This is a genomic window from Sphingopyxis yananensis, from assembly GCF_020687785.1.
GTDB classification, from domain to species: Bacteria; Pseudomonadota; Alphaproteobacteria; order Sphingomonadales; family Sphingomonadaceae; genus Sphingopyxis; species Sphingopyxis yananensis.
The window spans coordinates 1-84,004 of record NZ_JAJEWI010000004.1; the positions used below are offsets into that span (position 1 = coordinate 1).

Consider the following 84,004-nt stretch of genomic DNA (forward strand, 5'->3'; position numbering starts at 1 on the left):
AGACGGCTTTGCGGGTCTGACGATCAATGGCGACACGGTGACCGGTGCGCCGCAGACCATCAACGGCCTGTATGGCACGCTGACCATCACCAGCTTTAATGCCACCACCGGCGCGCTGAGCTACAGCTATACGCTGGACGGCAGCATCAATCATAATGATGGCATCGCCGACCAAGATGTCTTCAATCTGGTCGTCACCGACCGCGACGGCAGCACTGGCAATGGCACGCTGACCATCGCCATTGTTGATGACACCCCCATTGCGCGCGATGATACGGGCAGCTTGGCGGCTGGCCAGGCCAGCACCGGCGGCAATGTGTTCACCAATGACACCATTGGCGCGGACGGCCCTGTGGCTGCAAACAGCCCCGTCACCGGCATTGTGACCGGCACCGGCGCGGTCGGCAGCGCCATGAGCGCGACCGGTCTATATGGCTCGATCGCCATCAATGCCGATGGCAGCTATACCTATACCCGCGACTATACCAAGGCTTTGCCAACCACCGGCCCGATTGAAGAGGTCTTCACCTATCAGATCACCGATGGCGACAGCGACAAGGCGACCGCCAAGCTGACCATCAGCTTGACCAACAGCCCCGTCACCATTGTTGATTTGACACCCCAAGCATCCGGCGGCGAGCTTAGCTTTGCGGAAGAGAATTTGAGCAATGGTTCAGCACCCAACGCTGGCCTGCTCACAAAAACTGGTGATTTTTCAATTACGGCGCCCGATGGCGTCGCGGAACTGAAAATTGGCGGCGTGACGGTTATTAACAATGGCGTATTTACCGCGCAGACCATCACCACGCCGGAAGGGCACACGCTTCAGATTACCGGATATAACGCTGTCACAGGAAAGGTCAGCTATAGCTATACCCTGACCAGCAACGAGGCGCATGCCAACCTTCAGGGCAAGAATGAACTGTTCGATAATATCTCTGTCACGCTGAAAGACAGGGATGGCGATACGGCATCCGGCACATTGTCCGTCAAGATCATCGACGATGTTCCGGTTGTGGACATTACGGGCGCAACCACCATCAACGAAGGCGCTGCGCCGATCACTGGCAATTGGTCCATGATCCCTGGCGCAGATGGCGTTCCAGCGACCCAATTCACCCTTTCTATAGACGGTGGCCCTGCCCAGACCTTCACCCTGACGGGCGGACAATATCAAGTCGATGTCAGCGGCAAGGGCATTTTGACATTTAACCAAAATGGCACATGGTCGTTTAATGCAAATGAACGGATCACTGCCGACAAGAGCCTTAATTTCACGTTGAAGGCCACGGATGCCGATGGTGACGTGTCCACCGACACGCATACGATCTCGATCAAAAATGCGCCGGATATCTTCATTGTCGGTTCGCCTGATGATGACAAAACAGGAAGCACACCAGATCATACAGTGCCAAGCGGCCCTGTTGATGGAGCGGTGAACGGCGGCGTAGGCGATGACGTGCTTTTCGGCGATCCCGGTTCCGTGACAATCACGCCCGGACAGAAGGCGAATATCATGCTGGTGCTGGACAGTTCTGGCAGCATGGAAAACCAAATTTCTTTTGGCGGTCAGCAAATTTCGCGGATGCAGGCGCTGAAAAATGCCGTCAACAGCCTGTTGGATTCCTTGGGCAACTCCGGCGCGTCACAGGTTCGTATTCACTTGATCGACTTTGACAGCACCGCCCGCTCGCTTGGTACATTTGATATTGTGTTGAACGGCGTCAACAACGCAGCGCGCATTCAAGCGGCTAAAGATGCTGTGAATGCGATGACAGACGAAGGCGGCACCAATTATGAGGACGCGCTTATCAAAGCGCTGAGCTGGCTCAACTCCACCGATGCCAATACCAAGCCGATTGTGGGCGCGGATATTAACAAAATATTGTTCGTATCCGATGGTGCGCCGACGATGTGGGACAATGGCACCAGCGGAGGCCAAGAGCAGTTGTCGCATATCACGAGAGCGATCAACGAAATGTTAGGTGCCAGTGACGGCACAAATGATGTTCAGAATATATTGGACAAGGCCGGCTGGAGCATCGACACCATCGGTATTGCGCTGAACAACACGCCCGAGCGGATCGATTACAACAGCCGTAGCAGCTACGATGCCCTAACCGGCAACGGAACACGCACAGCCTATACAATTTCCGCATCCGGTGGCACGAATATTGCGCAAGTTTCTGCTTGGTCATCAACCGCAGCACCTACGAGCGGCAACCTGACGAATGTTTATGCTGCGTCAAATGGCCGCTTTGGTGTCGGTGATGACGGCATTTCCGGAAACGAAGTCCTACGTTTCGACTTCGGATTTGGAAATGACTATGATGGGAATGGAAATTACTCAACAAACGGCTTTAACGGCATTCCTGTTACCTCCGTTCGCTTTGACCTTTCCAGCTTCGGGAGTGGGAATACCACGATAAGCTATACCGTCCACTACACCGACGGAACCTCAGAAACGCTCACCAGAAGCTTTAACGGGGCCACTTTGAACGATTGGGACATTTCGGCTCCAAGTGGTAAATTCATCGATTATATCGCGCTTCAAGCAACCGCAGGTGGCGGCGGATATATTGCGCTGGACAGCATCGTTCGTGCAACACCGCTGGAAATTTTGGGCTTGCTGGAAGGCGTTGGGGGGCAAGCCACCAACGCACAGACAGCCGAGGCTTTGATCGGTGCCGTAGGAAGCCTGGGTGGATCTACAACTCTGGCCCCTGCTGGTAATGACAATATTTCTGGCGGCGCTGGGAATGATTTAATCTTTGGTGATGCGCCATTCACCGATGTCCTCGCAGCGGCCAAAGGATTGGACCTGCCCGCCGGTTCAGGCTGGCGCGTGTTCCAAGTGTTGGAATCAACGCCATCGCAAAACTGGACGCGCGCGGACACGCTGGAATATATTCGCACACACCAAAATGAACTTGGCAGAGAAAGCGGACGCACGGGCGGTAACGACATCATCAACGGTGGTGACGGCGATGACGTCATCTATGGCCAAGAAGGCAATGATGTCATTGACGGCGGGGCGGGCAATGATCGCCTTGTCGGTGGTACGGGCGCAGACATACTGACGGGTGGGACCGGTGCGGACCGTTTCGTGTTCGGGTCTGGCGACAGCCGCGTCGTGACGTCTGGCACGGGCAATGCGGGCACCCTTTCTGGCTATGACAAGGTCACCGACTTTAAACTGTCAGAAAGCGACCGGATCGAGCTGACGGTACCGAAAGTCATTGTTGCGAGTGCGACTAGCGGCTCGGCAAATACGAGCAATGACAGTATATTGACCATCGGAGGTAGCACGATCAAATCGCACTCCATTACCAATGGCGTGATCAGCTTCTCGACCAATAGCACGTTCACCACAGGAACGGTGATAACCATTGGTTCTGAGAATAGTTTGGCTGCTGTGGCTGAATATTTGCAGAAAAACAACCTCGGTAATGCCGGAACCACGGTTGGTTTCGTCGCCAATGGCCGAAGCTTTATTTACCAACAGGTCGGCGCAACCCCTGATGCGGCAAAGGATATCCTTGTTGAACTGACAGGCGTTACGGCCGCCGATTTGCCGACGGTGTTGACCACCGGCATTGTCAACCAAGCCCCGCCGATCGTGTTGGACTTGGATGGTAATGGGCTGGACTTCCTGTCCCGCGCCGACGGCGTAACCTTTGATTATATGGGCAATGGTGAACGCCTTGGTACGGGCTGGGTTGGTCGCGGTGACGGCATTTTGGCCATCGACATCAACCGCAACGGCACAGTGGATAATGGTTCGGAAATCGTCTTTGGCGGTAACGGACTGACCGACCTTCAAGGTCTTGCCGCTGATTTCGACAGCAATGGCGACGGCGTGTTGGATGCTAATGACGCGCATTTCAGCCTGTTCGGCGTGTGGCAAGACGCGAATGGCAATGGCATTTCGGACGAGGGTGAATTCCGTACCTTGGAAGATTTGGGCATTATCAACATCAATCTGCGCTCGGATAACCAAAGCTATACGGCTGCGGATGGCGATGTGCTGGTTCATGGCCAAAGCAGCTTCACACGGGCTGACGGCAGCACCGGCATCATCGGTGACGTCAGCTTCACCGTGGGCAACAGCAACCGCGAAGCAGAGCAAGCGCGCTTTGCCGTGACCTCGGCTGGATCGGCTTTGGCTGCGGCCTTGGTCGCTGTCGCGTGGGAAGCGGACTTGCTGCCCGCCGTACAGGCCCATGCGGTGAACGTCCCCGCAGACACGACGTCCCTGGCCGCCCCATCGGTAACACCCGAGGCACCGACTGTAACGGATATTCCGACTGCGAATGACAATGCTGGCCTTCCGGCAAGTCATAACGAGGCCGCACCAGCGACAGCGCCGTCCCATCTGGGAGGTGACGATAGCAATGACCTAGCGGCTGCGGACCTGTCCGCACCCGTGACGCAGCCAGATCAGGCTGATGATCAGAACAACCAAGGATCGGAATCCTTGTTCGATCTGGTCGCAGCATCTTCTGATCAATTCATGGATCAGTTGATCGCGATGCCGGTTGAGGCGCAAAATGCGGCCCCATCATCAGCCGACACCGCTGCTGCTGCTGATATTCTGAAGGAAGTGGCCGATGAAGGTGCCGTGGACAGCTTGCTGGATGCGGTGGTTGGCCAAAATGATCCTGTTGCCGCTGGACACGCAGCTTCGTCTGCTGACCTTGCCGCGCTGCTGGATCAACAACTGGTCGCACCAGAGGCTCATCACATAACCCAAAGCAGCAGCTTGGAGCATGACTTGAGCCAAATTCCGCAAGGATAAACTATAAACGCCATTGGAATCTAAAAACAAATTAGGGGCAAGAATATTATGTCATCTAGAGGAGCAAAATGGACGGTGGGCTTTGCCGCTGTCCTAGCAGCGGTGGTTCCGCATGTTGCGTCAGCACAAGCGCTGAATGTCAATCAGTCGGTTTCGGCCCTGCGCGGAGAGGTCAAGCAACGCTATGATGCCGCCTTGGCTATGTCGACCAATCCCAGCGTGATTGCGGCCAATAACGCCGTTCATAATTGGGCGTCGGATGCCAAGATCCAGTGCGGTATCGCGTTGGGATTTTTGAAATCCGGCACCAAGGACGCGGACAGCTTGCGCCGCTGTGACTTTGCTTATGGCATGATGAACAATGTGCCGCCTCCGGCATCTCCGCCCGCAGCCATCCCCGCCCCTCCTCCTCCGCCGCCAACGGACAATTGCCCGCCAGAGGTTGCGGCGACCTTCTTCTTTGACTTTGACTCGGTTGTGCCATCTTCCGACGCCCAAGCATCGGCCGCCTTTATGGCAGAAAACCGCGCCCGTTGCGGTTGGCGGAATTTCACCGTCGTCGGCCATACCGACCGTGCGGGGTCGGATGCTTATAACAACAAGCTGTCCGTCCGCCGTGGTGAAGCGGTTGCCGCCATTATGACATCTGCCGGCATTCCAGCCAATATTATTGCGGTGTCCGGCAAGGGTGAATCGGACCTGCGTGTCCAAACGATTGACGGCGAACGCACGCCAGCCAATCGCCGCGTCGAAGTGCGCGTGAATGTGACGGGAGAATAAGCGATGAAAATCTCTGCATTTGGAACGCAAATCGCGTCCGCTCTGGCGCTGGTCTTCGCCGCCTCCCCCGCATCGGCGCAATCCTTGTCGCTGAAGGATGTGATTGCTGTTGCTATCGACACCAATCCCCAAATCCATCAAGCGGAAATGAACAAGCAAGCCATTGAGTTTGAATTGGAACAGGCCAAGGGCCTGTATATGCCCCGCGTGACGCTGGAGGCATCGGCGGGTGTGCGCCGTTTGGAAAACCAAACCCGCCGTAGCCTGAACATCGCCAATCAAGAACTCTACCCGATCGAGGCCCAGCTTCGCGCCGAACAGACGCTGATCGATTTTGGTCGCCGCCGTGGTGAGAAAACACGCCAAGCGGCCCGCGTCGATGGCGCAGGTTTGCGCGTGTTGGAACGGTCGGAATTTGTCGCACTGCAAACCGCGCGCCAATATTTGGACGTTTTGTTGCAACAGCGAATTGTTGCTGCCGCCGAAGACAATCTAACCTTCCACAACGGACTGGTTCAAGATTTGGCGGGCGGCGTGCAAGCAGGCTCGATCAGCGTAGCTGATTTGCAGCAAGCTCAAGAACGTGCAAAAGCGGCCGCCGTTCGCGTTAGCGAAGCCGCCGAAGCGCTGGAAACTGGCAAGATTAACTTGCTGGCACTCAGCGGATTGCAAGTGAATGACGTGCAATTGCCACCAGCCTTTACGGAAAAACTACCGTTGAGCCTGAATGACGCCATTGGCCTGGCCCGCACACGTCACCCCAAGGTGTTGGAAGCCATTGCGGATGTTGATGCCGCCAACGCTGATGCAGCGAAGAACAAAGGCGACCTCGCCCCGACGATTGGTCTAGAACTGTCGGGCCGTATCGGCGACGACATTGACGCATTTCGCGGCGAAACCAATGACCTGCAAGCCAAAGCGGTGATGCGTTGGGCCATTTTTGATGGCGGTATCAACCGCGCAAAATATCAAGAATATGTCCGCCGTGCGAGCGAAAGCCGCTTCCGTATGCATCAGATGATGCGCGAAGCGGAAACCGATGTGCGCAGCGCATGGAACAGCAAAAACACGCAAACCAACGTGTTGCGCGACTTGACCGATCAAGCCGCATCGACCGATGAACTGCTATTGTCTTACCGCGATCAATTCTCGGTTGGTCGTCGTTCGCTGTTGGACGTTTTGGACGCGCAAAACACCCGTTTCAACGTCCAAGTGCGCGCTGAAATCGCTCGCTTCTCGGAAATTTTTGCGCAATATCAAATCTTGGCTGCGACCAACAGCCTGTTGGATGCGTTTGAACTGAGCGCCCCTGCATCGCACCGCGTGAGTGCCCGTCAGGATGTGAATTTCGGTCCGCCCGTACCAGCAGAATTACAACGCCGTCGTAACCCATAATAAAGGATTACGACTCTAGAACTGGTCATATGATGATGCGGGACGAACCTTCGCTGACCGTCATGAACGATAATGAAGCAGGCGATCCATTGATCGCCTGCATTCATTTTATCGCCAGACATTTCGGTCAAAGCTTTCAACGCGCGGCGCTGTCGTCGCTGGCGCGCGACGAGCAAGGGCATTTGCCCTTTCACCAAGCCGAAGCAGCGCTAGAGCTTTGCTTCATCAATAATGAACGCATCTACACGCGCAAGGTCCGGCAATTTACGCGCCAACTGCCCGCCATCATGCTGCGCAAGGACGGATATTGTTCCGTCCTTCTCGAAGAAAAATCGGGCCAATATCTGGTATGGGACCCATCGCGCCCTGAAGCGGTGTGGGTATCCGAAGAATTGGTCGAGCGGGATTATGGTGGCCAAGCCATTGCGGTTTCCGCTGATACCAGCTCCATTCAAGCCGAGCAGCGCCCGTGGGACGCTATGGCCAAACGCCATTGGTTCTGGAACGAACTTTATCGCGTTCGCCGCTCCTTCTATCCGGTGCTTGGCGCGGCCTTGATGATCAACTTGTTGGGCTTTGCCCTGCCGTTGTTCACCATGAACGTTTATGATCGCGTCCTGCCGAACAAGGCCGTGTCCACTCTGTGGGTGCTGGCCATTGGCGCCATGCTGGCCTTTGCCATTGAATTCACGTTGCGCCTTGCACGGTCGACCTTGTTGGATGATCTGAGCAAAGAGTTGGACGTGAAGCTGTCCGAAAAAATCTTTGCCAAAGTCCTGAGTATCCCCATGTCCGACAGGCGCGGCAGCACAGGCATGTTGGCGCGGCGGGTGTCAGAATTTGAAACCGTTCGCGACTTTTTCGCATCAACCACGATCGTCTTGATTGTCGATGTGGTTTTCCTGTTTTTATTCCTGATCATGATCGCCGCACTGGCCGGATGGTTGGTGATCATCCCCATGACCATCATCACCATCATGGCGGTTTCAGGATATTTTCTGCAACGCAAAATCACCGCGGCATCGCTGGACGCGCAAGCTGACAGCAGCATCCAACACAGCATGTTGGTGGAAGCCATTGGCGGCACCGAAACGGTCAAAAGCTGCGCAGCAGAAGGTCAGATTCTGGGCCAATGGCGCCGGATGGTTGACGCCAGCGCCCGCACCCAAATTGAATTGAAACGTATCAACACGGTCGCGGTGAATCTGGCGTCTATTGGCCAGCAATTCACCAGCCTATCGCTGGTCATCGGCGGATTTTATCTGTTCGATCAGGGTGACATTTCGATGGGCGCGATCATTGCCATTGTGATGTTGGCTGGCCGTTCCATGGCACCCGTTGGACAATTGGCCTTTCTGATCACCCGTGGGCGTCAGGCCGTAACCACCATGTCGAGTATCCAACAGATGATCGACGCCGAAGACGAACGCCGCATGGGCAGCAGCACGCTGGATTTGGAAATTCACGAAGGCGCTGTGTCGGTCGAGAATATGTCCTTTGCTTATGCGGGGGCCGCCGCAAAATCGCTGACGGATATCAACCTAAAAATCCGCCCAGGTGAAAAAATAGCGATTGTCGGGCGCGTGGCATCGGGCAAGTCGACTTTGGGCCGCTTATTGTGCGGAATTTATCCCCCCGAAGACGGCAATATCTATATCGACGGATTGGACAGCCGCCAATATTCGCCTATCTATTTGCGCTCGCAAATGCGCTTTGTTGGGCAAGACAGCGTTTTGTTCAGCGGGTCGATCAAGCATAATTTGCAATTTTGCGCTCCCGGTATCAGCGATGAAAAATTGCTGAAGCTGTTGCAGGGGATTGGCGCGGACCAATTTATGGGCCGCGACGAAACCGGCATGGACCGCGTGACGGGTGAACGGGGCAGCCAATTGTCCGGCGGTCAGCGCAGCTTTTTGACCATTGCTCGGGCCATGGCATCGCCGTCGAAATTGCTGTTCTTGGATGAACCGACAGGCGCGATGGACACTCAAAGCGAACGCCACTTTGTTCGGGCGCTGGAAAAAATGCTGGATCCCAAGCAGACGGTGGTCATCGCCACCCACCGCGAAGCGATTTTGCATATTTGTGATCGCATCATTGTGATCGATCAGGGCAAGATTGTTGCCGACGGTCCGCGCGAAGAAATATTGGCACGCTCTATGCCCAAGGATGGCCCGCGTTGAGCAACCTCGCCGCCTCACCTCCCCCAGAAAAGGGGCTGACCGATGGGACAATTGATCGGCAAATCTATGTCGATCAGGCGGTGGAATCACGCCGCCTTGCGCGCCCATGGATTGCGGGGTTCGGCGGACTGGCTTTGGCGGTGATGGTCATTGCCGCCAATCCCAATGCCTTGCCCCATTTGGCCAAGTTATTTGAACGCCGCGACCCCAACGCCCCTACCAGCCTAAGCGCCGCCGAAATGCAGCGCGAGGAAATCGCTCAGCTTATTTCGGAAACCGACAGCGACGTCACCGAAGCTGCGGCAGAGGGGGACGACGCCATTGCACAAAATGCGTTATTGCCCAAATCCGACCTGCCAGTGGAATCGGCACGCCCCTTTCAATTGCCGCATTTATCAGCGCTGCAAACCACCAATGCCGAACGCTGTTTAACGCAGGCCATCTATTATGAAGCGGCCACCGAAAGCGATGCTGGCAAAGCCGCCGTCGCGCAGGTCATTTTGAACCGCATGCGCCACCCCGCCTATCCCGACAGCGTATGCGCTGTGGTGTATCAGGGCAGCACGCGCCCAGGATGCCAATTCAGCTTTACGTGCGACGGATCGATGGCGCGCGCACCCGTTCCAGCCTTATGGCGTCGGGCGGGTGAAATTGCGCGATCTGCGCTGGCGGGCCATGTCCACAAGCCCGTGGGTATGGCAACCCATTATCACGCCAATTATGTCCTGCCTTATTGGGCACCCAAATTGACCAAAATTGAACAAATTGGCGCGCATATTTTTTACCGTTGGCCCGGCAGTTGGGGCCGACCCAAGGCCTTTGGCGACGCTTACGTCGGCCAAGAAAGCATCCCATCCTTTGACAGCTTGTTCAAAGGGTCGAACATCACCCCCGCGATGGCAGAGGAAGGCGGCATCACCGCCCTGCCCGCCCCGCGCGATCCAACCGACCACCGCACCGAAACGGATGTGGGGGGCCGTGTGGATGTTACCAAGGGCTGGACACCCAGTATCCCTGACCCCACAAAAACAACATCCCGCTTTTCGCGCCTGACCGGCGAACAGGCGAGCGGCGACGACAATATCAGCAAGAGCGAGTGATATGCTGCGATCTTTTTTGAATTACTGGCAGCGCCTGCGCGGCGCAGAGCAAATCACCATCGCCGCTGCTGCGGGTTTCACTTTGTTTTTACTGTGGGCTAGTTTTGCCAAAGTCGATGAAGTGACGCGCGGCCAAGGCCGGGTCATTCCATCCTCCAAAGTCCAAATCATTCAATCGGCCGAACCCTCGACGATCAAGGAAATTTTGGTTCGCACCGGCCAGACGGTGAAAAAAGGCCAATTGCTGGTGCGGCTGGACAACACCATGTCGCAATCCGAATTGGGGCAATTGGAAACCGAAAATCAATTGCTTGCCCAGCGCGCCGCCCGTTTGGAAAGCGAAGGCGGCAGCGGTGCAGGCTGTGTTGGCGACAATTGCGGCGACGAAGGCCGTTTGATGCAAGTTCGCCGTTCAGCCTTGCAAAGCCAATTGGCCGCCTTGTCTGCTTCGGTGGACCAGCGTCAACGCGACGCTGGCGAAGCCCGCGCCACCGCGACATCGCTCGAAAGCAGCCTGCGTTTGGCCCAGCAACAAGTGGCGATGCTCACGCCCTTGGCGCAGAAAAATGTCATTCCGCAGACCGAATTGCTGACCGCCCAGCGCGAAGTGGTGGATATACAGGGCCGTCTAGCCGCCGCCCGCCAAGCCATTTCGCGGTCCGAAGCCGCCGTGCGCGAAGCCCGCGCCGAAGTGTCGCGCGCTCGTTTTGACTTCCAACAAGAAGCCTTGAATGAACGCAGCCAGCTCACCACCAAAATGGCCGTCAACCAAGAAACCATTCGCGGTGCCGAGGGGCGGCTGGCCCGTTCGGAAATTCGCGCCCCTGCGCGCGGCGTGGTCAATGACTTGTTGGTTAACACCGTCGGCGGCTTTGTGAACGCTGGCGAACAAATTTTGCAAATTGTTCCGCTGGGCGACAAATTGCTGATCGAAACCCGCGTGACGCCGCGGGACATCGCCTTTTTGAAAGTGGGCGACCCTGCGAATGTGAAGGTTACGGCTTATGACTTTTCCATCTATGGCGGGCTGAAAGGCCGTGTGGTTCGCGTGTCGGCGGACAGCATCTATGACGAAGTAGAACGTCAGGCCTATTTCACTGTCGTGGTGGAAACCGAAAAAAGCTATTTGGAAAGCGGCGGTCGCCGTCTGCCGATTACGCCCGGCATGATGTGCGATGTCGAGGTGCTGACCGGCAAAAAATCGGTTCTGACCTATTTGCTGAAACCCGTTTTAAAAGCCAGCGGATCGGCGCTTACCGAACGCTGAGCAGCGACCAACGGATTATGCCAACAAAGGGCTGGGCCATTTTTGCGGAATGGCCCAGCCCTTAATTTATGCGCGGCGCAAGCATGGCAGCGGATCGCAGGCGCGGCGATGCTCTCGGCCATCTGATACCAGCGCCCTTATTATCGTTAATCACGCAATGGATTAGTTAATCGACTGACGCGCTGGAACAATGTTGCTGGCTAGGTCTTGATCGCGAATGGCATGAACCCAGCGGCGATCTTCGCTGAATGATAATACCGGCCGTACATCCACCGCTTCATGGGCGGCGTAAACGCGGTCGATATTATTATCCAGCACCCGATCCCCAGCGGTGCCGGACACCACTAGAAAAGCATGATCGGCATTGCCCGCCAAATCCCGCAGCAACATCAGGCGCATTTTCGATGCGCTGACGCCAGCGGCGCGCAGCATATGCATTTTCAAAATGGCATAATCTTCGCAGTCACCCGCTTTGTTGGCGATTGTCTCTGCCGCGCTCGCCCAATAGTCGCGCTGCCCATAGGTCGTCATATCCGCACGATAGGCAATAGTCTGGTTCACATGGCGATTAATGCGGCGCAGCACTTCGTCGTCGGCCATATCTTGGCTCACGCCAGCCTGTTGCAATTGATGCTGCATTAAGGATGCCGGCGGCGCCGCACGGACACGCTGCCAGCGATCATCGAACGCTGTGCGGCGCACGGGGATGGGCCGTGTGCCCATGGCGTCCCGCAAATTGGGGCGGTCGATACGAAAGGCATGGGAAAAGCCCTGCGCCCGTTCCTGCTCGCATTGTAAATCCGCGCTTTGAGCGCGCACCTCACCCAAATTGAGAGACGTACGGCTGGCCGGTGCCATCGCATTAACAGGTCGGTTCGCCAACGACCGCATCAAAATCGACTGTGTGGTGGATGCTGGCTGGGTGGATTCCGGTGCAGCGTCGGTTCGCTGGCTCAGGCGGATACGCTCCAAGGCACTTGGCGCGCCGTTCAGTACCAAACGCTCACGGCTCAGGCTGGCACGGTCGGGAACCCCTACCCCGCACTCCGGCCCTTCGGCAACTTCGTTAACATCTTGCGCCGGCTCTTCGGCCAAGGACGACATGGCAGAGGCATCCGCAGCCCAAGCTTGCATCGCAAAAAATGCCACACAAAGCCCTGATTTCATCCACTTTTGCGATAATGTCGCGAAAGATTGACGCCGTGCCATGCCCTCAATTTGCCCAGCAGACGTGGACGTTGGGCTTACGGAAATGGTTAAGGCAATATTAGTTGAATTTATTCGGCCCTGCGCGGTCATATAATGCAGATGCGTTCACAAAATATCGCAATCCGTCATTATGAAATTTTTAGCAGATCCATTTACCGACTATTCTACACCCTTCCCGTGCCGATGCGGGCCTAGGTTGGGTCAGTAGCAGCCTGCGCAATATCGCGACCCCATGCGAAATCCGAACAGCTTTCCCAATAAATAATAATTTTAAATTATTTTCACGAACGATACCCCCTCATCATCATTTTTTTCGTCTTATACTGTAGGGTTGCTATATAAGTTTCGACTGAACGAGGGCATTGATGTACCAATCACTGATATCATCCTTCGCGATCAATAACATAGTTAGGGGTGACTGATTATGTTAGCAGATGAGGTCTTTTGGGATACGGCGGGCATGGCAGAAAAATATGGCAGCAGCTTGCGGACATATTTTGCACGCCGTGCATCAAAAGATGATGCGGACGATCTGGTCCAAGAAGTCTTCCTCAAACTGCAAATCAGCAAATCGACGAAACCGGTTACCAATGTCGAGGGATATTTATTCGCAACCGCCAGAAATGTTCTGATCGATTATATTCGCGCCAATAAAGTTTCCAACCCCTCATCATATGAAATTTGGTCAGATAGTCATGGCAATGCGGACCCGCTGTCGCCTGAACGGATCGCCATTGGCCAACAAGAATATCAATGCGTGATGCAAGCCATTGTGAACCTGCCGCCCAGAGCAAGACAGGCATTTGAACTGCATCGCTTTGAACACCTGACCTATCAAGCTATCGGCGATCGCATGGGAATAAACAGAGATTCGGTTAAGGATCTGATGCACCGCGCGCTCGTACGAATTGCTGAAGAATTGAAAGCACGACAATGACGCGCAACGCCTCTCCCCCCAGCTCGGACCTGTTGTCCGAAGCCGCCTTTTGGTACAATGAACATTTGGCTGGCGACATGTCCGACAGCGACGCGAAACAATTTTCTAGCTGGCTCGCACGTTCCCCAGCGCATCGCAATGCATATGGCATGGTTGATCGCGGTTGGATGATTGCGGAACGGATGCAGGCCGACTTGGAACAAACACCCTATGTCAAGCCATCGCGCAGTCCATCAAATTGGCGCCGACATGCGGCGATGGCCGCTATGCTGTTCATCGCCCTCTTCATCAGCGTTGCGACGCTGCCGAGCTTTATCAAAAGTGGAAATGATGTCACGGTACAGAATTTCCAAACCATAACAGGTCAACGGTCGATCATCACCCTGCCTGACGGCACACGTGTCACCATGGATTCTGAAACCGAATTGAAATTTTCAGACCTGGCAGACGAACGCAGGGTTGAAATGCTGCAAGGACGCGCCTTCTTCAACGTCGCAAAAAATGCCGAGCGCCCATTCATCGTGCATGTTGATGGCAAGACGGTCAAAGCATTGGGCACCGCGTTCGAGGTCCGCCTTGATGGCGACCAAATCGCCGTGGTTCTTGCCGAAGGAAAAGTGAAAGTAGAGGATAGTAACGTCCGAGGTAGCACGGAAATGACACCGGGTCGTCAATTGGTCATGCAGTCCGACCGGCGATGGACACTCAGCAATGTCGACGTCAAAAAGGAAACAAGCTGGACGGACGGGCGACTGGTTTTCATGAACGACCCCTTGTCGCAAGCGGTAACGGACGTGAACCGTTATGCGAAACGCAAATTGGTCTTTGTCGACAATCAAATCCCCACGACGGATATCGTTGGCGTTTTTTCCTCGGGCGACATTGACGGATTTGTGAAGGCCTTGGAACTGAACGGAATTGCGAAACAGATATCCTCCAATGACAAGGAAATCCTTTTGGTGTCGCAGCGCGGCGATTAAAATGACCGCTGGCCGCCAAGGTCGCCCACCACAAAAAATGCTGGCGATGATTTAACAATGCGTTGGGGCTGCGCTGTCGCTTGAATTGGCGGCGGCACAAAGACCATATTCAGCCATATATAAACGGCGTTAAAGCTGTGAGCAAAGGCCCCACCCCTTCTTTCTCTAAAACTGTTTTTGCCATCGTCATTTTATATGGCGGTTGGTGAATCATAATTTTTATGACGTTAGCGGTCCCAATCTCGGCCCCAACCATTCCGCCCAACCATTCCAGCAGACGCTCACCGCCACGGCCATACAAGCCATGACACTCGCCCATAACGATATGACGCCATCAGAATATTTTGATGGAATAATCATCACTTACATGGAAAATGTCGAAAATATCTTACAATAAATATCGATAAGTCCATATAATATTTCTCATTTATCCGTAAATACCGTTGTTTTGTTATGTGGCATAGGTTACGGCCATTGGGTCAATTCGAAAAATCCTTTCGAAATAACGGGGGCAGAAATGCAGTTGGCAGAAATTTCCAGCGGGAGAGATCTGTACCGATTGTGATCGGGGGCGCTTACGCGCGTGGCGGGCACCACGTGTCGATCACACATAGATCTGCAAATCATAATCTTAACACAAACGGTTCTTGCTGCGGGCAGGCATGACACGCGTCTGAACGCTGTCAGGGCATTTGGCTCGAACAAGAGCGCCCTGTCGAAATGCAGAGCCGTAAAGTTACAACTAGGGGGGGTACATGAAAAATCTGTTCACGTCGGGTGGTTCAACTTTCGCGATCGCAACGGCGGCGGTCCTATTTGCGCAGGCGTCGCCTGCCTTGGCGCAAAGCGGTGATATCGCCGCACAGACCAGCAATCAGGAATCCTCTCTGGATAGCGATACATATAATGACACGGTGAACGAGATCGTCGTCGTCGGCTCCCAGATTAAGGGCACCAAAACGACTGGCGCCGTTCCCGTCTCGGTTGTTGGGGCAACCGAAATCGCATCGCTTGGTGCGGTTTCCAGTAACGATCTTTTTCGCGCCATCCCACAGGCTGGCGCTGTAACCTTTACCGGCCTTCCGTCCGGCGGTGGTCAGAATGCGGCACGCGGCGACATTTCGACGGTCAGCCTGCGCGGCATGGGTCTTGGCACCACACTCAGCCTGATCAACGGACGCCGTCTGGTTCAGCATCCAACCACAGTGAACGTCGATGGTGCGCCGCAAATCGGCTTTAACGTCAACGCGATACCCATTGGCGGCATTGAGCGCGTTGAGGTTCTGCGTGATGGTGCAGCAGCCCTTTATGGTTCAGACGCCATTGCCGGCGTTGTGAACACCGTGCTGCAGTCGGACTTGCAAGGCGGGTCGGTGGACCTGCAGCATGGCTTTGCGCAAGGCACCAAGCTGAAGGAAACGACCTTCAACGGCAGCTATGGCTCCAGCTTTGGTGGCGGGCGCGGCCATGTGTCGATGATGGGCACATTTTACGCACGAAGCGCACAACTCTATACCGACCTGCCCTACACCGCGACGCAAGATCTGCGCGACATGATCGACGACCCCAGCTTTGCTGGCCATACTGGGTTTGATGGCCGACAACAGGCATCGGCTTGGGGGCAATTTATTATTCCGAGCATGGCGGGCTTTAATGGCCCTGTTACCGTGAACGGCCAAGCCGTGACCAGCGGTGGCGGTGTTTTCAGCGTGGTGCCATGTACCAATGGCGGATCGCTGGTTGAGTCCGGCTATAGCGGTGTTTGCTATCGCAATGGCGCCCATGGTGCGGCGGATCGCAACGTGCGTCAGGATATACCCGGCACCTTCCCCAACGCGACGTCCATCGCCAGCACGCGCCGCGCCAATTTCTTCCTTTTCTCGAAATATGAACTGAGCGACAAGGTCGAACTTTTCTCGGAAGCTAGCTATTATTACGCGAAAACGCGCCAGCTTGATCAAAATGCGCAAATTGTCCAAACCTTCCCGATCACCGTTGCGGCGGACGCCTATTGGAACCCCTTTGGTCCGGTAGGTTCGCCTAACCGCTTGCCGGGTCTGAACATCCCCGGCGAAGGCCTGCCAGTTACCATCACCTCTTACGCGCCGGTTGAAACGGGTCCGCGCCGCGTGGACGTGCGCAATGATCAGTTCCGCTTGCTCCTTGGTTTGCGCGGCGATTTGGGCGCATGGAATTGGGAAAGTGCTGCCGTCTATTCAGAAGCGAAGGTTCGCGACACGTCAGACGCGATCAGCAACACTTTTTTCCAAGCCGCGGTTAACCGCACAACAGCAGACGCCTATAACCCATTTAACGGCGGCGACCCACTGAATCCATCGACGCAGGATAGCACGCTCAGCGACGCAGCGACCGTAAATTCCTTCATGATGAAGGGCGTGCGCATGAACAAAACCTCGCTCGCTATGGCCGACCTGAAACTGTCGAACGCGCGGCTGCTGTCGATATGGGGCGGCGATATCGGTATCGCTTTGGGCACCGAAATCCGCCGAGAAACCTATTCGGATGATCGTGACGACCATCAAGACGGCACCATCACCTTCGTCGATAGCGTGACGGGCAATGCCTATGGCACTGATTTTGCCATGAGCAGCCCGCGTCCCGACGTATCGGGCAGCCGCACCATTTTTTCGGCTTATGGTGAACTCGCAATCCCACTGGTCAGCCAGGATATGAACATCCCGCTGGTTCGCACCTTGGACGTTCAGCTGGCGGGCCGTTTCGAACATTATAATGACCTGGGCAGCGTCGCGAAGCCAAAGATCGCCGCGGCATGGGACCTTGTGAACGGCGTGCGCGTCCGTGGTTCTTATTCGGGCGGTTTCCGCGCGCCAACGCTTGAGGCCATGCATATTCCGGCATCCGGCCTGACCAGCAACGGCAATATGGACTATATCCGCTGCGAAGCGGATTTGCGCGCTGGCCGTATTACCAGTTGGTCAAAGTGCGACCAGCGCTTCAGCGCGGGTTCGACCACGGCGGGCAACAAGAATCTGAAGCCAGAAAATTCAAATTCATACTCGGTTGGCATCGTCCTAGAGCCAAAGTTCATTCCATCGCATCTTGGCCGCCTCACCCTCACTTTTGACCGCTTCTGGATTTCCATGAGCAATGTCGTCAGCTCGCTCGATCGTCCAACATTGTTGGCGCTCGACTATCTGGCTCGGGTTAATGGCGGTTCAACGGATAGCGTTGTGCGCGCGCCCGTAACGCAGGATGATATCAACTTTTTCGCAGGCACTGGCATTGACCCCGCCGGTATCTTTCTGCGCGCCGACACCAATTATCAAAATCTGTTGCCGCTTGAAATTGAAGGCATGGATTTCAGCATCAGCTATGCCTCGCCATCGACCAGCATTGGCCGCTTCAATTTCAACGCGAGCGCCAATAAAATGATCCGCTATGAACAGCAACCGCTGGCGGCGCAGCAGATTTTGATCGATGCGCAAAAGGCAGGCACCATCAACGATGGTTTTGTCGCGGCGACGGGCACAGGCAATCTCGTTGGCCTTGGCACTCGTCCGAAATGGCGCGGTACGGCATCGCTGAATTGGTCGCTCGACAATTGGTCGGCGGGTGCATTTGTTCAATATACGGACGCGGTGTTCGTTACCTCGATCATCAATGCCGCGGGTGATATGTACCGCGTCAAGAGCCACATCAGCGCCAATTTAAATGCCAGCTATACGTTCAAATCTGGTCCCTTGGAAAATGCACGCTTCACCATTGGTGCGCGTAATATTTTCGACAAGGATCCGCCGCTTGCCAATGGTGGCTATCTCGGCGGCCTGTATCAGGCCCAAGGCCGCTATTTGTACAGCAGCATCGGCTATAAATTTTAAATCACAAAAATAGCGAGGGTCAGCGGCAGGGACGCCGCCGACCCTAGAAATTGAAATGGGGAGCAATGCCGTGAAAAAAATACTCACAATCCTGATGGCAGCCAGTGCCATCACACCAATGTTCGCGCTGCATGCGCAACCAATGGACCCAGACTTTGCCAAATCGGTCAAGGAATGGACAACCCGCCCTGAATTCAGCAGCCCGCTGGTCGACCACCTGCCGCTGTCGGATACCATCCCGTCACCCAAGCAGGTTCTGGGCAACCATATCGGTGTGCCCAACAAGCTGCACAGCCAAGAGCAGATCATCGACTATTTTCGCCGTCTGGCCGCCGCAGCGCCGGACCGTGTTCGCATCGTCGAAATCGGCAAGACCTATGAAGGCCGCGACAATATTGTCGTTCTATTCTCCAACGCAGAGAATATGGCCAAGCTCGACACCCACAAGCGGAACCACAATCTGCTGGCCGACCCGCGCAAGATTAACGATGAACAAGCCAAGCAGATCATCGCTGAAACCAAGCCATTTTATTTCCTGAGCGCCGGTCTCCACAGCTCTGAAACTGGTCCGCCCGAAATGACGATGGAGCTGGCCTACCGCTTGTTGACCGAAGATTCGGACATGATCCGCAAGATCCGCGACAATTTGATCGTCGCGATCAACCCCGTTCTCGAAGGCGATGGCCGCTCGCGTTATGTTGATTGGTATCACCAAAGCTTGAAAGACGAGACCAACGATCTCGATAAGCCAGGTGGCCCACCATATTGGGGCAAATATATCTATCACGACAATAATCGTGACATGAACTTCTCGGACGTGAACGCGCGTCAATTGCTGGCATTCTATCTGGATTGGAAGCTGCCGATCATGCACGAACTGCATGAATCGGTGCCATTCCTTTATACCTATAGCGGCCAAGCCCCGCAGAATCCGGAATTGGATCCGATCCTTTACGGCGAACTGCCATTTTATGCGAATTATGAAATGTCGCAGCTGACCAAATATGGCATGCCAGGCGTGTGGACGCACGGTTTTGTCGATGCTTGGTCGCCCGGCTATGTCGCCTTTATGGCATCGAACCATAATGGCATGCTGCGCATGTATGAAACCTATGGCAATGGCGGTGCCACCACCATGTTACGCCGTGTCGATGGCGGCGTGGCAGCGAATAATGCGCGCGGCGGCAACCATCTAAAGCGTGACTGGTTCCGTCCAAACCCACCATATCGCGAAGTGATGTGGTCGATCCGCAACAACACCAACTATATGCAGACGGGTGTTCTGACGGCGCTGGATTTGGCGGCAACCCATAATCACACGATCCTTGAGAATTTCTATAAGAAGAGCAAAAATGCGATTGAGCGCGTCAAGCGTGACGGCCCCGTTGCTTATGTGATCCCAGCGGGTCAAAAGGACCAAAGCCGCGTCAAATTTGTGGTCGATCAACTCTTGCTGCAAGGCGTCGAAGTCGGTCAGGCCAATGCAGCCATTCGGCTTGGCGACAAAAGCTTCCCCGCAGGCTCGCTGATCGTCAAGCTCGACCAACCCTATGGCCCGCTTGCCAAGACGTTGATGCGCATCCAAGACAATTATCCGGATGAAAAGCTGTTCACTTATGATGACGCAGCGTGGACCATCGGCCTGATGACCCACACCGACGTGGTCGAAGTGACCGACAAGGCCGCACTTGGCGTCACGACAACGCCAGTGACCAACTTTACCCTGCGCGGCTCGATCAGCAACGCTGGTCCGGGTGGCTATATCGTCCTCGACAATGGGTCGGTCAATCTGGCGGTGCTGCGCTATCGCTTGAAGGACACCAACGTCCGCATCGTGGAACAAGGCTTCAAGCTCGGCAAAACGGACGTTCCCGCAGGCTCGTTCATTGTTCCGGCCAATGCCCGCTCGGCGCTGGCACCGGCTGTCGTCGAGCTGGGCCTGACGGCCATTGCCGCACCCGCCAATCTGGGTGCCAGCACGCATGAAGTGGCCATTCCACGCACCGCGGTGTTCAGCACTTGGGGTTCGACTGAAAAGGTTGGCTGGCTGCGCTATGCCTTTGATCAATATGAAACGCCTTATGACCTGATTTACAAAGAACAGGTGCGCGGCGGCAATCTTCGCGACAAATATGACGTGATCATTCTGCCGAACCAAGGCCGCACGGCGCGGGATATTGTGTTCGATATTCCGATGAAGGGTAAACCGCTTCCCTATAAAAAGAATGACCAGTTCAAATCCCTGGGCATGTATGGGGAATCCGACGACATCCGTGGCGGCATGGGCACCGAGGGGCTCAGCGAATTGCGCAAGTTCGTCGAACAAGGCGGCACGCTGATCACCACGGGCAATGCCAGCGAAGTTCCCGCTGCCTTTGGTCTGGTGGACGATGTTACCGCTGCGCCAGCACCGGGCGACAGCTATGCTCCGGGTCCGATCGTCAAGGCGAAGTTCCTGCAACCGCTCAGCCCCATTTTCTATGGCTATAACACCGCCGATACGGTCTCGGTCCGCTGGGCAACCAACACCCTGCTGAACGTCCGTCCGGCTGTGAAGGGCAAGGTATTGATGGAGTTCCCCGGCGGAAAGTCATCGATCCTCAGCGGTTTTATGCGCAATGCGGACCAGATCCAGAACCAGCCCGCGATCATCAACAGCGAATTGGGCGAAGGCCGCGTCTTGATGTTCGCAACCAACCCGATCTGGCGTTGGCAGACGCTGGGTGAATATCGCATGCTCTATAATGCGATGCTCAACTGGAAATCGCTGGGCGGCTTGACCGGCCAGTCGCCAGTCAAGCCAGCCGTTGCACCAGCCCCTGATGCACTGCCGGAATTTGACGATGGCACCAAGGGCAAGAGCGCCCGCACCAACTAAGCGAAATTCGGGGCTAACAGTGATGTTGGCCCCGACTTTTTCACCCCGCTGCACGCTTAAATGACGGGTGGAACATCAGGGCCCAGCTTGGGCACTATGGCTTATCCCAGCACGCACGAGACGTCGCCTTTGGCCTAAGCTGGTTGCCACAGAAACCTGCCAGCGATCAGAAAATATCGCCAAAAGTGGCCCGTCTCTGGCCCAGCCTCCTCTGCTCCGCTCTCTCGTTTAGCGATGCGCTCTAGGGCCTATAGCTCTGGCAATTGCACCGTACCGCCCAAGGCTTGATACAATGCGACATAAGCGTTCAAACGATCCGCCTGTAACTGCAACAAGGCGAGATCAACCGACAATAAAGCCCGCTGCGCATCCACCTGCTCCAGATAGGGGGAATATCCGGCGCGATAGCGGTTGGTCGCATGCCGCAGCACATCCGCCACCGCTGCCTGCTGTGCTTCCAATGCCTGAGATTGGGCGTGTAGTCGGTCGATATTCGATAGCTGATCCTCAACTTCGCGAAAAGCCGTCAACACTGTACGGCGATAGGCAAAAGCGGCTTGATCGCGCTGGGCCGTCGCAGCGTCGAACTGGCCCGTCAATCGTCCGCGTTGGAACAAAGGCGCCAAGATGCTGCCCCCCACCGACCAGATGGTTACCGGATCTTGTAACGCGGAACTGATCACCGCCCCCGCAGACGCAGCCAAGCGCAATTGCGGCAGGAAATTGGCCCGCGCCACGCGTAAATTTGCATCTGTGGCGGCCAGATTATATTCGGCCTGTGATATATCGGGACGACGTCTTACCAATTCCGACGGCAGGACATGGGGCACCAATGGCCTCTTCAGCGCAGAAAAGCCTGCTCCGCGAACAATTGCCGTTGGGTTTTGCCCCGTAAGCAATGATAGCGCATGCTCTTGGCGGGCGATCAACGCCTCAACAGCGGGAATTTGCTGCTCCGTCGCGCGATACTCGGCTTCGGCTTGCCGCAATTCTAATTGAGACGTGTAACCAGCTTCGGCTCGGTCACGGGCGATGCGTAGGGCCTCCCTGCGCGACACGACAGTTTGCGCGAGCAATTCGCGCCGTGCGTCTAACGCCAGCAGGGTGATATAGCCGCTAGCCGTCGCGCTCGTTACCGCCAAGGTCGCAGCGCGCCCAGCGGCTTGCGTCGCGGCGACATTCGCCGATGCCGCGCCAATTTGCGAGGAAATCCTGCCGAATAAATCGACTTCATAGGCAGCCTGAAATAGGGGCTGCACGCTGGCGCTTTCATTGGCCACGCCAAATGCATTGAGCATGCGCGCATCGCTCGCGCCTACATTGCCATTAAGCGATGGAAATAATTGCGAACGCGCGACCTTTTCCTGCGCGCGCGCTTCCGCAACCCTTGCTGCCGCAATCGCCAAATCCAAATTCTGCGCCTGCGCGGCTGCAACCAAGATGGACAATTGCGGGTCACCAAAGCCATTCCACCACGCACTCTCGGTCGCTCCACTGGCAGGATAGGCTTCCTTCCATTGGGCTGGTGCCTCGCTTATGCTCATCGGTGGACGCGGGCCAATTGTCGGCGCACAAGCTGCCAGCGCCCCAGCCGACAGTGCCACCACAAAGCTGCCGCTTTTCATCGGCCTTCGCCCGTATAGACGGTGGCCACAACCGACATCCCAGGCCCCAATCTATCGGCTAATTTCTGCCCATCATTTATCCGGATGCGCACGGCAATACGTTGGGGAACCTTGACAAAATTCCCAGATCCAGTGTCTGGCTTGATGACGCTAAATTCACTTCCCGCAGCCGGAGAAATATTCTCTACGGTTCCAGACAATTCCGCCCCGCCCAACGCATCAATGCGCAGGCGCGCGCGTTGGCCCGTACGGATTTCGCCGGTTTGCGCCTCTTTGTAATTGGCAACCACCCAGTGGCGATCCGGCACCAGATACATTAACTGCGTGCCCGCATTCACCAATTGTCCCACGCGCACCGACACTTCACTCAGCCGTCCATCACGTGGTGCCCTGATAATCGTGCGGTCCAAATCAATGGCGGCCAATCCCCGCGACGCCTTGGCATTGGCGACGCCCGCTTCCAATCCGGAACGTCCAACACTTACCGACCGAACTTGTTCTAGAGCAATCAGTCGCTGCGCTTCGGCTTGCCGAACCGATGCTTCGGCTTGGCGCAGCGCGGCGAGCGTTTGATCACGTTCGCGTAGGGACACAGAACCCTCGTCGACCAATTCCGTCACGCGGCGCATATCGGCTTGCGCCCGCTGCAACTGCGCGCGCGCATTGGCAATGGCCGCATCTTGCAATTGAACTTGGGCCTCGGCCGATCGCTGACTTTGCGCACTATTGCTCAGGCTCGCGTCCTGCGCGGAAATATTGGCATCGGCTTGCGCCACACGCTGCTTGTAAATGCTGTCGTCAATGCGCGCCAAAATCTGCCCTGCTTTCACATCCGCAAAATCTTGTACCAACACCTCGGTCACATAACCGCCCACTTGGGGTGAAATAACCGTGGTCTGGCCGCGCACATAAGCATTGTCTGTGGTCTGGCTGTTCATATGGAACGGCGGGAGGCCCCATGCATAAAGAATAGCCAATGCGCCCAGCAATATCACAAGGCCGTAAAAGGCTATGCGGGGGCGCGACCGTTCCGGCCGCCAGCCGCTACCATCACCCTCGGCGCTTTCCGTGCTCTCGGTGCCGTCACGGCCTTCCTCGGCCTCATGGGCAGCGATGCTTTGTGCATCATCCGATTTTGCGATGTTCGTTTCCGGCTGGTCTTGATCCAGCTTTTTTTGCTCTGTCATTGCTGTGCAGCCCGCATTTTTTGTAGCGCCTCCAATTCCTTTGCCAAAGGAATATGCCCTTTCCGACGATCAGAAGCCCAGCGCGTGAATAAAATCAGAAACGCTATGGATGCTATGGACCCAATAACGAAAAATACGTCATTAAACGCCAAAATTGCCGCTTCCCGTCCGACTTCTTGTATCAATTGACCAGCCGCCGTTGCGTTCCGCAAAACAGGGTCGGTCATCCTTTGGGTCAAACTATTGGCGATGCCACTGATCGCAGCGCTCACTTCCGGATCGCCATTGGAGATCGAGGTACCCAGCGTCATCAAATGCACTTTTGTCCGCCACGTATGAAAAGCGGAAAGGGCCGCGACGCCAGCCAAACCGCCCAACGTCTGGGACAAGCTGAACAAGGCCACAAAGCTGACCAAATAAGATGGTCCCTTGGACAAGGCTCTGAACATCCCTTCCATCATCATCGGGGCCATCGAATATACCGCAGCAAAGGCCAATAAGGATTGTGACAAATAAAGGTTCGCGGGCCGTGTGAGCAATCCAGAGTCGGTATCCAGAAATGCTCCAATCGCGATCAACACCAGGCATATGAGAATGGGTTTGCGCAGGTCGGTCGGGTTAATTGTAACAACCGCCAAAATCGCGCCAGCCAAGGTCGCGACTGTCAGCACGCTATAATAAGTAACCAGTTGATCATTCACCATGCCAACCGCGCTGAGCAGCCCTGTTGCGCCAAAATTTTGCTCGGCTGTCAACACGCGCACCATCGCCCCCGTCAGCGCAAATCGAACCAAGTCGCCGCTGGTCATCCAACGGGTGTGCAGCATCGGGTTTTGCCGATTATGCTCAATCAAAAACGCCGCGCCAATCAAGACCACCGATGCCGCCAATGCGCCGCCAAGCCATGGCGTCGACCACCATTGAATGCGGCCCTGCACCAGAAATGCACATAGCAGCCCCATCCCTGTCGCAAGCAAAGGAAAGCTTAACAAATCCAGCTTTTCAAAGGATTTAATAATCTCCCCTTTGGGCAGCGTTAAAATATTTACCAAGCCCACGGCGACCAGCGATAGGGCAAATTGAAAAAGGAATAAGTTGCTGATGTTCCCATCAAATAAGAACATTGGCGATATAGCGCGCGCCAGCAAGGTGGCGACTTGGGTTAAACCAATGCCAATTAAGAACCCGCCAATGCGGGCCTCGGGAGGCATGCCCTGCATCAGGTAAAATATCGCCAAAGTACTCAGCCCGCTCGCCGCGATACCGGATATGCCACGGGCGATCAGTTCCAGCCTGTAGCCCATATCAAATAGCTGCACGAAATTCGCCAGCAGCAACGCAATCATCACCGCGCGCACAAAACGCTGAATGCCAAATTGCTGCCGAGATTTATACAGCAAGATGCTCATGCATATGTTGGTCATATTATAGGCGACCGTCACCCAGCCTGCATCAACGCTCGTGAGGCCCAAATGCCCTTGCAATGTCGTCAAATTGGCCAGCAACAAGCCGTTTTGAAACCCGCCAACGATGCAGATATAAAGCCCGATCAATAAATAGGCGATCTTACGAAGCTTCGGATGGTCTGGCGATGCCGGAGAACCAGGCATGAAGGGGCGCTCATGCGGCTTAAACACATATTCCTGGCGGCGCCCCGATGAGGATTTATTTTTGGCCATTCCAGCTATTTGGATACCACTCGCACTTCACGCAGATATGACAGAAAGACGCCGTCCGACTCACCGCAGATTGAAGCGGAATGTAATTCGATACGAGCCTCGCTACTAGGGTAATTGTGGTCGCCCCCAGATGTCCTCGTCCGGATCACAATAAGCAAAGCTATTGCCGTTGCCCGCTCCCTTTTCGCCGCCGAGGGTCGACAGCCCCTCCGTCAGGGCAAATGACAGCCGCTAAACCAAGCGTAAAACTGCCAGTTTAGAGGGCATCCTATCAAAACAAGCTATACCTCATCCTTCATCCTTGATCCTTATACCGGTCCGCCTTTTGCCATCGCTGGGAAACTTGCACGGTGTCCCACAATTTCGGACCGACAATCACAAGCGCACTTCCGACGCTCCCACACCAAAACGTCACCGCCGCGAGAAACATCATCACGGCGCTTGCTTCATGGGCCGATGTGCTATGCGCAATCGCATGAAGATGGCTGACGGCCAGCATGGCCAATCCGACGAGTATCGCGCCAGCTAGGCGTAAACACATATTCGCCGCTTGTGTTTCATGCCATTTCATCATCCAAGCCTCCAACTTCGTCGAAGGCTATTCAACTATGCAGAGGGACGTAGGAAAGCCAGATGACCGAAAGGCGTACGGCATTGTCTTAGCATAGGATCGGCATTATTTCCGGCGGTCATCACCGCGACCACAAGCGCCGGCTATATCTCTTCGCCATGGGAATCGACGGGGCCAAGACGCAGGCGATACCCAATCCCAAGTTCATTGCTGATCAGCTGGGGATGCTGCGGGTCAGTCTCCAGCTTTTGGCGTAGCGTGCGAATGAGAACACGCAGATATTCGACATGATGCTCATGCTCGTGCGGCCATACCTCGTTCATCATCTGCTTGTGCGTGATCACCCGTCCCGGAAAACGGGCCAGCTCGACCAGCACCTTATATTCCTTGGGCGTCAGATGAATTTCTTTGCCGCTTTTCGTCACCCTTCGCGCGGCCATATCCAGTATGACGTCCCCCAATGTCACAACCAAATTTCCGCCATCGCGCGTCAATCTATTGCGCACGGCGACCCGCATTCGTGCCAGAAGCTCATCCGTATCGAACGGTTTGGTCAGATAATCATCGGCGCCCAAATCCAGCGCAGCGACTTTTTCATCCGTCGCATCACGCGCCGACACCACAATCAACGTGGTTTGCGACTGTTGTTTGAATATCGGCACCAATTCCAGCCCATCCCGATCTGGCAAACCCAAATCCAGCAAGATGATATCGGGCCGTTCGCCGCGCAGCAGCGCGGCCGCCTCCCTCGCATTGCCCGCTTCGACTATCGCATAATCAGCGCGTTCCAAGGCGGCCCGCAACAAGCGGCGGATTTGCGGTTCGTCATCGACGATCAACACTTTATGGCGCGATTTCATAACAATTTCTCGTTCATCAGCTCTCCGACGATCAGCGCGGATGGGATGTGAATGGAAAATTGCGCGCCATGCGGGTCATCATGATTTCCAGCTTCAACGCTCAAGCCCATCGCTTCGGCAAAACCCTTCACAATAGCAAGGCCAAGACCGGTCCCATGCTTGGCCCGATCATTTCCATCAATCCGTGTAAATGCTTCAAACACGCGTTTTTCATCGCCAATCGCGATCCCCGGCCCTTGATCGATCACCGACAAAATTATGCCGTCAGCCGTCCGATTGGCCCGTATGATAATAGGCGTTCCAGCATCAGCATAGCGCCCAGCATTATCCAGCAAATTGATAAGACAATGATGGAGCAGGATCGGATCAAGCCGCACAAAAGGCAATGCGGACGGAATATCGATTAAGATTTCATGGCCAGTTAGCGACGCGCGGCAATCATGGGCCGCACTGGCGGCGGCGTCGAACAATTCCGTCGCCTCTGCCCGCATGGGAAGCGCCCCCGCCTCTACCCGCACCATATCCAGCAGATTGGAAACGAAACGATTCAGGCGCAATGCCTCTGCCTCAATCGTTCCGGCAAAGGCTTGGGCACCAGCCACGCCATCAAAGGGACCGCGCCGAATGGCCTGCGCCGCCGACAATATCATGGTCAGCGGGGTCCGCAGATCGTGGCTGACGGATGACAGCAAAGCAGCCCGCAGCCGATCGCGTTCTTCGACATGGCGTGCATGCAGCGCGGCTTCCTCCAACCGCATGCGGTCCAGCGCAATGGCCGCCTGATCTAGCAAACTCATCAGCAGCGGAAGCTGATCGGACCGTATCGGGTCCAACGCATCGTTGCGGCTGATGCCCAACACGCCGATCACACACCCCGTCGTGGCCAACGGGTGAAACAACCATTCAGATGACGTCAACGTAGACGATCCGCGCCCAGCGGGCAGCCCATTATCAATCGCCCATTGGGCTGCGGCCCGCTCAATCGGTTCCAGCACATCATCGGGAGGAACAGCGGCACGCAATGTCGGCCCGTCCGCCGACGGCAGCAAGAACACCGCACGCACGTCCAACAATCGGCCCACTTCGAAGCAAATCGCCTGCATCAAGCCGTCCTGATCGGGCGCGGCAGTCAACTGGCGTGAGAAACTCGCCAGCGCAGCATTTTGGCGTGCGCTTTTTTGGGCGAGATTGGCTTGTTCGCGCGCACGGGCGGCGAACTGGCTGGTGACAATCGCAACCCCCAGCAAAACAAAGATGCTAATGATATTTTCGGGGTTGTTGACGGTCAGCGAGCCTGTGGGCGGCAGGAAAACAAAATTATAGGCCAGACTGGACATAAACCCAGCAAAAAGCCCAGCACGCAGGCCAAAGCTGGCCGCCGCCGCCATCACCGGAATCAGAAACAACAGCGATATATTATGAAGATCAATAAGCTCGATCAGCAAGCGACCTAGGATCGCCATGGCCGCGACCATCACGAACGACCAGATATAATGGGATCGCTTGCCCCAACTTCCAACCAAAAGCGAAGAACGGTTGTGGTCCGCCTGTTTGGGGCTGTCGCTGGGCACAACATGAACCGCAACATCGCCGTTGGCCCGTACCACTTGATCGACAATCGAGCCGTGCAGCATCGTAAACCACCACGGTCGGCGTGATTTGCCCATCACAATCTGGGTGGCGCGCGCATCTTGCGCAAAGAGGCGCAAACCGTCGATGACTGTGGCAGCAGGCACGGTCGCGGTCGAAGCCCCCAGCCGCGACGCTAGCGCCAAGGTGTCAGATAGCTGTTGCCGGTCCATGTCGGACAGGTTCAGGCTGCGCCGCGTTTCAATATGCACCGCGGTCCATGGTGCCTTCAGCGCATCGGCCAGCCTTTTCGCCGCGCGGACAAACTCGACCGCTGCGGGCAATTCGCTGACCGCCACAATGATCCGCTCACCCACCGCGAAATTGCCCGCCAAAGCATGGCTGCGGACATGTTCTAGCATTTGCGCGTCCACGGCTTGCGCCGCGCGCCGCAAAGCAAGTTCCCGTAGGGCGGTCAGATTAGATTTCGAGAAAAAATGCGCAAGGGCACGCGACGCTTCTTGCGGGATATAGACCTTGCCATCGCGCAATCGCTCGATCAGTTCGTCAGGCGGCAGATCGACGACCTCGAGTTCGGCATTTTCCAAGACGGAATCCGGTACTGTTTCACGCACCCGAATGTGGGTGATCGATGCCACCACATCATTCAGGCTTTCGACATGCTGAATATTCAGTGTGGAATAAACATCAATGCCAGCATCCAACAGTTCTTCGACATCCTGATAGCGTTTCGGATGGCGGCTGCCCGGTGCATTGCTATGCGCAAGTTCGTCGACCAGCACCAGCGCGGGGTGACGCTGTAAGATGGCATCGACGTCCATCTCGCTATATCGCACGCCCTGATGATCACTCACGCGCCGTTTGATGATGTCATGGCCGTTAACAATGGCCTCAGTATCCCGCCGCCCATGCGTTTCCACGATGCCAACCACCACATCCACGCCAGCTTCGCGCCGATGGTGCCCGTCCATCAACATTTCCCAAGTCTTGCCAACACCGGGGGCCGCGCCAAGAAATATCTTGAGACGCCCACGGCCCTCCTGCGCCGCTAGACGCAGAAAGGCTTCAGGAGATGGTCTGTCGCTATAGGTCACGCCGCAGGTTTATCGCCAAAATGATCAAGACGTCTATTGAGGATGAAGATATTCACCCGTGCTTCGCCCAGAAACCCCAATAAGGGGCGCTCAATGGCCTGTTCCACCAAGGTTCGGACAGATGCCGGATCAAGCGCACGCGCCCGTGCCACCCGATCCACTTGATAAAAAGCCGCCTCGGGGCTGATATGCGGGTCGAGCCCCGAGGCAGAGGTCATCACCAGATCAGGCGGGACGTTAAGCCCTGGTGAGGTTTCGGAAAATTTGGCGACATCGCCCTGCACACGGTCCGCCAGCGCCTGTGATGTCGGGCCTAGGTTGGAACCCGACGACGCCATGCCATCATATCCATCCCCAGCCGCCGACGGTCGGCTGTTGAAATATCGATCAGACGTAAAAGCTTGGCCGACCACCGTGGACCCAACAACAATGCCTTTGTCGCGCACAAGGCTGCCGTTCGCCTGATGGGGAAAGAATATTTGCGCAGCCCCCGTGATGGCGAGTGGATAAGCAAGCCCAAGCAGCACAGCAAAAAAAAGCGTCATAACCAGCGCGGGGCGCAGCGATGTAATGAGATCTTTGTTCATAATATCATCCTCAGACCAAAGCGATGCTCGTGATGGCCAAATCGATCAGCTTGATCCCAATGAAAGGTGCAATCAGGCCGCCAAGGCCATAAATCAGGATATTGCGACCCAGCAGTTGCCCCGCCCCCATGGCGCGATAGGTCACCCCCCGCAGAGCAAGCGGCACCAACAGCAAGATGATCAGCGCATTGAAAATAATCGCCGACAAAATGGCGCTTTCGGGACTGGCCAGCCCCATGATGTTGAGCACACCCAATTGGGGGTAAAGCGTCACAAACATCGCGGGAATGATGGCAAAATATTTGGCCACATCATTGGCCACCGAAAAGGTAGTTAACGCCCCCCTCGTCATCAACAATTGTTTCCCAATGCCGACAATTTCGATCAATTTGGTGGGATCGCTATCAAGGTCCACCATATTGCCCGCTTCCCGGGCCGCCTGTGTCCCCGTGTTCATCGCGACCCCAACATCGGCCTGCGCCAGCGCGGGCGCATCATTGGTGCCGTCACCGCACATCGCCACCAAGCGTCCGCCCGCTTGTTCTTTGCGGATCAAGTCCAGCTTGTCCTCTGGCGTTGCTTGGGCCAAGAAATCATCGACCCCAGCCTCTGCCGCAATCGCCGCTGCGGTCAGCGGGTTATCACCCGTAATCATCACGGTGCGGATGCCCATGGCGCGCAATTCCCCGAACCGCTCGCGAATGCCCGCCTTGACGATATCTTTCAAAAAGATCGCGCCCAGCAATTGACCATCTTTGGCCACGGCCAATGGCGTTCCACCAGCGCGCGCGATTTCATCGGTGATACGGCGCAATTCCGTCGCGGTTGCGGTTTCCGCCACAGCCGGATTGGCCCGCAGGATGGAATCGACCGCTCCCTTTTGAATGGTATGACGGCCATAGCTTATGCCGGAAATACGGGTCTGAGCCGTAAAGCCGATAATCTGTGCATCGGCGGGAACCTCGGCGGTCTGGCCAAAAATTTCCCGCGCCAGCAGCACAATCGAGCGTCCTTCCGGCGTTTCATCGGCTAGGCTGGCCAGCAGCGCAGCATGGGCCAATTGCTCCGCCGAATGGCCGCCCACGGCGCGAAATTCGGTCGCCTGCCTGTCGCCGATGGTGATGGTGCCAGTTTTATCCAGCAACAAAACATCAATGTCACCGGCAGCCTCCACCGCGCGGCCTGATTTGGCGAGCACGTTAAAGCGCACCAAACGGTCCATGCCTGCAATGCCGATGGCCGACAACAGCGCCGCAATGGTCGTTGGAATCAAGGTGATCAACAGCGCCGCAAGGATCGTCACCGGTATGGAACCACCCGCATAGGATGCAAAGGCCGGTATCGAACCAACCGCAATCAAAAAGATGATCGTCAGGCCCACCAACAGCAAAGTCAGCGCGATTTCATTGGGTGTCTTTTGCCGTTCGGCCCCTTCCACCAAGGCGATCATTCGGTCGATAAAGCCTTGGCCTGGCCCCGCTGTCACGCGGATCCTAATTTCATCGGATATCACCCGCGTCCCTGCCGTCACCGCCGAGCGATCGCCGCCTGCCTCGCGGATCACAGGCGCGCTTTCGCCGGTGATGGCGGCTTCATTCACTGTTGCCACACCCGCCACCACTTCGCCATCCGCTGGGATCAGGTCCCCCGTCTGGACCAGCAGCATGTCGCCCAATTTCAGGGCACTAGCGGGCATATTTTCCCAAATCAGGCTATCACCCTGCAAGCGTTTCGCCGTGAGTTCAGCCTTGGCAGCGCGCAAAGACGCCGCCTGTGCTTTGCCGCGCCCTTCGGCCAGCGCCTCTGCCATGGTGCCGAAAAACACCGTCAACCACAGCCAGAGAATGAGTTGCAGCTTAAATCCAGTGGAAAGCCCATCCTGCCCAATCACCAACAGGATCGTCAGAAGCGCCGCGATGACCGCCGTGGTGAACATCACCGGATTTCGGATCAATGCACGCGGGTGTAATTTCCGAAATGCGCCGCCAAGGGCAGGAATCATCAGATCAGCGGAAAATAAAGACGTGTTGGCAGAAGCTTGTGCGGTCTTAGCCATATACAATATCCTTAGAAAAGCTGGCCATGGACCATCGCGAAATGGTCCGCGATCGGGCCAAGGGCGAGACTGGGCAGGAATGTCAGGCCGCCGACAATCAAAATGATGCCGATCAAAAGCGCGGTCCAAATGGGGCCTGTTGTGGGAAAGCTGCCCGCCGTTTCTGGCGTATATTTTTTCGCAGCCAGTCCGCCCGCAATCGCCAACATCGGGATGATCACGAAAAAGCGACCAATCCACATCCCGATGCCCAACAACCCATTATAAAATGGCGTGTTGGCAGACAGGCCTGCAAAGGCGGAACCATTATTCGCAACCGCACTGGTAAAGGCGTATAATATCTCGGAAAATCCATGGGGTCCGTGGTTCAGCGGCCCCGCAAGGCCTGCTTCGGTCACGGATGCAATGGCCGTAAAACTCAGGATAGTTAAAGGCAGGACCGCAATTGCAAGAACCGCCAGTTTCACTTCTCGTGCTTCAATTTTCTTTCCGACATATTCCGGCGTGCGGCCCACCATCAATCCGGCCACAAAGATGGCGAGAATGGCGAACAGCAAGAATCCATAAATACCCGCGCCAACGCCGCCGATCACCACTTCGCCAAGCTGCATATTGAACAAAGGGATCAGGCCGCCAAGCGCCGTGAAACTGTCGTGCATGGCATTCACCGCGCCGCAGGAGGCCGCCGTGGTCACCACTGCATAAAGTGCGGATTGCGCTATGCCAAAGCGGGTTTCTTTGCCCTCCATATTGCCGCCCATCGCCCCCAAATGATGGAGCACAGGATTGCCAGCGGCTTCTTGCCAATAGGTGATGGTCACACCCACCAGAAAAATGGTGATCATCGCCGCCAAAATGGCCCAGCCTTGCCGCGTGTTGCCAACGGCTTTGCCGAACGTCCATGTCAAACCGGCACCCACCACCAAGATCGACAGCATCTGCACCAAATTGGTCAGCGCCGTTGGATTTTCAAAAGGATGCGCGCTGTTGACGTTGAAAAATCCCCCGCCATTGGTGCCCAGCAATTTGATCGCTTCTTGCGATGCCACGGGGCCAAGCGCCAATATTTGCTTCGCGCCTTCCAAGGTGGTCACATCAACCGACGCGGCAAGGGTTTGCGGAACCCCGCTCGCGACATAGAAAATCGCAATGACAACGCACATCGGCAACAGCAGATAGAGCGTCACCCGCGTCATATCCGCCCAATAATTGCCAAGCGTCTTGGCCTCCCGCCGCGCAAAACCACGAAACAGCGCGAAAGCGAGCGAAATGCCGGTCGCCGCCGAGAGGAAATTTTGGATGGTCAGCCCCAACATTTGGCTAAGGTTCGACAGTGTCGACTCCCCGCCATAGCTTTGCCAATTGGTATTGGCGGCAAAGCTGATCGCCGTGTTAAAGGCAAGATCCGCGCTCGGCCCATCATAGCCCAAGGGATTGAGCGGCAATCCGCCTTGCAACCGCAGCACCGCATAGGTGAACAGCAACAGCATGCTATTAAATATCAACATATGAACGGCGTAACGCCGCCATCCTTGCTCCTCTGCCGGATCAATGCCGGACAGGCGGTAAAAGCCCGCCTCCACCGGACCGAGTATGCGGTGGAGCGGCGTGCGCCTCCCTTCATAAAGCGCAAAGAGCCACAGCCCCATGGGCTTTGCAAGCAGCAGCAAAAGGCTGGTGAATATGGCTATCAACAGCCATCCCTGAATGGTCATCACAGCCTTCCCCTAAAATCGTTCAGGCCGTGCAAGCACCGCCACAAGATACAGCAAAAGGCCAAGCGCGGTCACGCCCGCGAGCATAAGGTCTAAAGACATAGGCATATATCCTTACGCATCGTCACACAGCCGCGCGTAACCGAGGCTGATGGCCAACAGGGCAAGGATGATGCCGATCCACATCAGATCATGCATGATATTGCTCCAGCTAATCGCTCGCAGCAGGGCGCAGGGAGTCGACAGCAGGACGCTTCAATAAAGGGACGCCGCGTTTAAATTCGAGAGAGCGAAACCATCCTGCGCATAGTATTTGCGTATGAATATCGAAATAGGCGCTGCGATGTGACGGATATTCCCCGCCAACGCCCGTGGCCGTTGGCGAAAATCATGCCGCTCAATATGCTGCGATCATAAACTGGCTTGTGGTCGTGGCTCGTCGCGAACAAGGGTTGAAGGTGCGACGCCACTTAAACGAAAATCAATTTATCCTTTTAAATCAACAAGATTTATATGATTTCAAAGACAACAATGGATGAACAGGCAACTCCAACTGATTTGATCAGTCAAGCGGCACCTTGGTCCCTTTTTATCAAATTCTCTTCTTTGCCTGTCACTATACTGTCACCACCCATCGCGTAGGGGCCCCGCAAGCCAGTCACATCGTCCGCTGACTCGCTTGCAGTTCATAACGGGGGACCATCTAATGCTTTCGAATTTGTTGCGCGTTGCTGTATCTTTACCAGCGATTGCGATCGCAACGGTACCAGCCATTGCGCAGACACAAAATGTCAGCAGCACAGCGCCGATCAGTGCTGGCGCGGAACCAAGCGACCTGATTGTCGTCACGGGATCGCGTATTGCGCGCGCAGATTTGGTCAACCCTATGCCGGTCAGCGTGGTGGAAATGGATGAAGCTTTGCGCTTCAATAACAATGACCTCTACAGCGTTTTGCAACAAAATCCCGCTTTGGGTTTTGGTGGGACCAGCCTAAGCAGCAACCCATCGGGTTGGGATTCTGGCGCACGTTTCGTCAATCTGCGCAACCTCGGCACCAACCGTTCGCTGACTTTGATTGATGGCAAGCGCCGTGTTTCCGGTTCCACCCGATCATCTGCGGTGGATATTGGCACCATTCCGCTGGGTATGATCGAGCGCGTCGAAATTATCACGGGCGGCGCCGCCGCCGTTTATGGCGCCGATGCGGTAACCGGCGCGGTCAATATCATCACCAAGAAAAATATTGACGAAACCACCCTTTCCATCACCGGAGGACTTTCCGAGCGCGGTGACGCTGGTCAGGGGCAAGCATCCATTTCAACCGGATTTAAATTCGCCGAAGAACGCGGCCGTGTGACCTTGGGCGCGACCTATTCGCGGACAAATTCCCTTTATATGTATGATCGCTATAATTGGCAAAATCAGCCGATCTTGCTTCCCAATTTGGCGAATACGGGCACGTCCGACGGTATCCCCGATCGCATTCATGTGTGGAATTATCGTCAACATTATTATGCTTATGAACCCAATTTCTGGCTGGGAACGGTCAACGGCCAAGTCATCAACAAGCGGTTCATGCTGGAAGACGGCGGCACCGTGCGCCCCATGGTCCACGATGTTTATATGGACAAGGCCCCCGCTCAATTTGCATTGGGCAGCGGCGGTGACGGACGCAATCTGACGGACATGAACCAATTGCGCGGCGCAGAAGAAGCCATTTCAGCGATGGGTCGGGCTGAATTTGATCTGACCGACCATGTCACTTGGGCCGGATATTTCAGCTACTCACGTAACAATTATAATGGTGCGGGGACCTATTATCGTGACGACACCCGTACCAGCTTCATGGGCGTCGGAAGTGCCAAAGCCTATCTAGACAACCCATTTTTGCCAGATTCCATTCGCGATGTGATGAATGAATATGGCCTCACATCGCTGAATATCGACCGCACCTATGGCAATTTCCCCGTGCGGGATCAGCGCCACAAGCGTGAAACCATCACGCTGGGCACCGAAATAAACGGCAAGCTGACGGATGCCATCAATTGGAGCGCCTTTTATCAATATGGTCGTTTCAAAGACCATGCGATTGAAGGCAATGTGCCGATTAAATCGCGCTGGTTGGCGGCGCGCGATGTCATAACGGGGCCCAATGGCTTGCCTGTTTGCCGCGACGAAGCAGCGCGGGCCGCTGGTTGTATTCCACTCAATATTTTCAGCACCATCGCACCCAGCAAAGAATTGCGGGACTATGTGCTGGGTGATCGCGACGAATATCGCACTGTCACCCAGCAATCCGCCGGCGCGGTCATCAATGGCTCGCTGGTGAATATGCCCGCAGGAGCCGTGAAATTCGCCCTGGGTGTGGAATATCGCAAAGATACGCTGAAGAATGAAGACGACCCATTGGCCCTGTCCGGCGAGCTGGTTTATGGTGGCGGACCAAGCGCCCGCTCGCAGCTTGATGTCAAAGCCGATGTGAAGGAAGTGTTTGCCGAATTGGTCGTGCCCTTGTTTGCGGACCGGTCATTTGCGCGGCGCATGGATTTGGAATTGGCCTATCGCCATTCCGATTACAGCACCGTTGGCGGCACGGATGCTTGGAAAGCAGGTTTGATTTACGAACCATTTGATGGGTTTATGATCCGCGGTGTTCGTTCCAGAAGCGTACGCACGCCAAATTTCGGCGAATTATATGAACCCATGGTGACCAGCACCACCACGGGGTCCATCTCTGATCCTTGTGAAGCAGGTGACATCAGCAAATCCCCCACCCGTGCCGCCAATTGCCTTGCATTGGGTGTAACGACGCCGCTACCCGACATTAAGACGGGACCGCATATCACCACAGGCGGCAATCCCAATTTGCGGCCGGAAACATCGAACAGCCTGACACTGGGTGTGGTTTGGCAACCGCGTTTCTTGCCCAATTTCGATCTAACCGTCGATTTTTGGGATATTAAGATCAAGGATTATATCCACCAGCTGAGCTATACCCAAATCCTCAATCTATGTGTCGACTTGCCAACCATCGACAATCAATATTGCCGCGCGGTCGGCCGCAATCAAACACCGGATGTTCCGACGGAACAGCATGGCATTGTTTTGCCAGCCGGTGCCCCGCTCTATGTCAATGCGCAGCAGGGCAATATTTCGGCCATGAAAGCGCGCGGAATTGATGTTGGGATAAATTACCGCGTGGATGTTGGCCCAGGCCGCCTTGGCCTGAAATTTGCGGGCACCTATTTGCTTGATCATATCTTTGAAACCACGCCTGGGGCTCCGGCTGGCGACATTTTTTATGACGGCCAATATAATTATCCGAAATGGCGCGGGAATTTGACGACCAGCTATGACCTCGGCCATGTCGGAATTGCGTTAAACACGCGATATCAAAGCGGCGGCAAAGGCGACAATATGGCGTCGCCGGAACAATATGATAATAATGATGTTCCATCGCGCACCTATTTCGATTTGTCGGCACGCTATGGCTTTGGCAACCACACACTCAACGCCAGCGTGACCAATCTGACCAATCAAATGCCGCCTTATATGGCCTTTGGTGAGCCAGGCATTTACGCCGCCAGTTCGGTCTATGATGTGATTGGCCGGTCATACAGCCTGTCCTATTCGCTGAAATTTTAACCGCATGCAAAGGCTGTCGTTTCCATGTGCCGCAGCACTGGGAATGACAGCCTTTGCCTCACCCTATGCTGTCCGCACAGCGGCCTGCCCAGCGCAGACAGCACAGATTCAGCCGCCAAACGGCGCAAAACCACTTTCACCATCCCCGTCCCTCTCTCCCCCCCTGCTGGACCAGCAGCCCTTTGCCGGAGGAAATCATGTCCGCCCTCAATCGCCGTGAACTGATCAAAGCTGGCGCCAGCCTCGCCCTCTTTACAGGTTTCTCCCCCTCCCCCCTCTGGGCGGCTCCCTTGGGTGCGAACCCCTTCATGCTGGGCGTTGCCTCCGGCGATCCATGGCCGGATGGATTTGTGATCTGGACCCGTCTGGCACCGCGTCCCTTGGAAGAACATGCTGGCATGCCGGCGGCGCGCGTCCCTGTACGATGGGAAGTGGCGGAAGATATGGCTTTTTCCAAAGTCGTAAGACAGGGAGAGGCCATGGCATTGCCCGAACTGGCCCACTCTGTTCATGTCGAAGTAGCGGGCCTGCGGCCCCATCGCCATTATTGGTATCGTTTTTCCGTGGCGGGTTCGGATATCAGCCCCATTGGAATGACCCGCACAGCGCCCCTCGCCACCGATCTGATCGATCATATGCGAATTGGTGTGGCCGGATGCCAACATTATGAAATGGGCTTTTTTGACGCTTGGCGTCATTTGGCCGAAGAGCCGGACCTCGACCTCATCTTTCATTATGGGGATTATATCTACGAAGGCGGCGCGACCAAGATGGGGCCACGCCCCAACTCATGGACGCCCGTGCGCCAGCATGTCGGGGACGAAATCTATAGCATTGACGATTATCGGCGACGCTATGCGCAATATAAAAGCGACCCCCATCTGATGGCAGCCCATGCCGCCTGTGCCTTTGCGGCGACCTTTGACGATCACGAAGTCGATAATAATTGGGCCAGCGACTTCGACCAAGATGGAACAGATCCGAAAATCTTCGCGCTCCGCCGATTTGCCGCGTTGCAAGCATGGTATGAACATATGCCGGTTCGCAAAGCGCAATTCCCGAAGCAGGGTGGCCTCGTCGCGCATCGCCGATTGCATTTCGGCCAATTGCTGCAAATGCATCTGCTCGACACACGATCCTATCGCGCAGATCAGCCCTGCGGTGATGATTTCTACAAAAACCCATGCCCCCCTGAAGCCCATATGGCCCCCACGGTGCTGGGCGAAGCCCAAGAAAAATGGCTGGACGACGGGCTGGGCACAGGGTCGGCAGCGTGGAATTTACTGGCGCAGCAAATCATTGTGATGCCGGTTGATTTTCGCAAGGAAGATGCAACCGAAGCACAATTCGCCACCGATTTATGGGACGGCTATCGCCCCGCGCGCAAACGCTTGATCGAAACGATCCGTAAACATCAACTGCGCAATGTCATCATCGCGACCGGTGATCACCACCGCCATCTGGTCGGCACCGTGCCGGAAAATGATGAAATCCTAGATGGACCAATGGTGGCGGTTGAATTTCAGGCGGCCTCTATTTCATCCAATGGCAATGGCAAAGGCGAAGCAGGCCTTGGTCATATGATGAAGAATAACCCGCATTTCGACCTATATACAGACCGCAGAGGTTATCAGCTTTTTGATATCACGCCCAAAAGCTGGCAGGCCGACGTGAAAATAATGGATCAGGTCGAAATGCCCGGTGGCAAGATCAGCACAATGGCGTCCTTTGTGGTGACGCCCGATGCCCCCGTCCTACATCGCAATTGACCCAGCGGTGCGCTGATCAGCGCGAATTTCTTCTGATGGAAAGATTTCTCGACATGCAATTTCACCCATATTGGCTGTTGGCGTCTGCAAGCCTTGCTTTAACCGCTACCCCTTCCCACGTGGCTTTTGCCCAAGCGGCGGCGTCGCAGCCCGCCCCAACCTCGGCCGTTCAGCAGAATGAACATATTTTGCGTGATCAATTCACCAAAATTTACACGGAGCATGGCGTCCTGCCCATCCCGATCCATCGCGGCGGCGGAATGCATCAACCGGAAAACACCATTGAATCTTTTGAATATAGCTGGGCGCGCCATATGGTGCCAGAAGCCGATATTCGCACCACCAAAGATGGGGTGATTGTCGTCATCCATGACGAAACCGTGGTGCGCACCGCCCCAGACGCGCCCGAGAATATCCGCAACACACTCATCAGCGACCTCAATTTGGCCGAGTTAAAATCACTGGATGTCGGGGCTTTCCGTGGCAAAAGCGGGCAAAGCATTCCGACATTGGATGAAGTTTTTGCCGTAATGGCAAAAGATCCCAGCAAATTTTTGCATCTGGATTATAAAGATATTGATCTAAATATCTTATCCCAAATGGTAAAACGCCATGGCGTTGAAAAACAGGTTATCTTCACAACCAATCGTTATGATTTGATCCAACAATGGCGAAAACTGGTTCCGACATCGCAAACCATGATTTGGATGGGCGGCAGCCAGCAAGACATTGAAGCCGTGCTCAATCGGCTTCGCGCAAATAATTTCCAAGATATTTATATCGTACACATGCATTACCGTCCGGTCGCCGACAGCAGCGCATTTAATATGACGGATGCGTTCATGCTAAATACGCAAGCTGAACTGGCCGCTATGGGTATCGTGCTTCAAATTCAACCATGGAATATCGAAGACCCGCTGATTTACGAACGGCTTTTCAAAATCGGCATTCGCAATGTTGGCACCGACTTTCCAGACATGCTGCGTTTGATCCGCGCTCGCTATATAAAATAGGGCGCGCTCTGAATGATCTAGCACCTTGCCTTGCCCCAAAGGGGCAAGGCAAATTTCATTGAATAAAAACGTCAACGAGGCTGCAATCCCCACAAAGCTGATGCGGACGGCGAATATGATCGCCCTGCCCCGCCGCATCGATCAGCCTCGATCACAAGCAATAGCTGGGACGGAAATAACGCAAAACCTATCGCGGATGCAAAGTTTAGCGGACCGCCCCTGTCGCTTTCGCATGTGTTAGGATATGCGGGGTTGGGCGGAACTGAATGGGGACGCCGCCATTTTGCGATAAGCATGGTGTCCTACCGCTGTGCTACGGAGTGTTGAATTGCTGCTATCCCGCTATCTTACGCTTGCGCTGGTCATGATTTCCGCAATCGTCGCGGCAGTATATCTGCCACATATTTGGGCCATTCCACTGTTTGTGATCAGCGCCATTCTGTCGGTCATGGGATTATATGATCTGGCGCAGCCCCTGCACTCGGTGCGCCGGAACTATCCTCTACTAGGGCGATTGCGCTGGTTTTTTGAGGATATACGGCCAGAAATTCGCCAATATTTAATTGAGGGCGAATTTGATAAAGTCCCCTTCTCGCGTAGCCAGCGTTCGCTGATTTATGCACGGTCAAAGAATGAAAGCAGTGAGCGAGCATTTGGCACTTTGATTGATGTATATGGCAATGGCCATGAATTTATCGGCCATAGCAACCGACCTGCCGCACCCGCTGACCCCGATAGTTTCCGTATTATAATCGGCAACAAGGATTGTTTGCAGCCCTATTCCGCGTCGATTTTCAACATCTCTGCGATGAGCTTTGGCTCATTGAGCGCCAACGCGATCCGCGCGCTGAACCAAGGCGCAAAAATGGGCAATTTTGCACATGATACGGGCGAAGGCAGTATCAGCCCCTATCACCGCGAGCATGGGGGCGATCTGATTTGGGAGTTGGGCAGCGGCTATTTTGGATGCCGCACGGCGGATGGGCAATTTGATCCGGCGAGCTTCGCTGAAAAGGCCGCCGACCCGCAAGTGAAGATGATCGAAATTAAGCTGAGCCAAGGGGCAAAGCCTGGTCATGGCGGCATTTTGCCGGGTGCCAAAGTTACGGCCGAAATTGCGCTGACGCGCGGCGTGCCGGAAGGGGTGGATTGTATTTCGCCATCCTCGCACCCTGCATTCTCAACCCCGCGTGAATTGGTTCAATTCATCGCCCAACTGCGACATTTGTCGAAAGGCAAACCTGTCGGATTTAAATTATGCATTGGCCAGCCATGGGAATTTATGGGCATTGTCAAAGCGATGCGCGAAGAAGGCGTCTTCCCAGACTTTGTCGTGGTGGATGGTTCGGAAGGTGGAACCGGCGCTGCGCCATTGGAATTTACCGACCATTTGGGTATGCCGATGCGCGAGGGTTTGTTGTTTGTGCACAACACCTTGGTTGGCGCTGGGGTGCGCGAACAGGTTAAAGTGGGCGCGGCGGGGAAAATCGCCAGTGCCTTTGATATCGCGGCGGCCCATGCCTTGGGCGCGGACTGGGTGAATGCGGGCCGTGGATATATGTTTGCCTTGGGCTGCATCCAATCGCTGAGTTGCAACACCAATCGATGCCCCGTGGGCGTCGCAACGCAGGACCCGCTGCGTCAGCGCGCATTAGTCGTGCCAGATAAGGCCGAGCGTGTGGCAAATTTCCACCGGAACACGTTGCACGCTTTATCAGAAATGATTGGCGCTGCTGGCTTGGATCATCCGAGTAAGATCGGCCCCCATCATTTATGCCGCCGCGTCAGCCCAACGGAAATTCGCTTATTCTCTCAATTACATAAATTCTTAGTTTCAGGCGAATTGCTAGGGGCGAATGAGGAAGGTGAATTTTACCATTCCAGTTGGCGGTTGGCTCGGGTCGATAGTTTTCAGCTAAGCGAGTTGGTCTGACGTCGAAGGCGCAGGTCACGCCAGACGCTTCCTGCCGCTGACGAAACCTCAGCTTCATATGGGAAGCACCGATAACCGAGCCGCCGCTTCGAAACTGACCTGCCACCGCCAAATGTGCGGGATGTTGTGTTGATAGACTAAGCCCTTGAAGTATCAAGGTTTAGAGGTCCGCCCTAGGGTTCGTCGCCGACTTATCAGACACCTCCGCCAACGCAATCGCAATTATCACGAATAAGTAAAAGGATAACATCGAAAAAACACACGCCAAAATGGATCACAATGTGGAAACCACGGCCCATCACTGCAACAATGGACGCAATTTAAAGACATATATGGCCGCGATTTAGAATTTTTACTGAAAACAACCCTCGACAAATCCTATTTGTTCACAGAGATTACCCGTCTGGATAACATGGTCGCAAAGGGAGCGGGCGCCTCATGCTATTTCGATCACGGAAACGGGCGCAAGATTTACTCCATGGTCGGAATTGCTCCGAACCCAGCCATCGCCCGCCAGTGGCCATCGCCCATGTCGGACAAATTCTGTCGTCTTGCTATGCTATTGCCATTATCCTGTCCCTGTACGGCGTAAATTCCGCCTATGGCGCGGAAGGCTCCATCGACACGCCTCCCGAGCATGTCTCTCCAGAACGGCCACATAAGGCGTTGCAGGTCACGCCCTATATATGGGCGGCTGGCTTGGATGGGGATATCTCGCCATTTCGACGCGGGCCGACGATTGGCGTTGATAAATCATTCTCCGATGTCATCGACAATCTCAACTTGGGCGGTTTCGTCAATATTTGGGGACGCTATAACCGTTTTGTCGTGTCGGGCGACCTCATGTATGTCAGCACAACGGACGGCCATGGCGCGGGACCGCTTCCGGCATTCCAGCTCCCCAATGGGGCGCTTGTTCCAGCCGGCACCACCATCGATGCGACGGTTGACACCAAACAGTTCACCGCGACCGCAATGGGCGGTTATCGGGTCATCGACACGCCGCAGTTCACGCTCGATGCCCTTGGCGGCGCACGATTTTGGCATATCTCCAACGATGTCACGCTGAACATCGCGCTTGGCAGCGGCATAACCGAAAACCACGACGAAAGCTTCGGCTGGGTTGATCCCGTGGTGGGCCTGCGCGCATTCCTGCCGCTGACCGAAAAACTCTCGCTTCAAGGGCAAGCCGATATCGGTGGCTTTGGTGCGGGTTCCGACCAGACATGGTCGGCGCTGGCGACCGTTAATTACGTCTTTGCCGATCGTCTATCGGCCTCGGCGGGATACAAAATACTCGACGTTAATTATGATCATGATGGGCATGTTTATGACACGCGCCTCCATGGCCCCGTGCTCGGCATGACATATCGGTTCTGAACAGCAAAACTTTCCCGCAGCCTTTTATGGATTGGATTTGACATGTCCCCATTGACACGCATCACTACCGTATTTGTGGCCGCCGCAGCGCTGATGACGGCCCAAGCTCAGGCTTGCACACGGGTCGTCTATCACGGGCCAGAGGGGCGCACACTAACGGGCCGCAACATGGACTTTAAAGACCCGATGGTCAGCAATTTCTGGGTCTTTCCTCGCGGGATCAAGCGCAGCGGTGCCGCTGGCCAGCGTTCGATGGAATGGACATCAAAATATGGCAGCCTAGCCGTCTCTGGCTATGATATTTCAACGGTCGACGGCATGAATGAAGCGGGCCTCAACGCCAGCTTGCTGTGGCTCAACGCCACGACCTTCCCCAAGGATGACGGCAAAACACCGCGCATGTCGCTCGCCATTTGGGCGCAATTCTACCTCGATCAATTTGCGACCGTCTCGGAAGCGGTCGAATATACGCGCCAACATCCCATAGAGTTGGTGAGCGGCGAGGTGCCCGGCCGCCCTGGCAGCCTCGCGCCGCTGCATCTGACACTTTCCGATCCGACGGGCGACAGCGCGGTGTTGGAATGGATTGATGGCAAGTTGAACATTCATCACGACCGCTCCTATCAAGTGGTAACCAATGACCCGCCCTTTGCCGATCATCTTGCCAATCAGCGATATTGGAGCGCGCTTGACCCGCTTAAATTCCTTCCGGGCAGCGGTCGATCCGAAGACCGTTTCGTGCGCGCTGGCTTTTATATCAATGCTGTCACCCAAAGCGCTGATCCCCGCACGGCCGCCGCCGCCGTGTTCAGCGTAATCCGCAACGCCTCGGCGCCTTATGGCGTCAGCATTCCAGAGGCACCAAATCTGTCCACCACCCGCTGGCGCGTGGTGGCGGACCAAAAATCCATGCTTTTCTTCGGCGAATCCGCCACATCCCCCAATATTTTCTGGGTGGACTTAAAGAAGCTCAATTTTTCCGCAGGCGCGCCTGTCAGCAAGCTGGATCTTGGCGTGGATATGAACCGCATCCTGACTGGTGAAGCATCGAGCCAGTTTGTTCAGACGAAACCATTTATATTCATGGAAGCCCAATGATGACGGCGAAACACCCACCTTGTTGAGCCGATCAGGCAGATGACCTGCCGGCACCGAGCATAACGGATTTGGCCGTCTCCAACCCTTGAGGCCGCCAAATCCAGTTTTGCTGGGTTGGGGCATTTCCAATGGTGCGCGGCGCATTGACCGGCCTTGGCCCTTGTTTTCCAGCCATGCGAACAGGGCGGACTGCGCTTTCCCTGTCCCTTTCCTACATTGACCCCGTCAGCCTGCATGGCCTAGATGTCCCCAATCACCCTTTTGTGATCCGATAGCGGAGTAGACATATGGATGAAGGGTCTAGTAGCATGGCTGCGTCATTCGCCTGCGCAGCCTTCCCCAATATTTGGCACCATCAAGGCCGCCACCGCGTGGGTTCGCTATACCGTTAATCCGGTTCCGCCTCCATGCCTTGGCAGGCGTGACAGAGGCACCCAATGAACAACAGCATTCGCCATATCGAGACGGCGCTCCAGTCGGGCGCTCGTCAGCATATTTCAAATCTTTTCACCAGCGAACATCCGGCCGATATCGCAGCAGCACTCCAAAAACTTCCGCCCCAAGCGGCATGGCGTGCGCTGGGCTACGCCAGCATATCCCGCCGCGCCGACATATTCAGCTATCTGGTGCATGATTATCAATCGCTCCTCGCGACAGTCATTCCGCGCGCGGCATTGGCAGCCGTGGTCATGGAAATGAAAGCGGATGATCGCGCTGACCTTTATCAAAAGCTTTCGGAAGATCAGCGTGAAACGCTGATGCCAGCGCTCGCGCAGGCGGAACGTGAGGATATTCGGCAGCTCACATCGTATAGCGAAGGTACGGCGGGATCGGTCATGACGTCCGAATATGCCGCGCTTCCACGGGACATCAGCGCCACCGCTGCACTCACCCTATTGCGGCAAGAAGCCCCAGACGCGGAAACAATCAATCGCGCCTATATCGTCGATGAAAACCGCAAATTGCTCGGCACCGTGCGGCTTCAAGACATTATAACGGCACCGCATGGCGCGAATATCAGCGACATCATGGACACAAACACCCATGCGATCCGTGTGAGCGACGACGAAGTGGCGGCCGCGCGTCGGATTGCCCATTATGACATGATCGCTTTGCCGGTGATCGACGATCAGGATCATCTTGTCGGCATCATCACCCATGACGATGCGTTGGACGTTTTGGAAGCAGAGGCCACAGATGATTTCCACCGTGTCGCCACCATCACCAATCTTGATACCAGCGTCGCAACTGCCAGCGTTCCCACCCTATATCGAGCGCGGATTTCATGGCTGATGTTGCTGGTGTTCGGCAATATCTTCTCTGGGGCGGGCATCGCGCATTTCGAAGACACCATCGCCGCGAACCTCGCCCTGATGTTCTTCTTGCCGATCCTCATCGCATCCGGCGGAAATGCGGGCGCGCAGTCGGCCACGCTGATGATCCGCGCATTAGCGACGGGTGACATCGCCGTGTCGGACTGGGGCAAGATATTCGGACGGGAATTGGGCGTCGCTATTCTGCTCGGCCTTAGTATGGCGGCGGCAATCGCGGTGATCGGCGTATTTCGCGGTGGAAAGGAAATTGCACTGGTCATCGCCCTGTCGATGATCCTGATTGTCATCGTCGGCAGTCTGATCGGTATGCTGCTTCCTTTCCTCCTCAGCAGATTCGATATGGACCCTGCAACCGCCAGCACGCCATTGGTGACGTCGATCGCGGACGCCACCGGCGTGTTAATCTATTTCAGTATCGCGAACGCCATATTGGCCATGCCTTGATTGTCACCCACCGTCTCATCTAACCTCGCTTTGATGGAGAGAGCTTTGCCCATTCACACGATCATCGCTGCCTTGTCGCTCGACCCTGACAGCAACCCCGTCGCTGAGCGCGCGTTCCAACTCGCTGCTCAGCATAATGCGCGGCTCATCTTGGTCCATGTGATCGAAACCGCCGCTCACACCGCCTCTATGACCACCAGTGACTCGCCCTCCCCCCTATTGACGCTCCGACAAGAGGCCCAGTATCACATCCAGCAAAAAATTGATGAAAAGCTGCGACAAAATGCGGTGGACATCGTCATAAGAGAAGGGGCTCCTTACGCTATCATCCGTGAACTGCAAGACCGCGAACAAGCCGATTTGCTGATCATCGGTCCAGGCAAAGCGCAGACGGTTAGGGAACATTTATTTGGTTCAACCGCCGACAGGCTGGTACGACTTTCGTCCTGCCCCGTTCTTATTGTACGGAACGAAAACTCGCGGCCATATGAACGAATTTCTGTGGCCATAGATTTTTCCGCCCTATCAGCCGCCGCGTTCCACGCCGCCGCCGAGCTTGGGGAAGGCGCCGCCATCGATCTGGTTCATATTGTCGACATTCCGCTGTCATTCGAGCAAGCGGCGCTCAAGGCAGGAACCCCACACAACGAAATCGCGTCTTACCGCCAAGCAAAAGCGGATTCAGCCCGTAAACAGGTCGAAGATTTTCTAGCGGACAAACAGCCTAATGCGCCGCCGATCCAAGTGCGGATATTCCATGGCTCCCCAGCAAATAGTCTTGTCACGCTGTCCGCCAAACCAAACACAGACCTGCTCGCGCTAGGCTTGCAGGGTCAAAATATCATAACACGCGCACTGATCGGCAGCGTCGCGCAACGGGTTTTGCAGGCCGCGGCCTGTGATATTCTGACCGTCGGCGCAGAAGCGCTTAATTAGTCAGCAGCGCGCAAATAGGGCATATATCCGCCACACAGACGGATAGTCATCATTCTGCTCGATGTGCCAAAATCACGGTCAACAGGTCTCGATTGCGTCCAAATCCGAAGCCGTCGACGGTGCTATGGCTGGCCAATAAACATGATTATCGGTCGGGCGCGGGCCGAATATGGCTTGACCAACACGGACAACATCTGCGCCTTCTTCAATGGCAATCTCATAATCACCGGACATACCCATGGATAGCTGCGTCAGGCCCGAATGAACCCGAATAGCGCGGTCCCGCAGCCTATGAAGCAGCCGAAAACAGTTACGCACCCGCTCATGATCGTCGCTAAAAATCGCCAATGTCATTAGGCCGCGCGGTTTTAAGCGTGGATATTCCGGCAAGCGATCCACAAAGGATATCAATTCATCGGGATGCAGACCATATTTGCTATCCTCGCCCGACGTGTTGACCTGTACGAACACGTCAAGGTCACGATCTAGGGCCTCTAGCCGGCGGTTCAATTCTTCCGCCAACCTTATGCTGTCCAGCGCATGAAACTCCGACGCCAAGCGAACAAGATATTTCACCTTGTTCGTCTGAAGATGCCCAATGATGCTCCAGCGGATCGGCAAATCCGATAGAGCCTCTTGCTTGTCGCGCGCCTCCTGAAGCTTATTCTCTCCGAAATCGGAAATGCCCGCCGCATGGGCAAGCCGCAATATATGCGCTGGAACTGTCTTGGTAACCGGAAGCAGACGGACAGCATCGCTCGGCCGCCCAGCACGCAGGCTGGCGACGGCGATGCGCGCCTGTACCGCCTTCAAATTCGCCGCGAATGCCCTTGCAGGGTCGGGACCGAAACGCGCAATATCGGCGGGTGAAAGTGCAATTTCACGCGATGCTTTCATATTGTCTAGGCTCCCAATCAAACGGGCGATGGCAAAGGCGCGACAAGTTGGCGCGCATCATATTTAACCGGTGGTCGGTCCACCAAGGGCTTGCACGACACCGTAGAGGGAGATAAGAGCGGCAGCACTGATCTTGCACGCCGTCGCCTCAATCTCCCTTGCGCGCTGCGTCAATCGCTGCCACGTCAATCTTCTGCATGGTCATCATCGTTTCAAAGGCGCGCCGCGCTTCTTCGCCGCCAGCCGCTTGCGATTCCAGCAAGGTGCGCGGGGTTATCTGCCAGTTGAAACCCCATTTATCCTTGCACCAGCCGCATGCGCTTTCCTGCCCGCCATGTCCGACAATCGCGTTCCAATAGCGATCGGTTTCGGCCTGATCCTCGGTTATGACCATGAAGCTGACGCTTTCATTGGGCTTGAACATGTCGCCGCCATTCAGACCGGAAAAAGCACGACCAAGGACTGTGAATTCGACCGTAAGCGCATCGCCCTTCTGACCACTCGGAAAATCCGAGGGCGCGCGAAAAATAGGGCCGACCAAGCTGTCTGGGAAAGTATCAGCATAGAAGCGCGCAGCATCCTCTGCATCACCATCAAACCATAGCACCGTGACAAGCTTATCAGCCATATCAGGCCTCCTTGATAAGGTTCATATCGATCATTTTGGCGGCCTGATAGGCTGGGCGTTCCCTTAGCCTGCCGGCATAATCCTCAAACACCTGACGTTTGGGGATCGAACCAAAGCCAAGCCCCCAGTCGACCTGACTGCCGACATAAACATCCGCCATCGTGAAACGCTCGCCGCAGACATAGTTGCGTCCCGCCAACAAGGTTTCAAACGCGTCCATCGCCTTGTCATATGTCCCAAAGCCCAACATGCCTTGCTTTTGCGGATCGTCGACGGACCAGCCCATCGAGCGCGAGACGACCGCTTGCTCGACCGGCCCCGCTGCAAAAAATAGCATCCGAAAATAGTCCGCCATTTCCTCCGCTTGCGGCGTCAGCTCTGGGGCCTGCATCACGCCGAGATAATGGCATATGGCTGCGCATTCGGTCACGACATGATCGTGCCCATTGTGATGATGAACAAGGGTCGGGACCTTTCCCATCGGGTTCGCGTCCAGCAGTGCCTCTGGCTTATTCTGCCAGTCGACCAACTGCGTATCATAATCCGCGCCCACCTCATGCAATGCCCAGCGAGCAATCTGACCTCGGCTCATCGGATTGGTGAAGAGGGTAAAATCTGCCATCGCCTCTCCCCTCACAGTTCGATAATCGGGCGGAAACCACCCATGATCATGCGCTTGCCGTCGAACGGCATCTCCCCGTCGAAATCCTGCTCCATCATCCGCTTCTGGCCAGCATCGCGCGTTTCCTTGTCGGGCCATTCGATGAATGAAAAAACAACCTGTTCGTCGGCCTCGGCCTGCACCGCGCGGCGGAAGTCCGTCACTTTGCCGTTGGGGACATCGTCGGCCCATGCTTCGACCAGCCGCAGCGCGCCCAACGCCTTGAACATCGGCCAAGCCGTAGCTGCCATGTCACGATAGGCATTTTTTTTCGCGTCCGGCACAGCGATGATAAAGCCTTCAATATAACGCCCCAGTCCCGCCGCGCCTTCGTCAAGCAATGGCGCGAAACCACCATAGATTAACCGCGCGCCGTCAAAAGGGGGCGGGTTCTTTTCCGGATCCATGCGGGGGTCGTTCATCCATTGGTCGGCGCATGCCATGACCGCATCGCGGCGGGCCTTATCCGGCCATTCAATCCAAGAAAAGACGACTGTCTCGCTGTCCGTGGCCTGCACGGCGCGCTGAAAATCAGTGACCACGCCTTTGGGAACATCATCGCCCCAAGCTTCGACGATGCGCGTCGCGCCCTGTTCTTTGAACAGCGCGTCCGCTTGGCTGGCGTGATCATGAAATTGCTGTCGATTGATGGTGGGAACAGCTATGACGAAACCATCGAGATACATGGGCTCTCTCCTCGGGCCGAAACTCGGCGCTTACATATGCCCCACCGACGAGTTACAAAAAGCAATCATGAAGCTATAAAAATATGGCGCATGAATCAAGTGCGCGCGAAGGCCGTATAACCAAGCGCCGCAGCTATGCGCTTGATTTTCCTAACCAACCAATATTTGAAACACCGCAGCATTGAATCATCGGGGTTTGCCGCCGCTATGCCTGTTGAAAGGGTTCTTTCTGGATCCAAGCGACCATCGGAACCCATGATCTTGGTAATGGCGCAAATGATAGCCCGATTACCCCATGGGATGACCGCAAATCAGCCGGAGCCACAATTTCACTTAAACCTCAGCCGAACGTCATCTGCCAGCACCGTTATAGCGATTCCCTCAACCCACAAGCAGGCTGACGGCAGCCAGCCCAAGACTAGTCATTCCCCACGCCTTCGCCGGACAGACGTCGACACAAAGGGACAGCAACAAATTGTTAGAAGCATGGCTCCTCATCAATAATATGCGGCAAAAATCTCGCACCGTTGCCAGTGATTAACCCATCTTCTCTCATGCCTATTCCCGCCGGGTCTCCATCGACAATCCAGCTACCAATGATCGGATAAGCGCCATCCAATGACGGCAAGTCGAAGAGTTGCTGATAAACATAACCCTCCGCACCATAGCCACCGCCTGTGTCCGTCAAAAGCTTGCCATCCTGAATGATAGAAACATTTGCTCCTTCGCGGCTGAGTAGCGGCTTTTTGACGTAAGAATTGGATAGCGGCCTCTCCAAACTCGCGGGGAGAAGATAAGGGCAATCTGGCGTCATCTCATATAGCACGGCCAAGATCGCCTTGTTGCTCCAAAGCATTTTCCAAATGGGTTCAAGCCATAAAGTTGCGTCCAATTGGTCGATAACCGCCGCCGCATAATTGTCGTCCAGCATCCATTCCCAAGGATATAATTTATAAATCTGCGAGATTAAAAGATCGTCTTGGTCTACAAATCGCCCTTCAGCGTCCAAACCAATCTCATTGATGAAAACCGCTTTGGTCGAAAAGCCCGCAGCCTCCGCCGTATCCCGCAAATAAGCGGTAGTGATGGCATCCTCGCCGCTCACCTCTGCCGCATGGGTGAAGTGAAGCGGCTTGCCGCGATCCAAAGGCCCGAGCATCGCAGCCCAACGCGCGACAAGTTTTTCATGGAGGCTGTTAAATTGGTCCCGTTCTGGAAACAGCCCTTCTTTCCAGCGCCATTGAATGACGGAAGCCTCGAGCAGTGATGTCGGCGTATCGCAGTTAAACTCAAAAAGACGCGGCACGCCGTCTTCGCCGAAACCAAAATCGAAGCGGCCATAGTTGAGCGATGGCGGTTCCTTCTCCCATGCCTCACGGATCGCATGATGGGCGATACGCGGGATATGAAATCGGTCCAGCCAATCCCCCTCGCCGCTTACCAGCTTGTCACCCGCCGCGATGAAAAGCTGATACACCTCGGCTGTCGCCCGCTCAATTGCATCTATTTCATGCGGATGAAAGGCGTAATAAGCCCCTTCCAGCCAATAGGTCTGGTCATTTATGCTGTGCCAAACAAGCCCGTCTTCTTCTACTATGCTCTGCCAATTCGCGCGGACATCGCAAAGCTGCCGCCTCACGACCCGCTACCAAAAAAACCACTAGATCGCGCACTACCCCCAAAACCGCCTCGGCTCACGGCCGCAGAGCGCGTCATGTTGGTCGCAAGCGGGGCCGTGGAATAGCTTTTACCCTCCGCCGGAGAGGTAAGATAATTGCCGAACGGAGGTCGCTCCCGATAATAAGGAATGCGCGCGCCGGACCCAAGATAGATGAAACGTGCATGGCCGCCCCCGCGACTGCAATGATCATCGTCTATGCGGCGGTCATCCTTATCGACACAAATCGCGGTATCTCGGCGGGCATAGGCGTTGCCATTATCATCCCAATCCGGCTCAGCGGGATTTTGAGAACAGCCTGCCAGCAAAGCACTGGCCAAAGCCGATGTGATCGTGAGGTTGTAGCCGCGCTGGCGCATCAAGGCACCATGCAGCCAGCTTGCAGGATACCGAAAGCAACCCCTACCCCGCCAACAAACAGCCCCGACGCGTTGCAATTGTCGCTGATGCGCGCTTCAATGCCGCGAAATAAAATACGGCTCATCACGAAGAAAATCAGCAATTGCGTTACAAGGCTCACGACGCCCCAAACGACCATATCGATGAGGTGGTGGGAAAAACCAATCACCACAGCCATCGGAATGGTCCAGCCGATGAAGGTTCCCACCAACTGAAAAGCGGCGGCGGTGTTTCCATCACGGATGAGAGAAAACTCTTTATGCGGCGTGATCGCAACATAGGCGATCAAAAAGCTGGCTGCCAATAGAATGACGGAACCAAAATAGGCCAAAAAATACGGCAGAGAACTTAACATAGACCCCATCCCCTAAACCGCCAACAAAGACCGAACGCAACAGAGCAAATAAATTGGACACCACATATTGGCTCTGAGATATTCGTATAGCGCTAAATCGGAAAATGGCACCAACTAAACCGGCCAACTCCGGCGGGTGACGGGGTTGGCCGGCTATGGGGTTGAAGGGTTGAAATAGGCAGGCAAAGATCAGTGCTTGCAGGCCTGCTTGTTCATATTACCCGCTACCTGGGGAATCTCTTCTGCTGCTAACTTGCGTCATGATGTCTCTTTTCATCTGGTATCGCAGCGAAGGCAGTGTTTCGGTCAACACTATTACCAGCCCAAAAACAGAGGCCTTTTATTGGTTAACGATCACCTGTTCGCAGACGCTAGGTACCGCGCTGGGCGATTGGGCGGCAGATGCAGGTTTGGGCTATTCAGGCGGAGCCTTGCTTTTTGCGGTCATGCTGGCCGCCGTAGCCGCGCTCTATTTCTGGACATCCATGTCCCGTGTCGGTCTATTTTGGGCGGCGTTCATTCTAACCCGACCGCTGGGTGCAACAGTGGGGGATTTTCTTGGTAAGCCACTGAACAAAGGCGGGCTTGATCTCAGCCGCCCAATCGCCACAGCCATATTGGCAAGCATTATTGTCGCGCTGATCTTCATCCTCCCACAACGTGCGGGACGACATCCGGCGAATATTATTCCTTAGCTTTTAGTGGCAAAGTGTCCCCCTGCTTTTCACGAAAGAAGTGGAGGAATCATTGTTCCAACCAACGCCAAATTGTGAAGTTGTCCTATTCTATCCATTCTACAAAGAACGTCTGCACATTGATTGTCCTCACGCTATTCATAGCCTGGGCCATTTTGTCGCTCCACTCACGGCCCTTGCCATCGCTGGGCCGCTAAACCATCTCCCATCGGCGCTCGCAGCATAGCGGTCTAATATGATCGTTCGGGATCATGTCCCGTGACGACCAATGAAGATGCACAAATTAGGAAATGCAAATATGTTGCAAACCGAAATCCCGTGCTCGGATTACGAATGGCAGTGAATTTCGCCGCAGGTCCCAAAAGCGGCCAATCATCTTCTAATCCGATACGCTGGCCATTCTAGGATTTTTGGTCGCAGCGATAAGCTCGGAGACGTCGCGCTCTCCTATCAGGCTGTCGGCAGCTAGTCGATTGTACAGCGATAAACTGCCATTCCGCTTCCAGCTCTAAACTGCCTGACGCTAACCGAACCAGTTGCCAACAGGAGCTCGCACCTGATTAAGCGTCCGGTTTGCGCCGCATTGGAACGAGGCAGGCATCATATTAGCAACCTAAACCATTTCCGTGGATTAACTTCAGAGTGTTGTAGCCATGCGTGAAAGCAACACTCATATCGATGGGAAAGGGGCTGCCAAATGCCTACTACAAAGAAGAAATCACCTGCGCCAAAAGCACCAAAAGCACCAAAGGATCCGGCACAGAAGAGCGGCGTAGCTAAAGCAAAATCAATCATTCCAAATTTGGATGCGCGGATTGGACGTCTACCCAAAACGAAATTTCGCGGCGATCCGGAACTATTTGGACGTTTGATCGAAGACCATGATCGCCATCGCGCATTGCTCGCTATGATCGAAGAAACGGAAGGAAAATCGCCCGAACGACAGACGCTGTTCACAGAGTTGACGAAAGAACTAAAGGCCCATGCAGCGGCCGAAGAGCAAGCGTTGTGGTCAACCGTTTTGCGTGACCCAGAAACGACAGATGTAGCACGCCATGCCGTTGCGGAGCACAAGCAAATTGACGACATGCTCGCGGACCTTGCTGCGCGCGACATGTCATCGTCCGGCTGGTTGAAACGCTTTTCCGGACTGAAAGAAGAATATCTTCACCACATCAAGGAAGAGGAGCAGGAGCAGTTTGTTGAAGCGGAAAAGCATCTGAAGCCCGCTGACGTTAAGTTCATGCGACAAATTTTTGAACGACGTAAAAAAGCGGAAAAGGCCGCAGCCAAAATCGAGAAGAAAATCAAACTGAAAGCGTGACGAGCGGAACATTCGTCGGATTAATTCTCATGCTATGCGAATTGGCGGCAGCGTTTCGAGATGGAAATTGTCGCCCCATTGCCCATGGAACATCCAGTTTCCGTACTGGCGGTGATCCCGTGGACGAATTGGTCAGTCATGCATCAAATTAGGAATCTCGCAACTATTTACAGCAGTCTGTGGCGTGGATAAGGATTTGCGTCAGGGGGGACGTATTTTCAGGCATCTGATTCTGTGCACCATCGTGGTGCTTGCCGCGGCACCGAGCGCTTGGGCCCAAGATGCTCCGCCCGCCACGGCGCTGGACGAGACTCCCCTGCAACTGTCCGCAGCACAAGTCTTCACCCTTGCCGACACCGCCCGCGCAGCGCGTGATTTTGATACCGCTCGGCGCCTCTACCGCGCGCTTGAGGCCGATCCCGATGCCGACATTCGCAACGAGGCCCGCTTCCGGCTGGGCATGATGCTGGCTGACGACGAGCATCGCTACACCGATGCCGCGGTGGCGCTGCGCCGGATCCTCGACGAGTCCCCCAGCGCGGCGCGGGTGCGGGTGGAGATGGCCCGGATCCTCGCCAGTACGGGCAACATGCGCGGCGCCGAACGCGAACTGCGCGCGGCCCAAGCTGCCGGCCTGCCGCCCGAGGTGGATCGCATGGTGCGGTTCTACGCCCAGGCCCTATCGCAGCGCAAACCTTGGGGCGGCTCGTTCGAGGTGGCGCTTGCGCCCGACAGCAACATCAACCGCGCCACCCGCGCAGACACGCTGGGCACGGTAATCGGCGACTTCACCCTGAACGAAGGCGCGAAGGCTAGGTCGGGGCTGGGGCTTTCGGCCAGAGGGCAACTCTATGCACGGCTGCCGCTTTCGGCTCGCGCGGATATGCTGGCGCGGGCATCAGCGGGCGGGCTATTCTATCGAGCAGGGCAGTTTAACGACCTATCGACTGGGCTACAGATCGGGCCACAATTCTCCTCTGGCAGTGACCGGCTGACGCTGGCGGCCGGGCCGACTTGGCGTTGGTACGGCGGCGATCTCTACTCACGCGCTTGGGGCGGCACCGCCAGCTACCAGCACAACCTTGGCAAGCGGTCACAACTGCGCCTAGAGGGCGGGGTGAGCACGCTGTCCAACCGAGCGAACGCGATGCAATCGAGCCACGACTATAGCGCCAGTGTCAGTGTCGACCGCGCTCTCTCGGCTCGGCTGGGCGGCGGCGTGCAACTAGCCGGATACCGTAGCGCCGCCCGAGATCCCGGCTATGCGCTGACGAGTGGAGGGATCAACATTTACGCCTTTCGCGAAGTGGGGCGCACGACGCTGGTCGGCACGCTCGGCTACAACCACCTAGAGGCCGACGCGCGAACCACCTAGAGGCCGACGCGCGGCTGTTCCTCTATCCACGCCGCCGGATCGATGACCGCATGAGCGCCAGCGCGGCAGCCACCTTGCGCACCTTCACCGTGGCTGGTTTCGCACCGCTCGTGCGGCTGCGCTGGGAGCATAATCGCTCGTCAATCGAGATCTATGAATACCGCCGCCTCGCCGCCGAATTCGGGGTGACGAGCGCGTTCTAACGACACATATTTCAGCATATCCGCCAAGCCAGGAGGCACGGTGGACAGACGGGGGCAAGACGATGAACAACAAGACGTGGATATTGCAAAGCTCTAGCCTTGCGCTCGCCCTGATGTTGAGCGGTTGCGGCGGCGGTGGCGGCGGCGGCGTGAACAGCACGCCCGCCCCGCCCCCCGCTCCGACGCCGACACCCAGCCCGACGCCCACTCCAACCCCAACGCCTGCGGCTAATGTCGACTTGCTCTCACCGATGGTCAGCGAGACCTTCACCAGCAACTCGGCAACTGGCTCGGCCTCATTCCCCAAGTCGGGTGCAAAACCGACAATCAGCGCCGCGCAGTCAGCGGCGAAAATTGCCTATAACGCCTCAAACCAATCCTACACGATCAGCGCTGGCGGTCGCAGCCAGACTTTTGCGCCCTCGAACATCGACGCTGCGCAGTCGACCGCGCAGGTTACCGTCTATGTCAAGAAAAATGGCTCGACGACCGAGGCGTTGACGCTAACCAAGCCCGGGACTTCAGGCCTTTTTACCTACCGCTATGTCGGTTCGGCGCTTTGGCAACGCACCGTTGAGGGCAGCTCTACCATCTCTGGTAATTTCGATGCCATCGCCTATGGCGTTGAGACCCCCGATGCTGCGGTGCCGCGCACAGGCCGTGCGGATTATGCGGTCGCACTGGTCGGCGTCGAGACCACCCCATCTGGCGTCTTCGCGGTCGCGGGCTCTGGCACCACCCAAGTGGATTTCTCCACTGGCGCCATGATCACCCACGGTACCGCCGAGGGCGTCTACAATAACGCCAGCTTCTCGAGCGAGGCGTGGCTGTCGAGCAGCGGCAACGCATTCTCGGGCAATTTCCGCTTCAACGATTTCCAGTCGTTCAACGGCACGCTGGACGGACGCCTCTATGGGCCACAGGGTGAGGAACTGGGCGCGAGCTTTGCCGCTAAAGACGGGACTGGCATGGCTATGGTGGGCACGATCACCGGACGCCAGCAGCCGCTCGCCCCCGAGAATAGCTCAATGAAGTCACTGACAAGCAACGCCTTTTTCACCAACGATTCCGCATTGATGAATGTGACGCTGCAGGGAGGCTCCGGTACCAACAACGCCTCGCAGACTTTCTCAGCTGGCTCGGCCGCGCGCAGTTCGCTCCTGCTGAACTATGATGCCGAGCGCCAAGCCTATACCGTGATCATGCCCGACCGTTCGCGCTACTTTGACCCCGCGAATCCGGGTACGAGCTCCGACCAATTCGTCGACACCACCCCGAGCCACGACCTGCGCGGCTATCCTTATGCCACCTTCACCGGGCTGACCTATGTGAAGACCCGCCGCTGGAATATCGCGACAGGCTCAGGCAACAGCACATCCTATCGCCTGCAGGATGTCACTTATGGTCTAGCCACCGACGCCGGCGCGGTGCCGCGCACCGGCAGCGCTAACTTCGCGATCGGAATTAACGGCACCGCCGCCGACTCTGACTTTGTGAACCTCGCAAAAATAACCGGCTTCGGCTACCTCACCGCCGATTTCGGCGCTGGCACGCTCGATGCCAGCGGGCAGATGCTGTTCACCGAGGACTATTACATGTCTGGCCGTAGACCAAAGCAGCTGGGCGGAACTTTTGGCATAACCGGCACCATCTCGAGCACCGAGAACCAGCTCAGCGGATCGCTCAGCTTCGACGGGCTAGGACCGTATACGGGTAGCTTCAACGGCCGCTTCTATGGCCCAGACGCCGCGGAATTGGGTGGCACCTTCACCGCGTCCGACGGCAGCGGTGGCGTTGCCAGCGGCACCTTTGCGGGCGGGCACGACAATTCGGCCCAACCTGACATTGGGCTGGCATCACTGACCGACGTGACCGATATGACCGCCATCGCCGTCGCTCCCAATGCTTCGCTGGCCTATGTAACTGGGGTGTCCTACGACCCCGCAATCGGCGGTTATCGCATCAGCTTCAGGGACACGCACTTGACGGGTTCGCCGACCTATACAGCGCTGCTCGGCACAGCCACGCGCGATGAGGTGGCCTCTAATGCCAGCGCCGACGTCTATCGCACCACGGTAAACGACCTCGACACGACCGCCACCGTCAACCGGCCACATGCCGACAATCCGGGGCTAGTGCTCACCTATTCAAGCTTCGCCACGATCCGAGCCTCTCAGCCAGCCAGCCCGCAAAACACTGATCCGCGCAACGGTCGCTACGACATCAGCTATGGCATCGCCACCGGCAAACAGCAGATGCCGCTGTCAGGCAGCGCGACCTATACCGGCATTGCGCTGGGCACTGGCAAGGTTACGACGAACCCCTATTCTGGCGGCTCTGTGCCGAGCACGACGACCTTCTATGACGTCACCGGCACCTCGACGATCATCGCTGATTTTGGCACACAGAGCATCACTGGCAGGATCGAGCTTGTGGGCACCGAGATGGGCGGAATCGCCACCCGCAATTTCGATGCGATCACCGCTAGGGGCAACATCAGCCTCAATGGTTTCTCTATCGGCTATAGTTCGATTAAAGGCACCTTCTACGGCCCAGCCGCGCAGGAAGTGGGCGGCAGCTTCAACATTATCCAAAATGATATGGCCGATACGAGAACCGAACTGAATGGGATTTTTGCCGGAAAACGTTGACGCGCTCGCTCGGCCAGCCCACCAGCGCCCAGCGCGAACGGGCTCAACGCAGAGGGCGTTCCTGCGGGCGAACTGCGCGCGCACGTTGCGCAAGGCCCTTTCGGGCGCCTCCTGCGGCGCGGTAGCGGGCATTCCTTTGCCCAGGTGCTGCGGCCCTCCTCGGGCGGGTCGACCACCCGCACGCGCCCCCGCGCACGGCCCCAGCAGCCTTGCCGCCCCGCGCGACAGACTGGTAGCCGCTGGTAGCTCCGCATTCGGCTAACATCGCGGCGCTCGTCGCCGCGTGAACCGCATCTCGAAGCGGTAGGCAGCGACAAGGGCCAACTCTGCTCTCGTGACCATCAATGCGCTTGTCACGGGCCGCAGGCGCGATGGTGGCCCCCGCGAGCGCCGTTTGCGGTTCATCGGTCAGCCACGTCAACGCGTTTACGCATATGCAGGCAAGTTGCCCGAAACACTGTGATGGTTTCAGCCTGTTTATAAGACCAATGCCCAACGGGGTCGTCATCAAATGCGACTGCCTTAATACCTACGCCTTCGACATCCAACTGCTGGCGAACATGAAGGAAGAAATCCATATCCGACGGACCATATCGCGCCTCGTCATCCTCAGCCAAAATTTGCTGACGATAAGCTTCTGCAAGACAAGAAATTGTCAGCGTATCAAGAACCTCAAAAGCCCTCTCTCTGTCCGCCGACGAGCCTATGCGATGATATCGTTACAGTCTCTACAAGGCTGCTGATAACGGCCCAACAAGCCATCATCGCCTTCGTGCCCACATGACACTTCAATTCACGAGGATTGTTCCGAACATATGTCCTGAGATCAGCCGGATAGGCGCAGCGAAAATTTAAACGGCCGGAACCACTGCGAAGAACATATTTCAAAACAAAACCCACTATTTTGCACCTCGCCTAATACCGTAGCAAAGCGATGAAAGCAGGCTTTCGCAATTTTCTTGGGATATCAATCCCTTAAGAGAGCATGGTGCACTTACAGAACTCGAAAGACAACTATATGAATTTGATAAAGAAAATTTACATTTCAGACAGAAATTTGGTGACCTTATCTATGGCCCCAGATCAGCAGCATTTTACCGGTTCGAGTGCAAAAGAGCCATAAAAGCGCATAGGATATCATAGCATTCCTGCTTACTGAGGCCCCCGAATATTATTCACCCTCCGCGTTGACCTCACACGATGCTTCATCTCTTGCATTTCGACGCAGCTCCCTCAAAAATACGGTCACTAAACACAGAGGAAGCCATCATGCTGGGCAGTGTCGATCGCGATCAATTATTTCGGGACGTATGGGAAGTTCCGCTCGTTCAGGTGGGCGAGCGGCTGGGAATGACCGCGAGCGGGGTTTCGAAAATTTGTGATCGCATGCAGATCCCCCGCCCAGACCGAAATTATTGGCGCCTGAGCCCCAGCCAGCGGGCCGCGGTGCGTCCCGCCCAATTACCCGAACCCAATAGCCAAAAAACGCTGACGCCCTCTCCTCAGCATCAGGCTCCTGCGGGACGCAAACGCCTACCGCTCGCACTGCGCCGTGCGCAAATGATGGACATCGCTGCTCAGATATGTCTGCAAGAAGGGGCCGATGCCGTAAGCCTTAATCGCATGGCCTCTGAAATTGGAATATCAGAGGCGCAGGCCCATAATTGCTTTGCCCGTCGCATCGATTTATTAATCGCCCTCGCCCAGCGCGAGGTTGACGATTATGAAGAATCGCGTCGAAAAGTTGGGCATCGTGGACGTGATCGATACTCACATATCATCATGTCGACGATCAACTTCATCACCGAATCCGGACGACGCGGAGCCTTATTGCAATCGCTATTACTCGACCCAGAAGTACGCGAATTGATGCGCGGTAATTTCGATCAGACACGGGCGAGTGTGTCGAAGCCTATCGTTGCGGCCATGGCAGCAAATTATGGCATGAGCGCAGAAGAAGCCTTAGGCAGCAATTGGTTAGTCACAGCAATCAGCTTGCGTACTGGCAGGCTTGTTTCAGCCGGCCGATTAACGCCTGAAAATGCCATTCGCTTATGCCTGCCCATGGTGATGGGAAGTATCCGCAGCCATGCGACATCTCAGCGCAACCGTGCCGCCTCTTCCCCAAATTAAACCGTCGGCCGCAATTCATTGATAGAGGCTGTGATCAACCTTTGGTTCAACCGATGCGCTAAGGCCTGAGATATTTCCCCGCGCCGAACTAGGTGCGCAGCCTCTTCCGGAATGGCCTGTAATATCTGCACAACGCCTAATGCGTCGCGCGAGCCATAGAGCAAATCGCGATGCGCTTTGCGAGCCAAGCGCAAGTAAATGCGCTGGGCCAATGGTCGCATCATTCCGCCTAGATCGCGCGCGACCCATTTGTCTCGAAAGCACAGATCAATCGCCGCGCCATGCGCCACCACATGATCTAAATAAATGCGCGAATAAGCGATCATAGATTCCGCAAAATCGGTATGGAATGGAACCGCTTCAATCCCTGCTTCCGTCAACAATTGGGCGTGGCGATCCAACACTGCAACCAATAAGCTGCTGCTATCGGGAAAGTAAGAATAGACGAGGGAACGGCTGATGCCGAGCCCGCTCGCTAACTCAGCCGGCGATACTCTGGCGCTGCGCCGCAGATTAATTTGCCTATCCGCCTCTTGCACAAGCATCGCAGATCTATCGGCTCCGCGCATCCGCCCTGCCGCTTCAATCTCCGATGGTTTGCTTAGCATAAATCTTCCTTCAAGCGGTTCTGGCCCCATATCATCACAGCCATTCTTATTTGCCAACTCAGAATGGCGATGCCGCTCCGGCGGTATCAGTGTTGGTGCGGGCACGATCTTCGGCCTCGACGGCGCGTAATCTATCAACATTGGAACGGTGACGTCCTTGATCAATGTCATAGAAATAGAGGAACATGCACCCCACCATCCATAATAGAAAAATCACTGGCACATAGTGAGTAAGCAACGTCAGCTCCATGTCTCGCGTCACAGCCGAAGGCGAAATCTTTGCGGGGAAATGCGCCGCTGATAAAACATAGCCGACCGCCATCACGCCAAGCGCCGCTGAACATTGCTGCATAAAGCTAGAGGCCGCAAAGAACACACCGGCTTGATGTCGCCCAGTTTTCACCGCAAAATCTTCGACCACATCTGCAAGCATTGAGCTGGTATTGATCAAGGATATGGCGATGAAGCTCCCGCCGATGGCTCCCAATCCAAGCAAGGTGGGCACCACCATCTCATGACCTTTTGGCCAGAACACACCAAAATAGACGAGCACCAATGCCATATTATTGATGACGATACCAAGAACGGCCATCGTAATTGCGGTGCGCTTCTTTCCCAATACTCTAGAAAAATACGGGGCTAAAGGAGCCGCCAAAGTGGCTGCAGCAACAGCTTCCAACGCCAGCACCGCCACTTGCTTGGCAGACAGGCCAAATACATAGGTATTGAAGTAAATGGCCATCGCTGTTGCCATACCAATGGCTGTAAACTTCAGAACACCAAATGCAAAAATAGCCATAAAGCTACGGTGCGTGAAAGCTGACCCTACCTCCCGAAAATGGTCGATGAGTTTCATCGGCTTATCATCTGATACTAATGTTTGCCCTTTGATCTGCTTCATAGTGCCCAATCCGCAGCCCAAAATGGATAACAGCATCGCAAAGCCGCCCGCCAAGGCAAATTTGGCATAGCCATCGGGATTAAGCTGCCCGACCGGATATTCAGGAGTTTTTACGAAGAAGAAGCTCAGGCTAAGTGCCATAAAAGCGAAGGTGCCAACATAACCAAACCAAAAACGCAGCGAAAATAATCGCGTTCTTTCCGCATAATCGCGCGTCAACTCCGGCACCATTGCAGTGGAGGGAATGTCATAAGCGCTGACTGCAACACGCGTCAGGGATGCAATGGCAAATATCCAAACTCCCGTCTGCACATCCGTCAGTCCGCTTGGCGGAAACCATAGCAAAATAAAGAAAATCGCGGTTGGGATCGCTGCGCCTAAAATGAATGGATGTCGGCGTCCCAATCTGCTGTTGGTACGATCAGACCATCGGCCGATGATGGGGTCCACTAGGGCATCAATAATCAGCGTAGCCGCAATCGCCGATGACACAATGTGCACGGGGATGCCCACCACTTGATTATAATAAAGCAACAGATAACCAAAAGCCGCGTTTTTAACAGCGGTCGATATTGCACCTGATCCATATGCCAATCTTGCCAGAAGTGGCATTTTTCCCGCGCGACCAGCATCAGAATATTGAGCCGGATCGGCGCGCGATGCCAAGACGGATTCGACGGAAGTTGCTCCCGTCCCCAAAAGACCATCGGCCATGAAACGTTATCTCCCAACATGCCGAGCCATTCGTGCAACTCGGTTAAATTTGATCTAGTAAAGATAGTTTTTTGGTATTTGTGTCAATATTATTCAACAGCGCGCCGCCCTGTCAGTATCTGAATGTCAGATCACCCGCACCCTAGCGGAGCGCTATCCGCTAAAAAACCACATGAGGCTTGTCGGTAGAATTGCGAAACCGCTGCTCTTTAACGGATGAGCTTGTCAATTGCGGCTTACCACCCCCACCATCACGCTACGAAAAAATTAGTAACAACTTCTATATAATCAACAGAGACCTTCATACGAATAGCGAAACAACCTACATTTTTACGCCATATATTATTGACACAAACCCAAATTAAATTCAACATACCTCCAAATCTCGCAAAGAGATGTCTTGGGGAGAGAGCATATGAAGCGCTGTTATTTACGGCAATCAGCGGCCATGGCGGCCTGCTTGCTTGCGACGAATGGGGTATATGGCCAGGCATTTGCACAGAGTATTTCGTCAACAAATGCACAGCAGACATCACAGCGCGGCAATGCAGAAATCATCGTCACAGCGCGCAAACGGGTAGAAAATATTCAAGATGTTTCAGAGTCCATCACAGCTATAAGTGGTGCGTCTATCGAAACGCTTCAGATCGCGCAGGCGACGGATTTAACACGCGTTGCCCCGGCCCTAACCTTCCGCGACAACCCCATCCCCACATCATCGGGTTTCGTTATTCGCGGGATCGGCACCTCCACATTCTCATCGACCGTAGAACAAAGTGTTTCTACCGTTTTCGACGGTGTCGTTTTGGGCCAGCCACAATCTGCTGCAGCCTTTGTGGATATTCAGCGCGTAGAAGTGCTGGAAGGTCCTCAGGGGCTGTTATTCGGTAAAAATGCATCGGCCGGACTTGTGAACATCGTCACCAACTCGCCGCGCTTAGGCGAATTGGGTGCCAATATGTCTGTGACCGTGGGCACCGATGGTGAACTACGAAACAGCGGGATGCTGAACCTGCCCGTTGGAGATACATTGGCATTGCGCCTCGTGGCATTCCGCAACCGCACTGATGGCTTTGTGAACAACCTATATCGTCACGAGCGCTATAACGGCGAGAACAACTACGGTTTTCGCGGCAAGCTGCTGTATTCGCCAGCGGAAAGTGTCAATCTGCTCATCTCTGCCGATTATGCCAAGGACACCTCAAGCGGTGTCATCGCAACGTCACGCAAATTAGGTGCCAACGCCAATCTAGCGAATTACTTCGAACAATATGACATAGTTGCAGGCCCAAACAACCGCGATACCGTATTGGGTTCACCCCATGGTATGTATGAAGGCGCTCCGCTACGCATCTATAAGGGCATCAGCGGTCAACTGGACATTGATGTAGGCGAACTCTCGTTAACATCCATTACAGCTTTACGACAAAATAAGTATATTTTGGATTTTGACGCCGATCAAACCCCGCTGCCCCGCTTCGACTATAACGGCGGCCGGTACAAGTTTAAGCAATTCACGCAAGAATTGCGCCTGGCCTCGCCAGCGGACCAGTCGGTCGAGTGGCTCGCTGGCCTCTATTATTACCGTAGCGTCAACGATGTGAATTTCTGGTCCGGCGGCTATCTCGTTGCTCCAACAAAGCTGTCTGTTGCTGTGATTGACACAGACTTCCGCTCCCGAAGCTATGCTGCATTCGGATCGGTCACGTGGAATTTGGCGGATAGCACGCGCCTACGCGCAGGTGGGCGCTATACGCGGGATGAAATTTACGCGCGCCGAAACGCCTATGATTTGGAAGGTTCTATCCCAGGCTCCTCCGCGATCATAGGCAGTGTCGCGGGTGATACAACAGAGCGCGGCAAAACCAATAACTTCTCTTGGAAAATCACCGCAGAACAGGATTTCGCTTCAAACTCGATGTTATATGCCAGTGCTGCGCGCGGCTACAAAGGCCCCGGCCTTGCTTCGAGCGGCGTCGTCACCCCCGGCGTTGAGCAGTTAATTCGCCCTGAAAAAGTATGGGCCTTCGATATCGGCGTAAAAACGAGCTTTTGGGATAATCGCGCAACCTTTAACGCCGCACTATTCTATGAAGATTTCACAGATTTCCAAACCCAAATATATGATACGAGCACCAATCCACCCGGATTTCGTACCACCAATGCTGGCGGCCTGAAAACCAAGGGTGTTCAGGGTCAGCTGAACCTGCGGCCCGCAGACGGCCTGTCCCTCGGCGCAAATGCTGCTTATGTGGACGCCACCTATCAAGACCTAGACGGCATCTCCTGTCCCTATGCATGGTCGGTGTCGCTCACAAATGGTTGCCGATTAGTAAGCGGCCGTCCCGTAATTGACGTCTCTGGCAATCGCATGTCCAATTCGCCAGAATTTAAATTCAACCTGAATGCCAGCTATGAAGTGGCCGTCAGCAATAGCGCCGATCTTTTATTGGCAGCAGATTATAGCTGGCGAAGTGACGAGCAGTTTTCGTCGAACGGCGACCCGCTGACCATCCAGCCTGCTTATGGCATTTTCAACGGCTCGATTGGTTTGGGATTAGACAAGGGCAAATGGGAAGTCCGAGCATATGTCCGGAACCTATTTGACAAAAAATATGTCAACCTCATCTCGGCCAATGCGGCTGATACGAGCGGCGGATATTCCCAATATTTCTCGCGATACACGGACCGCCAATTCGGCGTCACGATGCGTATGCGCCTGCACGACTGACATAAGTCCATATTTTCCAGCGTAGTGACGCGCTGATCTGAGGAGAAGTTAAAGTGAGCACATCTTACGGCCGCGTGATTAATGACGCCGACAGCCACACAATGGAAACCAATGAGTGGATTTACGATTTCCTCGACGCAGACTTGCGCGAGAAATTTGGCTATCTTTATAAGTCGGATGCCTCTGGACGCATCTTGGCATTGATCGACAGTGCCAAGGCGCGCGCCGCGAACCCTTCATCTGATGCGGCGGCTCCAGACAATCCCATTGGCGGAGAAAAAGGTTGGGTCGCCTTTGGTGCTTTTGATACCCAAGAACGCATACGCATGCTGGACCAATATGGCTTCGCAAGCCAGTTGGTGTTTACAACCGCATGTCTTGCTGGAATGGCGCGCGCCGAAAATGAACGTGAAAAATATGGTATCGTTCGCGCTGCCAACATGGCACAGCAGAAATTCTGTGATGCAGATAAGCGTTTGGTGAATGTAGCCTATATTCCTTTGGACAACCCCGAACTGGCTTTGGTGGAAGCCCGCCGAGCGTTGGATGCAGGGGCCGGTGCGATTGGCCTTGCCCCGATGGCGAGCGGCGATCGTTCGCCGGGCCATCCGGACAATCTGCCGCTATGGGAATTGCTGACGGAACGTAACATTCCCTTCATGATCCACATCGGCACCGGCACGATGACGCAGCCCAAGGGCTATCATAACAATGGTCGTTCCCGCGCTGCCGACTTGCACGGAGGCGGGGAAAATCTTCGCTTCGATGATTTCACATCGCTGTGCTTTGCGCCCCAGCAATTTCTGACAGCGATGGTATATGATGGTGTATTTGAAAAATTCCCAACATTGCGCGGCGGAGTGATTGAATCTGGCGCTGGCTGGGTTCCTGATTTCCTGCGTCGGCTGGACTATGCCCACAAAAGCTTCTCACGTACGGACACCTATCTGAAGGAACTGAATATGCTGCCTTCGGAATATGTCCGCCGCGCCGTGAAGTTCACGCCTTTCCCTAACGAGGATGCTGGTGCGATGATCCGCGATGCAGGGCCTGAATTGTTTATGTTCTCTAGCGACTATCCGCATCCAGAAGGCACGAAGGACCCTGTCGGCAATTTCGAAAAAACTCTCGCGAGCTTGGATGAAGCGGTTAAGGACCAATTTTATCGCACCAATTATGATGTGATGATGAATTATAACAGCGATGCTATAGTTGCAGCAAATCAAGCTGCACAATGAAGCTAGGTGCGGTCCATGAGAGTAAATTGCTTGGATTTGGTGGTCCACCCCTAGGGTTATTTTCCGACTTGCCTTGCTCCCATGGGGGCAAGGCAAAATTCTGATCTGGTAAGATCTTCGGCCGAGCTCAAATTGCCAAGAGCCATGTGAGGACGGCCAACATTATAATCCCGCCACAAGCCTCGATCAGACGCTTTGCCTATGGGATAGAGGCGAACCAATGGACATTGAGGCATTCATCCCGCAGGGAGCCCTTGAACGTCTCTATATAGGCTCAGGACCCACTGAATACAGCCAGAATAGTACGGTAGCAGCTAGTGCGATTGCGGAGACGAAAGTGTTTGGACATCTGTCGTAACGCGTAGCTACGCGCCTCCAATCTTTTAGACATCCAAACATGATTTAGGTCCGATTGCGACTTTTTGTATCGACACTTGTCCTATTTGTTGGGTTTTGCGCATGCTTTCCGGCCCGGAATGCAGAGGGTGATCCCCTTTTCCTGCAAGCCGTCGTGGAACCAGTCGGCATCATAGCCCCGTCGGCGAGCATCCATTCCGCCTTGGGCAGACTGTCGAATAAAGCGGCCGCACCCGTGCCATCGCTGACCTGCCCGCCAGTCATGAAGAAGCTGATCAGGCGGCCATTTGCATCGGTCACGGCATGAAGCTTGGTGTTCATACGCCCCTTCGTCCGCCCGATCAGGCGTCCTGCCCCCCCCCCTTTTTCACCCCAAGGCTCGACGCCGTGCGGTTGGCCTTTAAATAGGTCGCGTCGACCATGAACGTCTTCGCCGAGCCATATTCTCTCGGCGCATCGTGCCACCTCAGCCCATTGCGGTTAACCAAGATGTCGCCGCTCAAAACACGTCGGTCATCGAACGATGGCTCTTCGGAAAATAAGGATGAAATTGCAGATCGTTGGGCTGAACATCGGTTTCGACGAAACCATCGTGCGCGGCGAACCAGACAGCGGATGCTTCAATGTCCTCTACGTAAAAGACGGTCAAATTTTGGCGCTGGACTGCATAAACCGCATCAAACCCTATGTCCAAGGCCGCAAATTGGTAGAAGCAAAAGCACGCCCCGATAAAAACCAGTTAGCCGATGCCACTGTGCCATTGAAAGACTTGCTATAATTTCACCCGAACGGAAGTTTCGGTAACGATCCAGCCATCGCAAATCCTTGCAGAAACTTCGGTCCGCGCTTAGTGGCCCTGTTCAGATCAACGATAAATCGACAGTTTTTTCGACAAACCTATTTAACGCAATACTGCTGTGAATGTGGGCAACACCTTCCGCCTGTGCCAATTCATCCAACAATTCAAGATAGTGGTGAAGGTCCTTGGCCACGGCCGTCAACAGATAATCAGCTTGGCCCGTGGTCATATATCCACTCACAACGCCAGGAAGTGTTGCTGTGTGAGCCTCAAAGGCGCGAAGGGTGTCACGATTCTGTCGTTCAAGCGTGATAGATATAAAAACCGTGACCGCTCCGCCGAGCATCGACTCGTCCAAAATAGCACGATAGCCGCGAATATAACCGGCGACTTCCAATCGCCGTACACGCCTTAATGTCGGTGTCAGTGACAACCCAACCGCCTGAGCCAAATCCCGCCATGACATACGGCCATCTTTGCTTAATATATCCAATATCCGAAGGTCTTGATCGTCAATCTCAAACTCCTTCCGCATCACGCCACCCCCCTCCCCGCATTAAACTCACATGCAGTCAGTGATTCTGAAATCACACCTCCACATTAAACATAGGCACCACTGTTAAAAATCAAATAATTTTCTTCGAATTCATTACAAATCAGCGACCAAACCTCTCAATCCATCTAGATGTTCTGGTAGTTTTCTATTCATCGTCACCGTTGAGCATGACATAAAGCTGACAGGATAAGCCCTTCCTGTAACTTCGCACCATATGACGAATTTTATCAACTATATCGCTCATTCCATTGAAAATAAAAATCTAAATTAAATCTTACAGACAAAATAGGATATAATAATCAGACCCGCCAAATTCACGGAACCGCATAAAAATGGCATAAAATTTCAATATTGACTCACTTTATAGCTCATGCGATCTACTGATCTGATGACATATGGATCGAATGCACTAAATTTGATCGCAATCGCACCATGAGTCATGTGCTTATCTGATAGAGTCTTCGATTAAATTCAATTTGATGCTGGGCGAGCTGAATTGAAACTATAACGAAAAACAAAAATATTTGATAAAAAAGCACTTACCAAAGAGGGGATTTTGATGAAAACAATCAAACTTGCTATGTGCGTTGCGAGCATCTGCTTTGCTGGACCAGCATTGGCCAAGGACGTCGTGATTCACGCAGGAAAGCTATTTGATGGTACATCAACATCAATGCGTTCCAACGTCTCCATTCTCATCACTGATGAAAAAATCACATCTGTTGCAAATGGTTTTGTCACCCCTGCCGGGGCCGAGGTCATTGACCTTTCCAAGAGCACCGTTTTGCCCGGTTTCATTGACATGCACGATCATGTCACTGGCGGTGCGTTTGGCCGCGACAAACTGCGCGGCACCGTAGAGCAAAAGGCTTTTCAATCCGTCTGGAACGTGCGGGCCATTTTGAATGCAGGCTTTACCTCTGTTCGCGATGCCGGCGCCAATACCGAACTGGTGGTTGCATTGCGTGATGCCATTAATGCCAAAATCATTCCGGGCCCCCGCTTGACGGTGGCTGGCAATGCTATCGGCCCAACGGGCGGCCATGGCGACCCGCTGAACCACATTGATCCCCGCTGGGACCGCCATGATGATTGGCTGTTGACCGTCGTTGACGGCCCCGTTGCGGGCATGCGCGCAGTGCGTGAACTGCACAAACGCGGCGCAAATGTCATCAAGATCATGTCATCGGGCGGTGTCGCCAGCCCAGGCGATGATCCCAACTTGCAGTTGATGAACGACGAAGAGCTCAAAGCTGTCGTAGACACCGCACACTCGTTGAACATGAAGGTCTTGTCGCACGCACATGGCAAACCCGGCGTTGACGCGGCCATTCGCGCTGGTGTCGATTCCATTGACCACGGCACCTATGCCGACGCCGAAACCTATAAGCTGATGAAAGAACGTGGGACTTATATGATCCCGACGCTCTTCGCTGCGCAAGAAATTTACGACGTCGCCATCACCAACCCTGAAAGCTTGCCGCCAACGGTTGCGGAAAAAGCCATTGCCGTCACCCCAACCATGCGCAAAAATGCCTTGGCGGCTTATCGCGCGGGCGTCAAAATGGCGCTGGGCACGGACCAACTGGGTTGGCGTCCGCACGGCGAGAATGCCAAGGAATTTGAATATCTGGTGGCCGCCGGCATTCCTGCCGTCGACGCGATCCTGATGGGCACCCGTAACGCGGCTGATTTGCTAGGCAAGTCGGATCAGGTAGGTTCCATTCAGGCCGGTCGTTTTGCCGACATCGTTGCCGTAAACGGCGACCCCCTAAAGGACATCACGGAATTGCAGCGTGTGCAGTTCGTGATGAAGGGCGGCGAAATATTCAAAGAGGGCGGTGTTCCGCTCTACAAGGATTGATTGAACAGCCCTACCGAGGATTAAAGGTTCGGTAGGGCTTTTACCCGTTGGGCTCAATGCATTGTTACACGACTATATCTGAACCAAGCGCCTGGGCCCTACCAAAAATTTTCTGTCGCATTTGGGTTACCAATTTCCGCGCCCTGCTTTTGGGCCGCGAGCCAAGCCGCGACGACATCATAAAGGGCACCAGCCATGATGGACTCCATTCAAAAAATCACCCGTAGCAAACAATTATATTTCGGTATTTCACTGATTGCGGCGACAGCGTCCTTGCACGCCCCAAGCGCGGCGGCGCAGGAAACATCGCAAGCACAAAACACCGCCGAAACAACCTCCTATCCCGGCGAAATCGTCGTGACAGCGTTGAAGCGTGCGACCAGCATCCAGCAGACCCCCATCGCGATTTCCGCAGTCGATTCCGCTGCCCTCGAACGCCAGAATATCACGGACTCCTCGGCTCTGGGCCGTGTCACTCCCGGTCTGGTGATCAACGAAGGCGCCAATGGCGGCAGCCGCGTTATCATCCGCAATCTTTATGCCACGGGTGAATCGCTCGTCGGGCTTTACTATGACGAAATCCCGCTGAGCGGCACCGGCGGTGTGTCCAATGACTCCGGCGGTTCACAGCCCAGCATGCGCCTGTTCGACATAGAACGGGCCGAGGTAATGCGCGGCCCGCAAGGCACGCTTTATGGTGCCAGCGCGATGGGCGGTAACATTCGCGTCATCTTCGCCAAGCCCAAGCTTGATCGCTACGAAGGCGCTCTTGATGCCCAGTTGAACACGGTTGCCGAAAGCGGCGGCGCGCTCGGCATGCAAACCAACGCGATGGTCAACGTGCCAATCGTCCAAGACGTTCTCGCTGTGCGCGCGGTCGGTTTCTACGACAAGGGCGCGGGCTATATGGACAATAGCCTTCTCGGCCGTGACCGCATCAACGAAAGCGAAAGCTTCGGCGGTCGCATTACTGCACGCTTTCAGCCCGTGTCCGAAGTCACGCTGGACCTGATGGCCGTCTACCAAGACCGCACGGGCGCTGGTTCCAGCTGGAATTACACCAAATATCAGCTGACGGGTGAAAAGTTCGACCAAACCTTGCTGATGCAACAGCCCCAACATGATCGGATGAAACTATTTTCCGGTACGTTGAACTGGGACATGGGCTTTGCCACTCTGACGGCGACGGCGTCTTATTCCGATCGCTTCTTGGGCTATAAATTCGATTACACCCCTTATTTCTCTAGATACCAAAGTGTTAACAACACAGGCGGCCTTGTCCCACCATTTACAGGTAATCCGACCACTATCCCTGGCTACAATGCCTTCGTTAACGACTGCAACACCGGCTATATGACCAACGTCACTTGCGATGGTGCGGGATATCAACAATTGGTCAACAGCTATGGCAACATGACCACCTTCCAGCCGCAGTCGAACAAAACCTCGACCCAAGAAATCCGCATCGCGGACGACCGCAACGCGGTAAAATGGACGTTGGGTCTCTATCATAGCTACCGCAAAAATTACACGCAGTCGCTGCTCAGCCCCACCGATCCGGTTACTGGCTTGCAAACCCATCCCATTGGCTATGCCAATGGCGACACTTTTGTGGTTGGTGTGAATACCACCGGGCTTGATCGCACGATCGACGATCGGTTGGAACAAATTGCGGCCTTTGGCGAAATCACATGGGAAGCAACGGACAAGCTGAGCTTGACCGGCGGCCTACGCTATTTCGACTATAAGAAAAATACGACATCCGAGGTACTGGTTCCCAGCTATATTGCTGGCAGCGTTCGCCAAGACCCGCTGACCACCGGTGGCAAAGAGCATGGAACGCTGTTGAAATTCAACGCGTCCTACAAGTTCAACCCAACGGCCATGGCCTATGTAACGGCATCGCAAGGCTATCGCCCAGGCGGTGTCAACCAAACCTTGGGCTTGCCTAGCTATGCCGCTGTTTACTCATCGGATTCCGTTTGGAACTATGAAGTCGGCCTGAAAACATCATGGTTTGACCGCAAGCTTGTGTTCAACATTGATGCCTTCCGCATGGACTGGAAAAACATGCAGGTTTCGGCAAGCTATAATAACGCCTTCAGCTTCATCACGAACAGCTCAAGCGCCGCCCGCATTCAAGGTATTGAATTCGACACGGCCTTTTATCCTGTTGACCGTCTGTCCCTCAGTCTTTCGGGCAGCTATATTAAGGCTAAGCTGCAAGGTGACCAATCGCTGCCATCCGGCATCACCACCTGCCCCGTTCCATTTGTAGAAGGCACCACTGGATGCGCCACAATCGGCGCAGGCAAAAAGGGCGATACCATCCCCTATTCGCCAAAATGGACGATCCAAGCCAGCGCGGACTATAGCACGCCGATCGGCAATGATCTGCAAATCATCTATCATGCCGACCTCAGCTATCGTGGGTCGTCACTCACCACCTATAATCTGCCGCGCTATGCCGCAGCCTATCCCAATGGACCGGTTGCCGGAACCGATGGCGGTGCTGCGCTTTATACTCTGCCAGCCTATACAACCGTCGGTGCCCGCATCGGCCTTGAAAAGGAGGACGGCAATTGGGGCGTCTATCTGTTCGCCAACAATCTGTTCAATGAAATGGGCCTGATGGCGCTCACCAACGGCCAAGCCAGCGCCACACAACTCCCTTGGCAATATCAAGGATCGGTGGTTCGCCCGAACTATGCCGTGACAACCAGCCCACGCACCGTCGGGCTACAGGTCACAGCCAAGTTCCGCTGATGACATCTTGGGCTGACCGATGCGATGGGCATCGGTCAGCCTTCTCATTTCCAGACAATGTACATACCGCTTGCCGCCATGCGGCGAGGGTCCAAGGAGGGGTTTCATCATGGGGTTGCAGGTATCCATTCGAATGGCAGCATTGACGGCAACAGCCCTGTGCGGTGCCGCTATGACGCTGACGGCATTGGCACAGACACAGCCATCCCATGCGCCCTCACAGGTGCCCTCAGGCGTTCAGCCTCGAACCCAAGCGGATGATGTCGAATATGGCCGGTTGATTGACAAGCATCTGATCGACAAGCGTTTCACGACAGAGCTGGTGGACCATATGCCCCTGTCGGAAACCGTGCCATCGCCGTTGAAATTTTTCGGACGCATTCCCGGCACCCCTGGCGAACTAACCTATGCCGCAGATATTCATCGCTATTACCGCGAACTGGCCCGCACATCTCCCAATGTGAAATATATGACGCTGGGCACCAGCGAGGAAGGGCGCGAACAAGTTCTGATCGCTATCGCGGATGAAGCCACCCTCGCCTCGCTTGATGACTATAAAGCCAAGCTGGCCTTACTCGGCGATGCACGCCGCACCGACGCCAAACAGGCTGCCGAAATTATCAAAACAGCCAAGCCCATTTATTGGGTTACCAGTGGCATTCACTCGCCAGAAACTGGCGGGCCAGAAATGCTGATCGAATTGGCCTATCGCCTCGCGGTCCAAGACACACCGTTTATCCGCGACATTCGCGAAAAAATGATCACCTTCATCACGCCCGTTGTCGAAGTCGACGGACGCGAGAAAATGGTCGACACCTATTATTACGGCAAGAAAACAGGAAAGCCCAAACCCCCGCTTGTGTATTGGGGAAAATATGTCGCACATGACAATAATCGCGATGGACTGGGCCAATATCTAAAACTGACACAAAATATCACCAAAGCGATGCTGGAGTGGCGCCCAACCGTCCTTCATGACCTTCACGAAGCGGCGTCTTATCTTTATACCTCAACCGGTACAGGCCCATATAATACATCGCTAGACCCCATCCAAACGAATGAATGGTGGCTGTTGGCTGAAACAGAGGTTATGGAGCTCACCAAGCGCGGCATCCCTGGCGTTTGGACCTATGGCTTTTACGACGGCTGGGTCCCCAATTATTTATTCTGGATTGCCCATACCCACAACAGTTTTGGCCGTTTTTACGAAGTCCAAAGCTATGGCCCCGATATTCAAAAAGATCTGAAACTCGCGCCCTCCGTCACCAGTCGGGAGTGGTTCCGTCCGAACCCACCGCTTCCGTCCGTTGACTGGGCTCCTCGAAACAACACGAATATCCAACAATCGGCCTTGCTCTTTGCGCTAAACCGCGTGGCCAATGATGGGGCAATGTATCTCGAAAATTATTGGACGAAAAATCGAAACGCCATCCAAGCCGGTCAAAAGGCAGGCGAAATCAATGCGTGGGTTATTCCTGCCCAACAACGCGCGCCGAAAAATGCCACCGACATGATCAATATGCTTCGCCAACAGGGCGTTGAAGTGTCACGCGCCACGCAAAAATTCTCTGCTGGCGGCATTGATGTCGACGTTGGCGATTATGTGATCCGCGCGGATCAACCGTACCGCACATTGCTCGACATGTATCTCAGTGTGCAAACCTATCCTGTTGCCAACCCACGTCCCTATGACGACACGGGCTGGACCATGCAGTTGATGCACAATGTTGAAACCAAAATCATCAAAGACACGGCCGTTTTCTCCCAACCCCTAGCCCCACTCGTTGGCGACGCGAACGTCACGGGCGGCATCACGGGCAGTGGCAGCACGATTATTTTTAATCACAGCGGCGACAATGCCCTTGTCGGGCTGCGCTTCAAGCTGAAAAACGCACGAATTCTCGCGGCGGAAACCGACTTCACGCTGAACGGCAAACAATATTCCGCTGGCAGCTTCATTTTGCCTTCTGCCAACCGCGCCGAGGTTGAACGGCTGGCATCTCAGCTTGGTTTGACCGGCGAAGCCGTTGCTGCTGCGCCGAATGTGGCAACCCATCCCCTCACCGCGCCGCGCATTGGATATATTCACTCTTGGGCCCGCACACAAGACGAGGGATGGTGGAGAGCCGCTCTCGATCATTATGGCATCCCATATGATTATTTTGCTGACACCACATTGAAGGATACCAATCTTCGCGCAAAATATGATGTTTTAATCTATCCTACCGTTGCCAACAACGGGCGTGACCAATTCATCGGTGTTCCGATGAACGGTACGGAGAAAATCCCGTACAAGAAATCCGCGCTCACTCCGCATCTGGGTGCGCTGGATTCCGCCGAAGATATTCGCGGCGGCGTGGGCGGCGCAGGCATTGAGGCGATTAAACGCTTTGTCACCGACGGCGGCACGCTGATTGGCGATGGCTCAACGGTCGAGATGCTGAGCATGTTTGGCGCAGCACCCAATGTGACGGTCAGCCAGCCATCTGATCTATATACCAAAGGCGCCATCATGCGCGGGATGATCACAGATCCAACCAGTCCCATCGTTTACGGTTACTCAGGCGACCAGTTGCCAATCTATTTCTCACAGGCACCTGTTTTGAACGTCACCGAGGCAGGCAGCCGTATGGGATATTTCGACCCTAACGGCCCAGGCGCTAGATTGGCACAAAATGTCACACCAAACGCCAAACCAGCGACTGTATCGCCTTGGCAAGCCAGCGTTGATGGAGCAGCGCAAAAAACCGAGGCAGCGGCCACAAACCCGAGCCCGTTTGGGTCTGCTGAACCCTCCTCTCGTACCAGCGGCAGTCCACCGGACCGTATGCCCCGCGTCATTATGTCCTTCCCCGCAAAATCGGGTGATATTCTTCTCAGTGGCATGCTGGACGGTGGGGATGCTCTTACCAAAAAACCGCTAGTTCTCAATGTCCCACAAGGCAAAGGCAATTATGTCCTGTTCGCCTTGCGGCCATTCTGGCGCTGGCAGACACAAGGCAGCTATATGCTTGGTTTCAACGCCATCCTAAACTGGGACCATCTTGATGCGGGCGAAAAACGTCCATAACATTAATTGCTTAACGACTCTGTTCCCATAAACCTGACCGATATCGCATCAATTGTGCGACTTCGGTCAGGTTTATCGTCCACGTTTAACGGCCCCTTCTGAACCGCCCCATGTTTGCGGAAGGCTATTTGGTTTAAGTCATGCTGCCATGGGCTGTGTCCAGCACGGCATAATATTGATCTTCGGCCTCTGCTGGGCGGGATATTGCCGACGGGTTCCAGCCGACGCCGGTTGTTAAACCAATCGACCCACTCCAATGTAGAAAACTCGACAACTTCGAAAGAGCGCCACGGTCTTCGCCAAAGCATTGTCATAGCTATCACCAACGCTGCCCAGCAAAGGTTCGGTCCCCACTGCGGCGAGACGCTCGATGTAGCGCATGAACAGATATTGGGAACCGCGACCACTAGGATGAACAAAGCCACGATGAGTTGGACGCCTCTGGTGGATCGCTTTTTCCAAGGCATTTAACATGAAGCTCGTGTGTGCCGTTCTGCTTGCCCGCTAGTCCACAATTTGCCGCGCATAGGTATCGATAACGAAGGCCAAATATACAAAGCCCGCCCAAGTGCCTACCTAGGTATAATCCGAAACCCAGAGCATATTTGGCGCAGGAGCGCAAAACTGTCGTTTACATGATCGAGCGGACAGGGGGCAGATTTGTCGCTCACGGTGGTGCGAGCCTGCTTGCCCCGGATCACGCCCTGTAGGCCCAGGTCACGAATCAATCACGCCACCGTCGATCGGGCGACGGCAAAGCCTTCGCGCTGCATTTGCCGCCAGACTTTACGGATCCCACAAACACCAAAGTTCTCTGAAAATACCCGCAAAATCTCTGGTTTAAGTGCGAGATCGCGCTTCGCACGGGCCGACTGCCGCGCAGGATTGCGGCGCTGCGCTATGCGCTCCCAGTATGTGGATGGGAGCATGAGGGGTAATTGATGATCTGGGGGATAATCATTCCGAATGGAGGCAGAACGCGGCAGATCGGCTCGACCCCATGATCATCGCGGTGCTCGTCGATGAACGCAATCATTTGCGAAACGGGCGCCAAAGGGGTTTCGGCTCGCTCCGCCTGGGCAAAATATGCCGAAGCCTTACGTAATATCTCGTTGGCTTGCCGTAGTTCACGGTTCTCACGCTCTAGGGCTTTTAGACGATCTGTCACTTCGGTGGACACACCTACCCGTTTGCCACTGTCGATCTCAGCCTTCTTAACCCAGTCATGCAGGGTGGACGGCACAAAGCCAATCTTCTCAGCTATCGAAACCACTGTCGCCCAGCGAGAAGGATAATCTCGTTCGTGATCCAACACCATGCGGATCGCGCGTTCCCGAACCTCGGGTGCAAATTTGTTCGTCGCCTTGCTCATAATGGCTCCTTCCACTCAAGAGTTGGAGCCTTCGGCAAACGTGGGACGGTTCACCACCGCAACGCCCTTTCTTGAAAGCTCGATAGCGATGATGTCCACAGCAGCCTCTTTTTGCTTTTGAACCGCAGCCTGACGTTGTGCCGTGGCGACAGCGACTCTCGCTTTGGCTTCCCTTTCTTGTTGAGCTAACTCCGCACGACGTGCAGCAACCTTTGATTGCATATCGTCCATTGCCGTCACGCACCCTCGCCGTTGGAAAGCAGGCTGCCCAGAAGGGCTGTTCCCGCCACCAAGCCGACCGCTCCCACCACCGCCCGGTGGCCGACGCGCTTGGCCCTGTCTTCTGCAGCAATCACGTCGTCGATGCAGCGAGCAGCACGAGCTTCCTGCTCACTCTCAGGTACTTTGCGCTCAAATGTAATCATTAGCGTTTCGCGATCAGAGGTGACCAAATGGCGCTGCATTACGTTAGACATGAAAATCATCCGCCAGCCGTCCGCAGCCATCGCATTTATCTATGCCTCCAACACGCTGGTTTCGAATTGAAACGTTAGACCGAGACCAGTTAAATTAAGTTTGTATGAAATTTGCAGACAAAATTGACCTTAGTGATACTTAATCCAGTAGCACTAGAACCCGTCAAGCAAGCAAACCTCCCGGAGGTTATCCGAGGAATCCTATGCGCGGACAACAAGGCTATGCATCAGCTACTTAGCACCATGATCCAACGAACTGTAAACACAGCCAGCCAGAGTATAAGCATGCCTGCCGTAATCTCCATTGCAAAAGAGACCCAATCAACAGGAATAATTTCGTTCCCTTCGTATTGAAGTATAACACTCAGATTGTGATAATATGAATGTCGTGAATAGGACCACCAACCGCCACCTACCCACCATACGGCAGAAAGCACGAGGCCGAGCCTAATAAGCTTCTTCCTCCTCGCCATGTCGCAATCGTTAGGCGTTACTAAGCCACCATTCCTAGGCGGGGCTAGGCGTTCACTGTTTTTCGATGATTCTTCGTCGATCATTATTCTCTCCGTTGTTGTGTGCTTGTGCAGAGCACATGGACCGAGATCAGGCTTCGCATAACCATAGCTCGATATTTACTCTGCGCTAGAAAAAATGACACGTTTGGTATACAGACATGCGTGGTACCACCCGTCCAAATCGCTGCATGGACGTGGTTTGGCTTTTTGGCGTAAATGTCCGACACTACCGTAAGCTCAAAGGGATGACCCAGGACCAGCTAGCGGCGGCGGCGGATATGGAACGCAGTTATGTCAGCGACCTTGAAAGGGGTACGAGGAACCCATCTGTGGCAGCCCTAGGTCGAATAGCAGACGCACTCGAAATTGAGCCACACATGCTATTGTTCAAGAGATAACTGGGCTTCTAAGTTTGCGATTTCTATCGGCCGGAATGAACCGTCATCGTCGATCAATTGATGCCCGACTGGCATTCAAACTTAGTAAGGTCTTGGATTGACCGTGGGGCCACGATGATTGCCACTTCAGCAAGCTCATAGTCCTGCAGCCGATCGTGCCAGCCTAGAAGGATTTCGGCACGGTCAGAGCATGGCGATTGGGCCGCGACCCTGATTAACTCCTCATGGGTTCGGATAATTTGCATTTGCTTTTCCCATAAAAAAGGCCCCCGGAGTGCTCCGAGGGCGATTACGCGAATAGGTCATTCCTATTCATATAAGATGGCCGCATTTGCGCGGGCCTGACTGTTAAATCAAACGACAGCAACCGACCCAACAACTGTTGTTTGAACTATCAATTGGCGCTCCTGAAAGCGGCCGTTCTCGAGTGATTATGGACCTGCCCGTCGGTCCGGAGTCTACAGCCCATTGCAATTGAAGAAGAAAATGGCGCACAAGATCCGTAGGTCATCACCCCGCTCGCGGCCATAGCTTATTCGAAAACTTGGCTAATAGGCCCACCTTTTGCGCGCCTATCAGCCAGATAAAATTCGCTCAAATTCAGATCCCATCATTATCGCTTGGTCATAATTCCCATGCCATACCAATGGGTCCTGACCCTAGAAGGCCTTATTAACAGAAAAACCAATGATGCGTGGATCAACCGTAAAAACATTTGTCGCTAGACCGGTGTCGTCTGCATTCAAGAACGCATCAGTGATTGAGTCTTTGTTGAATATGTTTTTGACGTAGACTTGGAAGCCAAGCCCATGTTCTAAGTTATTAAGAGACACTGAGAGGTTTACGTTGTCCCAGCCTTTGATTTTGTCAAACGTTGGGTGATTATAAACCCGCCACCAGCTGCTTGATTGTCTGTAATAATCACCCCGCAACACGAGTTCCCAGCGGTCTTGATCAATCAATGTCCGATACTCGCCACCAACGTTGAAGGTGATCCGCGGTGAATTTGGCAATTCATTCCCCGACAGTTCGGCATCAAAGCCGCGTCCCATATTAGGAGCTCCACTGCCTCCGCTCGCTATGGGCAGGCCGACGGTATCCGGATTATATGGATCCGACGGGTCATAGGTGAAACCGTAACCAAAGAACGAGGTGCTATCATAAGACACGCCGCCGGTGGTCGCTGGATTAAAATCACCTAATCGGTTGCTACCGGGGCACAAGGCGGACAGCGCCAACTGTTGCTCACCTGGCGTTTTAGAGGACAGGATGCGCTCCACATGAACGCGGGGTGCTATGCAATTGGATGGGGCTTGGACCCATGGCCTAACAACAACCCAATCCTCATTTCCTTGGGTCCGGTTCATGGGATCGATGGATTTTTCACCTTTCCCAATCTTGGTTCGCAGATAGCCTAAATTCGCATCAAATCGGAAATTCTTAGACGGCTTCCAGACCGCCTCGAGCTCGAGGCCCCAAGTGGTTGCGTCAAAGTTCTCATTGAAGGCAATGCGATCCGAAATTTGCGAGATTTGGTAATTTTTATAATCATAGAAAAAGCCCGTGGCGTTGAGCGTAAAGCGACCGCCAGCAAATTTCGTCTTGGTGCCGATTTCCAAAGAATTCAGCGTTTCAGGCTTAAATGTCTGGGCCAATGGCAAATATTGCACCAGCGCTGGATTGAGGTCTACGCGCGGGGGATTGCTACCGCCGCCTTTATACCCCCGCGCAAGAGACAGATACACAAGGCTGTCATCCGCAAAGGATACATCCGGTTTCCAGTCGACCACAAAGCGGCCTGTCACCTCTTTCCATTTTTGATGAATTGGTGGCAGTTCTGGGTAACCGCTATTCACCCGCCCGCCAGTGTTTGAGCCTGGCGTTGCGGTGTCTGTTCCGCCCCCAAGAAGCAGCTGACTAGGAATTTGCCGTGACCGCTTGTTATCTGCGGTATAGCGTGCGCCAACGGTGATTTTCAGATTGTCGGTCGCATTATAATATAACTCACCGAAAAGGGCCTTGGATTCAATCTTTACCGGATTTTGGCTAAGAAAGTAATTGTGGCCTTGATTGTCCAATGAATCGATAGGGTTTGGATCAATATAGATACATTCCATACCCTCATAACCTAACGGGCAATCACGAGGCACGCGAAGACCATTAGTTGGATGGACAGTTCCGTAGAAATATTGTCCAATCAAGGTGAATATGTTGTTGAAAACATAGTAATCGTCTTGTGTTTTGAATTTGAGATAATTGGCCCCAATGTTGAAATTTAGCTTTCCATCAAATTCCGACTGAAGCCGGAGTTCTTGGTACCACTGCTTACTCTTGGATTGGCTAATATCGGCCGACACCATACGATCTTGCCAACCGAGTTGAGGATCGAAAAATCTCCCCCCTGGCGTCATGCCTGGGAACGCTACGGTATCTAGCACCCCTCCCCTTAGACCTCGGATCCCTGGGGTCGTTGAGTCGTTAAAGAGAGGCGCGGAGACGAACCGATTGTAATCCTGAAATGAGAAATAATCATCGGTTGTATATGTGGTTTGGCTAATCAGCTTGATATCAGCGCTCAATTTTAACTGAGCGTTCAACTGAAAGACGTCATTGTTCGCGCGGAAGATAGGATCGATAGAAGTGGCGATTTCCCGCAAATTCTTTGATTGGACCACTTCTCCATAAGGGTCGATCGCCTTTAGTGCGTTTATGCTTGTCGCTCCAAGCCGACCGATGGCCATATTTTGAGGTGCGATAATATAGGAGAGCGAATAGCCATTTGGCGCTCCGAAGGCCGCATCATCATATAATGAGCCGAGCAAACAACCTTGACTTAATCGTCCGCGAACAAAAGGATCGACGATAAGAGGAGAGTTACCAATCCGATCTGGACCAGGGTCCCGGGTGCATAAATTTTTCCCAGTACGTGATCGATTGTCATCTTCTTCGAAGTGCTGCCAAACTAGGTCGGCTTTGAAATTATCGCTTGGCTCCCAAGCTACAGTTGCCCTTGAAGACCAAAGATCACGGCCATTCACTCTAGTCTGATTGAACGTGTTGAAATCATAACCATCACGCTTTGTCCATGCACCAGCAACACGGACCCCAAGGGTGTCTGTCACAGGGACATTAAGCATTCCAGAGAGGCGCCGTGATTCATAATTTCCGGTTTCAGCTTTGAGCGCGCCTTCAAATTCATCTGTTGGCTTGATGCTTATGATATTCACCACACCGCCGGTTGCATTGCGTCCGTAAAGGGTTCCTTGAGGCCCACGCAGGACCTCAATGCGTTCCACATCAAAAAATTCAGCTTCAAACAGGCGGTTTTTCACCAATGGAGCATTGTTGAAGCTAATCGCAACCGCCGGATCGCTCGATGCCGATGTTGCTTTTGTCCCGACACCGCGAATTGAAAAATTATACATCGAAAAATTGTTTTTCGAGAAGTTGACGTTCGGGATTGCTCTCAAAAGCTCCGAGCCACTTTCGATTTTATAATTGTCCAGCGCTTCGGCGCTCAGTGCCGAAACCGCAATAGGAACATCGGATATCCGCTCTTCTTTCTTTTGGGCTGTAACAATGATTTCATTATCTGAAATCTCGGCGGCTGCGCGGGTTGCGACGTTTCCCACCGGTTCAGCTGGCTCAATTGCAAATGCACCTTGCTGTGTGACGCGAAATTTGAAACCTGTTCCGCGCAAGGCATTCTCAAGAGCTTGCCGAGTCGTTAGGGATCCACGTACCGCCGCAGCATTTTTGCCTCGTACATCCGCAGCTGAAAATACAATCTCAGCGCCAGTCTTCCTCCCAATTTGGGTGAGCGTCATCGCCAAGGGCTGCGAGGGTATATTGAGCGTCTTTGCTGAAACAGTCTGAGCGTGTGCGGGGCTCACTGCATGCGTTGTGATCATAGCTGTACTGAGCAGCATAGCGCTGTCCCCCGTCAGCGCCTATGGCACAGATTTGAGGTTGCGAATTAAGGAGTGTTTTGGTCTCATCGTAGTGACGAAGGAACGCAGATGAGAGCAAAACACTCAGTCGCCAAAAAGC

Annotated in this window: 56 protein-coding genes, 3 pseudogenes and 1 other annotated feature; of the genes and pseudogenes, 31 read left to right on the forward strand and 28 right to left on the reverse strand. The window is 54.7% G+C overall.

From position 1 onward, the window contains the following. The 6 genes from LKO31_RS02130 to LKO31_RS02155 form a co-directional block, all read left to right on the forward strand. Positions 1-4,798 (forward strand): VWA domain-containing protein (locus LKO31_RS02130; protein WP_227688437.1); only part of this gene is annotated, 4,798 nt, incomplete at its 5' end. Between the two features lie 48 nt (positions 4,799-4,846). Continuing rightward, entirely contained in the window at positions 4,847-5,578 is a 732-nt protein-coding gene (locus tag LKO31_RS02135) for an OmpA family protein (protein WP_227688438.1), read from the forward strand. Positions 5,579-5,581: 3 nt separating this feature from the next. Further along, positions 5,582-6,973: a TolC family protein gene (locus LKO31_RS02140; RefSeq protein ID WP_227688439.1), complete on the forward strand. Its 1,392-nt coding sequence runs from the start codon at positions 5,582-5,584 to the stop codon at positions 6,971-6,973. A 29-nt stretch (positions 6,974-7,002) separates the two neighbouring features. Continuing rightward, entirely contained in the window at positions 7,003-9,156 is a 2,154-nt protein-coding gene (locus LKO31_RS02145) for a type I secretion system permease/ATPase (RefSeq protein WP_227688440.1), read from the forward strand. Next, positions 9,153-10,256, forward strand: coding sequence for a cell wall hydrolase (locus LKO31_RS02150; RefSeq protein ID WP_227688441.1), 1,104 nt, complete (start codon positions 9,153-9,155; stop codon positions 10,254-10,256). The genes LKO31_RS02145 and LKO31_RS02150 overlap by 4 nt, the downstream gene beginning before the upstream one ends. A gap of 1 nt (position 10,257) precedes the next feature. Further along, positions 10,258-11,523, forward strand: coding sequence for an HlyD family type I secretion periplasmic adaptor subunit (locus LKO31_RS02155; protein ID WP_227688442.1), 1,266 nt, complete (start codon positions 10,258-10,260; stop codon positions 11,521-11,523). Positions 11,524-11,685: 162 nt separating this feature from the next. Here the strand turns inward: LKO31_RS02155 and LKO31_RS02160 are convergent, their stop codons facing one another. After that, complete coding sequence (locus LKO31_RS02160) at positions 11,686-12,690, reverse strand: transglutaminase-like cysteine peptidase (protein ID WP_227688443.1); 1,005 nt, start codon at positions 12,688-12,690, stop codon at positions 11,686-11,688. 466 nt (positions 12,691-13,156) lie between these two features. On the opposite strand from LKO31_RS02160, the gene LKO31_RS02165 reads away from it, so the two are divergent. The 4 genes from LKO31_RS02165 to LKO31_RS02180 all read left to right on the forward strand — a co-directional run bounded on the left by LKO31_RS02165 (position 13,157) and on the right by LKO31_RS02180 (position 21,387). Beyond that, positions 13,157-13,669, forward strand: coding sequence for an RNA polymerase sigma factor (locus LKO31_RS02165; protein WP_227688444.1), 513 nt, complete (start codon positions 13,157-13,159; stop codon positions 13,667-13,669). Beyond that, complete coding sequence (locus LKO31_RS02170; protein ID WP_227688445.1) at positions 13,666-14,649, forward strand: FecR family protein; 984 nt, start codon at positions 13,666-13,668, stop codon at positions 14,647-14,649. The genes LKO31_RS02165 and LKO31_RS02170 overlap by 4 nt, the downstream gene beginning before the upstream one ends. A 755-nt stretch (positions 14,650-15,404) precedes the next feature. Then, a complete protein-coding gene (locus tag LKO31_RS02175) occupies positions 15,405-18,509 on the forward strand; it encodes a TonB-dependent receptor domain-containing protein (RefSeq protein WP_227688446.1) in 3,105 nt (1,034 codons plus the stop codon). Positions 18,510-18,651: 142 nt separating this feature from the next. Further along, the gene (locus LKO31_RS02180) at positions 18,652-21,387 is read left to right on the forward strand and encodes a M14 family zinc carboxypeptidase (protein ID WP_227688447.1); all 2,736 of its coding nucleotides are present in this window, start codon (positions 18,652-18,654) and stop codon (positions 21,385-21,387) included. A 248-nt stretch (positions 21,388-21,635) separates the two neighbouring features. Here the strand turns inward: LKO31_RS02180 and LKO31_RS02185 are convergent, their stop codons facing one another. From LKO31_RS02185 to LKO31_RS15165, 10 genes are all read right to left on the reverse strand, one after another. Then, a complete protein-coding gene (locus LKO31_RS02185; RefSeq protein WP_227688448.1) occupies positions 21,636-23,012 on the reverse strand; it encodes an efflux transporter outer membrane subunit in 1,377 nt (458 codons plus the stop codon). Beyond that, positions 23,009-24,199: an HlyD family secretion protein gene (locus tag LKO31_RS02190; RefSeq protein ID WP_227688449.1), complete on the reverse strand. Its 1,191-nt coding sequence runs from the start codon at positions 24,197-24,199 to the stop codon at positions 23,009-23,011. Before LKO31_RS02190 ends, LKO31_RS02185 begins: the two co-directional genes overlap by 4 nt. After that, positions 24,196-25,809 (reverse strand): MFS transporter, encoded by a 1,614-nt coding sequence (locus tag LKO31_RS02195; RefSeq protein ID WP_227688450.1) that lies wholly within the window; start codon positions 25,807-25,809, stop codon positions 24,196-24,198. The genes LKO31_RS02190 and LKO31_RS02195 overlap by 4 nt, the downstream gene beginning before the upstream one ends. Positions 25,810-26,173: 364 nt before the next feature. Next, a complete protein-coding gene (locus LKO31_RS02200; RefSeq protein ID WP_227688451.1) occupies positions 26,174-26,452 on the reverse strand; it encodes a hypothetical protein in 279 nt (92 codons plus the stop codon). A 140-nt stretch (positions 26,453-26,592) separates the two neighbouring features. Further along, a complete protein-coding gene (locus LKO31_RS02205) occupies positions 26,593-27,309 on the reverse strand; it encodes a response regulator (RefSeq protein ID WP_227688452.1) in 717 nt (238 codons plus the stop codon). Next, a complete protein-coding gene (locus tag LKO31_RS02210; protein WP_227688453.1) occupies positions 27,306-29,993 on the reverse strand; it encodes a DUF4118 domain-containing protein in 2,688 nt (895 codons plus the stop codon). Before LKO31_RS02210 ends, LKO31_RS02205 begins: the two co-directional genes overlap by 4 nt. After that, positions 29,990-30,580: a potassium-transporting ATPase subunit KdpC gene (gene kdpC, locus LKO31_RS02215; protein ID WP_227688454.1), complete on the reverse strand. Its 591-nt coding sequence runs from the start codon at positions 30,578-30,580 to the stop codon at positions 29,990-29,992. Before kdpC ends, LKO31_RS02210 begins: the two co-directional genes overlap by 4 nt. A 10-nt stretch (positions 30,581-30,590) precedes the next feature. Further along, positions 30,591-32,636: a potassium-transporting ATPase subunit KdpB gene (kdpB, locus tag LKO31_RS02220; RefSeq protein ID WP_227688455.1), complete on the reverse strand. Its 2,046-nt coding sequence runs from the start codon at positions 32,634-32,636 to the stop codon at positions 30,591-30,593. Between the two features lie 11 nt (positions 32,637-32,647). Next, a complete protein-coding gene (gene kdpA, locus LKO31_RS02225) occupies positions 32,648-34,351 on the reverse strand; it encodes a potassium-transporting ATPase subunit KdpA (protein WP_227688456.1) in 1,704 nt (567 codons plus the stop codon). 12 nt (positions 34,352-34,363) lie between these two features. Then, positions 34,364-34,459, reverse strand: a complete 96-nt coding sequence (locus tag LKO31_RS15165; RefSeq protein ID WP_407699236.1) for a potassium-transporting ATPase subunit F — start codon at positions 34,457-34,459, stop codon at positions 34,364-34,366. A gap of 598 nt (positions 34,460-35,057) precedes the next feature. On the opposite strand from LKO31_RS15165, the gene LKO31_RS02235 reads away from it, so the two are divergent. The 8 genes from LKO31_RS02235 (at position 35,058) to LKO31_RS02270 (ending at position 47,904) form a co-directional block, all read left to right on the forward strand. Beyond that, positions 35,058-37,997, forward strand: coding sequence for a TonB-dependent receptor domain-containing protein (locus LKO31_RS02235; protein ID WP_227688457.1), 2,940 nt, complete (start codon positions 35,058-35,060; stop codon positions 37,995-37,997). A gap of 197 nt (positions 37,998-38,194) precedes the next feature. Further along, complete coding sequence (locus LKO31_RS02240) at positions 38,195-39,766, forward strand: alkaline phosphatase D family protein (RefSeq protein ID WP_227688458.1); 1,572 nt, start codon at positions 38,195-38,197, stop codon at positions 39,764-39,766. A 53-nt stretch (positions 39,767-39,819) separates the two neighbouring features. Then, positions 39,820-40,779: a glycerophosphodiester phosphodiesterase gene (locus tag LKO31_RS02245; protein ID WP_227688459.1), complete on the forward strand. Its 960-nt coding sequence runs from the start codon at positions 39,820-39,822 to the stop codon at positions 40,777-40,779. Between the two features lie 364 nt (positions 40,780-41,143). Further along, positions 41,144-42,712 carry an FMN-binding glutamate synthase family protein gene (locus tag LKO31_RS02250; RefSeq protein ID WP_227688460.1) on the forward strand — a complete coding sequence of 523 codons (1,569 nt, stop codon included), beginning with the start codon at positions 41,144-41,146 and terminating at the stop codon, positions 42,710-42,712. A gap of 438 nt (positions 42,713-43,150) precedes the next feature. Continuing rightward, the gene (locus LKO31_RS02255; RefSeq protein ID WP_227688461.1) at positions 43,151-44,092 is read left to right on the forward strand and encodes a hypothetical protein; all 942 of its coding nucleotides are present in this window, start codon (positions 43,151-43,153) and stop codon (positions 44,090-44,092) included. A 42-nt stretch (positions 44,093-44,134) separates the two neighbouring features. After that, positions 44,135-45,190 (forward strand): linear amide C-N hydrolase, encoded by a 1,056-nt coding sequence (locus LKO31_RS02260; RefSeq protein ID WP_227688462.1) that lies wholly within the window; start codon positions 44,135-44,137, stop codon positions 45,188-45,190. A 437-nt stretch (positions 45,191-45,627) separates the two neighbouring features. Next, positions 45,628-46,968 (forward strand): magnesium transporter, encoded by a 1,341-nt coding sequence (gene mgtE / locus LKO31_RS02265; RefSeq protein WP_227688463.1) that lies wholly within the window; start codon positions 45,628-45,630, stop codon positions 46,966-46,968. A 33-nt stretch (positions 46,969-47,001) separates the two neighbouring features. Beyond that, on the forward strand, positions 47,002-47,904 hold the full coding sequence (locus LKO31_RS02270; RefSeq protein ID WP_227688464.1) for a universal stress protein: 903 nt from the start codon (positions 47,002-47,004) through the stop codon (positions 47,902-47,904). Positions 47,905-47,982: 78 nt separating this feature from the next. On the opposite strand, the gene LKO31_RS02275 is transcribed toward LKO31_RS02270, so the two are convergent. From LKO31_RS02275 to LKO31_RS02310, 8 genes and pseudogenes are all read right to left on the reverse strand, one after another. Further along, the gene (locus LKO31_RS02275; RefSeq protein ID WP_227688465.1) at positions 47,983-48,801 is read right to left on the reverse strand and encodes a YggS family pyridoxal phosphate-dependent enzyme; all 819 of its coding nucleotides are present in this window, start codon (positions 48,799-48,801) and stop codon (positions 47,983-47,985) included. 148 nt (positions 48,802-48,949) lie between these two features. Further along, positions 48,950-49,429 (reverse strand): VOC family protein, encoded by a 480-nt coding sequence (locus LKO31_RS02280; RefSeq protein ID WP_227688466.1) that lies wholly within the window; start codon positions 49,427-49,429, stop codon positions 48,950-48,952. Position 49,430: 1 nt separating this feature from the next. Beyond that, entirely contained in the window at positions 49,431-50,051 is a 621-nt protein-coding gene (locus LKO31_RS02285) for a glutathione S-transferase family protein (RefSeq protein ID WP_227688467.1), read from the reverse strand. 11 nt (positions 50,052-50,062) lie between these two features. After that, positions 50,063-50,431 carry a DUF1428 domain-containing protein gene (locus LKO31_RS02290; protein ID WP_407699238.1) on the reverse strand — a complete coding sequence of 123 codons (369 nt, stop codon included), beginning with the start codon at positions 50,429-50,431 and terminating at the stop codon, positions 50,063-50,065. Continuing rightward, positions 50,414-50,776: pseudogene (locus tag LKO31_RS02295) on the reverse strand (DUF1428 domain-containing protein); the annotation flags it as partial. The pseudogene LKO31_RS02295 and the gene LKO31_RS02290, both read right to left, overlap by 18 nt. A gap of 478 nt (positions 50,777-51,254) precedes the next feature. Then, positions 51,255-52,415 (reverse strand): glutathionylspermidine synthase family protein, encoded by a 1,161-nt coding sequence (locus tag LKO31_RS02300; RefSeq protein ID WP_227688468.1) that lies wholly within the window; start codon positions 52,413-52,415, stop codon positions 51,255-51,257. Next, positions 52,412-52,813 (reverse strand): hypothetical protein, encoded by a 402-nt coding sequence (locus LKO31_RS02305; RefSeq protein WP_227688469.1) that lies wholly within the window; start codon positions 52,811-52,813, stop codon positions 52,412-52,414. Before LKO31_RS02305 ends, LKO31_RS02300 begins: the two co-directional genes overlap by 4 nt. Next, entirely contained in the window at positions 52,813-53,208 is a 396-nt protein-coding gene (locus LKO31_RS02310) for a DUF350 domain-containing protein (RefSeq protein WP_227688470.1), read from the reverse strand. Before LKO31_RS02310 ends, LKO31_RS02305 begins: the two co-directional genes overlap by 1 nt. 260 nt (positions 53,209-53,468) lie before the next feature. Between LKO31_RS02310 and LKO31_RS02315 the strand changes: the two genes are divergently transcribed. The 6 genes from LKO31_RS02315 to LKO31_RS02340 all read left to right on the forward strand — a co-directional run bounded on the left by LKO31_RS02315 (position 53,469) and on the right by LKO31_RS02340 (position 61,589). Then, positions 53,469-53,903 (forward strand): hypothetical protein, encoded by a 435-nt coding sequence (locus LKO31_RS02315; RefSeq protein WP_456115063.1) that lies wholly within the window; start codon positions 53,469-53,471, stop codon positions 53,901-53,903. A 697-nt stretch (positions 53,904-54,600) separates the two neighbouring features. Next, positions 54,601-55,227, forward strand: a complete 627-nt coding sequence (locus LKO31_RS02320; protein ID WP_320443469.1) for a hemerythrin domain-containing protein — start codon at positions 54,601-54,603, stop codon at positions 55,225-55,227. Between the two features lie 184 nt (positions 55,228-55,411). Beyond that, entirely contained in the window at positions 55,412-56,602 is a 1,191-nt protein-coding gene (locus tag LKO31_RS02325) for a surface lipoprotein assembly modifier (RefSeq protein ID WP_227688471.1), read from the forward strand. A gap of 50 nt (positions 56,603-56,652) precedes the next feature. Continuing rightward, positions 56,653-56,805 carry a hypothetical protein gene (locus LKO31_RS02330; protein ID WP_227688472.1) on the forward strand — a complete coding sequence of 51 codons (153 nt, stop codon included), beginning with the start codon at positions 56,653-56,655 and terminating at the stop codon, positions 56,803-56,805. Positions 56,806-56,867: 62 nt separating this feature from the next. Then, the gene (locus LKO31_RS14930; RefSeq protein ID WP_265104522.1) at positions 56,868-59,456 is read left to right on the forward strand and encodes a transferrin-binding protein-like solute binding protein; all 2,589 of its coding nucleotides are present in this window, start codon (positions 56,868-56,870) and stop codon (positions 59,454-59,456) included. Positions 59,457-61,016: 1,560 nt separating this feature from the next. Beyond that, positions 61,017-61,589, forward strand: coding sequence for a TetR/AcrR family transcriptional regulator (locus LKO31_RS02340; RefSeq protein ID WP_227688473.1), 573 nt, complete (start codon positions 61,017-61,019; stop codon positions 61,587-61,589). On the opposite strand, the gene LKO31_RS02345 is transcribed toward LKO31_RS02340, so the two are convergent. Beyond that, positions 61,586-62,338, reverse strand: a complete 753-nt coding sequence (locus tag LKO31_RS02345) for a TetR/AcrR family transcriptional regulator (RefSeq protein ID WP_227688474.1) — start codon at positions 62,336-62,338, stop codon at positions 61,586-61,588. The two genes, LKO31_RS02340 and LKO31_RS02345, sit on opposite strands and share 4 nt — an antisense overlap. Next, on the reverse strand, positions 62,256-63,812 hold the full coding sequence (locus LKO31_RS02350; protein ID WP_227688475.1) for an MFS transporter: 1,557 nt from the start codon (positions 63,810-63,812) through the stop codon (positions 62,256-62,258). The genes LKO31_RS02345 and LKO31_RS02350 overlap by 83 nt, the downstream gene beginning before the upstream one ends. Before the next feature lie 415 nt (positions 63,813-64,227). Between LKO31_RS02350 and LKO31_RS02355 the strand changes: the two genes are divergently transcribed. Beyond that, positions 64,228-66,543, forward strand: coding sequence for a TonB-dependent receptor (locus LKO31_RS02355; protein ID WP_227688476.1), 2,316 nt, complete (start codon positions 64,228-64,230; stop codon positions 66,541-66,543). A 53-nt stretch (positions 66,544-66,596) separates the two neighbouring features. Continuing rightward, positions 66,597-67,781: an amidohydrolase family protein gene (locus LKO31_RS02360; protein ID WP_227688477.1), complete on the forward strand. Its 1,185-nt coding sequence runs from the start codon at positions 66,597-66,599 to the stop codon at positions 67,779-67,781. Between the two features lie 402 nt (positions 67,782-68,183). Here LKO31_RS02360 and LKO31_RS15170 read toward each other — a convergent pair whose 3' ends face one another. Further along, complete coding sequence (locus LKO31_RS15170) at positions 68,184-68,459, reverse strand: transposase (RefSeq protein WP_407699237.1); 276 nt, start codon at positions 68,457-68,459, stop codon at positions 68,184-68,186. A gap of 104 nt (positions 68,460-68,563) precedes the next feature. Beyond that, positions 68,564-68,694: pseudogene (locus LKO31_RS15175) on the reverse strand (IS5/IS1182 family transposase); the annotation flags it as partial. On the opposite strand from LKO31_RS15175, the gene LKO31_RS02375 reads away from it, so the two are divergent. After that, positions 68,683-68,916, forward strand: a complete 234-nt coding sequence (locus tag LKO31_RS02375) for an oxidoreductase C-terminal domain-containing protein (RefSeq protein WP_227688478.1) — start codon at positions 68,683-68,685, stop codon at positions 68,914-68,916. The pseudogene LKO31_RS15175 and the gene LKO31_RS02375 sit on opposite strands and share 12 nt — an antisense overlap. Positions 68,917-68,998: 82 nt before the next feature. On the opposite strand, the gene LKO31_RS02380 is transcribed toward LKO31_RS02375, so the two are convergent. Next, a complete protein-coding gene (locus LKO31_RS02380; protein WP_227688479.1) occupies positions 68,999-69,472 on the reverse strand; it encodes an Lrp/AsnC family transcriptional regulator in 474 nt (157 codons plus the stop codon). A gap of 580 nt (positions 69,473-70,052) precedes the next feature. Here LKO31_RS02380 and LKO31_RS02385 point away from each other — a divergent pair. From LKO31_RS02385 to LKO31_RS02395, 3 genes are all read left to right on the forward strand, one after another. Next, the gene (locus tag LKO31_RS02385) at positions 70,053-71,357 is read left to right on the forward strand and encodes a metal-dependent hydrolase family protein (protein WP_227688480.1); all 1,305 of its coding nucleotides are present in this window, start codon (positions 70,053-70,055) and stop codon (positions 71,355-71,357) included. 195 nt (positions 71,358-71,552) lie between these two features. Next, positions 71,553-74,123: a TonB-dependent receptor gene (locus LKO31_RS02390; protein ID WP_227688481.1), complete on the forward strand. Its 2,571-nt coding sequence runs from the start codon at positions 71,553-71,555 to the stop codon at positions 74,121-74,123. A gap of 133 nt (positions 74,124-74,256) precedes the next feature. Beyond that, a complete protein-coding gene (locus LKO31_RS02395; RefSeq protein WP_227688482.1) occupies positions 74,257-77,193 on the forward strand; it encodes a M14 family zinc carboxypeptidase in 2,937 nt (978 codons plus the stop codon). A gap of 133 nt (positions 77,194-77,326) precedes the next feature. On the opposite strand, the pseudogene LKO31_RS02400 reads toward LKO31_RS02395, so the two are convergent. From LKO31_RS02400 to LKO31_RS02410, 3 genes and pseudogenes are all read right to left on the reverse strand, one after another. Next, positions 77,327-78,565, reverse strand: a pseudogene (locus LKO31_RS02400) (IS3 family transposase). After that, positions 78,161-78,284: a sequence feature (AL1L pseudoknot), on the reverse strand. (Overlaps the previous pseudogene by 124 nt.) A 15-nt stretch (positions 78,566-78,580) precedes the next feature. After that, entirely contained in the window at positions 78,581-78,796 is a 216-nt protein-coding gene (locus LKO31_RS02405) for a hypothetical protein (RefSeq protein WP_227688483.1), read from the reverse strand. 5 nt (positions 78,797-78,801) lie between these two features. Further along, positions 78,802-79,071, reverse strand: a complete 270-nt coding sequence (locus tag LKO31_RS02410) for a DUF4177 domain-containing protein (protein WP_227688484.1) — start codon at positions 79,069-79,071, stop codon at positions 78,802-78,804. 673 nt (positions 79,072-79,744) lie between these two features. Here LKO31_RS02410 and LKO31_RS02415 point away from each other — a divergent pair. After that, on the forward strand, positions 79,745-79,954 hold the full coding sequence (locus LKO31_RS02415) for a helix-turn-helix domain-containing protein (RefSeq protein ID WP_227688490.1): 210 nt from the start codon (positions 79,745-79,747) through the stop codon (positions 79,952-79,954). A 659-nt stretch (positions 79,955-80,613) separates the two neighbouring features. On the opposite strand, the gene LKO31_RS02420 is transcribed toward LKO31_RS02415, so the two are convergent. Continuing rightward, positions 80,614-83,883: a TonB-dependent receptor domain-containing protein gene (locus LKO31_RS02420; protein WP_227688485.1), complete on the reverse strand. Its 3,270-nt coding sequence runs from the start codon at positions 83,881-83,883 to the stop codon at positions 80,614-80,616. Positions 83,884-84,004: the final 121 nt, after the last annotated feature.

Coding starts and splice junctions, on each gene's coding strand:
- LKO31_RS02190 (WP_227688449.1), bottom strand. CDS start 24,199: ATGACAGAGCAAAAAAAGCTGGATCAAGACCAGCCGGAAACGAACATC.
- LKO31_RS02175 (WP_227688446.1), top strand. CDS start 15,405: ATGAAAAATCTGTTCACGTCGGGTGGTTCAACTTTCGCGATCGCAACG.
- LKO31_RS02305 (WP_227688469.1), bottom strand. CDS start 52,813: ATGCGCCAGCGCGGCTACAACCTCACGATCACATCGGCTTTGGCCAGT.
- LKO31_RS02310 (WP_227688470.1), bottom strand. CDS start 53,208: ATGTTAAGTTCTCTGCCGTATTTTTTGGCCTATTTTGGTTCCGTCATT.
- kdpA (WP_227688456.1), bottom strand. CDS start 34,351: ATGACCATTCAGGGATGGCTGTTGATAGCCATATTCACCAGCCTTTTG.
- LKO31_RS02345 (WP_227688474.1), bottom strand. CDS start 62,338: ATGTTGATAGATTACGCGCCGTCGAGGCCGAAGATCGTGCCCGCACCA.
- LKO31_RS02330 (WP_227688472.1), top strand. CDS start 56,653: ATGAGCGCCAGCGCGGCAGCCACCTTGCGCACCTTCACCGTGGCTGGT.
- LKO31_RS02235 (WP_227688457.1), top strand. CDS start 35,058: ATGCTTTCGAATTTGTTGCGCGTTGCTGTATCTTTACCAGCGATTGCG.
- LKO31_RS02245 (WP_227688459.1), top strand. CDS start 39,820: ATGCAATTTCACCCATATTGGCTGTTGGCGTCTGCAAGCCTTGCTTTA.
- LKO31_RS02405 (WP_227688483.1), bottom strand. CDS start 78,796: ATGGACGATATGCAATCAAAGGTTGCTGCACGTCGTGCGGAGTTAGCT.
- LKO31_RS02380 (WP_227688479.1), bottom strand. CDS start 69,472: ATGCGGAAGGAGTTTGAGATTGACGATCAAGACCTTCGGATATTGGAT.
- LKO31_RS02375 (WP_227688478.1), top strand. CDS start 68,683: ATGAAATTGCAGATCGTTGGGCTGAACATCGGTTTCGACGAAACCATC.
- kdpC (WP_227688454.1), bottom strand. CDS start 30,580: ATGAACAAAGATCTCATTACATCGCTGCGCCCCGCGCTGGTTATGACG.
- LKO31_RS02185 (WP_227688448.1), bottom strand. CDS start 23,012: ATGAAAAGCGGCAGCTTTGTGGTGGCACTGTCGGCTGGGGCGCTGGCA.
- LKO31_RS02280 (WP_227688466.1), bottom strand. CDS start 49,429: ATGGCTGATAAGCTTGTCACGGTGCTATGGTTTGATGGTGATGCAGAG.
- mgtE (WP_227688463.1), top strand. CDS start 45,628: ATGAACAACAGCATTCGCCATATCGAGACGGCGCTCCAGTCGGGCGCT.
- LKO31_RS15165 (WP_407699236.1), bottom strand. CDS start 34,459: ATGCCTATGTCTTTAGACCTTATGCTCGCGGGCGTGACCGCGCTTGGC.
- LKO31_RS02240 (WP_227688458.1), top strand. CDS start 38,195: ATGTCCGCCCTCAATCGCCGTGAACTGATCAAAGCTGGCGCCAGCCTC.
- kdpB (WP_227688455.1), bottom strand. CDS start 32,636: ATGGCTAAGACCGCACAAGCTTCTGCCAACACGTCTTTATTTTCCGCT.
- LKO31_RS02135 (WP_227688438.1), top strand. CDS start 4,847: ATGTCATCTAGAGGAGCAAAATGGACGGTGGGCTTTGCCGCTGTCCTA.
- LKO31_RS02410 (WP_227688484.1), bottom strand. CDS start 79,071: ATGGCTGCGGACGGCTGGCGGATGATTTTCATGTCTAACGTAATGCAG.
- LKO31_RS02195 (WP_227688450.1), bottom strand. CDS start 25,809: ATGCCTGGTTCTCCGGCATCGCCAGACCATCCGAAGCTTCGTAAGATC.
- LKO31_RS02350 (WP_227688475.1), bottom strand. CDS start 63,812: ATGGCCGATGGTCTTTTGGGGACGGGAGCAACTTCCGTCGAATCCGTC.
- LKO31_RS02340 (WP_227688473.1), top strand. CDS start 61,017: ATGATGGACATCGCTGCTCAGATATGTCTGCAAGAAGGGGCCGATGCC.
- LKO31_RS02255 (WP_227688461.1), top strand. CDS start 43,151: ATGCTATTTCGATCACGGAAACGGGCGCAAGATTTACTCCATGGTCGG.
- LKO31_RS02285 (WP_227688467.1), bottom strand. CDS start 50,051: ATGGCAGATTTTACCCTCTTCACCAATCCGATGAGCCGAGGTCAGATT.
- LKO31_RS02275 (WP_227688465.1), bottom strand. CDS start 48,801: ATGAAAGCATCGCGTGAAATTGCACTTTCACCCGCCGATATTGCGCGT.
- LKO31_RS02250 (WP_227688460.1), top strand. CDS start 41,144: ATGATTTCCGCAATCGTCGCGGCAGTATATCTGCCACATATTTGGGCC.
- LKO31_RS02395 (WP_227688482.1), top strand. CDS start 74,257: ATGGCAGCATTGACGGCAACAGCCCTGTGCGGTGCCGCTATGACGCTG.
- LKO31_RS02165 (WP_227688444.1), top strand. CDS start 13,157: ATGTTAGCAGATGAGGTCTTTTGGGATACGGCGGGCATGGCAGAAAAA.
- LKO31_RS02180 (WP_227688447.1), top strand. CDS start 18,652: ATGGACCCAGACTTTGCCAAATCGGTCAAGGAATGGACAACCCGCCCT.
- LKO31_RS02145 (WP_227688440.1), top strand. CDS start 7,003: ATGATGATGCGGGACGAACCTTCGCTGACCGTCATGAACGATAATGAA.
- LKO31_RS02200 (WP_227688451.1), bottom strand. CDS start 26,452: ATGATGAAATGGCATGAAACACAAGCGGCGAATATGTGTTTACGCCTA.
- LKO31_RS02260 (WP_227688462.1), top strand. CDS start 44,135: ATGTCCCCATTGACACGCATCACTACCGTATTTGTGGCCGCCGCAGCG.
- LKO31_RS02420 (WP_227688485.1), bottom strand. CDS start 83,883: ATGCTGCTCAGTACAGCTATGATCACAACGCATGCAGTGAGCCCCGCA.
- LKO31_RS02160 (WP_227688443.1), bottom strand. CDS start 12,690: ATGAAATCAGGGCTTTGTGTGGCATTTTTTGCGATGCAAGCTTGGGCT.
- LKO31_RS02315 (WP_456115063.1), top strand. CDS start 53,469: ATGATGTCTCTTTTCATCTGGTATCGCAGCGAAGGCAGTGTTTCGGTC.
- LKO31_RS02385 (WP_227688480.1), top strand. CDS start 70,053: ATGAAAACAATCAAACTTGCTATGTGCGTTGCGAGCATCTGCTTTGCT.
- LKO31_RS02390 (WP_227688481.1), top strand. CDS start 71,553: ATGATGGACTCCATTCAAAAAATCACCCGTAGCAAACAATTATATTTC.
- LKO31_RS14930 (WP_265104522.1), top strand. CDS start 56,868: ATGAACAACAAGACGTGGATATTGCAAAGCTCTAGCCTTGCGCTCGCC.
- LKO31_RS02270 (WP_227688464.1), top strand. CDS start 47,002: ATGGAGAGAGCTTTGCCCATTCACACGATCATCGCTGCCTTGTCGCTC.
- LKO31_RS15170 (WP_407699237.1), bottom strand. CDS start 68,459: ATGAACACCAAGCTTCATGCCGTGACCGATGCAAATGGCCGCCTGATC.
- LKO31_RS02140 (WP_227688439.1), top strand. CDS start 5,582: ATGAAAATCTCTGCATTTGGAACGCAAATCGCGTCCGCTCTGGCGCTG.
- LKO31_RS02320 (WP_320443469.1), top strand. CDS start 54,601: ATGCCTACTACAAAGAAGAAATCACCTGCGCCAAAAGCACCAAAAGCA.
- LKO31_RS02415 (WP_227688490.1), top strand. CDS start 79,745: ATGGACGTGGTTTGGCTTTTTGGCGTAAATGTCCGACACTACCGTAAG.
- LKO31_RS02205 (WP_227688452.1), bottom strand. CDS start 27,309: ATGAAATCGCGCCATAAAGTGTTGATCGTCGATGACGAACCGCAAATC.
- LKO31_RS02170 (WP_227688445.1), top strand. CDS start 13,666: ATGACGCGCAACGCCTCTCCCCCCAGCTCGGACCTGTTGTCCGAAGCC.
- LKO31_RS02155 (WP_227688442.1), top strand. CDS start 10,258: ATGCTGCGATCTTTTTTGAATTACTGGCAGCGCCTGCGCGGCGCAGAG.
- LKO31_RS02355 (WP_227688476.1), top strand. CDS start 64,228: ATGAAGCGCTGTTATTTACGGCAATCAGCGGCCATGGCGGCCTGCTTG.